Genomic DNA, 96,650 nt, shown 5'->3' on the forward strand with positions numbered 1-96,650 from the left:
GATGACATTGATGAGGCAGTTCGCATTGCCAATGACAGTCAATACGGGCTGGGTGCCAGCATCTGGTCCAACAACCTGTCTGCCGTCCACCGCATGGTGCCTCGCATCAAGTCGGGCAGCGTCTGGGTCAACTGTCATACGGCGCTTGACCCGAGTCTGCCATTCGGTGGCTTCAAGCAGTCAGGACTGGGCCGTGAAATGGGTGCCGCCTGCATTGAGCACTATACCGAGATCAAGTCGGTACTGATGAAGGTTTGAAGATCCTGCCGACGGTGGCCTGGCCTCCGTCGGCAGCACTCAGGTGCGGCGATAGCTGCGAATCCTGAATTGGGACAGGAATCCCAATCTTCGGTACAAGGGCTCGCCAGCCGCCGAAGCCTGCAAGCAGACATATTCGGCACCCGCAGCCTGTGCCCGAGCCAATAGTATGAGCATCAGTTCACGGGCAATCCCCTGCCCTTGTAATTCCGGTGGCACACCCACCTGATGCAGCCCCATAACCGGCCCGGTCCGGTAGAGAATGGCCGTGGCCACTGGCTCTTCTTTCCGGAAGGCCCAGAGTACTTCAACACTTGCCTCTTGGCGCAGGTGATCGATCACACCTGTATCCAGCTGATAGCCAAAGGCGCGCCCGCAGAGCTCAGCCCACGCCTCGGCTTCCCTGTGGTTTCGCACCCGGCTCACTTCAAGTCGTGGGCTGGCCGTAGCCGGATAGTCATGAGCCAGTGGCAGAATCATGGCCAACTGCTCAAGGCCGACCTCCAGGCCTTTTTGCTGCAACTGCTGCTCAAGACGGGTTGTTGTATCCCCCGCCTGCCATACCGGATAGAGGTACCCTGCCGGGATTTGGCCGCTCACACCCGGTCCATCTTCAGTCTGGCGGTCTATTCCCTGCCAGCAGCGGTATGGCCAACGGGTGGATTGCGTGAGCCCTCCTTCTAGCTCAACACAGTCCATTAAGCGCCAAAGTTCGGTCAGATTCTCGATATTCGCGTGAGCAAGCGCTGCGTCCATCAGCTTTTCTCCCAATAAATCAGGCTGATGCCGGCAATCAGCACCAGCAGCCCCAAAAGTCGTGTAGCGTTAACCGGTTTCACCGGTTGCTCAAACCAGCCAAAGTGGCTTGCGATCACGGCCAGAACGATCTGTCCTGTCAGCGCAAAGGACATCATCGGACCTACCCCCATTCGCGGGATCAGAAAATAGAACATGCCCACGCCAAATGCACTGAGAATACCGCCACTCCAAAGATAGGCCGGCACCGCCTGCAGGCGGGCAACGCTGGGTATACCCACCTGCTGCACCGCCACCACCAGTAGTGACACCAGGCAGGCCACGGCAAAGGCTATGCCGGTGCCCAACATGGTGCTGCCGAGCTCTACCCCCAAACGGGCATTCATGCCCGCCTGAACGGCAATGGCGGCCCCGGCCGAAAGCGCCAGCCAGGGTAGAAGGGTGTTCATACCAGCACCTGTGTCATGAGTTGAGCCGGAAGACGCACCTTCGCCTGTTGCGCTGCCTCGTCATCCGGGTGGCGCTCTCCCAGCGCACAGATCGCAACGCTCCTCAGCCCCTGCTCTGCCAGCCCCAGCACCTGATCATATCCCTGAGGGTCAAACCCGGTCATGGGGCAGCTATCAATGCCAAGCAGTGCCGCACTGGTCAAGCAGTTCCCCAGTGCAAGGTACACCTGCTGATCGGCCCAGCGGGCTTTCTCCTGCTCGGTCATATCCCTGAGGAAACCATGCAAATGGTCGCGAAAGCCCTGCAAGCGCTCTACAGGATGCTCTCGTTCCTGTGCCAGCAGTGCAATATGGCTATCGACAAAAGCGTCATCCACCCGGTTAAGCGCTGCAAACACGAGCAGGTGTGAGGCCTTGGTGACCTTGTCCTGCCCCATGGAGTGAGGCATCAAGGCGGCACGCACACCCGGGTTGCTGATCAGCAACAAACGGTATGGCTGCAGCCCGAACGCGCTCGGACTCAGGCGCACGGCCTCCAGCAGGGTGTCCAACTTGGCCTGGTCAAGAGTGGAAGAGGAAAACTGTTTAACGGCATAACGCCAGTTCAAGGCATGCAAAGGTGTCATGGTCAGCTCCAGTGTTTTGGTTCAACTGGATGCAGGTTACGGGGAGCGGCCTTGAAGGTCATTTACATAGGTTGATGACTCAGGATTTTTTGCGAATGCGGCTCAACTGGGTCGGCGTAATGCCCAGATGCGACGCAATGTGGTACTGCGGCAAGCGTGCCAGCAAGTCGGGATGTTCTGTCAGGAAGGCCCGATAACGCTCGGCCGCATCCTGCTGAACCAAACGGACCTCACGGGTATCCTTGTCGAGCAGCCAATGGGTTTCCAGGTAGTGGATCTGGAACAGCTTGAGGTCATCACTGCGATAAAGCAGGTCACGGAAGGCCTGGAAATCGATTTCAATGATGACCGAATCTTCCAGCGCCTGAATCGAATGCAGCGAGGGCTCCTGCCGCAGCAAGGCGGTCATCGAGCCCGGGAAGCGCCCCTCCTGAAAGAAATTCTTGTTGTATTCATGCCCTTTCTCGTCCAGTACAAAGACTCGAAACAGCCCCTCACACACAAACGCAAAGCTGTTCGGCACTTCACCAGCCCGGCAGATCAACTCATGCTTCTCAATCAGCCGGTACTGACAGAAGGCACTGAATGCCTGCCAGGTGGTATCGGACAGCGGGTGATACTCCGCCATTGCCTGCCTTAACTGGCCAAATGCCTGTTCTCTATCCATAAAGACCTCATTGGTGGAGGTCCCAGTATACCCTCAAAAAACGCGTTCACTGACCCTCTTGGGAGGCCGGGATTCAAACAGCCCCGTGTAGATGGCGGGCCAAACGTCGCCCCTTGTAATCACCAGCAGCAGTAACAGGCCACCCGGTATCAGTATCAGCGCCAATAAGGGGCGAAGCACGTAGCAAAACACGATCAGGGTGGGCCCCAGAATCAGATAGGCCCCAAGCATATTAAGTGTAGATTTCATAATGCACCTCCATAAATGAGCATGCTCATAAATTAAATTGAGCGCGCTCATTTATCAAGAGCTAAAACATTACAATTGTCTTAACTGCTGGTAGGATCAAGCCCCAGGGAGAATCAGACAATGAGTTTGAAACGAGAACAAACCCGTGCCCGCATCCTCCAGGCTGCCTGGCAACTCTTTCATGAGCGGGGTTATCAAGACACCAGTACACGCGCGATTGCACGTGCGGCTGGCGTAGCCGACGGTACTGTTTTCAGCCACTTCGAGACTAAACTGGAGATACTGAAGGCTGGCATCATTGTCCGGATTGAAGACGTAATAGAGCAGGCCGATCGGCGACTGAGTGCTTCCACACCGGCACAACGACTCTTACACTACGCCGAGTACCTTTACCCCTTTTATGCAGAAAATGCCGAATTCAGCCGGGAGTTGTTCAAAGAACTTCTATGGCAACAGGATGATTTGCGCCCCCAGATAGAGGCGTTCATCCGTAAGCTTTTCCCGAAGCCTCCGGCGGAACGCGACCTGCTCTACGGGCACATATTAATGGACTGCTACTTCATGACGTTACTGGAGGGGCTTGGCGATACCGAATACAGTGCTTCCCGGATGCTGGATCGACTTGAGCGCAAACTGGCTTACTTTGGTTCAGAAGACGGCGCAGACTGAACGTTATTCCGGCCGGCAGACTTGGCGGCATACAGGGCGTTATCAGCCAAACCAATGAGACCGTCCGGGTCTGAAGAGTGATCAGGCACGACCGAGGCCACGCCGAGACTGAGAGTCACCTTGTTGACCAGGGAAGCATGGTGCGGAATGTTTTGCTCTCGCACCGCCTCCAGCAGCTTCCAGGCCATCTGTTCAGCCTGTTCAGTGTTCAGACCGGGCAGCAGGAGAACGAACTCTTCGCCCCCATAGCGGGCAACCAGATCACCACTGCGATGCAGGCTGCGGGCCATGGTCTGAGCGACCCTGTGCAGGCAGTCATCTCCGGCCTGATGGCCGTAATAATCATTGAAGGATTTGAACAGGTCGACATCCCCCATCACAACAGCCAGCGGCTGCTGCTCACGCTGGGCTCTGCGCCACTCCGCCTCAAAGGCACGTTCAAAGCAGCGCCGATTGGCGATACCGGTCAGCGCGTCCGTGGTACTGGCTCTTTCCAGCTCCAGATTCATGTCCTGCAGGTGCGCGTTGGCTTCAGCCAGATTCTGCTCCGCCTGACGGCGCGCCTCCACGAAATAGGCAAAGGTTGAGCCCATCAGAGCAATCTCATCACGACCGTCTGACGGAATGGGCACTTGCGCACCGTCCAGATGAGCCTGCATCACGGCGCTCAGCCGATTGATACGCTTGACCACGGTGCGGCGTATATAGAGTACGGCTGAAGTGGTGACGGCAATCAGCAGAACGGCCGCAACCCCAAGCCATGAGAGCGTTCGCCTGATATGTGCCTTGTGGCTTGCAATGGCCTCCTGTGCCGCCTGCTTGAGCTCAAGGTGGTAGCTGTAGGATGCACCGGTCAGTTTCTGGGCCAGTACTCGGGTCTTGCGAGCCTGCGACAGGGTGGCTCGCTTGTGCTTGAGTCGTTCACGATGGCCTTCCAGCAGGTTCATCAGCAAGGAGGCGAGCAGCCGTTGTTGAGCGTCCAGCCCGCGATCCTCCAGCGAGACCTGCTCAAGCTGTGCCAGCGCCGCATCCATGCGCGCCTCCAGTTGTGCAATCTGACCCGGGCGCTCTGAATTCAGGGCGGTGCCAGTAAAGCCGATCGCCTGCAGAGCGTAAATGTAATACTGCTGCTGTTGCTCGGGCAGCTCCACCCAGTCTGACGCTGAAGGCCAGTCTCGTAACAGCAGGAAGAGCTTGTCGATCTGCTTGAAGTGACGGCTCTGCAGGTCGTGCTCATCAGCAAGATTGGCATCAAGCTGCTTGAGGCTGGAGAAAAAAGGCTCCTGCCACTCGTCCAGCTCCCCCTGCATGGGCATCAGGTCGTTCTCTTCCAGATGACGCCGTGTGGCCTGATACAGCTGCATCAGGTTTTCCGTACGGTTACTGCCCGCATTCAGAGAGCGCTCACCGCTGACCAGCACCTCAAACACTTCTGCCGCAATGACTTCTGCACTGCGGGTCAGTTCGGCGGCCTTTAACGCACGGTCAAAGTGCTCGCCGGCCAGCTCCCGAAAGGCCTGATACTGCTGGTACATCACGTAGCCGATCACGGAGGCCGAGGCGAGGTAGAGGCTGAACACCAGGCCGATAATCAGTGTGAGACGTGTACCTATGCTTTCCTGCACGGCGCTCATGGACGGCTCTCGAGAGGATTACTGAAACAGGGGGGCGTAGAGTACGCCACCACGTGTCCAGGGCTGGTTCAGTCCCTGCTCCATCCCGACCGGTGTATCCGGACCAAAATGGCGGTTGTAGATCTCACTGTAGTTGCCCACGGCTGACACCATGTCAACGGCCCAATCGGAGGGGAGTCCCAGCAGCTCTGCAACCTGACCGGAGGCACCCAGCAGGTTCTGAACTTCGGCATCACTCGATGTGGTCAGATGCTGGTGAACATTCTCTCGCGTAATGCCCTTCTCATCGGCCAGAATCAGACCGTCCACCACGGCTGCAATCACCCTTGCCCACTCGGCATCGCCCTCGGCCACCATTGGGCCAATGGGTTCTCGGGTAAAGGCAATGGGCAGAACACGGTACTGTTCCGGGTTTTCAGCCCGATGAGCACGATTTACGGCGAGGTTCATACGGTCCGCGGTGTAGGCATCACAGTTGCCGCGAAAGAAACTGTCACCGTTGGAAAAGTGCACCTCGGCATCAATTCCACGGGTGCGCAGCAGCCCGATCAGGTTCCTGTGGGTGGTGGTATTTTCGGTCACGCAGATCGACTTGCCGGCCAGGTCATCGACGCCGTGGATATTGGCACTTTCCCGCACGATAAAGCCCTGGCCATCAAACAGATAAATGGCCGGGAAGCGCACGCCATAGCGTACTTCCCGTCCCAGTGTGCGTGTTGTGCTGTACATCACCACATCCGCCTTGCCCTCCACCAGAGTGGTAAAGCGTGTAGTGGCATCGACCTCGATATACTGGACCCGGTCAGGGTCACCAAAGAGCGCAGCGGCAGTGGCACGGCAAAAGTCCACGTAGAACCCGGACCACTCACCACGGGCATTCAAGGCACTTCTGCCGGGGTCATCAGGAAACACCCCGCAGCGGATGTCGCCATGCAGCTTAACGGTGTCCAGCGTACTGGCCGCTACCGGAAACGAGCACAACAGCAGAGTCGAGAGGGCGACCGCAAAACGCTTGATGCCCCCAAGGGCTTGAATCACTTTCTTAATCATACAAAACCAGCAGCACAGACAGCGGAAACGATAGTACCGAAATATGAATATCCAGGCTTTGAGGTCATGGCTCACCCCTGTCCTGTCAGGAGCACTATGCACTCACTGCATGTCAGAGGGATGATACAAATTTGGTTAACCTGTTACGGACATGGTAACAGAACCCGCTCTCTAATGGCCTCAGTTTTCGGCCACAACGATACAGTTTCGACTGCCGTCTTTGGCCTTGTACAGTGCCTTGTCGGCCTGTTCCAGAAAGTCATCGAGGCTGTTCCGGTGATTCGGCAAACAGGTCGCCACACCACAACTGAGGGTCAGCTGGCTGGAAACCGGAGAGGCCGGATGGGGAATGTTGGCGTCCTGCAAAGCCGCAAAACACCTTTCAGCCACGGTCAGGGCCGCATGGGCGTCCGTCTGCGGCAGGACCAGCACAAACTCTTCTCCGCCAAAACGGGCTACTACATCACGGGCACGGCATGCACTGTCTGCCAGCAGGGACGCGACTTGGCGCAGGCACTCATCACCTTTGAAGTGACCAAAACTGTCGTTGTACTGCTTGAAATAGTCGATATCGATGATGACCAGTGACAGCGGCTGACAGTTACGGCGGGCATCCATCCATTCCTGTTCCAGAACCTGGTCCAGCATGCGGCGGTTGGCAACGCCAGTGAGGCAATCCTTGTACGAAAGTTCTTCAAGCTCCTGGCGCAGGCAGTCACGCTCCTGTTCAACCTTTTTGCGCTCGTCAATGTCGAACATGAAGCCGATCAGTGCATCCACTTCCCCCTGCTCATTACGGAGTACGTGCACCACGTCCCGAATCCAGAGGTAACTGCCATCCGATTTCAGCGCACGGTAGTCGGCCTCGTGGTCGCTGCCCTCTTGCGACTGAGACACACAGAAGTCCACCACCCACTTTCGGTCGTCGGGGTGCATCCGCTCTGCCCAGTCATCCACCGAGCGCCAGCTGTCTCGCTGCCAGCCCAACAGGGATTCGATCTGCGGGCCTATGTAGGTAAAACGCAGCGTTTTCCAGTCAATTTTCCAGGGAATTGCACGGGTAGACTCAAGCAGCGTCTTGTAGACATCCGGGTCGGCCTCCATTTCATAGCTCTGCTCAGACAACTGCGTGCTCATAACCATCCTCTGTCAAAAATCCCTCGGGGGGCAGGAACGCCCAGGCACTTCAGCGGGCAGATGAAGTCTGGACAATGTCACGTGTTTGCAACAGCAGGACAAAGTTAGCGGCTAAATCGAGTTGCGTCTACTGAATGCCGGCTGAACTGGTCAAATAAGGCACAACGGCATGCGGGCGGCTCAGCCTCCTGCCAACGACTGGAATTCGCCTTCAAGTGCCAACGGCAAGGGGCAGTCCAGTTCAAAACAGTCTGCGGAGATGCGCGTTCGCCAGGCCAGCACCTCGACCCCCGCCTCTATGGCCTCGCGCAGCAGCTGGCCATAACGGGCATCGATTTCATCAGCCGGTCTCGCTGCCTGAGCACCACTGTGCTGCACACAAAAAAACAGCACCGCGCGCTTACCTTCAGCCACCACCTGCATAAGGGTCTTAAGGTGCTTTTGCCCCCGCTCCGTCACCGAGTCGGGAAAGGCAATGACGCCATCATCCCGGTCATCCGGGCCCGGCCCCAGCGTGACATTTTTTACCTCGATAAACGTATGCGGTGCCTGTCTTGCCCCAAGCGCGAGGTCAAACCGGCTGTCAGCGTACTTCACTTCCATCTCCACCCCTTCGGCCGGATCCAGTGCGTCAATCCGGCCGGCTCTGACGGCTTCAGCGACGAGTGCATTGGTCCGGCTGGTATTCACACCTGCCCAGTGCCCATGTGCCACTTCAAGCGCTTCCAGTGTATGGCGGTACTTGCGTTTGGGGTTACCGCTGTCGGAAATCAGCGCCCGCTGCATTTGTCCGGGCAGTACACAGTGACGCATGGAACCTGTATTGGGACAGTGAACGGTGATTTCGCTGCCATCGGCACGGCGCACATCGGCGAGAAAGCGCTTGTAACGCCTCAGCAAGGTAACGGACTCGAGTGAGGGAACAAATTCCATGCGAACTCCTTATATGAAGATGCAGGGCATTCTCCACAGCGCCTTGCTTGATGCAACAAGGCCGTTAGAGGCTCCACCCCGCTTAAGGCCGTAATTGTTCCTTCCCTGCAACATTAGTGATCTTTTTGTATGATGGGCCACAACTCTGGATAGACAGGTTCATACACAACAGACTTACCCAACCTCAAGGAGGCACTTGGATGTTCCGCCAGGCAGAGACAGGCTTTTTCAAGGGAATGAATACGGCCATGAGCTGTGTTGCCATTCTGATGATCGTTGCCTCTTTAGTAGCCGGTACCCTTTACACCGACGCCAGCTCAACCAGCCTGACCCAAGTACGAGAGTGGCTGACGCCCTTTCTGGAGTGGTACTACGTGCTTCTGGTCGCTTTTTTGCTGTTTTTCATGGTCTGGCTGGGGACCGGTCGGTACAAAAACGTGCGACTGGGTGCAGACGATGAAGTCCCCGAATTTACCTTTTTCTCCTGGGTCAGCATGCTGTTCGCGGCCGGTACCGGGGTGGGGATTCTGTTCTGGTCCGTTGCCCAGCCGATCATGCAGTTTCAGGACAACCCCTTCGTTGAATTTGGCAGTGCCGATGCAGACGCGGCGATCATCGCCATGCGCCTCTCCTTTTTCCACTGGGGTATCAACGGCTGGGCGATATTCTCGTTTGTTGGCCTGGTACTCGCGTACTTCTGTTTCCGGCAGCAGCAACCGCTGACCATTCGCTTTGCCCTGCGCCCACTGCTGGGCGATCGGGTATTTGGCCCCGTCGGCAATCTGATCGACCTGCTGGCCGTATTCGGTACCGTGTTCGGGATTGCCACCACGCTGGGGCTTGGGGTTCAGCAGATGAATGCCGGACTTGAGCGGGTGTTTGATATACCCGCCTCGACTCAACTGCAACTCATCGTGATTGGCTCGATCATGCTGATCGCGACCCTTTCCGTGGTATCCGGCGTTTCCCGCGGGGTTCGTCTGCTGTCGGAAGCCAACTTCTGGCTCAGCATTGCGGCGGTCCTGTTCATGCTTCTGCTGGGCCCGACTCAATATCTGGTATCGGTCACGGTCGAAGCCACCGGTGATTACATCCAGAATCTGCTGCGCATGACCTTCCACACCAATGCGACCCACCGCAGTAACTGGCAGGCAACCTGGACCGTATTCTTCTGGGGCTGGTGGCTGGCCTGGAGCCCCTTCGTCGGCATGTTCATCGCGCGCATTTCGCGTGGCCGAACCTTCCGTGAATTCGTGATGGGCGTGCTGCTCGTGCCCACGGCCATTACCATCGTCTGGATTGGTCTTTTTGGCGGGACTGCGCTCTATCAGGAACTGTTCCAGAACGGCGGTATTATTGAAGCCGTGTACCGTGATACCTCCTCGGCCCTGTTTGTCATGATCGAAGGCATGTCACTGGGCGAGATGACCCCCGTTGTATCCACCCTGCTGATTGTGCTGATCGGCACCTATCTGATTACCTCTGCCAATGCCGGCACACTGGTTATCACGACCATTCTGTCCGGCGGTGAAACCGATACGCCGGTGCCCCACCGTATTCTCTGGGGGCTGCTGCTGGCACTGCTGACGGCTGTATTGCTCCTGGCCGGCGGGTTGGATACGCTGCAGTCCGCCGTCATTACGGCTGCTCTGCCCTTTTCCATCGTGGTACTTGGCATGATCAGTGGTCTGCTGAAGGCCCTGCGTGCAGAGCGCTATGCTGAGCGGCCCGGCGATATCAAGCTGGCACCGGCAGAACCCTGGGCCGTGGCAGAAGACGTGCTGGACAACGACGACGCGGAGATTGAGTCTGACCGCGCAGGAGACTCCGCACGGCTCTAGCCATACAATGATGCCCCTCCCGCTGACACACCGGCGAGAGGGGCCTGCGACCTTTATGATCCACTCAATGCGGTATTAGCGAGCACTATGCACACACTGGGTAAACGTCTTCAGCAGATCTCATACATGGCCAGTGGAAACTACGATCACATCTGGGATTGTTGCTGCGACCACGGCTATCTGGGTCGCACCCTGCTGAGGCCGGATCAGCGGACACACATCCATTTCGTTGATATCGTGCCCGCCTTGATCGAGGCACTGAACCAGAAACTGCCGGCGCTTGCCCCCGAACAGAACTGGTCCACACACTGCTGCGATGTGGCGGAGCTGCCGCTGCAGCAGTATCCCGGCCGGCACCTGGTCATCATTGCCGGCGTTGGTGGTGACCTGATGACAGAGTTCGTCAGAACACTGCACTCACGCCACCCGGACGTGCATCTGGACCTGCTGCTGTGCCCGGTCTACCACCAGTTCAAGCTGCGCCAGCACCTGAGGTCGCTGGGGTTTCGGCGTGAGCGCGAAGCGCTGATCAAGGAAAACGGCAAGTTTTACGAAATCCTGAAAGTACAGAGCCCCGTTTGCGCCCACCCAGACCTGCCCGAGGTCAGCCTCACCGGTGACTGCATCTGGAATGCCTCAACAGTGGAGCAGGCACAGAACGCCAGGGACTACCTGCAACGAAAGCTCAGGCACTATGAGCGTATGCTCAAAGGCCAACCCAGCCAAATCAAGCCTGTACTGGCGGCGTACCGTAGCGTTGAAATCGCGTGAACCTCAATTGATGGCGCTGTTTTGAGTTCCTTTTCGGCAGGCGTTTGCAATTGTATGGGTGACAAACACGGCTTGACGCCACCGGGCGTGGTTGTTAATGGTTATAGCAGTTCACTTTTTAACCGTACCGGATACCCGATGATGACACAGCGTTTCAGCCACATTGCCATCATGATGATTATGCACACTGACAGGCGTTTGGTGGGCTAACGCGTACGTGTTGAAAACACACAGAAAACCCGCCAAACGGCGGGTTTTTTTATGGCTGGACTTCAGCCACTCATTCGATTCAAGAGGATCATGCCATGACAGCCGCAGTTGCACTGACCGAGTCAGACAGTCTCAATGACCGCCTTCCCACGCTGGAGGACATTGTGGGCGCAGCTGCGCGCATGCAGGGTATTGTGCAGCACACACCACTGCAAAAAAGTGAGTTTCTGAGCCGGAAGTACCAGGCCGAAGTGCTGTTGAAACGGGAAGATCTTCAGCCGGTTCGCTCATTCAAACTGCGCGGCGCCTATAACCGCATCAGCCAGCTTTCCCGGGCTGAGCGTCAGCGCGGTGTTGTCTGTGCCAGTGCCGGCAACCACGCGCAGGGGGTTGCCTTTGCCTGCAGTGCCCTGAACATTCAGGGCACCCTGTTCATGCCTGCCAATACGCCTGCGCTTAAGGTCAACAAGGTAAGGCAGTTTGGCGGTTCCCATGTCAAAGTTGTATTGACCGGCCACACCTTTGACGAAGCCTGCCAGGCTGCGCGTGCGCGGGAAGCGGAATCAGGAGCAACCTTTATTCACCCGTTCGACGACCCGGATGTCATTGCCGGTCAGGGTACACTCGCGCTGGAGATTCTGGATGACAGCGCAGGCACACCCATTGACTACCTGTTCACCCCCGTGGGCGGGGGAGGTCTGGCCAGCGGTATCAGTACCGTCTTTCATCACCATAGCCCCACCACTCGTCTTATCGGCGTCGAGCCAAGCGAGGCGGCCGCGCTGCAGCACTCACGCAAGGCTGGTCATAACCTGACATTGGACCGTATCGACCCCTTCATCGATGGTGCCTCGACACAACGCATCGGTGAGCGCTGTTTTGACATCTGTAATGAACGGCTGCACCGGGTTCTGACAGTGGAGGATCAGCAAACCTGTCAGGCTCTGATCGACCTCTATCAGGAGGAAGCGATCGTCGCAGAGCTGGCCGCCAGTCTGAGCGTTGCGGCTCTGGAGCAGTGTCGTGAAGAGATCATCGGCAAGCGAGTCGTCTGTATCGTCAGTGGGGGTAACAACGACTTTTCACGTGCCCACCAGATCATGGAGAAAGCCAAGGGCACTAACGGCTAAGCCTGTCGGGCATTCAGCCCCGTGCTGCATGCCTGGCTTCATGACGCCTTGAATGGCCGTACCCGGCGGGTATTGCTATATTGCATCAAAGACTTCCCCGTTTCCGGTACCTGCCCGCCCGTTTAAGGAGTAGTGAGTTGTCCGATTCGACGTCCTCGACGCATAAGGCTACGCGCGAGTCAGCACGCTGGTTTGAAGCTACTTTCGAGCAGGCAGCCGTTGGCATGGCCCACTTTGACCTCAAGGGCAATTGGCTGCATATCAACGAGCAGGTGTGCGCCATTCTCGGCTACAGCCATGATGAGCTGATCGACAAGAATCGTCAGGAAATTACACACCCGGATGATTTCGCGACCGAGCAGGCCTGCCTGAAGGATATTGTGGCCGGCAATGCGGACAGCTACACACTGGAAGTCCGTTATCTCCAGAAGTCCGGTAACACTGTTTGGGTCAACCTCAGTGTCAGTCTGGTCGCAGCGACGGACAAGGCACCTGCCTTTTTTGTAGCGGTAATGCAGGATATTCAGAGCCGCAAGGAATCTGAACGGGCACTGGTTGAGAGTGAGCAGCGCTGGCGTAACCTGCTGGAGAACCTGCCGGACATCGTTTACCAGTACTCGACCAAACGCGGCGTTCTCTACGTTGCACCCAAGGTCGAGTCGTTCTTCGGCATCCCGCCGCAGGAGCTGGACAGCCCGCCGGTGCTCTGGCCGGATGTGGTGCACCCGGACGACCGCCACCTGTTTGATCAGGCGCTGGATGATCTCTGGAAAGGCACGCCATTCACCATCGAATACCGCGCCAGGGACAAGGACGGCAACTGGCACTGGCTGTGCAACCGCACCATCAGCCGCAGGGTGGACGCTGATGAAATCATCATTGAGGACCTATCGGTGGATATCACCGAGAGCAAGGCGCGCGAGGCGGCCCTGTCGGCCAATGAAGAAAACTACCGCGAGCTGACCGGCAGCATTCCCGGCGCCATTTTCATCTACGAGCTGCATCCGGATGGCACCGACTCCATTCGAGACATGAGCGAAGGCTGCCTCGATATCTGGGAGATCAGTGCTGAAAAGGCAGTGGCCAATGTCTCACGCTTGTGGGAGATGATCGTGCCGGGGGACGCTGAAGGGCTGTTCAATTCAATCCAGAAGTCGGCTGAAGCCCTCTCATTCTGGTCACACGAGTGGCGCATACAAACCCCTTCCGGAAAACTGAAGTGGCTGTCCGGCACAGCCAAACCCATCCAGAAACCCAACGGTGACGTGATCTGGCACAGCGTCGTTATCGACGTGACGCAGGAGCGACTGACCAAAATTGCCCTGGACAGCTTTTTTGAGCAGAACATGAACCTTAATATCATCGTCAAAAGCGATGGCACCATCCTCAGGGTTAACAGTCAGTGGGAGAGTACTCTGGGGTACAGCCGAGGAGAACTCGAGGGGCATAACTTTATTGAGTTCGTGCACCCGGACGACCGCGAGCAAACGGCCCGGGAGTCACGCAAAATTGTCCGATCCGGCCACAGCTCTGCCACCTTTGAAAACCGCTACCGGCACAAGAATGGCCACTACCGGCTGCTCGACTGGTCCTCCGTTATTTCCCAGCACGACGGCTTTATTTACGGCATCGCCAGGGATATTACCGAACAGCGTGCCGCCGAGAAAAAACTGCTGCAGGCGTCAACCTACTTCAAAAGCACCGATGAGGGCATCATTCTCACGGATATGGATACTCATATCGTGGACGTTAATGACGCCTTCTGCCGTATCACCGGCTATGACAGAGATGAGGTGATCGGACGTACACCCGGCTTTTTACGCTCCGGCCGTCACCAGAAACAGTTTTACGATGCCATGTGGCAATCAATCAACGAGACCGGCGGCTGGCGTGGCGAAATCTGGAACCGGCGCAAGAGCGGTGAAATCTTTCCGGAACTGATGACCATCAGCACGGTAAAAACTGACGACAGCAGAGCCAGTGGATACGTGGGCGCCTTTTCTGATATCACGGCCCTGAAAGCCCACCAGGATCGCCTGGACTATCTGGCACACCACGATGCGCTCACCGATATGCCCAACCGGCTGCTGTTCAACTCTCGGCTGGAGCAGGCGATCAAACGCGCCCTGCGTATGGGCAAGTCTCTGGCGGTCATGTTCATCGACATTGACCGTTTCAAGCATATCAATGAAAGCCTCGGTCATGCGGCCGGCGACCAGGTCCTGATTCAACTGGGCCAGCGCCTGCAGGCGCAACTGCGTGCCGACGACACCGTGGCCCGCATGAGCGGCGACGAGTTTGTCATCCTGCTGGAGGATATCGGCAAGCCGGAGAGTGCCGCTCAGGTCGCACGCAACCTGATGGACTGCTTTGACAAGCCCTTTTACATCAATGACATGGACATCACTGTCACCGCGAGCATGGGGCTCAGCCTCTGCCCTCAGGACAGCAAGGACCCTGCCATATTACTGGCCAACGCCGACGCCGCCATGTACAAGGCCAAGGAAGAGGGCCGCAACACCTTCCTGTTTTACTCATCCGAGCTGACCTCTCAGGCCTTTGAATATGTCCTGTTGAAAAGTGCGCTCAAGAAAGCGCTCGACAAGGAAGAGCTGTTTCTGGTGTATCAGCCCCAGATCTTGCTGGAAGACGAAAGCCTGATCGGAATGGAGACACTGCTCCGATGGAAACACTCGGAACTGGGCATGGTTTCTCCGGCACGGTTTATCCCCATCGCCGAACAAAGTGGACTGATTCGCCAGATCGGGCAGTGGGTGCTGGAAAAGGCCTGTGCACAGGGCCAGCTGTGGCTGGAGCAGGGCCTGCTGGTCGGGCGCATTGCGGTGAATGTATCAGGCCCTCAATTTCACGCGGACAGCTTTGTCGAGGAGGTCAGGCTGGCACTGCACAGTTCGGGGCTTCCCGCCGCCCACCTTGAGCTGGAAGTCACGGAGAGTTTCTTTGTACAGCAGACAGACACCATCATCGCCAAGCTGGAAACCCTGAGGAAAATGGGCATCAAGTTCTCCGTGGATGACTTTGGCACCGGCTATTCTTCGCTCAGTTACCTCAAGAAACTGCCCATCGACAAGCTCAAGATTGACCAGTCCTTCCTGCACGGCATCCCTGAAGATCGGGACAACGTGGCCATCACCGAGTCTATTATCGCGCTCGGACAAGCCCTGAACCTGAGCGTGATTGCCGAAGGGGTTGAAACGCACGAGCAGGCGAGCTTCCTCAAGCAGTATGCGAAACTCGAAGCTCAGGGATACCTGTTCAGCAAGCCACTTGAAGTGGCCGACATTGAGCAGTTCATGCGTCAGGCATCAGACCGCTGAAGCCTGACGCTCCTGTTACGGATACAACCAGCCCTGCTGCTGCATCCAGCCGGCCAGTAGACGCCCCTGCTCCCCTTCCAGATGATCCGACAGCACATCAGCGGGGCTGCGCTCGGGGGCCTGACGCACCGCGTCCAGCAACGGGGCCAGAGGCAGACCGTTCAGGTGCCAGATACCCAATGGCTGATCCGGCGTTACCACGACCTGCGCCTGCGTAATCAATCCATTTTCAACCACCGGCCGCATCGCCGTGACCACCTGTTCGGGGGAAACCGATTGATGCATGGGCTGACTATCGGGCCACTGGCAACGGCCCTTCCAGAATGGACGCTCCGGCCACTGCTGCTCCTGCGCATAGAAGTCGCGCCCGATACGGGCAAAACGATAAAACAGCCCTTCTACCCGTGCTTCATGGAACTGCTGAGCCAGTGCGGCCTTTTCGGGCTGTTGAATCAGGGTGTTGACCACCGCCGGTGCCTGGAGCGCAGAGGACAGTGCCTGAAAGATACCGTTCCCCGACAGGGGATCGACCGCCATGGCGGCATCGCCCACCCGAATCCAGTTGTCACCGGCACTGCGCTGGCACAGTACCGGACTGCTGGTACGGGCATAAACCGACCCGGTGGGGCGGGCATCCCTGATAAAAGGCTGCGCCTGTTCAAGCTGCATCAGTTGCTGGTGGCACCACTCGCCCAACTGCTGTTTGGGCGGCAGCTGGGCACTGGCCACATCGACGGTGAGCTGCAGATAACGGCGACCGTCTGCCCGCATCGCCATCCAGGCCCAGCCATCGGCAAAGCTCTGTACGGCCGTTCGGGGGGCCGCTTCAGGCCCCTGCCAGTATTGCAGCAGGGAAACAGTGGCCGTACCCTTGACGCGGGGAACACCGGCCGCCGGCGCTGAGCGCCCCCGGGCCTCTACCAGAAAGGGAGCGGCTACCAGTTGCTCCCTCTCGTTTTCAGACGCCACCATGGCCCGAAAAATCCCCTCATGCTCATGGCAGCTGTGGATACGCCCTTCAATGACATTGACGCCCTGGTCGGCAATGTCTCTGAGCAGTGCGCGATCAAAGGGCTGGCGCGGTATGAGAAACTCCGTATTGGCGGCGCTGGTTTCACCGTTCCAGGTCACCTGGCGCGGCGTTTCGGTTGCCATTTCGGCCAGCGCCTGATGGAAACCCGCCGCACGCATGCCCTGAACGGCACGTTCGGACGCCCCTTCAACGGCATCAAAGGGGCGTGGTTCACCTACGAGCGTGACGGCGTAGCCCATTCGCGCCAGCCCAATCGCTACCGCACCGCCGGCCGGCCCACCCCCCAATACCAGAATATCCGCTTCATTCATGCTTCAGCTCCCCTGCGTTCCGGCCCCTGGTAACGGGACCGCTCAATCAGCCACTGCCGGGCAGCACTCAAACCGGGCTGCTCCACGTCCATCCGGTAGCGCGCCAGATGCCCGCTCAGGTGGGCGCACCCCAGGCTGGCACCGGACAGGTTGCGTGTATTGTCCAGTGGCAGCACACAGGCACCAAAATCGGCATAGTCCGTATCCAGATGGGAAATCTCTTCACGGCCACAGCGCGCATCACCGGTCATCCGAAAGACACCCGGGTAGTGTGCCGGAAACACGGGCTCACCCCGGGCAGGGCTGGAGGCACAGATCAGCACCCCCTGTTTCAGTGCTCGCTCACAGGCTTGACGCAGCACCGCGCGGTCCTGCCGCAGCCCGAGGCTAAGATTGATCACCTGTGCACCCTCTTCCACCAGCCAGTCGATCGCCGCCGCCACCTGTACTGCGGTGGTGGTCAGTCGCTGCTGAAACACCTGAGCCGATAGCACCTCGGCCTGCGGTGCCAGCGCCTGAATCACCTCGATCGTGCGTGTACCATGTCCCAGCTGATCCGGCTCGGCCGGCGCCAGCCACAGCTGCTGATCCGCCAGCACAAAGGCCGCACTGGCACTGATCGCCTGCTGCTCGGAGCAGCCGGAGTCCACAACGCCTACACGTATGGCTTCAGACGACATCCACGGCCTCCTCGATCTCGCTCAGGTGGCCGTTTTGCAGCAGCAAGCGGCGGTCTGCTCCCGCCAGGGTTGACGGCCGATGGCTTATCAGGATGCGGGTACGATCCGAGAACAGCCGGTCGACGGCTGCAATGACCTGCTGTTCAGTGGCTTCATCCACCGCCGAGGTCGCCTCATCCAGTACCAGCACAGCCGGTTGCTGCAACAGTGCACGCGCAATGGCGATACGCTGCTTCTGACCACCGGACAGCTGCTGCCCGCGTTCGCCCAGCGGCGTATCCATCCCCTCCGGCAGGCGCTCAATCAGGTCATCCAGCTGTGCATCCTGCGCGGCCTGAAGCACCGCCTTATCGTCGGCGTCGGGACAGGCGTAACGCAGATTGTCCGCCAGCGAGCCCCGGAACAGGGTGATCTCCTGAGACACCACCGCCACGCTGCGGCGCAGGTCACTCAGGCTCAACTCACGTATATCCACCCCGTCCAGCAGAATATGCCCCTCAGCGGGGTCATAGTGACGCTGCAGCAAATCAATCAGCGTGGACTTGCCGGCACCAGAGGCACCGGCCAGTGCAATTTTTTCCCCGGCCGGAAACGCAACGCTGACGGCATTCAATACCGGCGGGCGCCCCTCATAGGCGAAACTCACTTCATTCAACTGCAGCTGGCCACGCAAGGGCTCAGGCAGCGGTTTGGGGCGGGTGGGAGATGAGATCTCGACATCGGTCAGGCGCAATTCACTGACACGATTCAGACTGACGCTCATCCGCTGTATCGCCACATACAGCCCAAGCAGGCTGTTGACAGGGCCGGTTGCCATGCCCAGATACGTCGAAAAGGCGATCAGCGAGCCCAGCTGCCACTGGCCCTGAATCACCCACCAACCACCGATCAGAAACGCAGAGGCGCGGGTGATAGAGGTCAGCGTACCGGGAATCGCATGGGTAAAGAACTCGGTCACCTGCAGCTGCAGCAGCTTGTTCAGGTAGTTGTCATTCAGCCCGCCCAGACGGGTCCGCTCGCGGTTTTCCTGCCCGGTGGACTGAATGAATTTCATCGCCGGCAGGGTTTCCACCAGAAAGCTGGACAGGTCTGCCGAGCGCTCACGCATCTCACGAGTACGCACTTCGACCTTGCGGCGCATCCAGCGCAGCCACACGATCTCCAGCGGGATCAACACCAGTACCAGCAGCGACAGCTTCCAGGACAGCGTCACCAGCAGCACCAGCGCACCGACAAGGCCGATAATGCTGCTGACGGCGGAAAACAGGCTGTCGACCGCAAAACGCTGGATTTCAGCCACATCCCCATCGATACGAGACAACAGATCACCGATCCGTCGCTGGCCGAAAAAGGCCGGCGAGAGCCGCTGCAGGTGGGCATACAGATCCGTGCGCAATGCAAACAGAATCCGGCCCGACAGGCGCGTGTGCAGATAGCGGTTAACCCCTGACAACGCAGTGCCGAGAATGCCGACCAGAATCATGGTCAGGGCCATCTGGATCAGCATGCCGTAGTCCTTGGCGATCAGGCCTTCATCGATCAGCAGCTTGGTCAGCCAGGGCTGCAGCAGAACCAGTGCCGAACCCAGAAAGGACAGCGCCAACAGGCCTGCAATGGCCCTGCGCTGGGGTTTCACGAAGCTGTACAGCCAGCGGAATCCCTGCTCCAGTCGTGTTCGATCTGGCGCATGGATCGCGCGTACCAGCCAGTTGAGCATAGGGTTGTCCTTTGTCAGTCATCAGACGTTACTACGTCTGACAAATAAGGGGCCGTTTGCCGGAACAAAAACGGGAGGGCCGTTGCCGGCGCCTCCCGTTGACTATACCTGATTCACGCGGTCACACATCAGTCCCTGATGGTGGCCACACGCAGGTCAGATGTGGTCATGTCGCCGGTGAGCTGGATTGAACCGATCTTATCCAGCGTCTCGGAGTCATGAATCGAAATGTCGCTACTGGTACCGCCCACGTAGATGGTTTCACCATCGCCTGAGATGTTCAGGTTGTAGTAGGTATGCGGCATTTCGTGTACTGCCAGCGTCTCATTGGTGCTGATATCGTGCTTGGACAGCGTGTTGAAGCTGCCATACAGGATATTGGGGTCACGCGGGTCGGTGATGAAGTTGAAGATGATGAACTGGAACGGGATCGTTTCCATGCGCTCGGCTTTACCGGTCGCCAGATCCACACGGCTCATGCCCCACCACCATTCAGCGGTTTCAAAGTTCCACTCTTCGGAGTCAAACTTGGCCGTTACGTACGGCATGATGTATTCGTTCGCCTGCTCACCCTGAGAGTGCATGGCGAAGGCATCAGGCGGCAGCCACAGCGGACCGCGTTCCCAATTGGCCAGCTTGGTCACGACGCGTGTTTCACCCGTATCCGGGTTGATCGCTTTCACGTCAGCCCCGCCCAGAATCACCTCACCGGTTTCGGTTGCAGCAATTTTGGTGATGCGACGATCCACCGGGAAGGTCCGAACCGGCTCGGCATTCAGGCCATCTTCGATGTTGAACACCGCCAGACGCGGCTCCAGAATTTCAAAGCGATCCAGATGCTTCTTGATCGGGTTCTGAACCGTGTACAGCTCCTTGCCATCAGCGCTGACCGCCACGGACTGGAAGGACTTCACCTGTACCGTCGGGGTGGACTGAACGGCGCTGAAGGTCATTTCGCAGGTGCGAATATCGAAGCCGTAAACGTCTTCCCAGTTGTTCCCCAGTACGTAGGCATGCGTTCCGTCACGTGATACCGCCATGGCACCCGAGCCAAAGGGACCCGGGATATCACAGGTGCGCGCGATCTCGTTGGTGCTCATGTCGATCACGTGCAGCTGGTTCGGGCGGGTTACCGTCAACAGGTATTCCTGGTCAGCCATCGCGGTCGATGCGACAGCCGACAGGCCGGCGCCCAGCGCCAGAGAGCCGATCAGACCGGCTGATTTAAACATGTTCGTCAGTTTCATCTGCCAGCTCCTGTTACTGCTCATCCTCGAAAATACCATCCAGCTTGCGCCAGTCCTTGTCAGCCTTGGCCACACCGTCAGCCCAGTCCGGGTAGGTGTTCATGGTGTCCGGCACCTGTGCCGGCCACCAGCAGGCATCAGCACAGCCGTACAGGTCAGATTCCATCGGCTGGCACAGTGAGCCCAGACCACCAAAGGGGTCCAGCTCCCAACCCGGGTCGGTGGTAGCGGTACAGCCCACAACGGTCTGCATGGCCACCACGTCTTCCACTTCCTCAGGGCTGATCGCCTTGTTGATCAGCTGAGCTTTCTTGTTCAGAGACTTGAGATGTTTCATTTAGCACTCCTCCTCGGAGAGACATGTGCTTCGAAGAACCCGGGGTTCTCGAGCATGATCCGCGAATACACTTCCACACCAAAATCGACCCAGTCTCGCATCAGGTCACAGTAGTGGTAGGAAGGATGCGTCGGATCTCCATATTTGGCGTAACTTTCGTGGTAACAACCACCCGAACAGAGGTTTCGAATGCGGCAGGTTTCACAACCGGTTTCACTGCGATCCAGGCGCTTTTCAACAAACTGCCCCAGACTTGCCTTGTCGATACCGGAGTCCACATCCCCGAAGGTGGGCATGTCGGAGCCGGTGAAACGGTGACACAGGTTCAGGCCACCATCCTTGTCGACCGCCAGCAGACCGATACCGGCACCGCAGGGCACCAGTTTCTTGTTGCCCTCGTACATGTCGGTGATCAGCTGGTGCATGTTGCCGTAGCCGAAGTTCTCGTTGCGCAGCGCTGCTTCCAGATAGCGTTTGCCCAGGCGCTTCATGCCGGCAAACACCTCAACCAGCTCTTCCCCGGTCAGGTTGAACTCGGCAATATCGCCAGAGGTCACCGGGCCAAAGCCCACTTCAAAGAAGCCCAGCTCATTGCTGAGATGGTCGTAAATGCGCTCCACATCCGTGATACCGCGCGTCAGCGTCACCCGGCAGCCCACCGGACGTGCCGTATAGCGCGCCAGCAGCATCTCCACCTTGCGCCGCACCACGTCATAGGTGCCCTGCCCGCCCACGGTGATCCGGTTCTTGTCGTGCATCGCCTTGGGACCGTCCATGGAGATGGTCAGACCGAAACGGTGCTCGTTGAACCAGTCCACCAGCTCTTCGTTCAGGAGCGTGGCGTTGGTGGTCATGGTGAAATCGACCGTGGCATCCAGCTCGGCAAAGCGCTTCTCGCAATAGGCCACCACATCACGAATGAGAGGCATATTGGAAAGGGGCTCACCGCCGAAAAACACCACGTTGTACGCGGGCTGGTTCGGCGACTCCCTCAGCAGCATCTCCACCGACTTGATCGCCGTTTCATAGGCCATCTTCTCGCCCTGAGACGGTGTCGTCAGGTCTTCCTTGTAGCAGTAGGTGCAGCTGAGGTTACAGCCGGTGTTGACGTTCAACACGACGGTGGTCAGCGGGAACTTCTCCACCTTCTGCGGCTCCGGATTGATGCGGGCAACCGCACCCGGCTCGGAGATCACTTCCAGTGAGCGCAACTCCTCCAGTACTTCGGAGACCGCTTCCTGCGAATAGCGCGCATGCAGTTCCGCCAACTGCTCGTGAGAGACCTGTTCATGGCGGTCAAACAGCTGCAGCAATTCACGCCCGAGGTCATCAAGCTCGAAAATACTGCTGCTGGGAATGTGAAACAGCATCTGCCGGGCATCGACATCAACCCTGTGCAGATTCGGTTTCACCAGCGTCATGGCGCCCATTGTTCACCTCTTTGTTGTTCTGTTGGGTGGCTACTTTCTGTCGGGTTTTACTGCATCAATCGAGGACGCGACGGACAAAGTCCTGCACCGATACCAGCATGCTGCCCTCACCGGACACCTGGCTGCTACCGTCCTCAACCGACGCCACGACGGTCAAACGTCCCACGTTGTTTGCGTCCATCTTGCGTGCCGTGTTGGGGCCTGCATCGCCCGGCACGAAGATACCGGCGGCATTGATCATGCCGGCATACTTGTCATCCTTGTCATGAGCGGCCACTTCGTCGGCCGGCTTGATGCTCCAGCTGGCCGGCATGTAGCCCAGACGGATATCGTCGTCGGTGCCTGCCTGACCATCAGCACCCGCGCTGTAACCGATCGCACGGTAGGAGGCACGTACTTTCGGCATGTTGCCGTCAGCGCCACCGATGCGGGTCACGGCATTGGCCGGACTCACTTCGACACGGGCCAGTTCTTCATACACGGCGAGGCCGGCATTGTGGACGGCCTTGCCGACACGGGGAGAGCGCAGACCTTCGGCACCGCTCGCCTTGGCAATTACGGTGATGCGATCCTTGCTGCGTGAAACGATTTTTTCGACTGTAACGCCTTCACCCAGATCGATATCGCCATTCAGGTTCTGGCCGACCAGGGTGATTTCGGTGCTCTCGCCCACACGCAGGTAGGACGGAGAGAGTGCGACCAGATCGGCTGTACCCTGATCACGCACGGCCATCAGGTCACCGCCAATTTCACGCTCGGCGGCCATGAACATGCGGCCTTCCAGAGTGTTGCCGGCCTTGTCTGCCGCCATGACCTGACGCATTTTGACGCCATCGATGGTCAGACTGGCACGCCATTCGTAACCGGTGTAAACGGTCGCCTTGCCGCTGCCTTCAAGCACTTCGCCATCGGCATAATGGCCTTCCAGTGTCAGGTCGTACTTGCCATTCGCGGTTTTGGCTGCAGACATCCAGGCATCAAACTCGCCCTTGCCCGGCACATAGCCGGTGACACGCCAGCGACCCATCAGGTCGGACTTGTCAGCCGCTTTCCAGTTGCTCCAGGCCTTGGTGTGCAGCGGGAATTGCTTGGCCAGCTGGCCTGCCGTATCGTTGCGCGCAATCTCGAACCACTGACGGTCACGCGCCAGGGAGTGCAGCTCGGTGGTGGGGAACTGCCCCATGTGGAAGTCGACCAGGTATTTCCACTCCTGCTCGGAACGACGCTGCAGTGTGAAGCGTGCACCGGAGTGACAGCGGGCGCACATTTCAGCAAGCCCCGGTTCGATACCGGTTTCCACCAGGTTGGTGTCCTGCTCCAGCAGGTAGCGGTAGCCTTCGGTCTCTTCTGGCGCCAGACCCTGGGTATCAGACAGATACTTCACCAGCGCACGCTTCTCCTCGGTGGAGATCTGCAGGTCGCGCAGGTGAATCATGCGGTTCAGCGTCATGTGCCAGCCTTCAGGCGTCTTACGCTGTTCACTGATACGGGAGAAGCTGGGGGCGTCTGCCGTACCGGTTTCGGTATGACAGGCCAGACAGCGGTCCCGAATGATCTGCTGTGCATCCTGAGCCATGAGCGGCGCGCTGACCAAGCCGGCCAGAGCCAGAACGCCCGTGCCCAGTGCTGCACGTTTGGAATTATTATTACTCAATGCCATCACTCCCTTACTGATGAGATGGATCTTGTTGGTGGCCCGAGCGGCAAGGCGGCTCTGCAACGCCCAGCCCGCTTCAGTGGTCGTAGCTAAACTAAACAGGCCTTGTAAATGAATTATCGAGCTTTTGTGCTAAGTTGTGCCCAGATGTAACAGAATGTAAAAATGCCTTTCACTTTTCTGTCACTCGGATGATATTGCGAGTCTTTCATCCATCCGGCGCTGTCTTTGTGAGGCCAGAACGATGTCATCATCCCAAGCCCATATCCTGATTGTAGAAGACGACCTGGCATCCCGGTCGCTGTTGGTCAGCTATTTTGAAAATGAAGGTTATCGCGTGTCCGAAACGGACCAGGCCGATGACCTGCTGGACCGCATCAGCCAGGAAGGCATCGACCTGATTCTTCTGGATATTAGTCTGCCGGGCAAGGACGGACTGACGGTGACCCGCGAGCTCAGGGCCCAGTCGCGAGTAGGCATCATCCTCGTGACCAGCAAGGGTGATGAGATAGACCGCATTGTTGGGCTCGAGCTCGGTGCTGATGACTACGTCACCAAGCCATTCAACCCCCGTGAGCTGCTGGTGCGTGCCAAAAATCTGCTCTGGCGTATTCAGTCGTCTCCCGAGCCTGAACAGGCTCGAAATACCGATCGCAACAGCGCCAAGGGGTATGCCTTTGAGGGCTGGTTTCTGGACCCGTTCAAGCGCCTGCTGATCAGCCCTGACGGCCAGCAGGAACGACTGCCCGAGGGTGAGTTCAAGCTGTTGCAGACACTGGCCGAACACCCCGGACAGGTGCTGTCCCGCGATCAGCTGATGGATGCCATCCATGACCGTGAGTGGACGCCGAATGACCGCTCTGTTGATGTCCTGATCGGCCGCTTGCGCCGCAAACTCGGCGACAACCCGTCCAACCCGCAGTTGATTCTGACCGCGCATGGAGCCGGTTACATGTTTGCGGGCGATACCCGCGCATGAAGGCTCCTGAAGGCTACCGGCTGCACCAACGCCTGCACAGCAGCAGTACCTGCCAGATCTGGCGAGCGCTGTGTTTGAAGGACAACACCACCGTCATCCTGAAGCATTTGGATGCCAGCCAGTGCAGCCGCCAGCACATCAGCCGCTTTCAGCATGAATATGACATGCTTTCGCGGTTACAGATTCCCGGCATCGTACAACCGCTGGAGCTGCTGCAACTGGATGCCGGCCCTGCGGCTCTGTACTCCGACTCCGGCTCGATCCCGGTACGGCAACTGATGCAGCACGAGCAGCTTCCCTGGCCCCGCTGGCTGGCCATTGCCGGTAAGGCCGCTGCCCTCCTCGGCCGCCTGCATGAAGCCGGTATCACCCACAAGCAGATCAACCCGGACCACCTGCTGGTCAACCCGGAAACCGGCCTGGTCGAGCTGATCGGCTTTTCCCGCAGCACGGGGCTGAGCCGGGAACAGGCCAGCTGGCACACCCCGGAGCTCAGCCTTGAAGGGCTGGCCTATATCGCGCCTGAACAGACCGGCCGCATCAACCGCAGCATCGATTATCGCAGCGACTACTACAGTCTGGGAGCCACCCTGTATGAAATGATCACCGGGCGCCCCCCGTTCGTCAGTCAGGATGGCATGGAGTTGGTGCATGACCACATCGCCAAGCAGGTCCGTCCGCCGCACCAGCTTAACCCTCATATTCCGGAGATGCTGTCAAGGGTGGTGCTCAAGCTCCTGTCCAAGGACGCGGCCCAGCGCTACCAGTCCAGTGCCGGGCTGGTGCATGACCTGCAGGCGTGTCTCAAGGCACATCAGCGCCAGACCTACCCGGTCAATTTTCATCCCGGCCGGGAAGACCTGTCGGCACGGTTCCAGATACCGCAACGGCTCTACGGCCGCGAAACGCTGCTGGCACGCCTGCAGCACCTGTACGATCACAGCAGCGCACAGCGCCACCCCTTTATCCTGATTACCGGCTACGCCGGCATCGGCAAAACCAGCCTGGTCCACGAGCTGCGCCAGTATGTGAACGAGCAGGGTGGCCGCTTCACCAGCGGCAAGTTTGACCAGTTCCGCCGCAACCGCCCCTACTTCGCCATCGTGCAGGCACTGCAGGGACTGGTGCGGCAGCTGCTTACCGAGCCCGAAGAGCGTATCGCCTTCTGGCGCGAGACGCTGCTGCAACAGGTCGGCTCCCATGCCCAGATTCTGATCAAGCTGATTCCCGAGCTGGAGCTGATCATTGGCGCACAGCCGGACGTGGCACCGCTCCCCCCGGCAGAAGAGCAAAGCCGTTTTTCGCGCATTTTCTCCCAGTTGCTGCACGTGCTGGCCACACCGGAGCAGCCGCTGGTGTTGTTCATGGACGACCTGCACTGGGCAGATTTGGCATCCCTGCACCTGATCGAGTCGCTGGCGGGACAGGAACGACCACTGGGCCTGATGCTGATCGCCAGCTACCGTGACCACGAGATGGGGGCGACCCATCCTCTGCGCATCACCCTGGAGCGCATGTACAACAGCATGCCGCGGCCGGTTGAGCTGGCACTGTCGCCACTGGATCTGGATCAGGTTACGCAACTGATCGCAGACACTCTGAAGGTTGATCGCGAACGCTGCCGCTGTCTGGCCAAGGTCTGCCTGGAGAAGACCCAGGGCAACCCTTTCTTCCTGAGTCAATTCCTCTACTCCCTGCACGAAGAAGGGCTGATCAGTTTCCGTGAGCAGCAGTGGCAGTGGGATCAGGCGGCTATCAAGGCGCAGGAAATGACTGACAACGTCATCGAGCTGATGGTCAACAAGATCCAGAAACTGCCTGAAGCGGCACAGAAAGTCCTGCCACTGGCCGCCTGTATCGGCAGCAGCTTCAACCTGCGCACCCTCTCGCTGGTGTGTGACCTGACGCCTCGCATCGTGGCCGACCGGCTCTGGCCAGCCATGACTGAAGGCCTGATTCTGTCGCAGGATGACAGCTACCGCCTGTTCCAGCATCTGGAACCCGAACGTGCACGTTATCGCTTCGTGCATGACCGCGTTCAACAGGCTGCCTACTCTCTCATTCAAGCCGAGGAGCTGGAGCAGCTGCATATGCAGATTGGCCGCCAGCTCTGGCACAGCCTCAGTGCCGAAGAGGTCGACAGTCGGCTGTTTGAAATTGCCAACCACCTGAATCAGGCACATGCGCTGATCGAACACCAGGAGGAGCGCACCCGGCTGGCGCATCTGAACCTGCGCGCCGGCCTAAAGGCACGCGAATCCGCCGCCTTTGCTACTGCACGGGAATACTATGATCACGGCCTGAGCCTGCTGCCGTCAGGCGCCTGGCAGCAGGCATATGACCTGACGCTGGCCCTGCACACGGCTGCGGCCGACTGTGCCAACATTCTGGGGCACAAACAGCGCATGCTGGAACTGGTTGACCTGATCGACCACAAGGGCAAAACCCTGCTCGACCGCGTTCGCGCCTACCAGATTCAGATCCAGTCACAGGTGGCCAATAACGAATTTCATGGTGCCCTCAACACCGCCGTCAACACTCTGCAGCAGCTGGGTGTCAGCATCCCGCACAAGCCCACGGGCTCGCAGCTGTTGCGCGGTGTTGCCAAAACCCAGTGGTTACTGCGTCGCTCGCCGCCGGAGCGCGTCATGCAGCTGCCCGGCATGGAAAACGACCAGCTGGAAGCGGCAATGCCGATCCTGGCCAGCATGTTCGGTGCCATCAAGTTTTCCAGCTCGGAGTTGCGCCCACTGGTCATGGCCCGCCAGGTCGAGCTGACCCTGAAACACGGCCTCACCCCCTCTTCCGCAATCGCCTTTGCGGGTTATGGCGGCGTGCTGTGCGGCCAGTTCAATCTGATTGAACAGGGTTACCGCTTGGGCCAGCTGGCACTGGAGCTTGATCGTCGCCAGAGCGCACCTCTGACGCACCATCGAACCCTGTCCCTGTTCGACTCCTACATCCGGCATTTCAAGGAGCCGCTCAGCCACTGCATGGAGTCGCTGCTGAACGCTCACCAGCTGGCCCTCAATGCCGGGGATATGGAGTGGGGGGCCTATGCTCTGGCCGCCTATATTCAGTACGCCTTCCCGCTGTGCCGCAATCTGGACGAGCTGCAGCCCCGACTGGAGCAGTATGCCGCCCTGCTGGAAGAATCCGGTCAGCAGCAGTCATTGCAGTATTCCCAATTTGTGCTGCAAACCATGGAAAATCTGCGCGGACACTGCTCCGATCCGCTTCGCTTTGACGGGCGTTTCTATGATGAAGTGGAAGGGCTCAAGGAGCTGGAAGAAGAAAACCACCGCACCGCCATCAGCCTGCACCACTTCTACAAGGCACTGGTCTGCTATCTGCTGGGCGAATACAAGGCCGCCTACCTGCATACCGAATCGGGCATGGCGCTCAAGTCATCAATCAGCGGCACCTTCACCACCCCCTGGCTGCAATTCCTGCACGGGCTCTGCATTCTGGCCCTGCTGCCGGATACCAGCATTCTGCAGCAACCGGCACGCATCAAGCGGGTTCGCCGCACACTGCGCCAACTCAAGAAGCTGAGTCGCCACTGCCCGGAAAACCACCTGCATCACCTGCACCTGCTGCAGGCCGAGCTGTACCGCAGCCAGCACCAGTACAGCAAGGCGATGGACCTGTACGAACAGGCGATCGAGCATGCCCGCCAGCAGGGATTTGTGCTGGAAGAAGCGCTCGCCTCCGAGCTGGCGGGGCGTTTCTATCAGGAGTGGGACAAGCCCGGCATCGCCCGCACCTACCTGCAGGATGCCTACGCCCGTTACAGCGACTGGGGCGGGCGCGCCAAGCTCGAGCAGATGCAGCGTGACTATCCGTTCTCGCTGGAACGTCCTCTGCAGGTATCCCCTGCCGAGAGCCTGTCCGGACTGGAGAGCAACCCGCAGTCACTGGACAATCAGGCGTTCGATATCAACTCGGTGATCCACGCCTCTCAGGCCATATCGGATGAGATCGTACTGGAACGGCTGCTGGAGCAGTTGATGCAGCTGGCGCTGCAGAACGCGGGGGCTCAACGCGCCATCCTGATGATGCGCCGCCCGGGTGGACTCTTCCTGGAGGCGGAAATCTGTCTTAACCAGCCACCGCGACTGTTCAACGAACAAACCCTGGAGAACAGCGGCGACCTGTTGCCGGTGACCATCGCTCACTATGTGGCGCGCACCAAGGATGACGTGGTACTGGGCAACGCCGTTGAACACCAGATGTTCCAGCATGATCCGTACATTCGCCAGCATCAGCCGCGCTCCCTGCTGGCGATTCCGATCCTCTACCATGGCGACTTGACCGCCATCCTCTACCTGGAGCACAGCGAAAGCCGGGATGTGTTCAACCGAAATCGTCTGAAAACCCTGCACATACTGGCCGCTCAGGCCGCGATCTCGATCGAGAACGCCAAGCTTTACCAGAGCCTTGAACAGTCCGAACGCGAATACCGCTCCCTGTTCGAAAATGCCAGCGAGGGCATCTTCCGGATCGACAAGCGCGGGCGTTTCATTTCCGCCAACCCTTCCCTGATTCAGCTGCTGGGGTATGACAGCCAGGATCATTTCTACGAACAGGTGACCGATGTGATACGCGACTGCTTTGTGTCACGTCAGGAGTGCCAGCAGTTCCTCGTCGAGCTGCGCCAGCACGAGCGTATTCTGGGGTTTGAAACCCGCTGGCGCCGGCAGGACGGAAGTGTCGTATTTGTGGCCATTTCGGCCCACTGCATCACGGATGAGCAGGAAATCATTCGCTTCTATGAAGGCTCGGTGACCGATATCGGAGAGCGGAAGGCCAAGGAACAGGCAGAGCTTGCTCGTGAAAAGGCGGAAGCCGCCAGCGAGGCAAAAAGCCTGTTTCTGGCCTCCATGAGTCACGAGATCCGAACCCCCATGAATGGCATTCTGGGTATGGCCCAGTTGCTGATGCGTTCCAGTCTGAGCCCGCATCAGGAAGAACAGGTTGAGGCGATCTACCGCTCCGGTCAGTCTCTGTTGAGCATCCTCAATGACGTGCTGGATTTCACCAAAATTGAAGCCGGCCAGATGGAGCTTGAGTCAGAGCCCTTCTGTTTGCCCGACCTGCTGGAACAGTTACGACAGCTGTTGTCACCGATGGCTGACGAGAAGCAGCTTGATCTCATCCTGCGGCCCGATGCCGACCTGCCCACCCATGTGCAGGGGGATGCCCGGGCTCTGAACCAGATCCTGCTCAACTTCTGCACCAATGCGCTGAAGTTCACGCAGGAGGGCTATGTCCTGATCAAGGCGCGGCAGGTTGAGGGCAGCACCGATGGGGCCTGGCGCTTGCGCTTTGAAGTCGAGGACACCGGCATCGGCATTCCCGCTGCCGCCCATGAGCGCATCTTTACTCACTTCACTCAGGCCGACAGCTCCATCACCCGGCGCTTTGGTGGCAGCGGGCTGGGACTGGCCATCTGTAAGCGTCTGACCGAGCTCCAGCACGGCGAGATCGGCTTTGACAGCCAGCCGGGCAGCGGCAGTCGCTTCTGGGTTGAACTTGACTATACCCACCCTGAACAGGCTGAAATCGCTGCCGATACTCTCCAGCCGGCCACTAGTGACAACACGCCGCTGGATATTCTGCTGGTGGAAGATACCCCCATCAACCAGCAGGTGACCGTTGGCCTGCTGGAATCCGAAGGACACCGTGTCAGCGTCGCCGACGACGGGTTTACCGCGCTCTCCATGCACAATGACCATGCCTACGACCTGGTATTAATGGATATTCACCTGCCCGATATGGATGGTGTGGAAACGGCCCGTCGCATGCGTGAGCACCCCAACCCGTCTCGGGCCAGTGTCCGGATCATCGCGTTGACCGCCTCGGTCACCTCAGCCGAGGTACGCGCCTACGAAGAGGCTGGCATGGACGATGTGATCGGTAAGCCGCTGGATTTTGCGGCGCTCAAGCGCCTGATCAGCACCTCGTCACCTGCGCCGGATACCAAGAGTGCAGCGCCGCAGGCAGATGCTGAACTGCTGGACCTTGAACTGCTGGGACAGCACCATCGCATGCTGGGGACAGAGCGCTTCCACACACTGTGTGAGCAGATGGAGCAGCAGTGCATACAGCTGTTGGACCAACTGGCCGAGAGCACTGACGGCGACTTGCGCGCGGCACTGTTGCACAAGCTGGCCGGTACGCTGAGCAATTTTGGCATGCCTCGCGCCGCTTCCCGCTGCCGCGAGCATGAAAACGCGCAAACGCTGTCGTCTGACTCACTGGCGAGCCTGAGGTCACTCTGCTGTGAAAGCCTCAATGCTCTCAAGCAGACGCTCCACTGATCAAACGGCCAGGAATCAGGGCTGAATCAGGGGTTCCAGCCAGCGGTAGTCTGCGTGGCTCACCGCCACAATATCCAGTGCCTGCTTGTACTGCAGCAACAGGTTGCGTGCCGGTGACGGCGTCAGCAGCGCATCACGCAGGGTTTCGGCGACCGCTGGGCAGAGCCGGCTGCTCAGCACCAGCGGATCATAGTGGATAGGCGGCGAGCGCCAGATTTCACGCCACTCATCAGCGCCCGCTTCGCCTCTTTCGATGTAATCATCTGCCTCACGGCTGGCCACAAAGGCCGCCTCGACCTGACCGGCCTGCAGCAGCTTCAGCGCCTGATCGTGGGAACCGGCATACACCAGCGGTGATGCAACCTCCTGTAACGCGATACCGGTCTCGGCCACAAAGCGGGTGAGCGGGATGACGGCGCCCGAAGTGCTGTCGGGATCGGTCAGCGCAATCGCCCTGCCCTCCAGATCTTCCGGCTGACGCAGCCTTGAGCCCGCCGGCACCAGCAAAATCGAGTTGTAGTAACTGCCCTCCGGTGAATAGGTGCCGCCTACAAAACGATAGGATGCGACGGGCTGAATGCCCGGGTCTCGCAGGCGGGCACGAATATAGGAAGCCGGGCCCATCTCGGCCAGATCCACGGCCCCGGACACGATACCCTCGATAACCGCCTGGTAGGAGTGCGCGGCCACCGTTTCCACCGGGATCCCCAGCCGCTGCTCAAGGTGCTGGCGCATGGGCTCAAACTCACGGTACTGAAGTGCCAGAGGCTGCTTGGGAACGGTAACAAACCTCAGCACGTCAGGCTGTTTGCATTCCTCGGCCCAGACCAGCATGGGCAACATACAACAGATACCCAGCAGACAGCGTTTCAGACGGCTCATAGGGTTACCTTGCGTTTTGGCGTTAGCAGATAGTCTTTGACCGCGTCAGGCTCAAGCGCTCGGCTGAACAGAAATCCCTGAGCCTCCTGACAGCCTGCAAGCTTCAGATACACCAACTGATCAGGGGTCTCGACCCCCTTGGCGACCACCGACAGGTTCTGCTTGCGAGCCACGGAAATGGTGGCCGACAAGAGCACGTTGTCGTCGAAACTGTTACGAATGTGCTGAATCAGTGCCCGGCTCAGCTTGATGCGCTTGAATGAAAGGCGTGAGACCAGCTCCAGCCCCTCTTCACTGGCCCCGAAGTCATCCATCACCAGCCCCACGCCCTGCTGCCTGACCAGCTGAAGGTGTTCAATGGCTTCAGCATCCAGTCGCCGCAGGTCCTGATCCCCTACCTCCAGCTCCAGCCAGCCGGGGTCGAGGCGATTGGTTTCAATCAGGTTACGTACCTGCCCGGGCAATGCAGTTTCAGACAGCTGAGCACTATTGACGTTGACGGCGATTGGCAGCGGTGTCAGGCCCTGCTCGCGCCACTCCTTGAGCTGCCTGCCAACCTGTTCCAGCACGCTCCGTGTCAACTGAGGCATCAGTTTTTCCGCCTCCAGCCAAGGCAGAAAAGTATCCGGCAGGATCAGGCCGTACTCGGGAGACTCCCAGCGCAACAGTGCTTCAAAACCCGTGGTTTCATACCCTCGAAGGCGTAGCCGAGGCTGATAATGCACCCGAAACTCCCCGCGCTGGAGCGCGTTGGCAACCTCGAACTGCAAGTCGGCGTCCCCGCTGGCATGCGGGTTGCCATGGCTGTCAAACAGACAATAACGCCCGCGCCCGGCTTTCTTGGCGCGATACATGGCCATATCGGCATGTTTAACCAGCGTTTCGATATCCAGACCGTCACGCGGGGAAATGGCGACCCCGATACTGGGACTGGTGCCCAGCCCGGCCGCTTCAAGCTCTGGATAGGGCGCTGCCAATACCTCCACCAGCTGCTGCACCTTGGCTTCAACATCCTCCTGATGCTTCACCGCCGTCAGCATGGCCACAAATTCATCGCCACCAAAGCGGCTGATAATATCGCTTTCGCGCAGCGTTTCTCTAAGCCGTCGCGCGACTTCCTGCAGCAGGTTATCCCCCACCTTGTGGCCAAGGGTATCGTTAATGGTTTTGAACCGGTCCAGGTCGATAAAACAGATGGCCGCAAAGCGCCCTTGCCGCTTGGACCCCAGTAACTGCGAGTGTGCCAGCTCGATAAACAGACGACGGTTGTACAACCCCGTCAAGTGATCACGGGAAGCGGCCTCTATGGTGTCCTGATGCTCGCGACGCAGGCGTTTAAGCAGCTTGGTATTGCGCTGCTCGGATTTCTGCAGCTCACGCATCTGCACTTCTCGCCCGTGCATGACCCACAGCAGCCAGAAGAGCCCGCCGATGGCGATCAGCGTCATGACAATAACGGATGCCAGGTATTTATTGCGTTGCTGATGGTAGGTGGCCAGTGCTTCCAGTTCCGACTGGCGTACCTGAATAACAAAGGGCGCCTGCTCAAGCTTGACGAAATACCCCAGGTAGTCACGGCGGTTTTGCGGATGTCGACTGACGACTCGCCCCTGCGACAGCCGTGACTTCAGCACCACCGTATCGTCAAAACCGGACGCACCCGCGATCAGACCGCCCCGCTCGGCCCTGAGCAACTCAACGCCCTGGGCAGTGGCAATATGAATACTGGTCTCCCGCCCCAATTTGAGGTTCTGATAGAGCGACAGCAGGTAGCCCATATCCATATCAAGTACCAGCAAGCAGCAGTTATCTTCCTGACCGACCTCGAGAGGCATCACCAGAGGCACGCTCCAGCTTTCCCCCAGAGTGGTGGTGGGCAATACCCGAATCGGCCAGCGCTCCTGTTGCGTCAACAGGGTCTTCCATTCCGGGTGGAGTGCAGGCAAGGGGCCGGGAGAGGTGGACAGCAGTGTCTCGCCACTGTGTGTTATCAGGGTGATGCGACTGAACGCCGGGTCAGAGCCGATCAAGGCCGCCAACGTGCCCGGGTCATGACTTTGCCGCTTCAGCAACTGCATGCGCGACAGGACTTTCATCGCCCGCGTCCGGTCCAGGACCTGATTGATATTTTCAGAGACGACCAGAGAGAGGTTGGTCAGTGTTTTGGTGTGTTCTTCGAGTATCTTGTCGCGGCTGAGGCCCAGTTGATACCCGGCAAATATCCAGGTGCCAATAATGACCATGAGGGCCAAAGCGATCAGGCTTCCCTGCAATGAGGAGAGAGCAATGACATTGCGTTCCAGTGGGGGGCTCAAGTTGGTCATCCCGGTCAGGTCAGATCGTTCGTCACAATGTATACACATGGCGACAGATCAAGGACGCTAACAGGAAAAGATGACAACTTTATGAAGGCGGGTGACACTCAAGTGTCACCCGTTACCGCGACAGGTTCAGTTGCTGGAATCGTCTGTCTGTTCAGATTCCATCTGTTCCAGTTTGACCTGAGCCTCTTTAGTCAGCTCTTCGGCACCTTCCTGAAGCTTGCCGGCCACTTCCTTGGCGTTTTCGCCCATGGTTTCGACATCTTCACCAAACTGTTTTCCGGCTTCAGCCGCTTTTGCGGAGATATCCTCAGCCGCCTTGGCTGCCTTGTCCTTGGCCTCTTTCAACACGTCACCGGCTGCATCGGCTGTTTCAGACGCTTCCTGCTTCAGCTTATCCATGGAGGATGCTTCAGCGGCTGGCGCCTCTGTGCTGGTCTTTTCAGCCTCCGAATCAGAGCCGTCACACCCGACCAGAAACAGTGAAGATGCCAACAGGGCTGAGCCAATCAATGGATAAACGCGCATACATACCTCCTTATAAAGAATCAGTGCCACGCAGTATAGACACTGGAGCTGAGCCATGGATGAACAGTTTCAGAAACTCAGCAGCGTCAGCACCCCCAACCCGACAAACAGAGCGCAGGCTGACCGTCGAGCAAAATGAAGAGGCACTTTCTGCATCATCCACTTGCCAGCATAGGCAACTGGCACATTGGCCAGCATCATACCCAGTGTTGTACCGGCTATCACCCAGAACAGCCCCTCATAACGCGCAGCCAACACGACCGTCGCCACCTGGGTTTTATCGCCTATTTCCGCGATAAAGAACAGCACGCAGGTTGCGATGAAAGCGCCGTATTTGAGTACGGCTCCCCCTTCCTCATCATCCTTGTCCGGGATAAGCACCCAAAGCCCCACGGCTATAAAGCTGAGCCCGATAATCCAGGGTAACCAGCCATCCGGAATCCAGTTGGCCAGCCAGGCACCGAGCCAGGCCGAAAGCGCATGATTGAGTAAAGTCGCAACCAGAATACCCAGGATAATGGCGCCACGCTGGCTAAAGCGTGCTGTCAAAAACAAAGTAAGCAGTTGGGTTTTATCACCGATTTCGGCGATGGCGACCGCGAGGGTCGAAGGCAGGAAAGCGTCCATAGGGTTATAACATCCTGGCGGGCATGTTGATTCCATAAGACACCACACACCAGCCCGCCAGGCAGTGCGTAATGTCTCAGGTCTCATCAATCCCAAACAGGACGTGACCGCCATGAGCATGAGGCTCAATTATGTTGACAGCCACCTCGCCGTCCCTCAAAGAGACGTGCGAGAGATTACTCCCCCAAGAGTGGTGCGGATAATACCAACAGGGCACCAATAAATCAAAACCGCTACCGGCTGGTCACCGCGTCAGGCTCAGGTAGAATGGTGATCAGTGACAGAACTCTTCAAACAGGGCCCAACATGACCTTCAAACCGGGACTTACTGCCTGCCTGCTGGCGGGACTCTTTCTGACGGGCTGCCAGACACTGCCCATGCCGTTTGCCTCCAACACCGCTGCAGAGCCGCCGCGTGAGGAAGCTTCTGCGCAGGAAGCAGCGCCCAGCCAGCCCAAGCCGCCGGAAAACCCTCCGGCCAGTGCCGACCTTAACTGGGAACCCAACTTGGACCAGCCGATCACGCAGCTTCAGGCGCAACTGGAGTTGGACGAGTCACAACTGGCGAAAAACCAGACCCTGTCGAGCATCGCCTATCTGTATGATGCCCGCCTCTACATGCTGTTTCAGGATACGCTGGACTACCTGCCGGAGAAGGCCCGCAAGCATGAGGTAGAGCTTCAGAACCGCTGGCTGGACCAGCGTGCCGGCGCGATGACCCGCGCCTTCCTGAATGATGAAGACGGTGAAGTGGCGCGCTTTGCTGCAGGCCAGGCGTTTATCGAGGAAACGCAGAAACGAATCCGTGAGCTTGAACAGCTGCGCGCACTTATCGTCATCGAGTAAATCTAGCGGCCCAGATAGCGGCAGAATGCTGCGTAATCCTGCTCGACACAATCGGCATACGCCCTGGCCATACTGACCAGCAGGTCGGTATAGGCCTCGCGCTTGTGCAAGGCTCGTTCAAGTACCGCCTGGGCAAAGCGCTCTCCCCCTTCTTCACTCAGTGCACGTGCCCCGCGCAGGTGAGACGCCGCCAGAATCCGCCCCCATACGGCCGCAATATGGCGCCAGTGTTTGGGCTTATGCAGCTTATCGGTCGGATAATCAGCCTTGAACGGCGAACGCTCACGCACCGAGAACACCTGCGCGCCGACTTCCAGCCACCCCACATAGGGATCCGGGTGACGTGCCATGGCCTGAAAGGCCAGTGCATGCCGCTCTCCCTCATGCTGGAACATGCGGTCATACTCTTTCCGTTCGCGAACAGACATCACATGCCAGGCTGCCGGGGGCTGCTGCGCCTTGATATCCAGGATGACGTCGTCGTGATCACCCTCTTCCTGCCCTTCCACCAGCGCGTAATAACGGTCGGTGCCCAGTGAACCTGTACCGGCACCGATGCGCCGGGCGATATCCTTCACCTTGAAATGCTGCCGGCTGTGGCCTGGAACCTTGTCCGCCAGCGTTGCCTGATAGTCCACCAGCGCCTGCTCAAGCAGCCCATACTCGGCACTTGATAGCGGTTCGAGTTTGGCGTGGTCCGGCTGAAAGCGGCGGGCATCCCCCTCTGCTTCCGTGGTCCATTTTTTCAGCATCCTGGCACGGCCTTTCTTTTCCGCCAGCTTGATCAGGAAGGACTGCAGGCGTCCATCGGTCGTGTCTGCCATGGCCACCCAGTCTGCCAGAGTTTCTCGGTCCGCCTGCAAGGCCTCAAGGTAGTGGTCAATCACCGTCAGCAAAATTTCATCCAGCGCACTCGGCTTGAGCCCTTCGCTCTCACGCACAGCCAGTACCACGCTGGTCAGCAACCGCCATAGGTCATATTGGTAATCCCCCACGATGCCGTCATCAAAGTCATCCAGCCCGAACCGTACCTGCTCGTCATGACTGCCATAGGCACCAAAGTTATGCAGGTGTGCGTCGCCCTGGAGCCAGGTTTGCGTGTCGGTCACGCCGCCAAACAGGGAAAAGTGCCAGTCACGATAAAGATCCTGCCAATAGAGATGATTACTGCCGCGGAAGAACGTAAAGGCGGAAACCGCCATACGCTCGAACTTCTCGCGGCGCAGTGACTCATCCAAGGACTGATTGAAGCCTTCCAGTGCTTCAATCACCTGATCTTCACGGTTGTGTGCTGTCGCTCTACGCATGACGCCTCTCCTGCTCTGCGTGGGAATCCACCCACCTTAGCGCAGCCTTGCGCTGGATCAAACCATCTTGAAAACGGGAACTGCACACACCGGCATCCCGTGTTAGCATGCGCATTATTGAGAATGATTCTGATAATCAGGTTTATCCATACATGCTGCGTACGTCCCTTCTCTGTCTTTCGATACTCTGCTTCAATCTGTCGCCCTCGCTTGAAGCCGCTCAGCCCCTGAACAGCAAAGCCGCACTGGGCGAACAGTTGTTCTTTGACGTCAACCTGTCGCGCAATCGCACTCAGTCCTGTGCCAGCTGCCACTCACCGGCACAGGGCTTTATCGACACCAGAACCGAAGCTCAACTGGGTGGCTCTGTCGGAGATGATACACGGTCAATCGGTGACCGTAATGCACCCAGTGCCGGCTACGCAGCCTTCAGCCCGGGCTTTCACCAGCGCGAAGATGGAGAATGGGTGGGCGGCCAGTTCTGGGACGGGCGGGCTGACTCCCTCGCCGAGCAGGCTGGCGGCCCGCCGTTGAACCCGATTGAGATGGGCATGCCGGACAAGGCCAGTGTGGTTGAGCGCCTGAATGAAAACCCACGCTATGTAGCGGCGTTCAACAACCTGTTCGGTGAAGGTATTCTGGAGCAAACAGAACAGGCATACGCGGCGCTGACAGAAAGCCTCGCGGCCTTCGAGCAGACCGACTTTTTTGCCCCGTTCGATTCCAAATATGACCGCTTCCTGCGTGGCGAAGCCCGGTTGACCGAACAGGAGGAGCTGGGCCGCTTGCTGTTCTTTTCACAGCAGTTCACCAACTGCAACCAGTGCCATCAGCTGCGCAAAAGCCCTCGTGCCCAAACAGAAACCTTTACCAATTATGAGTACCGCAATATCGGTGTGCCGGTAAACCGGGAGTTGCGACAGGCCAATGGTTCACCTGCCGACACCGTCGATAAAGGCCTCCTCGACAACCCGGCTGTTGATGACCCGACCGCGTCCGGCAAGTTCAAGGTTCCCAGCCTGCGCAACGTGGCCGTAACGGGCCCCTATATGCATAACGGGGTGTTCAAGGATCTGAAAACCGTGGTGCTGTTCTATGACCAGTACAACAACCCGACCCGGACATTGAACCCGGAGACAGGCAAACCCTGGCGCGAGCCCGAAGTCAGCGCCAACCTGGCACTGGAAGAGCTGGAACACGGCCCGGCTCTGGAAGATCAGCGTGTCGATGCGCTGGTCGCCTTTCTGAAGACACTTACTGACCAGCGTTATGAGCATCTGTTGAAATAAGCGCGACCTTAAGTGAGCAAGGGTGCCGGTGGCACCTTCGCTCCAACCTTGTGCTAGAATCGCGCCATTCCATTTGCCTTCAATGGCCGATTCATTCAAGTACAGGACCTGTGACACCATGAGCCTTGCGCAATCCGTTCTGGCCGTGAACAACGACCTGCCGATCCGTACCGACCGCCCTGTTCACAGTGGCAAGGTGCGTTCCGTCTACTGGCTGACCGAAGCCGACAGCCGCCGCCTGATTGAAGAAAAGGGCTACGATGTCGCCCCCGACGCGCCGCTGGCGATTATGGTGATCAGCGACCGTATCTCGGCATTTGATTGCATCTGGCACGGTGAAGGCGGTCTGAACGGTGTTCCCGGCAAGGGTGCGGCGCTGAATGCGATCTCCAACCACTGGTTTGGCCTGTTCCGCGAACAGGGCCTGGCTGACAGCCATATCGTCGACATCCCGCACCCCTTTGTCTGGATCGTGCAGAAAGCCCGCCCGGTGATGATCGAAGCGATCTGCCGCCAGTACATCACCGGCTCAATGTGGCGTGCCTACAGCAAGGGCGAGCGGGAGTTCTGTGGCATCACCCTGCCAGAGGGTCTGCAGAAGGATCAGCAACTGCCGGAGCTGCTGATCACCCCGTCCACCAAGGGCATTCTCAAAGGCATTCCGGGGGTCCCGGAAGCGGATGACGTCAACATCACCCGTGACAACATCGTGGACAATTTCGACGCCTTCGGTTTCCGTTCAGCTGAGGATATCGAACTGTATGAAAAACTGCTGAAAGAAGGCTTTGGGGTGATCAGTGATGCCCTGGCCGAGCTGGATCAGGTGTTCGTGGATACCAAGTTCGAGTTTGGCTACGTAACCGATGCCGCCGGCAACGAAAAGCTGATCTACATGGATGAAGTGGGCACACCGGACTCTTCTCGTATCTGGGACGGCCCGGCTTATCGCGATGGCAAGGTGATCGAGAAGTCGAAGGAAGGCTTCCGCCAGCTGCTGCTGAACCACTTCCCGGACCCGGACATCCTGCTCAACAAGGAGCGCATGCCCGAGCGTGAAGCCCTGGCCCGCGACAACGCACTGCCGACCGAGGTACTGATGGACGTGTCCCGTACCTACCTCGACATTGCGGAGAAGATCGTTGGCCACCCGATCGAGCTGTCGGATAACCCGAAAGCCGAGATCATCGACATTCTGCGTGACCAGTATGGCCTGATCGACTGATCGCCTGCAGGTATTGATACGTTAAGCAAGGCCGCACTGACTCTGGATACGATAGTCCAGACTCATCAGCGCGGCTTAAACTGGTCACACTCTGGTCTGCGACCCTGCGCCAGTGCCTGCTGGTAGAGTGGCATATAGGCCTCAACCTGGGCATCCAGTTGACGGATGCGCGTGCCCGGTGCCGGATGAGTCGACAGCAACTCTGGCGGTTGGGCATTGCCTTTTTGCGCCATGTTCTGCCACAGCGTCACCGCCTCTCTGGGATCAAAGCCCGCCTGTGCCATCAGGGACTGACCGAGCTTGTCTGCTTCCGACTCATGCTGGCGACTGTAGGGCAGCAGAACGCCGTATTGCACCCCGAGCCCCATCGCCAGTATGGCCGCCTGTTGCGTCCTGGTGTCGACCCGATCTGCCAGTGCAATCGTGGCCGCCGCCATGCCCAGTTGGGTCAGCATTTGCTGACTCATGCGCGCATTACCATGCTGCGCCAGCACATGGGACACTTCATGGCCGATCACCGAGGCCAGCTGATGCTGATTCTCGGTCAGTTTCAGCATCCCGGTATACACCCCCATCTTGCCGCCCGGCAGTGCAAAGGCATTCACCGCTTCGTCCTTGAACACAACCAGCTCCCAGTCCTGAGGTGCGTAGCCATACTCACGCGGCACCTGCATCAGAATCGCATCGGCCACACACTGCACGTAGCGGTTGGTGCGAGCATCCGTTTCAATGTCGAGCTTCTGCTTCATCTGCTCAAACGACTGGCTCCCCATCGCATTCATCTGCTGCGGAGAATTCAACAACAGGGTGCGCTCGCCCGTAGGTGATACGGAACAGCCTGCCATCAGCAGGGATGACAACAGCGCGATACCTGCCTGTTTTATGCGTTTGGTGAACATCAGCGACTCTCTCCTGTGTGCTGCTGACCTGAGGGCACTGACCCGGGTCAACGGCATGATTCATGACAGGCCGTTATCCATATGCCTGCGTTTTAACAGGCCCAATGGTATCACGAGGAGAGCATGTGGGAGGGTGAGTACGGCGCATTGAAGGACAGAAAAGCGGGCACCGGAACCGGTGCCCGCCGAGGTCATGCTAATATCAGAGTCGGCTTTCCAGCTCGGGCACCGCCTCGAACAGATCAGCCACCAGACCATAATCCGCCACCTGGAAGATCGGGGCTTCTTCGTCCTTGTTGATCGCCACGATGATCTTGGAGTCTTTCATACCCGCCAGATGCTGGATGGCACCGGAGATACCCACGGCGATATACAGTTCGGGCGCCACCATCTTGCCGGTCTGACCCACCTGCATATCGTTGGGTACAAAGCCAGCATCAACGGCAGCACGGGATGCACCCACGGCCGCGCCCAGCTTGTCAGCGACCTTGTTGAGCATGTCGAAGTTTTCACCGTTGCCCATGCCACGACCACCGGAGATCACCACAGAAGCAGCGGTCAACTCAGGACGGTCAGACTTGGCCAGCTCTTCTCCGACGAAGCTGACGTCTGCATGCTGGTGCACGCTGTCACAGGCCTCAACCGTTGCACTGCCGCCACTGGCTTCAGCCGCATCAAAGGCGGTACCGCGCACGGTGATCACTTTCACGGCATCTGCGGATTTGACCGTGGCAATGGCGTTGCCTGCGTAAATCGGACGCTTGAACGTGTCCGCCGCTTCCACGGCAATGATATCGGACAGCTGGTTGACTCCCAGCAGCGCGGCTACACGCGGCGCCAGGTTTTTACCGGTCGTGGTGCCCGGTGCCAGGATGTGGGTGTAACCTTCGGCCAGTTCCACCACCAGCTTGCTGACATTTTCTGCCAGCTGATGCGCATAGGCAGCGTTATCCGCGTGAATGACCTTGCGGACACCGGCAATTGAGGCAGCGGCCTCGGCAGCCGGCTGAGCATTTTCGCCCGCGACCAGCAGGTCGATATCGCCGCCGATCTGCTGCGCTGCCGTCACCAGGCTCAGGGTGACCGGCTTCAGGGACTGGTTATCGTGTTCGGTAATAATCAGAATGCTCATGCGACCACCTTTGCTTCATTGCGCAGTTTATCCACCAGCTCCTCAACCGAGCCAACCTTGATACCCGCCTGGCGCTCGGCCGGCGGTTCAACGCTGAGCAGTTCAACTCCGCCCGCCAGCTGGGCGCCCAGCTCGTCCGGCGTTTTTACATCCAGCGGCTTGCGCTTGGCCTTCATGATGTTGGGCAGAGACGCATAACGCGGCTCGTTCAGACGCAGGTCGGTCGTCACGATTGCCGGCAGCTTGAGGCTCAGCGTCTGCAGGCCACCATCGATTTCACGGGTCACCTTGAGCGCATCCCCTTCAACCACCACTTCTGATGCGAAGGTCGCCTGAGGACGATCCATCAGTGCAGCCAGCATCTGACCGGTCTGGTTGTTATCGGAGTCGATCGCCTGCTTGCCGAGCAGGATCAGATCGGCTGACTCTTCCTCGGCCACTTTCTGCAGGATACGGGCCACGGACAGGGAGTCCAGCTGATCCTGTGCGTCGACCTGGATGGCACGGTCGGCACCCAGTGCCAATGCGGTGCGCAGCTGCTCCTGGCAAGACTTGCTGCCGATGGACACAACCACAACTTCTTCTGCGGTGCCCGCTTCTTTCAGGCGCACGGCTTCTTCAACCGCGATTTCACAGAAGGGGTTCAGGGCCATTTTGACGTTGGCCAGATCGACGTCGGAACGGTCGGATTTGACACGTACCTTCACGTTGTAGTCGATCACACGTTTGACGGCTACGAGTACTTTCATGTTGATACCTTTATCATTCTGTTTGGCTGGATGGAGGCCTTGCGGCCTCCCGGGCGATTCAGGCTGATGCTGCATCCGCCTCTTCAGCCGCCTGCTTGCGCAGAAGGAAACGCTGGATCTTGCCGCTGGAGGTCTTCGGCAGATCGGTTACAAATTCAATTTCACGCGGGAACGCGTGCGTGGACAGTCGATTGCGCACGTGCTGCTTGAGCTCTTCCGCCAGCGCTTCGTCCGCATCGTACTGGGGATGGGTCACCACATAGGCCTTGACGATGGCGCCACGCTTCTCGTCCGGCTTGCCGACCACCGCACTCTCGACCACGGCTTCATGTTCCAGCAGGGTGCTCTCCACATCGGCCGGACCGATGCGATATCCGGCCGACGCGATGATGTCGTCGTCACGACCGGTGTAGGAGTGAGAGCCGTCACCGTTATTGATCACGATATCGCCGGTCAGATAGTACTTGCCGTGATACGGGCTCTTTTCGCCCCAGGTGTAACCCTGGAAGAAGTAGAGCGGTGAATTGTCCATGTCTACGGCCAGCTCCCCGCTTTCACCCGGGCCCACTTCGTTGAAGTTGGCGTCCAGCGCGACCAGACGGTAACCCGGCAGCTGGTAGCCCATGCTTGCATCGCGGTGCGGGTGGTCCAGTTCGTGGAAATTGGCTGAGGTCATGCCGGTTTCGGTCTGACCGTACTGGTCACAGACGGTGCAGTCAAAGGCACGCTTCACCCAGGTCACGATTTCCGGGTTCAGCGGCTCGCCAGCACTGCTGGCCACACGCAGATCGATTTCCGGGTAGTCCTTCAGCAGCGCATGGTTGGCCTTGAGCATGCGGTAGGCCGTCGGAGCAGCCGCCAGGTTGGTAATCTTGTACTTGCGCAGGAACTCAAAGGTGTTGTCTGCCGTAAAGCCCGCTTCGTTGAAGTGAGTCGTGCAGCCCAGCAGCAGCGGACCTACAACCGCGTAGTACAGGCCATACGCCCAGCCCGGGTCAGCCACGTTCCAGAAGTTGTCCGTATCACGCAGGCCGATGGCATAGCGCATGTAAACGTAGAACGCCGGCAGCGCCTTGGTCGGGATGGTGACACCCTTGGATTTGCCGGTGGTGCCGGAGGTGAACATCTGCAGGAAGGGGTCTTCAGGCCCCAGCTTGACCGGCTCGAAGCTGTCGGACTGCTGGTCGAGGGTTGCATAAAACAGGTTGTCGGCTTCACCGGCCAGCGGATGGTCGGCCTCGGCAACCAGCATGGTTTCAGGCACCCCATTCACTTCTGCCAGTTTGGACCACTGATCCGGATTGGTGATGATCAGCTTGGTATCCGCCTTCTGCACTCGGTACTCGATGGCACCCGGACCAAAGGCCGTGAACATGGGCTGGTAGACTGCACCGGCACGCAGCGCACCCAGAACGGCAATCATCAGCTCCGGGGTACGGGTCAGCAACGCGGAAATGCGGTCGCCCTTGCCGATGCCCCGCGACTTGAGGAAGTTGGCGAACTGGGCGGAACGCTTCTGCAGCTCACGGAAGGTCATTTCACCGCTGGTGCCATCGGCCAGTTCATAGCGCAGCGCTACGCGGCTTTCGTCGTCGGCCCAGCGATCGCAGATCTCCTCGCACACGTTGAGGCCTGCGTTAAAATCGCCCACGAAGTTCTGTATGATCGACTCCGGCGTGAAGTCCTTGATGAAATCGTTGTAGCTGATCTTGTCCATACTGAAACCTGTTTATTGTTGTAATCCGGCTTGCCACCTGAGGCGGTGATCCATGCAAGAATGCTCAAGAGCAAGGGTTTTCCCTTACTCTGCAGTATGAAGGCAGGTTAATGTAAAGATCGGCTCCAACAGAATGACAACATCCAACAGATAAATTGACATTTTTTGCAGGTCTGTCGACCGGGTAGCCAACTTTCATGGAAAACCTGACATTCTCATCTCACTATGCCCGCGCCATGCTGCACGGGGCGCAAAGCCAGGGGCTGGACGTGCCGGCCATACTGGCCGAATGTGAGATCGACCCGGACCTGATTGCCCAACCCAAGGCCCGTATTCGCAAGGAGCAGTTCATTCAGTTGTTCCGGGTTATCTGGCGCGAACTGGATGACGAATTCATGGGCCGCACGCGCAGCCCCTGCCGGGTGGGCCACTTTCATCTGATGGGCTCGCTGGTGGTGCACAGCAGCAACCTGCAGGAAGTGATCGAGCAGAGCATTCGCTGCTACCGGCTATTCTCCGATGACATGCGTTTCAACCTGAATCTGGACGGAGAAGAAGCCGAGCTGAGCCTGACGCACACCCACCCCGAGCTGGATCCGGACAACTTTCTGGTGGAGTGGCTGTTGATGGTCTGGCACCGGTTGGTCGGCTGGCTGATCGGGCGCAAGATCGTGCTCAGTCACGCCACCTTTACCCATGCCCTGCCGGCTCACTTCGATGAATACCGCTTTATTTACCCCTGTGAGTGCCAGTTCGAGCAGGAACGAAACAGCATCTTTTTCAGCAAGAACTACCTGAGCATGCCGGTGACACGCACCAGCAGCGAGTTGGACGAGTTCATTATCTGCTCCCCGCGCGACCTGCTGGTCTGGACCGACGAGGACGACAGCCTGAGCACCCGCGTGCGCAACCTGCTGGAAGGCTTTACCGAAGGCGGCCTGCCCAACCTGGACTGGGTCTCCGAGCAGTTGCACACCACCTCCTACACCCTGTCACGCAAGCTGAAGGCAGAAGGCACCTCCTACCAGAAAATCAAGGACAACCTGCGCCGTGACCAGGCGATCATGATGCTGACGCGGCAGAATCTGAGCATCGGCGAAATCTCCAGCGAGCTGGGGTTTGCCGAGCCCGGCGCCTTCTCCCGCGCCTTCAAGCACTGGACCGGCGTTAGCCCGCTGGCCTACCGGAAGCAGGAAGCCTGAGACTCGCCCAGCACCTGCATGGTCAAGTCCACAAAACAGCGCACTTCCGGCAGATCCGAGCGCCCTTTCAGCCACACCACGTGCTCGGTTACCGCTGCCGAGGCCTCCTGAATCGGTACTACGGCGTAACGCCCCTCAGCCGGGATATCGCCACGAAAGGCAAAACCGATCCCCAGATCATGCGCGACCGCTTCACAGATATCAGTCCGGGAGTCGATCAGAATCGTGGAGTTGAGCGCCAGCCCGGCCTGCTGCACCAGGCTGTCCAGCAGCTGCTGGGTATAGGAGTAACGGCGCGAAAAAATCAGCGACTCGCCCTCAAGCTGATGCAGTGACAATGACGATAGCCCGGCAAGCGGATGGTTCAGGGGCACTATGGCGATCAGGTCATGATCCCGATACGCCAGCCGCGACAACCGTCGATCCTCCCAGTGCATGGGAAAAAGCCCGATATCCACTTCCCGGTTGGCCAGCACCTGATGGCACTCATCCGTGGTCGCCGTATGCAGGTTAAGCGCCACATCCGGGTAGGCCTGTGCAAAACGGGCGATTAATGGCATGAATACCAATGGCGAGGCCGTTGCAATTCGGATCTCTTCAAGACGTGCCCCTTCCCCCGGCGTAATCAGTGCCTGAACACTCTGGTCCAGCTCGGAAAACTGGGCTGTCAGCCGGTACAGCCGCTGGCCCAGCTCCGTCAACCGCAGACCGTTGCCGACACGCTCCAGCAAGGGTCCTTCAAAGCGCGATTCCAGCTTGCGCATCTGCGCCGTGACTGCCGGTTGACTGACCGACAAACGCTGCGCCGCGCGAGTGAAATTGCCTGCCAGTACCACCGCGTTAAAGGTACGAATTTCCGGCAGCGACAAATCGGACTCAGCCATGCGCCACCACGGAATCAAGCGCTGCGGTGCCTTCAAGCAGTCCACGCTCCGGACGCTTCAGTGTCGGGATGGCCGCAATCAGAGCCTGTGTATAGGGCTGCCTTGGCTGCAGGAAAATCTGGCGCACGCTACCCTGCTCCACCAGCCTGCCGTGCTGCATCACGCAGACATGATCACAGAGGTTGGCGACCACACTGAGGTCATGGGAAATAAACAGGATGGTCAGCCCCATTGCGTCACGCAGTTCCTTGAGCAGCTTGAGGATCTCGGCCTGGATCGATACATCCAAAGCCGCCACGGCTTCATCCGCCACCAGAAAACGAGGATTTGCTACCAGCGCACGCGCGATGCTGATGCGCTGGCGCTGACCTCCGGAGAACGCATGCGGGAAACGGCGCAGATGGCTCACATCGATGTGACAACGCTCGGCTACTTCAAGCACACGTCGGTCAACTTCATCGCGATTGCGACAGAGCCCCAGTGCTTGCAGGGGTTCCGCGATGATATCCCGGATGGTCATGCGCGGGTTCAAAGAGCCGTACGGATCCTGAAACACCAGCTGGGCCACTTTGGCCAACGGCCTGCGCTTGATCTTCTGTCCAGCCTTCAGCTGCAGCGGGGCGTCCAGATGGTACTTCACGCTGCCGGCCGAGATCGGCGCCGCGCCCAGCAAGGCCTTGCCCAGGGAGGTTTTGCCGGAGCCACTTTCCCCTACCAGGCCAATGATCTGCCCGGCTGGCAGGTCCAGATTCATGTTCGGGACCGCCTGAAAGGGTGCCTGCCCCGGCCCGCTGGCGGGATAGGTGATCGACAGGTCACGCACACTCACCAGTGGTTCAGGCGTTGTGACAGGTGGCTGTGGCAGTTGCTCAAGATGGGGTAGCGCATCCAGCAGGCGACGCGTGTAGACATGCTGGGGCGCGAAGAGTACCCGGTCCGTGCTGCCCGCTTCCACAGCCTGCCCTTTTTTCATCACCGTCAGGTTATCGGCGATGCGGGAGATCACCCCAAGATCATGGGTGATAAATAGCATGGCCATGCCAAACTGCTCTCGCAATTCCAGCATCAATTCCAGCACCTGCGCCTGCACGGTCACATCCAGTGCAGTGGTCGGCTCATCGGCAATCAACAGGCGGGGCTGCGTGGAGAGAGCCATCGCAATCATGGCACGCTGGCGCATGCCGCCCGAGAGTTCAAACACATACTGATCAAATCGGCGTGCCGGCTCTCGAATCCCCACTCGCTCGAACAGTTCAATCCCCTGCCGCCGTGCACTGGCATAGTCCACGCCGGTATGCAGCTGAATCGTTTCGGTGATCTGCTCCCCCACCCGGATGGCAGGGGCAAAACTGGCCATGGGCTCCTGAAAGATCATGGAGACCTGCCCACCACGCACCAGTCGCAGGTCCCGACCGTGCAGCCCCATCACATCGATTTGCCGCTGACCATCGTGAAAATGGATACGGCTGTGCGCAGCAACATCCGCATTGCCGGGCAGCATGCGCATGATGCTCTTGGCGGTGATGGACTTGCCGGATCCGCTTTCGCCAACCAGTCCCATTACTTCGCCCGGCTGCACACTCAGGCTCAGATGATCCACGGCCCGCTGAGGCCCTTCGGGGGTATGGAAGTCAATACACAGGTCCCGTAAATCCAGCAGCGGCTCAGACATCATTTGATTGATACTCATCGTTTTCGCTCCGAATAGGGGTCGGCCGCATCACGCAGCGCATCACCGACAAACACAAACGCCATAATCAACAGTACAAACACGCCCACCGGTGCAAACTGCCACACCATGTTTTGTTGGATATCCGGATCCTGCGCTTTCTGCAACAGAACTCCGAGGCTGTTGACCGGTTCGGTCAGCCCGAGCCCGAGAAAACTCAGGCTGGTTTCTGCCAGGATCACGTAGGGGAAGTTAATCAGGGTATCCACGATGATGTAGCTGGAGAAGCTGGGTACCAGATGGCGCCAGATAATCCGGCTGCTGCTGGCACCGGACAGCCGGGCCGCCAGCACATAGTCCTGATTACGTTCGGTCAGAATATGGGTGCGCAAACGGCGGCCCAGTGCGGCGAAATCCAGCGCACCGATCACCACAGCAATGGCGAAGTAGCGCTGTACCGGCGTCAGGTCAATCTGTGACAGGGCCACCGCACAGGCCAGATACACCGGAATGGGCGGGATCACGCGCACGGCTTCCGTGATCGACATCAGCACCGCATCGACCTTGCCACCGCAATAGCCACTGATACCCCCGACCAGCAACGACACGAACAGTTTCACCGCAAGCGCCACCAGCGCAATGCTGATAGTGACCCAGATGGCATGCAGCGTTCGACTGAACACATCCTTGCCGTCCTCATCGGTGCCAAACAGGTGGATCTGTCCCTGATCAACACCGAACAGGTGCCGGTCAGAGCGAATATCGATGCCCAGCCACTCAACCTTGAACAGGCTGTACTCCCAGCCTTGTACCCAGAACTGCAGGTACCGACGCTGGTCCGTCTGCTCGATAAAGCGGTTCTGGCTGGATGCACTCAGGCTGTCACCGGAAGTCAGCGCATCCAGCGCATTCAAGTCGCCCCCTGCCAGGCTGCTCAAGTCCAGCTTGGGCACCTCCTTTACATAGGTATAGGTAAACGGGCGCAGGGAGCAGCCGTCGGCATCGCAGAACTGAATGCTCTGTGGTGCACCGCGGCGATAGTCCGGATTCGCCCCCTCGATTCCGGGCGCATTGGGCGAAAAGAAGGGCGCAAAAAAGCCCATCAAAACCAGTAAGCCCAGCAGGCCTCCAGCCACTACACCTGTGGTATTGCGCAGGAAACGGGCCTTGATCAACGCCAATTGCCCGGCCGTGTAATATGACTCGTCAGCCTTGAATGCGGTGTGCTGGCCACGCCAGCGGGCGATCAATCCGGCCATTTCAATGTCCTCCCCCATTCATCACGCTGTTGCGCACCCGAGGATCTACCACGGCCAGCACCACATCGGTGATAAAGTTCATGCTGATCACCACCAGTGCCACCAGAAACAGAATACCGGCCGCCAGCTCCTGATCGTTCGTCATGGCCAGGGCTTCGATCAGCAGTGCAGCCGCATCGGTCAGCCCGATCACCACCGCCACAATCGGCAGGTCGTTGAAGATCCTCTGATAGTCAAATCCCACCGAGTTGAACAGCGGGCTGATAGAATGGCGTACCGGATAACGCGTCCAGAGACGCATGCCGTCGATGCCCCTTGCACGCGCGGCTTCCACATACAGCTTGTTGGACTCATCCACCACCAGGGCGCGAACGGTCTGAAGCTGGAGCGCTGTGGCCGCCCAGCCAATCACCAGAATCGGCAGCCAGATGTGACCCAGAAAGTCCTGCAACTTGCCCCACTGAAAGCCGGTCTCGGCAAACCAGGGCTCACTCCGCCAGGCATCAGAGAACAGGCCGGTCGGCGTGGGTTCACCGGCAAAGACATAGAGCAGGATAATGCTCAGAGCGAGCAGGAAGTTGGGCAACGCCAGGCCTAGATAACTGAGCAGTCGAAGCTGAAGGTCAGCCAGCTTTGCCAGTATCAGCCCCAGGCTGTTGCGCACACGGCGCACCGGGCTGTGATGAGCCTTGCGGTCCAGCCAGGGCTTGTTCAGTGACCAGGCCGAAACAATGCCGAACGGCACGGCAATCAGGTAGGCGAATATCAGACCGGCGATACAGAAACCGAAGCTGAGCCAAAACCGATCCCCCAGTGCCGCATTCACGGACTGACGCTTGGAGCAGCTGAAGCCTAGGTCTCCCTTGGTGCCCAGATCAAACACCCAATTCGCCCAGCGTACCGGCAGCGGCTTATCCAGCCCCATACGAGCACGTTCGGCCGCCAGCTGAGCCTCGGTAATCACCTCACCCTGGGTGTTTTTGTAGGCGATCATCTTCTCGGCACAATCACCCGGAAGTACTTCCATTAGACTGAACACGATGGCACTCACCAGCAACAACGTGCCCAGGGCAAGCAGGTAACGGTTGAAAATGTAGTGAAACAGTTGGCTGCGTCGACTGCGCGACCAGAGCAACGCTGCCGTGGCCAATAGCAGCCACAGCAGCCAGGTATCAGACAAAAATGCTAGCATGGTTTCTTCCGCTCAAGACAGCGCCCCGGCCGAAGCCGGGGCGGTCATATCAGTCTTCCAGGTACCACTGCGTCGGCAGGTAGGGATACATGCGGTAATAGTCGTAAGAGGAGGTTTTGGGCACCTCAAAATTTTTCAGCTTCTTGCTGAAGTAGACCGGTGCCACCGCCTTGGCTGTACCGATGATGAACAGGTCATCGACGGTCAGCTGGGCAATATTGCGGCCAATTTCAGCCGACTCATCCGACCCCAGAGCCTTCTGGGTGAACGCCTCTGCCAATGGCAGCATATCCATCACCGACTGCGGTGGCTGACTGCCTTCGGCACCCTCGGTCTGCAGATAGCGTGCCCACTCCATGCCCGTACGCAGATCGAAGAAGGTGCCATAGGGCGGAATCAGCCAGGAGGAATCACTGGCAACCACTGCCTGCGGACGCCCCATGGTCCAGGTCAGAACGCTCAGATCATTGGCGGTCTGTGAGTTGCGGTACTCGTCAGAGGTCACCTCTTTCATCGACGTGCGCACACCCAGATCACGCCAGTTGGCACTGATGATTTCCACCACCTTGGTGGCAATACCCTGAGTGGCGTAACGAATATCCAGATCCAGGCGTTTGCCGGACGGCAGGTCCCGCCAGCCATCACCGTCACGGTCTGTCAGGCCGGCGGCGTCCAGCAGACTCTTGGCCTGTTCCGGGTTGTATTCGATGAAGGCATTTTTCTGTGTATCGGTGACAAAAGGAGCCGTATCCGGGTCAAAGGCGGTGTACTGCATTGGCTTGCCCAAACCGAAGTACGCGACTTCGTTGATACGTTCGCGGTCGATGCCCAGCGACATCGCCTGACGGAAGTCGACCTTGTTGAACAGTGCACGCTTTTCGGCGTCCTTGTCAGTCAGGTTGAATGCAATGGTCGACAACCCGATGGTCGGGCGCAGTGCAATCTCATAGTTGCCCTGCTGACGGTTTTCCAGCAGCACAGGCGCAGACGGCAGGTTCACCGCCTGAGCCTTGTAGTCCACCTCACCGGCGATCATCTTGGCGGTCTGAATATCTTCGTCACCGATATAGATTTCGCTGATCTCGTTGATGTAAGGCAGCTGCTGACCGGCGGTATCAACCTGGAAGAAATAGGGGTTGGCCACCAGACGGCGCCCCTCCAGGGTGTCTTCAATGACGATGTGCGATTCAAGCGTGGGCGCAACGGCTGGAAGGCCGGCACCCTGCAGGCGCTTGACCGCGTCCTTGTCTTTCAACAGCGGCGTCGGTACGTCTTTCCAGTCGGACTGGCCATAGTAGAACGTCAACGCCGCATAGCCGTCTTCAAAGCCCAGTGACTGTGCCAGTGCGTCTGCTTCCGGGTTGATTGCCGGGTGGAAACGGCCCAGCAGATGTTTGGGCTGGAACGGCTGCGCATAGTCATTGGCAAACATGGCGGTCAGACCGGGGCGAGGCGCATTCAGCGTGAAGCGCACTTGGGTCGGGCTGAGCGCTTCCACGGTCATCGGCTTGCCTTCGGACAGGAAACGGTCCTTAGGCTTGGCCGTGACTTTCGGATCCATGATCAGGTGGTTGTACCAGAAGGCAATATCCTCAGCCGTGAACGGCTCACCATCGGACCATTTATGACCTTCACGCAGTGTCAGGGTCAATTCGGTGAAACCAGCGTTCCACTCCCAGCTCTTGGCGACGTTGGGCACGATGGTGCTCAAGTCATCGCTGAAACGCAGCAGGTTGACATGACGCACAGAGAGCAGGTCTGAGGTGCCGGACTCCGTCGCCTTGGAGATACCGTCCAGTACCCCGCCGTACTGGCCAATCTTGCCGTAGGGCGCAATCACCAGCGGCTCCTTCGGTAGCCGCTGTGCCAACGGCGGCAATTCAGGATTACCCGAGATGCGCTGGTTCAGTACAGCAATATCCGGGTTGGCCTTGAAGCTCAGGGTGCAGTTGTTGAGCTGCTCGTAAGCACTACGCTCATACAGATGCGGAAACTCGCCGCCGGCATCGGGTCCGGTTATGGCCGGACAATTGGCCCAGGCCGGAACGGAGGTCAGTGCAGCGAGGCTCAGGGTCAGTAAACGCTTGCTCATCACAGGTGCTCTCTTGGTTATGGAGTCATTTGAAGTGGCGTGTGCGGGCCACGCATCCAGTGCAAAATCGGCCAGCCACGGGTACGGGCCAACCGGCTCAACTCAGGGTCAGGGTTAACCACATGCGGCTTGTCGCAGTGCTCCAGCAGTGGCAGATCGTTGCGTGAGTCGCTGTAAAAAAGGGTTTCGCTGATCGCAAGGGGCTGCCCCTGCAACCAGTTCTCAAGGCGCTGAACCTTGCCTTCACGGAAGCTGGGCGTGCCGAGAATCCCGCCATCGAGCCGCCCATCGGGCGTGCGTGACAGATCGATTGCGAGTGCATGGGGCACGTCCAGCGCGGCAGCGACGCGGTGCACGATAAAATCGGCCGTCGCGGAAATGATGATGCAGCAGTCACCGGAACGGCGGTGGGCATCCAGCCGTTCCCGGGCCTGTGGAAAATGCCGGGGCAACACTCGATTGCAAACAAAGTCATCAACCTGCTGCTGCAGTGACTCGGCAGACAGGTGGCGCACCGGAGCGGTCATCACACGGATATAGGCAGCCATATCCAGCGTACCGCGGGCATAGGCCTGCATCAGCTCGGCCTCCTGCACCAGCAGCTCGGGACCGGCCAACCCCTGCTCCACCAGATAGGCACAGAACAGGGAAGCGGTATCACCGCCGACCAGGGTTTCATCCAGATCAAAGATGGCCAGCTTCATGCCGTTACCCTCAACATCCCGGCGGGCACAGCCTTGGCATGCCCTTCCACCCCCAGCAATTCACATACCAGGCCGCAGATTTCGGTTTGTTGTGGTTGCGCAGCGGCAGCCTGTGCAAATGCATCACCTGCCACCCACAGGGGCACCTGACGCTCCTCCGCCAGCGTACCGCCATGGCTGCGGTCGTTGTTCATGCCATGATCTGCCGTCACCAGCACCTGATAGCCAGCCGCCAGCCACTGAGGCAGGTGGTGCGACAGCAAGCCATCCATACGACGTGCTGTATTGCGGTAATGGCTGCTGTCGTAGCCGGCACGATGCCCGGCGTCATCCACATTCATCGGATGCACCAGCATGAAATCCGGCTGATGACGGCGCAGCAGCCAATCGGCATCCAGCATCAGATGCTCGTCAGGATAGTGATCCTGGTGATAAAAGCAGCCGTGCTGAATCGGCAGTTCCGGGTCGTCGGTAAAACGATCGCGCTCTGCCATGTAAGGCGCACGGTTATAGAGCTCACTGAACCAGTGATAGGCCGCAGCAGCCGTTCTCAAGCCGGCTGTACTCGCCAGACTGAACACACTGCTCTGATTGGAAAGCCGAACGACCCGGTTATGGGTAACACCACTTTCAATCGGCGTAGCGCCAGTCAGCAGCGTTTCATACAGGGGGCGCGAGAGAGACGGCAAGGCACAGTCAAGTGCATAGCGGGTTGCCTGCCCGCTGTCACACAAGGCCTGCATGTAGCCCATACAGTCACGGGCTGTTTCGGCTGCCAGGCCATCAATAATGATCAGAATTACGGGGTGTTTCGCACGCATACTGCATCCATCCGATGCCAGCCTCTGCTGGCGTGTGCTTGAATTCAGATGTGATGCTAGAGATGCCGGATGATCAATCCGTTACAACAAGAAGATATCTTTATGAAGGGAATAAAGCGGTGCTTATGAATATAAGCACCGCTTATGCGGCGTCATTAAAATGCAATATCTAATCCATCCCATGTATCGCCTTCCAGTTGCCCGGATACACGGCATAGAAGATGCGTGCCTGCTCGCCCTCGTATTTCAATTCGGTGCCTTCGGGTATCCAGATGATGTCACCCGCCTCCCCTTCAAGCGTCCCCTCAGTTGTGACCAGGCGGAAAACGCCATCAATCACGAAGATAACCTCATCATAGAGGACGGTCCAACTGATGGAACAGGCATCGAAATGCGCCACGCCGGCGCCCATGGTGGCGCTGATATCGGTGCTGACGGCCCGTGCAACACCGGCGTCGCCGGGCGGGCCTCCGCGGTGAACATAGGAAAGGCTGCTGGCTTTGATCAGTTTTGCTGACATGGTGAATCCTTGCATGATTAAAGGCGAACTTATACTTCCGAGCGGCTTCTGAAGCGCTCAAGTGCGAGGCGCAGGGGAACCCCTACGCGCAAAAGAGGTTTGGGCGGCAGGCGCGACGGGTTCCCGGAGACACGCTGCATATCCTGCAACAGCTCGGTCTTGCGACCGCTGGCCATATCCGCCAGCATCATGCCCGAAATGGTGCCCCGGGCAGCGCCGACACTCTGGTCACAGCAGGATGCAAAGACATTGTGTTCCAGTTCGCCAAAGTAGGTTTCAAAGTTGGCCGACAGGCCACTGGCTCCACCCCAGGTATATTCAAACGCCACATCGTCCAGCTGCGGATAACGGGCATCAAATGCAGCGCGATGGCGCTCTGCAATCATGGGAATCATGGCTTGCGGGGTGTTGTAGTCATGTGCGTACCGGTATGAATTACGCACGATCAGGCGGCGATCCTGCGTCATGCGCAGGGTTGTACCGCCATGATCAGCCGGGGTGATGCCCCAGTCCAGGCGTCCGCCAAAGCGCTGCATCTGCTCATCGGACAGAGGGGCTGTCATGCTTGCAAAGGTCATGATTGGCAGGATGCGGTCGGCCATGTAACCCAGTTCGGCGGTAAAGATATTGGTGCCCAGAATCAGCTGACGGCATTTGATGCGGGCCTTGCCCGTACGAACCTCAAACCCTTTTGAGGTGCGGGTAATGGCACTCACGGCGGTTCGTTCTGCCACCCGAACGTTACTCGGCATGCTGTCTGCCAGCCCGCGCATCAGAGCGGCCGGCTGCATCAGCGCACCACCCGGCGTATGAATCGCGGCCGAGTAAAAATCGGTACCGAATACGTCCTGCATCTCCTGGCGTGTCAGTCGGTGGTAGGTTTCCCCGCCCTTTTTCAAGAGCGACTCGTAATGATCCAGATGCTTGATGCCACGAGTCCCGACCGCTGCCTGATATTTACCGGCATGCGACCACTGACAATCGATATCAAAGCGCTGAATCTGGGTTTCCAGATATTCAACCGCCACACGGTTAAGCCGCAGAATCTTCTGTTTCAGCGTTTCATCTGCACTTTCAAGATCCCGCTTGTGAGGCTGATCAATCACAAAACCGGAATTGCGTCCCGAGGCTCCCTGCCCGACCTTGAGCGCGTCGATCAACAGCACACTGTCATCGGGCCGGTTTTCCGCCATGCGCCGCGCAGCGGCACAGCCCACAAAACCTGCGCCTATGACCAGCACATCCACGTCAATATCATCCGTCAGCACAGGGTGGTCGGATACGGAGTCAAGCAGCTCATACCAGCCGCAGCGTCGGTCATACCGGGGAAGAATCATTGTTGTAATACTCGGCATCGGTTGTTGGGTTAGGTGACGCCATTATTGCAACAACTATTATCTTCGCTACATATTTGATATAAATTCAGCAATTATTTGAATAATCATAAGCTGAACTTATATTGAAACCCTCATCTCTGATCGACACCGCCACTTTATCCAGTTTCGTGACCCTGGCCGAGTCAGACTCCCTGACAGAGGCGGCACAGCGACTGGGCGTCACCCAGTCCGCGGTATCACAAACCCTGAAGCAGCTTGAACAGACTTTGGGGACGCAGCTGGTGGTCCGGCGAACGCGCCCGCTGCGTCTCACGGCTGCCGGTCAGGTCCTCAAACAGCAGGCCGATACCATTCTGGGTGACCTGCGCCGGCTCAGCAGTCAGGTAAGAGGGGCCGCTCAGCAGTCTCTGACGCAGTGCCGGCTCGGGCTGGTGACTTCCTGCTCAGAGGTATTCGGCAGCCCTCTGATCGCCCGCATGGACGACCGGATTGATCAGCTGACATTGCGCAGTGGCCTTACACCAACACTGCTGCAGTCATTCATGGACCGGGAAGTGGATATACTGGTATCCAACGAGCCATTGGAAGACATGGACGGACTTGAGCGGTATCCACTGTTTCGAGACCCCCTGCTGCTGGCTATCCCTCAACGCTACGCATTTGACCTGAAGCGACCACACCGGGAGGCCTTGCATCAACTGGCGCTTGAACACCCGCTGATCCGCTACGGCCGCAATACCCATATCGGAGCCATGACCGAGGTGGCCTTGCGACGCATGGGCATCCTGACGCGGGTGCGCTACGAAACGGACGATACCCATACGCTGATGCGGTTTGTACGCGATGGTCATAGCTGGGGCATCATCAGTGCCCTGTGCCTGGCACAGGTAGCCCCCAGTGTGCAGGGGCTTCGGCTGCTGCCGCTGGACAATTCTCGCCATGCGCGGCAGCTCTACCTGGTCGCACGCGAGGGTGAGCTGGGTGACATACCAGCCGAAATCGCCGCTCACATCAGAGAGCTGGTGCAGGGTGAAGTCCTGCAGCAGCTCCAGCTGTCAGCCAGCTGGCTGACGTCTGACAGGCTGGGCCCGAATGAGTAAAGGCTAGCTGCTGCTGGCCACCTGCTCGGCCGCGACCAGCTCAAGCAACCAGGCACGAAACTCATCCACGCCCGGTTTGCGCCTGAAAGTTGTTTCCGGTTCCAGCATGTAGAAGCAGGCTTCGGTATTCAGCTCATCTGCAACCGGCCTCACCAGCAGGCCACTATCGAGATAGTTGCAGATTAGCTGCTCCCAGCCCAACGCGACTCCCTGCCCGTTTAATGCCGCCTGGATCAACATGGGATAGTTGTTAAGGTTCAGTCGACGACGGGGTGAAGCAGGCTTGATTTCGGCCTGCTGGAACCACTCGGTCCAGCCCAGCCAATCCTTGCTGGAGTCGAGCCATAACAGCGTGGTGGCAAAGATGTCCTCGGGCGCTTCCAGTGTCTGCTTGTCCAGAAACTGAGGACTGCATACCGGAAATACGCGCTCCCGGAACAGCGGCGTCGCATCCATATCCGCCGGGGGCTTGCGGTAATAAAACAGCGCCACATCAAACTCGGAAGCCCGCACCCCTTTGAGGGTATCGCTGGCAAAAATGCGCACATCGATATCCGGATGACGGTCCTGAAAGTCGGCCAGCCTGGGCAGCAACCAGAGCGAGGCCATGGCGTTCGAGGTGACAACCGTGATCTGCTTGTTATCCTGCCACTGCAGCACCTCGCCGGTGGCATTCGCCAGCATCTGCAATGACTGCTGCACACTGTAAAAGTACTCATCGCCGGTTTGCGTCAGCGAAAGACTGCGCTTGTCCCGAACGAACAGGGAACGTCCCAGATAGTCTTCAAGATGGCGTATCTGACGGCTGACAGCCCCCTGAGTCACGCTCAGTTCGATTGCTGCCTGGGTAAAGCTGAGGTGACGAGCAGCCGCCTCGAACGCAACCAGGCTGTTAAGGGGGGGAAGAGGCTTGATCTTCAACAGCAGACCTCGTGCAACATGTGTAATCGTTATTATTGAAAAGGGCCCGATAACGGGCCCTTTGGCGGCATTATAGGGCGAGTGAACGGCACTCGCACCCTGCCAATACCGTTTTAGCGATCACCACTGGCTCGCAGCATTACTGGAGCGGGCTCCAGCTCACCCTGCGGATAGCCGTCTGCATCGTCAAGATCTTCCTCTTCCTCTGGCACAGGGGCGCGCTTGGCAGGCAGCGGGTACACCGCCGGCCCTTCCTGGCGCAGAGCTCGCATCAGGCTCACCGACATGGCCAGCGTCAGCACCGCGATGGGCAGCCCGGCAATGATGGAAGCAGTCTGAACGGCCTTGAGACCACCGGCATAGAGCAGTCCCCCGGCAATGAACGCCTGCATCACGCCCCAGATAACCCGCAACACCATGGGGGGCTCCGGACTCCCGCGCGAGTTTAGCGTACACAAGACCAGCGTGCCGGAGTCAGCCGAAGTGATGAAGTAGGTCGCCAACAGTGCCACCACCATCAGGCTCAGCATCTGCCCCAGAAAACCGCTGTCGATCTTCTCAAACAGGGTGAACACGGCAGAGGTGGTTTCTGCCTTGGTCGCCAGCAGCACGTCACCGCCCTTGAACTCGGCCGCTTCGCCCACCAGCTCACCGGATTCCACCTGTGCCTGGTGCGCCAGTCGATCATCCTGCTCCATTTTCAGCGCGGAGCCACCAAACACGGACATCCAGATGAAGGTGACCACCGTGGGCACGATCAGGGCCCCCATGACCAGCTCACGAATGGTACGACCACGTGAAATGCGGGCGATGAACATGCCCACGAACGGCGACCAGGTCATCCACCAGGGCCAATAGAAAGCGGTCCACCAGTTCTGCCAGCCGCTGTCGCCCTGGGCATCGCTCCAGGTGCTGAGCGAGACGATATTGCCCAGATAATCGCCTGTACCCTCAATCAGCGTGTGCAGAATATAGCGCGTGGGGCCAACCGCCAGTACGACCAGCACCAGCAGGATGGACAGCAGCATATTCCACTCAGACAGCAGGCGAATGCCACGTCCCACACCCGAGAGCACGGACAGGATCGCCAGGAAGCTGATCAGCCCGATCATCAACAACTGGTTACCGACACTGATATCGATGCCCAACACGTTATTCAGGCCGGCATTCATCTGAATTACGCCCAACCCCAGCGACTGCGACACGCCAAACGCCGTGATGGCGACCGTGAGGATATCCACGGTATGCCCGATAGGCCCGTAAATTCTGTCACCGATCAGAGGGTAGAGCACCGAGCGCATGGTCAGTGGCAGCCCCTTGCGATAGGCAAAGTAAGCCATGGTCAGCGCCACGATGATGAAAATCGCCCAGGGGTGCAGCCCCCAGTGGAAGAAGGTAATACGCATCGCCGCTTGCGCGGCTTCATTACTGAGGCTTGTATCCGCGAAGGGGTTACCCGCGTAATGCCACATGGGCTCGGCCACCGACCAGAAAATCAGTCCGATGCCCATGCCACCACTGAACAGCATGGCCAGCCAGGAGCGATAACTGAACTCAGGGGCTTCGTCATCCCGCCCCAGGCGGATATGACCGAACCGGCTCAGCATCAACCAGATCAGCAGGCAGAGCACCCCGCTGACGACGGTCAGATAGAACCATTTGAAGTTATTGAGAACGGTGTCGGACACCTGTTGAAAGAAAGCGCCCGCTTCCTTCGCCATCAGGCCGCAGAAAATCACGAAGCCAATGACCAGGATTTTGGATATGACCGTCACGGTCGGGTCGATGCCCCGTACCAGTCCGGAGTCGTTTTTCATTGGGTCGTCTCCATCTAATTATTATTGTCAGCACAGCGCACACCATGCATCGGCTGCTGGATTTGACGAGATATCCATCAGCCCCTGCTTTGAGCAGTGGAGGCAATCGTCCAGAAAAGCTTGATCTACATCAAACTAATTTTACGAATGGGGTTATGAGTTTTTGTAATGATATTCCTAACTGACTAGATATAACGCAACCGCACAAACATTAGCGAAAAAGCATGCATGAGTTTTTGTAATAGCTTAGCGGCTTAAAAATCGTTTGTCGGCGTTTCCCCTCTGTCCCTACTATCCGCCCACAGACAGCCGGAATTTCCTTGCGCCCTGTCAATGCAACCGGCTTTTTTTCAATCACCCATGCCTCACTGGCGGAATGTGGAGAGACACCATGACAATAAAATCTCACATCATCCCGATGGAAACCCTCGACGACGTTCGCAAGCCCCTGGCCGAAGCCAAGGGTATGCCCAACGCGGTCTATACCGATGACGCTCTGTTCGAGCAGGAGCGCGACGAAGTACTGGGCAGGACCTGGGCCGCACTGGGCTTCGCCAGCGATCTGCCTAGCAACGGTTTCGCCAAGCCGGTGGACTTCATGGGACTGCCGCTGGCGATCATGCGTAACCGCGATGGCGTATACAAAGTCTTCCATAACGTCTGCAGCCACCGCGGCATGATCCTGCTGACCGAGGAAACCGAAGTGGAAGGCATGGTGCGCTGCCCCTACCACTCCTGGACCTATGACTTGAACGGCAACCTGAAAGGCACACCGCATATCGGCGGCGTCGGCGTGCACAAGGCGGAAGGGTTTGCGTGTGAGAAGCATGGTCTGCGTGAAGTACGCTCTCATGTCTGGGCCGGTATCGTCTTTATCAACCTGTCCGGCGATGCCAAGCCGTTTGAAGAGCACATCGAACCGCTGGTACAGCGCTGGAGCGAGTTCTGCGGCAAGGATGGCTGGGACAAGCTGACCATCGCGCCGACCGGCAGCCAGATGCAGCTGGAAGTGCAGTGCAACTGGAAGCTGGCGATCGAAAACTACTGCGAAGCCTACCACCTGCCCTGGGTACACCCGAGCCTGAACACCTATTCACCGCTGGACCAGCACTACAACCTGATCGTCAACGACGACATGTCGGGTCAGGGCAGCTACACCTACAACCTGTCCGATGTCGCCGGGACTCGTTTGCCCCGTTTCCCGAGCTGGCCGCAGGACCGCCTGCGTCAGGCCGAGTATGTCTCGCTCTACCCCAACGTAATGCTGGGCATGCAGGCGGACCACTTCTTCGCCATCATCCTGGAGCCGCGCAAAAAAGATGTCACGCTGGAAAACCTGCGTCTGTTCTACGTTGGCGATGAAGCCTGCGGTGACGAGTTCGCGGCCTGCCGCCACTCCCAGCTTGAAGCCTGGAAGGTCGTGTTCGGCGAGGATGTATTCGCCGTTGAAGGCATGCAGGCCGGCCGTCAGTCGCCGGGCTTTGCGGGCGGCGTGTTCTCACCGGTACTGGACGGCCCGACCCACCATTTCCATACCTGGGTTGCCGACAAGTACGCCGCCATTAATAACGACTGATCCCTCACGGGACCGGCCCGGCAAAGAACCGGGCCGGCCACTGACGGGCAAAGGACACCACTATGCTGAACAACGAAAACCACTGGCTTAATTTCATTGGCGGCGAATGGCGCGACAGTGCCGAGCGCATCGAAGTGCGCGACCCTTCTTCGGACAAGGTATTCGCCACCATCGCCAGCGCCACGCTGGACGATGCCGAAGCCGCCATTCAGGCTGCCCGCCGCTGCGTCAAGGAAGGGCTGCTGACTCGTCAGCGCCCGGCCCAGCGTGCTGAACTGATGTACCGTATCGGACAGGAGATTCGCGCCCTGGTCGAAGAAGGCGCCGTGCTGGCGTCGCGGGAAAACGGCAAGTCCGTCAATGATGCGCGCGATGAATTTGAAGAGGCGGCACGCTACTTCGAGTATTACGCCGGTATGGCGGACAAGATCGAAGGCAAGTCGATCCCGCTGGGCGAAGACTACATCGACTTTACCAGCTACGAACCCCAGGGCATCTCGGTACAGATTGTCCCCTGGAATTTCCCGGTGTCTATCTGTGCCCGTTCGCTGGCCCCTGCTTTGGCCGCCGGAAACGCCGTGATCGTCAAGTCACCGGAGCTGTCTCCGCTGGCAATCACCCTGCTGGCCACCGCATGTGAACGTGCAGGCCTGCCCAAGGGGGCGTTGAGTGTACTGGCCGGCCCCGGCCGCAAGGTGGGCGCCGCGCTGGTGGCACACAAGGACACCAACCAGATCGTCTTTACCGGTTCTGTACCCACAGGCCGCGCCATCATGCGTGATGCCGCCGAAAACTCGGTGCCCTGTGTGATGGAGTTGGGCGGAAAATCGGCCGCCGTGGCGTTCCCGGATGCGGATATGGCGCAACTGATCAGCAGCGTGCGCTGGGGCATTTTCTTCAATGCCGGTCAGGTCTGCTCTGCCATGTCACGCCTCCTGGTACACCGCGACATCTACGACGACGTGGTGGCCCGCGTAGCCGAACTGGCAACCGGCCTGAGCATCGGTGCCGGCAAGGACAACCCGGACCTGACGCCTGTGGTATCCATGCAGCAGCGTGACGGCATTCTGACCATCTGTGATCAGGCCGTTGAAGACGGCGCGCGTCTGGTATGCGGCGGCAGTGCCGTTGAAGGACTCCCGGGCGCATTTGTGCAGCCGACCGTGTTCGCCGATGTAAAACCCCACATGCGCCTGTTCACCGAGGAAGTGTTCGGTCCGGTGATCGCCATTACCCCGTTCGACAGCGAAGAAGAAGCCTTCGAACTGGCCAATGCCACCGACTACGGCCTTGTAGCCGGCGTGTTCACGCAGGATATCAGCCGTGCCCTGCGTGCGTCTCAGGCGCTGGATGCCGGACAGGTCTTCGTCAACGAGTGGTTTGCCGGCGGCATCGAAACCCCGTTTGGCGGCAACCGCCTCTCCGGTTATGGCCGTGAGAAGGGACAGGAAGCGCTGTACAGCTACGTGCGCACCAAGAACGTGGCCATTCGTGTTGCACGTTAAGCAACAAAATTGTCTGAACCGATAACTGCAACTGTAAAACAGGACGCCCTGCCAGTGGCGTCCTGCTCTAATAAGAAAGGGTGGGCCGAATCATGAAAAAGTGGTTATGTGTCGTTTGCGGACTGATTTATGACGAAGCCAAGGGCTGGCCGGCCGATGGCATTGCCCCGGGCACACGCTGGGAAGACGTGCCCGACGACTGGAAGTGCCCCGACTGCCTGGTGGGCAAGGCCGACTTTGAAATGATGGAGATCCGGCAGGATCTTCAGGTTGAAATGCCGGTTCTCAATGTTGCACAGCCGCAACCGGTACCCTTCATGAACCTGGAGCAGCAGCCCCCGATCGTGATCATCGGCACCGGCTATGCAGGCTATGGTCTGACCGAAGCGCTGCGCCAGCGTGACCAGCAAACCCCGATTGTGATGTTTACCGCCGATGACGGTCACCACTACTCCAAACCGGGTCTGTCCACGGCACTGACACGGCAGCGAGACGCGGCCGGGTTGGCAACGGAAACACCGCTGTCACTGGAGGCACGGCTCAATATCCGTATCCACACCCGCTGCCCGGTGTACGCCATCGATGCCAGGAACAAAACCTTGTCTACAGCATCCGGTGAGCTGGCCTACAGCAAACTGGTGTTGGCACAGGGGGCTGCCCCCATCCGGCTTCCGCTGCAGGGTACAGGTGCCAGTGAGGTTATCAGCATTAACGACCTGCAGGACTACCGCCTGTTCCGCGAGCGCCTTGAGGGGTGCAAGCGGGTGAGCATCATCGGCAACGGCCTGATCGGCTGCGAGTTTGCCAACGATCTGGTCAATGCCGGTATCGAAGTCGACGTGATCGGCCTGTCGCAGTGGTCGATGGACCGCCTGATCCCCCAACCTGTGGGTGAGCAGCTTCAGAGCCGACTGGAAGCCAGGGGCGTTCAGTGGCACTTGGGCACCACCGTTACCACCGTGGGCCACAGCGGCAAGGGTTATCGCCTGACGCTGGAAAACGGCGAGCAGATCGACACCGATATGGTGCTGTCGGCAGTCGGGCTCAAGGCCCGTACTGAGCTGGCAGAAGCCGCCGGTGCCGACGTGGGCCGTGGCATCCGAATCAATGGCGGCCTGAGAACCAGCCTGCCGGACGTATTTGCCATTGGCGATTGTGCCGAAATCAACGGTCAGCTCCTGCCCTATCTGGCTCCGATCAATGCCGGCTTGCCGGCACTGGCCGATGGTCTGCTCGGGCGGCCAACCATGGTGCACTACCCGCTGATGCCCGTCATTGTGAAAACCCCGGCTTGCCCGCTCACACTGCAGGCTCCCGCCGCTGATCTGGAAGGTGATTGGCAGATCGACCAGACCGACCGCGGCACCCGTGCGCTGTTTATCGACGCACATCAACAGCTACAGGGCTTTGTACTCACGGACGAACTGGGCAGTGAGCGCCAGTACTGGCTGGACCGCATGGGCAGCGCACTGGAACAGGTCGCCTGACCCCTTCTATTCCCCAATGCTTCAAGCGCGCTTGGCCGGTCAGCCATCAGGGCTGGCCGGTATTTTTATGGATGGATTCCTACCCATTTCCACACCTGGGACAGGCCTTTTTCCGCCCATTTGAGCCTTTCCAATCTCGCCTTAAATCACAGTGAAACACATATAACAATCTGATTTATATAGTTTTAATAGATCGTTCCACCATCACTGGCACAACCCTTGCTACCAAAGTATTACGCCCAACGATAATAAAAGTGCAAGGTAGTCCCATGTCAAAATCCATCAGTCACAAGATCGTCGGTTGTTTCTTGCTGACCCTGGCCGTGCTGCTCGGCACCGGCCTCTACGCCCTTAACGGGGTCACTTCAGTCAGGGATGCACTGGAACGCGTTGCAGGTGAAGTCTGGAGTGCCGCCGATAACGCCTCAACACTCAACCTGAATGTGAGCCAGGGCACCGGCCAGCTTGAGCGCAGTCTGGCTTACCAGGAGCCGATCCCGCCCCACCGTCAGCAACAGGTCGACCAGCACCTGGCACGCGCACTGAGTGCGCTGGATGCACTGCAAAGCGGCCAGTACCGTCAGGAAAGCAAGTCGCTGGCCCCACTGATGAAGCAGCTTGAACAGCTCAAGGTGCAAGTGGTGGACGAGCATCAGGCGTTCAACGAGGATATCGCTGCCAGCGAAGAGACCGTGCAACGCTTTCAAGCTTTCATGAAACGGCTGGGCTTCTATGGCAACTTCCAGATTTCCAGCCTGGAAGATGCCTTCCAGCGCAACCAGATCAACTCCTGGGGTGGCGATGTGGATGAGAAGTGGAACTTTGTACTCGCCATCTACAAGGCCCGCATCGCCTTCGGCGCCAGCATTCGTGCGTTGCAAACCCAGCTCCAGTCTTCTACCCCTGCCAACCATCAGGAGCAGGTACAGGAAAGTCTGGATCGGCTCAGCGACGAGCTGAACGAGATCATCCGCTCCCCTCTGGCTGACCGCAGCATCAACAGTGGCGAATGGAAAGGCAACACCTACGCTCAGGCCGCCGAAGCCCTGCTGTCCACGCATCAGCAGCAGGTCAAGCAGATTCAGCACCGTCAGCACAACTTCCTGGCCACACGAAACCTGCTCCTGTCGCTGGTGAATAAGCTGGAACAGCAGACCACCGGCCTGCGCAACACGCTCAACAGCGAAGTGAGTGCCCAGACGGAGCAGGCCATGCAGCAGGCCAACCGCCTGAATACCACCATGTTGCTGAGTCTGCCGGCCGGCATCGGCCTGACCCTGCTGGCGATCTGGCTCTGCTTCCGCATCGTGATCAAACCCGTGAAACAGGTCAGTGCCAGCATGGCTGAAATCTCCTCCGGCAAGGCCGATTTGAGCGTTCGCCTGCCGGTCAGAGGACAGGACGAAATCGCCCAACTGGCCGAGAACTTCAACCGCTTTGTGGCGCGCATCGCCGATACCGTCAAACTGGTAGCCAACAGTAACCAGCAGCTGGTGAAAACCGCCGAGCACCTCAAGCAGAACGCCCAGGCCACCATGCGCTCGGTGGAACAGCAAAACCAGCAGAGCACTCAGGCAGTGACGGCCATGGCGGAAATCAACGACACCGTGAATGACATCGCCGCCAACGCCAGTGAAGCCGCGCAGCGCAGCGAAACCATCCAGTCCAACGCCACCACCGGGCGCGATATGGTGGAACGCAACCGTGGCGCCACCGAGCACCTGGCCAACGAGATTCAGTCAGTCACCGACGTGATCAGCCAGTTGGCAGATGAAAGCAGCCGCGCCGGCTCCATTCTTACCGTCATCAGCGGCATTGCCGAACAGACCAACCTGCTGGCCCTGAACGCCGCCATTGAAGCCGCCCGAGCCGGTGAACATGGCCGCAGTTTTGCTGTAGTAGCGGACGAGGTGCGCCAGTTATCGCAGAATACCCAGAAAGCCACCGAAGAGATCAGCGCCCTGCTCGATGCGCTGCAGGTGAAGGCGTCGGATGCGGTAACCGCGATGCAAAAAGGTCAGGCCCTGGCCGGTGAAAACGTGAGCCTGTCGGAACAGGTACACGAGCAGATAGAACGCATCGCGGCCGATATCGATCAGATCAGCCAGCTTAACCTGCAGATCGCCACCGCCACGGAAGAGCAGGCACAGGTGACCACCCTCACCCATAACAACCTGGAACAGATCGGTCTGGCTGCCAGCGAAACCGAAGACTCGGCCAGAAGCAATGCCGAGTTCAGCACCCAGCTTGAACAGCAGGCGGCCGAAATGAAGAAAACGCTGGTGCAGTTTGAAAGCTGAGCCAGAGAAGGTCCGGTCAGGTGGGTAAGCACTCACCTGATCGGCCATACCCGCACACTAGCGCCAGCCACGCACCCGCGCCATCAACCAGGGCGCAGCCGCCGTCACACAGAGCACCAGCGGCCAGAGATTGCCATCACGGAAGGTATAGGCTGCCATAATAGCGGACAACGGCTTGCCCTGGGCAATGCCAAAGGCGAACTCGAACACCAGTGTCAGCAACAGCCAGAAGATACCCAACCGTACCTGCTGCTCGCGCAGCGCCACTGAAAGCCAGGGCAAGGTCAGGTAAGTCACCAGCAGTATCAATGCGCAAAGCAGCAGCCCACTGATCAACAACCCGGGCACCCGCCCGAAAGCAGGAGTGAGCAGTGACTCACGCGTAATACCGTTCAGTATGGCCAGCAGCAGAATCAGTACCCAAACGGTCAGAGCTTTAGCAACGATCATAACGTGTTGATTACCTCCTTCCCTGAAGTAAAATTGCCACTGTTATTGTATGTACAGTATTATGTACGTGAACAATATTATGTACAGGATCAGCACTATGGATGCCATCAGCTACACAGCGGCCAGAACCAATCTGGCGAAAACAATGGAGCAGGTCTGTGATGATCATGCGCCTGTCATTATCACCCGCAGCAAGTCGCCCTCCGTTGTCATGATTTCTCTTGAAGACTACGAAGCGCTGCAGGAAACCGTGTACCTGCTGCGCTCACCCAAGAACGCTCGACGTTTGCTCGACTCAATCACAGAGCTGGAACAAGATGGAGGCGAAGAAAAGGAGCTGCTTGAATGAGGCTTATTTTCTCGGAGCATGCTTGGGAGGACTATCTCCATTGGCAAAAAACAGACAAGAAAACACTTGCCCGCATTAACAAACTGATTAAAGACACACAACGCTCCCCTTTTGAAGGCATCGGAAAGCCGGAACAGCTCAAACACAGTCTTACTGGCTACTGGTCACGCCGAATCAATGACGAGCATCGAATGGTATATAGCGTCACGGACGACGCCTTGTTGATTGCACAGCTTCGGTATCATTACTAAAGAAAGTGTGAACAAACCCACCCCATAGGATAATGGCTGCTGCACATAATTGAGTACCCATTAGGGGTTTGGCAACTCACATCATCCGACAGAGAATTCTGAACGGCCTCCGCAACAAATTACGCAACTTTCCCCAGGGGCACACCTGCCCTAACAAGCATAAAGCCAAGGGGGTCTACCCTGTTTTCACGCTCTTCATTCACCTGACGAAAAAAAGGGCCACCGGAAGGTGGCCCACTCTCAATCAGGAGAAAGTAAGGCAGAGATGTGCAAGTTAAAGGCGTATCAGAGCAGCTCGACTGCGACTGCTGTCGCTTCGCCGCCGCCGATACAGAGGGACGCTACTCCCTTTTTCAAGCCGCGCTGCTTAAGTGCGTTAAGCAGCGTGACGAGAATACGTGAGCCAGATGAACCGATCGGGTGGCCCAGTGCGCAGGCACCGCCGTGGACGTTGACCTTGTCGGCATCCAGCCCCAGTTCGTTGATTGCCAGCAGGGAGACCACGGCAAAGGCTTCGTTGATCTCGAACAGGTCCACGTCGTCCTTGCTCCAGCCGGCCTTGTCCAGCACCTTCTGAATCGCACCGATCGGGGCGATGGTGAATTCAGCCGGCAGCTGGGCGTGGGTGGAGTGCGCCACGATACGCGCAACCGGCTTGGCGCCGCGCTTGTCCGCTTCCGCCTGGGTAGCCAGTACCAGCGCAGAGCCACCGTCGCTGATGGAGCTGGAGTTGGCCGCAGTCACGGTGCCGTCTTTCTTGAAGGCCGGTTTCAGCTGAGGGATCTTGTCCGGACGGGCGTTGCCCGGCTGTTCGTCGGTATCGACCAGGGTATCGCCCTTGCGACCCTTGATGGTGACAGGTGCGATTTCATCCTTGAACCAGCCATTCTCGATGGCGGCCAGCGCCTTGTTCAGGGAGCCGATGGCAAATTCGTCCATCGCTTCACGGCTGACGTTGTACTCGTCGGCAGTGCGCTGGGCAAAGACACCCATCAGGCCACCTTCGTAGGCGTCTTCCAGACCGTCGAAGAACATGGAGTCGATCACCTGGCCATGGCCCATGCGCATGCCGGCACGGGCTTTCGGCAGCATGTAGGGAGCCTGGCTCATGTTTTCCATGCCACCGGCGATCATGATGTCAGCACTACCGGCCTTGATCTGGTCGTGCGCCTGCATCACAGCTTTCATGCCGGAGCCGCACATCTTGTTGATGGTGGTCGCACCGGCCGCATCGGGGATGCCTGCCTTGCGAGACGCTTGACGCGCCGGGGCCTGGCCCAGTGCGCCGGGCAGTACACAGCCCATGATCACTTCGTCGATATCGCTCGGCTGCAGGCCGGCACGCTCGATGGCGGCTTCAATCGCCACGGCGCCCAGATCCGGTGAGCGCACGTCGCTCAGGGAGCCCATCATCCCGCCCATCGGGGTACGGGCCGCGCCCAGAATCACAATGCTGTTGTCTGACATCTTGTTGCTCCTGTTAACTTTATTATTCGATCCGGTTCGTCGGTTCAGTCAGGCGTATCAGTCACGCCCCAGCACCGAGCGCGCAATCACTTCTTTCATCACCTCGGAGGTGCCGCCGTAGATGCGCTGCACACGGGCATCGATAAAGGCACGCGAAATCGGGTATTCGGTGGTGTAACCGTAGCCGCCGAACAGCTGCAGGCAGCCATCCGCCACGCGGCACTGCATCTCGGTGCCGGTGTACTTGGCCATGGAGGCGGTCGCCGCATCCAGTTCGCCACGGGAGTATTCGCCGATGCACTGGTCGATAAACGCCTTGTTGATGCGGTAGTCGGTTTCCATCTCGGCGATGCGGAAACGGGTGTTCTGGAGCTGTTTCAGTTTCTGGCCGAACAGCATGCGTTCGTCGGCATACTGGATGGTCATGTCCAGCGCACCGCGGGCTGCGCCCACACCGATGGCACCGATCACGAGCCGCTCACGCGGCAGTTCGTTCATCAGGTACATGAAGCCCTTGCCCTCTTCACCCAACAGGGCCGAAGCGGGAACACGCAGGTTTTCGAAGAACAGTTCGGAGGTATCGCCCGAATGCTGGCCGATCTTCTCCAGGTTCCGACCCTTGCTGTAACCCGGCAGTGTGGTATCGACCAGGAACAGGCTGACACCCTTGGCCCCGGCCGCCGGGTCAGTCTTGGCCGCCACGATCACCATATCGGCGTGCTGACCGTTGGTGATAAAGGTCTTGGAGCCGTTGATGACGTACTCATCGCCATCCTTCACGGCGGTGGTGCGCAGGGCGGCCAGATCGCTGCCGGCACCCGGCTCGGTCATGGCGATGGCACCGACCACGTCCCCGGAGACCATGCCCGGCAACCAGCGGTCTTTCTGCTCGTCGTTGCCGATATGAGCGATGTATGGCGCCACGATATCGGAGTGCACCATCACGTTGGTGGCCAGAGCGCCATAGCCAAGGCGCGCCATCTCGGTGACCAGCATAACGGAGTATTCAAAGGGGACGCCGCAGCCACCCTGGGCTTCGGGCGCATCTACACAGAGCAGGCCCGCCTCACCCAGAGTGCGCCAGAGTTCGCGCGGGGTGATGCCTTCCTGTTCCCACTGTTCGTAGTGCGGGGCCACTTCGCGCTCCAGTGCTCGCAGCACCATTTCGCGAAACAGTTCCAGTTCTTCGTTGTCGATCACTACAGCGGCATTCATCGGGGTTACCTCCGTTTATCGCGGGGCCATGCGCAGGGCGCAGTCCAGACGGATGGTTTCGCCGTTGAGGAGCGGGTTCTTCACGATCTGCTCCACCAGCATGCCGTATTCTTCCGGCTTGCCCAGACGCTGCGGGAACGGCAGGGTAGCAGCCAGGCTGTCCTGCACTTCCTGCGGGAACCCGGCCATCATCGGGGTCATGAAGATACCCGGCGCGATGGTGTTTACGCGCACGCCGGAGCGCGCCAGTTCACGTGCAGACTGCAATGTCATGGCAACCACGCCACCTTTGGAGGCACTGTAGGCCACCTGACCGATCTGACCTTCGTAGGCCGCGATAGAGGCAGTATTGATGATGACGCCACGCTCGCCGTCTGCGTTGGCCTCGCGGTTGGCCATTTCGGCAGCGGCCAGACGCAGAATGTTGAAGCTGCCCACCAGGTTGATCTGGATAACCTTGTTGAAGTTCTCCAGCGGCATGGGACCTTCCTTGCCGACGATCTTGCCAGCCGGGGCGATACCGGCACAGTTGACGACGATGCCGCAAGGGCCGTGCGCTTCACGGGCAGCCGCAAAGGCCGCTTCGGCGCTCTCGGCGGAGGACACGTCACAGCGGACAAAGATGCCACCGATCTCTTCGGCCACCTGACGGCCACGCTCTTCCTGCAGATCGAGGATAGCCACCCTGGCACCGGCAGCCGCCAACGCACGGGCAGAGCCTTCACCCAGACCTGAAGCACCACCGGTTACAATTGCGGGAACGTCTTTGAAATCCATAACACACTCACCTTGCTCATTCGTCTGGCTGCCGACTTGGCGACAGCGTCATATAAGGGAATGACCTTAGTGTGTCTCAGGACTGGACCCGCTGCCATGACAATATTCGGCAGCAAATTTGGCAAAAAGCGGCAGATCAGCCGAGCAAATGAGCCTGCAACTGACCTTCCAGTTCGCGGTTGAAATGCTCTGCCGACTCCATGTGGGCCTGCATCAACCGACGTGCCCGCTCGGCATCACGGTCACGAAAGGCCTGCAGCAGCTGCTTGTGGAAGTCCAGGTTGGCGCAGGAGAACTCCTGCTGTTCGGGCAGCTGGGCTTTCTTGAAGATCACCAGATCACGAATCATGTCATTCAGGAAGCGGCCTATGAACGCCAGCAGGGCGTTGTCACAGCATTCCGACAGCACCACATGAAACTCCAGCTCGGCGATGCGCTGCTCCATGCGTTCGTCAAAGTTGCGGGCCGGTGTCTCGCAACAGGCCACCAGTGCGTCCAGCCGTGCAAGATCGGCATCGGTCAGTCGGGGCGTAGCCAGCGCGGCGATCTCGGGCTCCACCAGTGTTCTCAGGGCATAGATGTCCGGCCCGGTAGGCTGCTCGAAATGCAGGAAGTTGCGCAGTAACTGGCTCGCCTTTTCAAACGGCACCCGCTCAAGAATCGCCCCGCCATTGGGACCGGTCTTGATCGTCACCAACCCCTGCACTTCCAGTGACTTCAATGCCTCGCGCACGGTGCCCTTGGAGCATTGGAACTGCTCCATCAATTCGCGTTCGTTGGGCAGACGGTCGCCCGGCTGCTTGCCGTTCACCACGACCCAACGCTTGACGGATTCCACGATCTGGTCGGCGCGCTTGATGCGCCTTGGGGCTTCAAAGTTCTGTTGCTGCATTGTTCTGGTGCCTTGGAAGGGATGGCCATCTTGCCACATATCAAGGATTTTTTCGATTCCGGTTGTTTAATTATATTTATTAGTATAAATACTATAGAAAGCGTGCCGCAGCCCCTGTTCACTTGTTGCGCCCAAGGGCTCTGTGTCAGCTAGCCTTATGCACACACACCAACCCTTTCAGGAGTCACACCATGTCCAAATTCGCGAGCTTTAACTGGGATGATCCGCTGCTGCTGGAACAGCAATTGACGGAAGAAGAGCGCCAGATTCGGGACGCCGCTCATGCCTACTGTCAGCAGTCGCTGCAGCCGCGTGTACTGAGCGCCTACCGTGAAGAGCGCTTTGATCGCGAGATCATGAATGAGATGGGCGAAATGGGCCTGCTCGGTCCTACCGTTGCCGAAGAATACGGCGGCACTGGCGTAGGCCACGTGGCCTACGGTCTGGTTGCCCGTGAGGTGGAACGGGTGGACTCCGGCTACCGCTCGGCCATGAGCGTGCAGTCTTCTCTGGTGATGTACCCGATCGAGGCGTACGGCTCGGAAGAACAGAAACAGAAATACCTGCCGAAACTGGCTACCGGCGAGTGGGTCGGTTGCTTCGGCCTGACCGAGCCGGACCACGGCTCTGACCCGGGCTCCATGAACACCCGCGCCAAAAAGGTGGACGGCGGATACCTGCTGACCGGTCAGAAGATGTGGATCACCAACAGCCCCATCGCCGATCTGGCCGTGGTCTGGGCCAAGTCCGAAGCGCACGAGGGCAAGATCCGCGGCTTTATCGTTGAGCGCGGTACCGAGGGTTTCTCCACACCCAAGATCGAAGGCAAGCTGAGCCTGCGCGCCAGCATTACCGGCGAGATCGTGCTGGACGAAGCCTTTGTACCTGAAGAAAACCTGCTGCCCCATGCCAGCGGTCTGGCCGGTCCCTTCGGCTGTTTGAACAAGGCCCGCTTCGGTATCGCCTGGGGCGCACTGGGTGCCGCCGAATTCTGCTGGCATGCTGCCCGCCAGTACACGCTGGATCGCAAGCAGTTCAACCGTCCGCTGGCCGCCAACCAGCTTATCCAGCTCAAGCTGGCCAACATGCAGACCGAAATCACGCTGGGCCTGCAGTCCGCCCTGCAGGTGGGCCGTCTGATGGACAGCGAAAACTGGTCACCTGAGATGGTTTCGCTGATCAAGCGCAACAACTGCGGCAAGGCACTGGACGTGGCCCGTATGGCCCGTGACATGCACGGCGGCAACGGCATTTCGGACGAGTTCGGCGTGATGCGCCACATGGTGAATCTGGAAACCGTGAATACCTATGAAGGCACCCACGATGTGCACGCACTGATTCTGGGGCGTGCCCAGACCGGCATTCAGGCATTTTTCTGAGTTCAAGGGCGGCCCATCGGCCGCCCTTTTTGTTGGAGGAGGCGTTATGGATAAACCCCTTGCCGGTATTCGCATACTGGATCTGTCGCGTATTCTGGCCGGCCCCTGGTGCAGCCAGCATCTGGCCGACATGGGCGCCGAAGTGATCAAGGTTGAGCACCCCGCCCGCGGCGATGACACCCGTGGCTGGGGACCGCCCTACCACGGCAACACCGAGGATGCGGCCTACTATCTCAGTGCCAACCGCGGCAAGGAGTCGGTCGCCATCGACATCGCCCACCCGGAAGGCCAGCAACTGGTCCGTGCACTGGTACAGCAGTGCGACGTGGTGCTGGAGAACTTCAAGGTGGGCGGGCTGGCCAAGTACGGGCTGGATTACGCCAGCCTGAAGGCGATCAAACCGGATCTGATCTATTGCTCCATCACCGGTTTTGGCCAGGACGGCCCCTATGCCCAGCGCGCCGGTTACGACTTTCTTTTGCAGGGCATGGGCGGGCTGATGAGCCTCACCGGACAGCCCGAGAGCGTACCGGGCAGTGAGCCGGTCAAGGTGGGTGTGGCGATCACCGACCTCTTTACCGGCATGTATGCCGCTACCTCCATTCTGTCGGCGCTGATCCAGCGCGACCGCACCGGTCTGGGAGCCTGGATCGACCTGTCCCTGCTGGATGTGCAGGTCGGAGTACTGGCCAACCAGGCCCAGAACTACCTGACCACCGGCAAGCCACCCGTCCGGCTGGGCAACGCCCACCCCAATATCGTGCCCTATCAGGCGTTCGCCACGGCAGATGGACATATCATTCTGGCCGTGGGGAACGACCGCCAGTTCCAGCGCTTTTGCCAGGTGGCCGGTTGCCCGGAACTGGCAGAAGACACGCGCTACCGTACCAACGCTGGTCGCGTACAGCACCGGGAGACACTGGTGCCCGAGCTCAGCGCACTGATGGCATCACAGCCGTCCGATTTCTGGCTCAGCTCACTGGAGGAAGCCGGTGTGCCCTGCGGCCCGATCAACAATCTGGCACAGGTCTTCGACGACCGTCAGGTGCAGCACCGGGGCATGCGTATCAAGCGCCCACACCGTGCAGGGGGCGAAGTGGACCTGGTCAGCAACCCGGTTCGGTTTAATGGCATGTCCATGAATGCTGACAGCGCGCCGCCGGGGCTGGGAGAGCACACCTCAGTCGTGCTGGAGCGCCTGCTGCCGGAGCAAAAGGAGCACTTTCAGCACCTGAGCAAGGAAGGGGTTATTCGTTGACCGGTTTGGTGAATACCACCACATCGGCATGGGGGTAGTCGGGCATCACGCCCCAGCGCTGCCCCAGCCAGTCGAAGCTCTGTTGGGCAAAGAAAGTTATGTGAGTGGGGTCGTTGCGGTAGTGCCAGGCGCGGAAGCGTTCGTCATCCAGCACCCGCTTGGTCTGCAGCACCAGCAGGCCACCGGGTGCCAGCAGGGACCAGAGCCGCTCCAGAATGGGCAAGGGTTCGGCCAGATGCTCCACTACTTCCGTGCTGGTAATAAAATCATACTCAACGCCGAGCACGGCCTCATCCGGGCAGTAGTACTTGTCGTACTGCGCCATGGTGTAGCCGGCTTCCTGTGCCATGGCGACCAGTGCAGGCCCCGGGCCACAGCCAAAATCCAGCCCTCGGGCCGGTGCCGGTTTGCGTTTCAACACCTCACCAAAGGGTCGTGACAGAAAGCGGCGATAGCCCGGGTCGTCCACTGCATTCTCGTGATCGTCATACACCGCCTTCTCGTCCGCTTCACTCAAACGCTGCGCAGGCTCCAGATGCACCAGTGCACAGGTTTCACAGCGGTAGTATCGGCGCTGCCTGCACTCGATCGCATACAGCGCCGACGCCGCACACAGGGGACAGGCCGTACTCATTGCAGCTGGAACTCCACCGGCTGCAGCAGCTCCGGCGCGGGATCACCCAGCGCCTCCGCCACGCTGATTTCGTGTACTCGGCAGATCGCATCCAGCGGCAGATCGTTGGTGTGGCGGCCAAACGGAAATTCGAGCTGTTCCGACAGGCGGTCCAGGCCGAAGAAGGTGTAGGCCACGATGGCCGTGAACACGGGGGTGAACCAGCCTGCGGCTCCCACCAGCCCGAACGGCAACAGGTAGCAGTAGATATAGGCCGTTCTGTGGGCCAACAGGGTATAGGCAAAAGGCAGCGGGGTTTGGGCAATCCGTTCAGATGCCGCCTGTACGCTGGCCAGCCCCTGCAGGTGCCGATCCAGCGCGGCCGCGCCCACAGAATCCAGCTCGCCTGAGCGCCGTGCCAGTGCCACCACTTCCCCCGCCTGCTGCAGCATGTAAGCCGCCGGGTTGCGTTTGGTCAGCGTGTTTTCAATGAGACTGCTGGGCAGCCCTGAAGGCAGATCGGCACGCACACCCTCCTGCCGAAGCTGTCCCCGCAGCAAGTGCGTATGCGCCAGCACGCGCAGCATCAATTCACGGCAGGACTCATCTTCCAGATAGATACGCCCCGTCCGCGCCAGCCCGCGCACCTCGTACACCATCTGTCCCCACTGCTTGCGGGCCTCCCACCAGCGGTCATAGGTGGCGGTATTGCGCACACTCAGCAGAATGGACAGCGCAATACCGATCAGCGTAAAGGGCAGCAGGGTATATTCGACGATGCCGTCCAGATAATGATGGCGTGTAACCCAGGTAACACCTGCAGCAAAGAGACCGGTCAGAAAAATGTGGGGCAGGATATGCGGCACGACCGAGCCCTTCCAGGCCAGCATCAGGCCAAGGGCACCGGGGCGATTACGAACGATCATGTGAAACAACTCCGAACGGCTGGAGGGCACAAATAGTGTCACAGCCGCCCGGAAGAGGAAAGGGATCAGGCGCGGGCGCGGGTCACGGGCCTGCGATTAAGCACACCCTGTTTGAGCCGCTTGATTCGGGAGATTCGCATCATGACCAGCAGCTCAACTACACCCGCCGCGACCAGGAGGTCCAGCATACGGGACTGATCCGCCAGCCAGGGATGGATTTCGCCACCACGGCCTGTGGCCAGCGAGTAGATTGCCAGAGCAATCACTGCGGTTGCAGCCATGGACACCAGATTATATTTGAAAAGGCGACGCTTGAGCTCAGCTACGGAATCACGTCTGCGCGTTTTCATGTCACACCTCACAACTGTTCAATTTTTGAACAAATAACGCAAAAGGATTCTAGTGAGGCGGTCAGTTTTTAACCAGTGTTCCAAAAAGCTACACTTCTAATGGTGCTGTCAAAACACCTGTTCAGAGTGAAGCTATTCAGTGACATCGCAGGCACAAAACACGACCTTAAATTCTTAAAAAGAATAAAAACGCTTCATTTATTCCAATAAGAGTTAGTGTATGCCGACGGACACCGGCAAAGTGTCGCTAAACAGGACAAAGGCTGTTGAAATTTTTTCCCATAAGACTGCCCGGCTGAGTTAGCAGCCCCTTTCTGGCATTTTTTACCTCAGGTGCGGAACTCTTTTCAAACCTGATAGTCACTAGTTTACAGGCTATTTATCCGGGCCTGTTGCAGTAGGTCAGCAGTAGTAATTGACTTTTTTCATCTAGTTCATGGCTCAGTCGGCCGTGTGCGGCTCTCCCCTTCACGCACTCGGCTGCTCCTTTTCCAGCCGGCTCGCCCAGAGCCGGCTTTTTTATGCCTTGGATGCATACTTCACTTCCAGGCCTGCAACCGGATATGCTGCTATGCGCTTCAACACCCAACAACAACACATATTGAGGCCCAACATGAAACTACTGGAAAATTCTGCCACGCCCAGTGCCATGCGTGTTGCCATCTTTCTGAAAGAGCTCGGCATTGAGGTTGAACGTGAGCAGGTCGATACCCGGGCGGCTGAAAACCGCACCGAGGCCTTTCTTGAAAAAGCCCCGAACGGTCTGATTCCGGTGCTGGAGCTGGATGATGGCACGCATATTTGTGAAAGCGTTGCGATCTGCCGTTATTTCGATGCGTCCAATGAGAACGACAAGGCACTGTTTGGCCGCACGCCGCTGGAGCAGGCCAGGGTCGAGATGTGGCATCGCATCGTGGAACTTCAGGGTGTTGTGCCCGCGTTTCAGGCGTTTCGTAATCTGACCGGTTTTTTCAGCGACCGGGAAAACTGCGTCAAGGCCTGGGGGGAAGAGTCTCGTGAGCGCCTGGCCAACTTTTTACCTGTCGTCGATAAGCACTTGGGTAAACATGAGTGGATGGCGGGGGATCATTTCACCATCGTCGATATTACCCTCTGGGTATTGTGCGGCTTCCTCGGACGCCTGGACCTGGCCGTAGACGAAAGCCTGCCGAACCTGCAACGCTGGCATCAGCAGATGTCGCAGCGTCCGTCCGTGCAGTAGCCCTCAGGCTGAAGCACACCCCGTGCTGCTCACCGCGCACGGGGCTGAACGCTACCCGCCGATCAGCTTGTCGGCACCAGCCCCTCCGGCTCACGGCCATAGCGAACGACCACCTGCAGCAAGGCTTCGATGCCCTCTTCCAGCTTGCCATCATTACTCACATGCAGCGTGCCCTCCGGCATCCGTGCAACCATCTGCGCGTGACGCGCCAGCCGGCACTCGATCTCGTCAAGTGTTTCCCGGCCTCGCCTGATCAGGCGCTGGCGCAACTTGTCGGGATGGACATCGACCAGCACGGGCACCAGCTCGGGATACATCGCCATCGCCTTTGGCAGATACTGGCGCGAACCGTTTATCAGCACATTGGCCCCTGAGTCCAGCCAGGCATCAATCTCGTTGCCGATGCCGTAATGGTAACCGTGGGAAAACCAGCTCATGGCAAACAGTCCCAGCTCTTCACGCAGGTGGAACTCCACCTCACTCAAATGAATGTGGTTTTCACCGCCCACATCGGCCGCTCGGGTGATATAGCGGTGGGCAATGCAACAACGCAGTTGCGCCGGCAAGCGCCGACGACAGCCTTCCAGCAGGGAGTCCTTGCCTGACCCCGATGCCCCCATCAAATAAAACAGTGTACCTCTCGCCATCAGAACACCTGCTTCCCCAAGCATCCCAGTTATCAGGTTCAGATTAGTCAGCATTTGAGATGCATGCATGGCGGCAGAGGCCTCAAAAGGCTGAAAAAGCATTCCTGGGGCTGCTAAAATGGCGCGTTTTTGAAGAGCGTATACTGCTGATGAAGTACTGGCTGTTTTTGGCAATCGCGATCATCTCTGAAGTCGTCGCGACCTCGGCATTGAAATCCAGCGAAGGCTTCACCCGTCTTGCGCCCTCGGCACTGGTTGTAGTGGGTTACCTGCTCGCGTTCTACTTCCTGTCCCTGACATTGAAGGTGATTCCGGTGGGCATTGCCTATGCGATCTGGGCCGGTACCGGCATCGTGTTGATCGCACTGGTGGGCTGGTGGATCTACGGGCAGAAGCTGGACCTGCCGGCAATTCTTGGCATGGCCATGATTCTGGGAGGTGTTGCAGTCATCAACCTGTTTTCGTCCTCGGGCGGACATTGACCCTCGGACTCAAGACTCGCTTCACAGTGACACCAGTAAAAGCCCGACCAACATGACCGCCAGCCCCTGCAGCCTTGGCAGGCTGACATGCTCCTGCAGCCAGAGCACACCGATGACAACGCCCAGCGGAATACTGACTTGCCGCAGGGCCACCACATAACTCACCTCGCTCACCATAGTCATGCTGACAAGAATCAGCAGATAGGTGCCGATGATGAAACTGCCCGCCAGCAGGGTCCAGCCCAGATCGGGCAAGGCACGGAGAGATTCACCAAAGCCCCAACGGATCAGGGGCAACATCCAGACCAGACAGGCAGCGGCCTGAAGAACCACAAAGCTGCTGCCGGCTGCAAACGCACTCATGCCCTGCTGTTTCATGATGAGCAAGGCTAAGCTGTCCAGCACCGAGTACCCGGCCGTTGCACAGGCGGCCAGCAATACCCAGCGGATGGCCGGCGTACAATAGTCCCGCCAGTGCCAGTCGCGCCAATGCGCCAGCGGCAGTGCAAGTGAGCCAAGTATAATCAGCCCCATGCCCAGCAGGTCTTCAGTGCCTAGCTGGCTTTGTCCATATACGCCCAATACCACCAAAGGCACGATCAGCACCGGCAAGGCTCGGGCCAGGGGGTAGACGATATTCAGATTACCGTGGGTATAGGCCTTGGCCAGCCCCGTCAGATAGAGGGTTTGGCACAGCCCTGAGGCAAGCAAAAGTCCCCAGAATGTCACCGGCAAGGCGGATACTCGGCTCCACTCCCATACCAGCAGGGGACTGAACAACAACATGCCCAACCCCATCGCCCAGGCATAAAAACGCACCGTCTGAGCAGTGCGTTTGCCGATCAGGTTCCAGCACGCGTGCAGCAGAGCTGAAACCAGAATCAAGCCGATGGCCGCCGGTGTCACGGCTTCTCTCCCACCGCCAGTCGTGCCGCGATCTCTTCCAGGCAGGGGACAACATCGGCAATGCTGTCGATGACATAGTGCGCACCGGCACCGCTCATACGCTGATAGGCCTTGGCACGATGCTGTTGTTGAGCCTCTTCGTTCAAGGCCCCCCAGTCTTCCAGGCTCATGCCGACCTCATTACCGCTGATGGCAACACCAATCGTCCACATGCCCGCATTCAGGCCTTCTTCGATACCGGTCAGGGTGTCATCGATCTTGACGCAGGCACACAAGTGCTGCACTCCCAGGTCCATGGCATTTTTCATGCTCATGTAAGGGTAAGGACGCCCTTTCGGCACCTCGGTTGCACACACATTGCTGTCCGGGCTGTAGCCCTGTTCAGCGGCACGGGCCAGCAGCCCTTCGATCATGCTGGCGGCATAACCGGTATTGGCACCGATACGGATGTCATTGACCCTCATCCAGTCCAGTGCGTCCAGCAGGCCAGGAATCAGATCCGCCGTCTGTGCGATGGCATCGATCTGCAACGGCACGAAGTCATCGTACATGCGATCAATATCGGCCTTGCTCGGCAGCGCACCCTTATGCACTTTCCAGGCTTCCTGGATGCGCGGGTGTGCGCACAGCTGACGGATATGCTCCCGCTTTTCCGTCCCCATTGGACCACGGGCTTCCTCTTCGCTGATCGGCACTCCTTCATCGGCAAACAGGCGCTGGAAAGCGCGGATAGGTGCCATGGAGCCAAAATCGACGGTCGTGCCCGCCCAATCCATGATGACGGCTTCAATCGGGCCAACGTAACGGCGTTCAAACTGGTATTTCTGTGCACTCATGGTGAAACCTCAATCGTCAAATCAATCAGTTCATTCAAGCGGTTGCGGCCGCATGGATCTGGTGGGCCGGGGTGCCGTCAGGGATCTCCATTTCACTCAAGACCTCTGCGACCGCTGCCAGCACGGCGTCAACCTGTGCGTCGAACAACTGGCCGATACAGCCCAGGCGGAAGCTTTCGGCTTCCGTCAGCTTGCCCGGGTAGATAATGAACCCCCTGGCCTTCATGCGGTCGTAGAACGCCTGAAACGCGAAATTGTCGTGGCCGGGTGAAAAGAAGGTAATGATGATGGGTGACAGCCATTCATCACTCAGCAGGGTTTCAAACCCGAGCTGACGCATGCCGGAGACCAGGCGCTGCTGATTGCGCTGATATCGCGCATGACGACCGGCCACGCCGCCCTCTTCTGCATGCTCTTTCAGCGCTTGCAGAAAGGCGGCCACCACATGAGTGGGTGGGGTATAACGCCATTGGCCGGTTTTCATCAGGTACTGCCACTGATCCAGCAGATCCATGCTGAGTGAATGCGCATTCCCTATTGAGGCTTCCAGTGCAGCCTGGCGAATCAGACTGAAGCCGAACCCGGGTACACCCTCAAAACACTTGTTGGCGGATGAGATCAACGCGTCGAATTGCACCCGACGAGCACTGATCTCAACCGCCCCAAAGGCGCTCATGGAATCGATAATCAGGCGACGCTCCTGACGCGCCACGACCTCGGCAATCTCTTCCACCGGGTTCAGGATGCCGGAGCTGGTCTCGCAGTGAACCACTGCCACATGCGTAATGGCAGGATCAGCCATCAGCATCGCCTCCACCTCCTCACCGCGTGGGGGTGCGAAGTCTCCCTTGTCCAAGGCGACATATTCACGGCCCAGATACTCCATGATCTTGCCCATGCGCTGGCCATAGGCACCGTTCATCAGGATCAGCAACTTGCCGTCGCGCGGCACCAGCGTGGCCAGGGTCGCTTCCACGGCAAAGGTGCCGGACCCTTGCATGGGCACACAGACATGACTGCCATCACCTTCGATCAGCGCAACCAGTTGACGGCAGAGTTCAGCGGTCATGGCACGGAAGTCTCCATCCCAGGAGCCCCAGTCCTGCAGCATTGCCTGCTTGACGCTGAGAGTGGTGGTAATGGGGCCGGGGGTCAGCAAATAGGGCTGTTGTGTAGTCATTTCGTTCTCTCTCTGGTCTATACCAGTATTTTTGAGCAAAGTTTTCCAACTGGAGATCCTTCGGGGAACTCCCCATGTTCAGAGCTTGCGCCAGCGCTGTGTGTGCAGGAGTATCTTGTGGCTAACCAGCCAGTGCAGCAGTTTGGCCACCATCGACGTCACCATCAGCAGTACGGCCATGGCGGCTGCCGGTGCGATATCACCCGCCTCGTCCATGTGCATGACAGCCACCGATGCCAGGGTCGTGTCAGCCGAGTAAAGGAAGACGACGGCCGAGACGGTGGTCATGGCATTCACGAACAGGTACACCGAAATATCCAGTACCGCCGGCAATGCCAATGGCAGGGTGACCCGGCGCAACGTGGTGTAAAACGGCACTTTCAGCGACGCTGACACCGCTTCAAACTCGCCATCAATCTGCTTGAGGCTGGTCACGGCGGTCAGGTGGCACACGGTGTAAAAGTGCACCAGCGTATTCAGCACCAGAATAGCCATGGTGCCGTACATCAGGTTCAGCGGATTCTGGGGATGGTTGAAGAAAAAGATATAGGCCAGGCCCAACACAATGCCCGGTACCGCCATCGGCAACATGGCCAACAACTGCAGCACTCGACGCACCATCGGCATGGGCTTGATCTTTTCATTCATGTACGCGATCAGAAACACCACGGCGGTGCCGATCAGGGCTGTCCAGGCCGACATCTGCAGCGAGTTGAAGTAGGACGCCCAGCCACCGCCGTCCATCATGTCAAAGCGGTAGTTATTCAATGACAACGCCATGTTGTAGGGCCAGAAGGTGATGAATGAGGCGTAGATCGCCATGCCAATCACCAGCAGCAGAAAGCCGCACACCAGCGTGCAAAACCCGGTCAACAAGGCATCCCTGAGAGGTGCTTTCTGTGGTTGCAGCGGTACGGCCCGAGCGGAAAGCTGGGCGGACTGGTGCCGCTGAACACGGCGCTCGACGATGAATGACACCAGTGCCGGCAACAGCAGGACAACACTGACGACCGCTCCCATCTGAAAGTTCTGCTGCCCAACAACCTGCTTGTAGATATCCGTGGCCAGTACGTTGTATTGACCGCCAATGACCTTGGCAACACCGAAGTCGGTAATGGTGAGCGTGAAAATCACGAAGATGGTATTGATCAGGCCATAACGAACGGACGGCAAGGTAACTGTCAGGAAGACGCGCCAGGGCGGCGTTTTCATCGACTTGGCTGCCTCGTACAGGCGTGCGTCACTGTTGCTGAACGCCGTAATCAGGATCATCAAGGCATGAGGGAACGCCCAGAAGCTGAGCCCCATCACGATACCGGCCGAGCCATAGATGCTTTCAAACGGCAGCCAGTCCTTGAGAATACCCTGATTGCCAAACAGGTAGATCATGCTCAACGCCGGCAACAGGGAGGGCGCAAACAGCGGCAGCATGCTCAGCAGACGGAAGCCTTTCTTGCCTGCCATGCCACTGCGTGTGAGGGCATAGGCAAACACGAAGGCGATTGAAATAACGATCGTCGTGGTCCAGAAAGCGACCGTGAGCGAGTTCAGAATCGAATCGGTGAGCGCCGGATTACCGAAGTAGTCGATAAAATTACTCAGCCCGATAAACACGCCGTCGCGGTTCTGAACACTTTTGACCAGCATCGTCAGCAGCGGTGCGAGCAAGGTCAGCACCAGAAACAGTACGCCTGCTGCCAGCACCAGTCGCTGCAACCAGGCTTCAGTATCAAGACCGCGTTTACAGGCAATAGACAGGGTTGCAGGCATCATCAGACTCCTGCCACTTGCATGGCAGCCACCTCGGACCCGCCTTTCGTCAATGACGCGGCAGGCCGCTCGCGCATGCACTCACGCGTATCAGCAGGATAGAACTTCAACGCACTTTGATGGACCGCAAGCCACAGCGGCTGGCCCGGGCTGTGCACAAGTGTTGCATGCTGTTCAACCGGCACGTCCACCTGCAACAGAGGCACCTCATCATCCAGGTGCATGGTCAAACGGACAAAAGCCCCCATGAACTGAGCCTGCTCCAGTTTCGCCGGCATCATAAGGTGCTGCTCACGGTCAATCCCCCAGGGAGTTTCATGCAAGGTCACGCTTTCCGGCCGAAAACCCAGTGTCCCATCAGCACAATCCGGCATCGGGATGGGGGTCTGTACCTCTTTGCGTCCCAACATCAATGCATGCCGGTCCAGAACCCGAGCCGGAAGCAGGTTCATGCTGCCGACAAAACGTGCGACAAACTCGGTAGCCGGCTGCTGGTAGATCTCCTCCGGTGTTCCTACCTGTGCAATACGGCCATGATCCATGACGACAATGCGGTCAGCCATGGTCAGGGCTTCATCTTGATCATGGGTCACCATGATGGTGGTAATACCCAGCTTGCGTTGCAGCGAACAGATCTCGTTGCGCAGATGCAGTCGAACCCGTGCATCCAGCGCTGACAGCGGCTCATCCAACAACAGCAACCCCGGCTCAGTGGCAAGCGCCCGCGCCAGAGCCACGCGCTGCTGCTGACCGCCTGAGAGCTGTCCCGGAAACTTGTGACCGATATCCGGCAGGTGGATCTGCTCCAGCAGTGCCTGCACACGCGCTTCCCGCTCGCGGCGTGGCATCTTTACGTTTGCCAGGCCGTAGGCGATGTTTTCATTTACGTTCAGGTTGGGAAACAGCGCATAGGATTGAAATACGATGCCGAAATCACGCTGTTGCGGAGGCAGAACTGAAATATCACGACCGGCCTGTACAATACCGCCCTCTTCCTGCTGCTCGAGGCCCGCAATCGCACGCAGCAGGGTGGTCTTGCCGCAGCCGGATGGACCCAGAAAGCAGATAAACTCCCCTTCCTGTACTTCCAGCGTGATGTCATCCAGTGCAGTAAAGCTGCCAAAGGACTTACGCAGATGTTCGATCCGCAGGTAAGTGGTTGAGGTTGTCATGTTCAGTCTCCATATGAATAGGAGAAGAGCTGCCGCCTGTGCAGCCCTTCTGGTGTTGCGCGCGTTCCGTATCAGTTTTTCGGTTCGCTTTTGCCGTCGTAGCGCTGCTGCCACTCTTTCAGAATGCGCTCACGGTTTTCCGCCGCCCATTCGAAATCGTTGTCGATCATGCGCTCGGCGATATCTACCGGGTAATTCTTCACTGGCTTGGCCACACCCGGCATGGCGACAACCGCAAAGTTCTCGTTATAAAGGCTGTTGGCATCACGGGTGACAGCCCAGTCCATCAGTTTCTGAGCCGCTTCCGCCTTGTTGGTGCCCTTGACGATGGCAGCCGCTTCCATGTCCCAACCAAGCCCCTCAGACGGAAACGCCAGGTCGATCGGCGCACCCTTGTTGATCAGCTTGGCAGCACGGTAGGCAAAGGAGATTCCGATCGGCGTTTCCCCCGCTGCCGCCATTTTGCAGGGCTTGGAGCCGGAGTGGGTGTAGCGGTCGATGTTCTGATGCAGGTTGTCCATGAACTGCCAGCCTTCCGCCTCGCCAAAGGTCTGCAGCCAGCTGGATACATCCAGGAAGCCGGTACCCGAGGAGTTGGGGTTCGGCATCACCAGGTGCCCCTGATAGACAGGCTTGGTCAGATCCTTCCAGCTGGTCGGCATGGGCAGCTCATGCTTTTCAGCTTCAATGCGGTTGTAGCAGATGGACGCAACCCAAGCGTCCATGCCCACCCATGATGGCGTTTCATCCTTGTCCACGAACTGCGTGCTCAGCTTTTCAACGCCGGTAGGCTTGTAGGGCTGGAGCATGTCCTGGCCTTTCAGCACCAGCAGACTGGTTGCCGCGACACCCAGAATGGCATCCGCCTGGGGGTTCTCCTTTTCGGCCAACAGACGTGCCGTGATAATGCCGGTTGAGTCACGCACCCAGCGAATCTTGATATCCGGGTTGGCACTCTCGAACGCCTTGGCATATGACTTGAGCTGATCGGCTTCCAGAGCGGTGTAAACCGTCAATTCGGTCGCGGCCATTGCAGTATTCGCAGTCAAGGCAACAGCAGCTGCCAGCAGCGTTTTTTTCAGGTTGAACATCATGTGGTGCCTCTTGTGTCCTTTAAGGGTTATAGAGTGGATACCGTTAACTGGTATATACCAGAAAATTTTCACAGTATTCCGTTGCAGTTCCATGAACAAAACGTTGCATGTTTTTTTAACCGGACTGCTTTTGACTGCGCGCCATAGCACAGCGAATGCGGAAATCTTCCGAGAAGGGGTCGACCGCACCAAAGCGATCAACAGCGAAAACGCTGGCATCACAAAACGCGGGCTGCTCCAGTGCCAGCTCAGCCATCAGACGCCCCATGCCTCCTGACAGCGCAATGCCTCCGCCGGAACAGCCAGTCCCTGCCAGCAGCCCAGGTACGGCCGTGGCGCCAATCAGAGGTTTACCGTCCGGGGTGTAACTGGACACACCGGTCAGGTAGTGCGCAATCCCCAGCGTTTCCAGTGCCGGGAAGAGCGCAGCAAGCGCATCCAGCCCTGACTCCAGACACTCCCAGCCTTCCGGATCTCGGTTGAACAGATAGCCGTGAATATCATCCGGCAGGTTTGCGGGATCTCCGTAGATGGCCTGCCGGTCGCGCAAGCCAAACAGCAAACCGCCCACCTCGGGACGAGCATAGGCGTTGGCATCGGGCAGGATCACCATCGGCGACTCCGGTGGGAACAGCTCTGCGCAGTCTTCGGTAATCCAGTAATGGCTGCGTACCGGCGCCATCGGCAGTGCAACGCCGACATCTGCCAACAGGGCCACCGACCAGGGACCGGCACAGCAGATCACCGTACCGGCATGCATCTTCCCTTCTGCCGTTTGAATGCCTGTTACCCGCCCATTTTCTGTCACCAGCTTCTGCACGCGGCAGTTCTGAACGACTTCCACGCCCAGCTGCCTGGCTGCCGAAACATACCCCTGTGCAAGCTGTACCGGGTCCATGTAACCGTCGTCGGCTACAAACAGGGCCTCAGCGTCGTTCGGTGAGCTGAGCCAGGGAATCAGGTTTCGAGCCTCCCCGGACGACAGCCAGCGCGAACTCAACCCCAGCGCCTGTGCATTGGCATCGGTATTGCGCAGGTATTCTCGGCCGGAGTCCTGTGTGGCCAGGTGCAGGCTCCCTGCCCGACGCATTGGCAGCGGCTCATCCAGCACCCGGTCGAGCTCATCAACAGCCTTGAAGGTTTCAGCCACCATGGCCGCCATGACGGGGTCAGGGCGTACCCGCGTCAGCAAAGCGGCGGCCTGGCTGGTCGTCGCCGAGTGCAAGAGTCCAGCCTCGATCAGCCGTATGCGTGAACCGGCAGGTGCGCGCTTTGCCAGTGACCATGCGGTAGCGGCGCCGAGGATGCCGCCACCAATAATAATGAAGTCGGTTGTGGAAGGGTGCATACTGCCTGCTCCAATCTGGTATATACCAGATTATGAGAGCGTAAAATGACACCGGGATGACAGATTCATGAAAAATAGAAAAAGAGGTTAGTGACGTCCGCCCACATGGACGGATATTTTCAGCGCATCATGCAACCAGTATTCGCGATCAAGTTCGAGAAACTCGCCTTCCTGATCATGGCTCAGACGTTGAATGTACAGGCCGGCTGTCCCCTGATTGACACCCAGCGAATCCGCCTCCAGCCCCTTCAGAGCCAGCGGGTAGATTTCGATATCCCGATGATCCGGAACGCGGTTGTATTTCTCTTTGAACATTTGCCAGATCGAGAGGTCAGTGCTCTCGCTCAACAGACCCGGGCAGTGCTGCGGATTGATATAGTTGTGCTCAACCAGCAGGCCACGTTCATTGACATAGCGACGGCGGAAGATGTGATAGACCGGTGTACCTTCCGGCAAGCCGGTGGCTTCACTCAGCCACTTGGGTGCTTCAGTCAGTTGCTTGAACAGCGTCTCCGTACGCGGCCGGAACCCCTGTTCGGTGACATAACGGGTGAATCCGATATCCCGGCTCGGGTCGTACCGAAGCCGTTCTGGCGTTACAAACCAGCCGCGGCGGTTGGAGCGAAAAATCAGCCCTTCGGCCTCCAGCTGGGACAAGGCCTGACGAATGGTAACGCGAGTGGTACTGAACCGTTCCGATAACTCCCGTTCTGAAGGCAGCTTCTGCTGACTGCTCAGCTTTTCATCTTCAATCCAGTCCCACAAACGGTCTCTGAGCTGAAGATAGACGGGATAGTCGGTTCGTGACATCAGTGCACACTCAATACGGGGCGTTCAGGCTTGGACGAAAAGGGTACCATCAAAGTCGGGAATTCTCAGCCATGAAAGCCGAGAGCCGAGGCTTCGATCGCGATCCAGACCTTGGCGCCCCTGCGCAGGTGTGACAACGACCTGTTCTGCACAATGGGCAGAACAAGCTCATCCAGTTCGTTCGACAGGTGCAGTACGGGGTAGCCCTCCGCCGTGAGGGACAGCAAGCGCGCCGGCAGTATCAGATAACGATCAGGTGAAGGCCCCCAGGGACCAAACAGAAGTGAGGCCTGATGGCTGGCAAACGTCAGCACGCCTCGCTTGGACGCCGGCAGCTCGAAGGGGCACTTGAGCATCCGGCCGGACAGCCAGGCTCGGCCAAGGTCATCCGTTTTGACCGGTAGTGAATACGTTGCCTGCTCGGCATGAGTCGCGCCCTGAGTGAGTTGCATCTTACCCTTTTGTGCCATCTGTTTTTGCATGACGGCAGAGTAGAAGCCGCCCGTGACATTGATATGACACAGGTTGGTCGACTGGCCGGTCTTTGCTTTACTCCCCCCCCGCCACTGCTACAATTGCGCAGTATTCAAATCCGTGGAAATCCGCCTTCAATTGCAGGATGTGTGAATGAAATTTCGCTTTCCGATCGTCGTCATTGACGAAGATTATCGCTCCGAAAACATCTCCGGCTCAGGTATTCGAGACCTGGCCGAAGCCATCAGCCGCGAAGGGATGGAAGTGGTCGGGTTCACCAGTTACGGTGATCTGACATCATTCGCACAGCAGGCAAGCCGGGCTTCCTGCTTTATCTTGTCCATTGATGATGAAGAGTTCGGCTCAGGCTCTGATGCCGACGTAAACAAGGCTCTGGAGTCCATTCGCAACTTCATCGGTGAAGTGCGCAAACGCAACTCAGACATTCCCGTGTTCCTCTATGGTGAAACCCGCACCTCGCGCCATATCTCCAATGATATCCTGCGCGAGCTGCACGGTTTCATTCACATGTTCGAGGACACGCCCGAGTTCGTGGCTCGCCATATTATCCGCGAAGCGACCAAGTACCTGGAGAGCATGGCGCCGCCCTTCTTCCGTGCGCTGATGGATTATGCCAGTGACAGCTCCTACTCCTGGCACTGCCCGGGCCACTCCGGCGGCGTGGCCTTTCTGAAAAGCCCCGTCGGCCAGATGTTTCACCAGTTCTTCGGCGAAAACATGCTGCGTGCCGACGTGTGTAACGCCGTGGATGAGCTGGGTCAGTTACTGGACCACACGGGCCCGGTGTCAGCCAGTGAGTCCAATGCAGCGCGTATCTTCAACGCTGACCACCTGTTCTTTGTGACCAACGGCACCTCCACCTCCAACAAGGTGGTGTGGCACTCCACCGTTGCGCCGGGTGATATCGTGGTGGTCGACCGCAACTGCCACAAGTCGATTCTGCACTCGATCATCATGACCGGGGCGATCCCTGTGTTCCTGATGCCGACCCGCAACCACTACGGCATTATCGGTCCGATTCCGAAGAGCGAATTCGACCCGGAAACCATTCGCAAGAAGATCGAGGCCAACCCCTTTGCCCGCGAAGCAAAGAATAAGAAGCCGCGCATTCTGACCATTACCCAGAGCACCTACGACGGCATCGTCTACAACGTCGAAACGATCAAGGAAATGCTCGGCAACACCATCGATACGCTGCATTTTGACGAAGCCTGGTTGCCGCACGCGGCCTTCCACGAGTTCTACCACAATATGCACGCCATCGGTGAAGGCCGTCCGCGCTCAGATGAAACGCTGGTCTTTGCCACCCAGTCCACGCACAAGCTGCTGGCAGGCCTGTCACAGGCGTCACAGATCCTGGTGCAGGATGGCAGCAGCCGTAAACTGGATACACACCGGTTCAACGAATCCTATCTGATGCACTCCTCTACCAGCCCGCAGTACGCCATCATCGCGTCCTGTGACGTGGCGGCGGCCATGATGGAACCGCCGGGCGGCAAGGCACTGGTCGAAGAGTCCCTGCTGGAAGCGATCGATTTCCGCCGCGCCATGCACAAGGTGGATCAGGAGTTCGGCGACGATGACTGGTGGTTCAAGGTCTGGGGGCCGGATGTTCAGGCCGAAGAAGGATTGGGCGACCGCGACAACTGGATCATCCACGATGATGACGACTGGCACGGTTTCGGCAAGATCGATTCCGGCTTCAACATGCTGGACCCGATCAAATCGACCATCATCACGCCGGGGCTCAATCTGGAAGGCGAATTCGATGAAGTGGGCATTCCGGCGGCCATCGTCAGCAAGTATCTGGCCGAGCACGGCATCATCATCGAGAAGACGGGGCTTTACTCCTTCTTCATCATGTTCACCATCGGCATCACCAAAGGCCGCTGGAATTCCATGGTGACCGAACTGCAGCAGTTCAAGGATGACTACGACCACAACCTGCCGATGTGGCGCGTGATGCCGGAATTCGCCAAGCGTTATCCGCAGTATGAGCGTGTGGGGCTGCGCGATCTGTGTACCGAGATCCACAACGTCTACAAGCAGTATGACGTGGCACGTATCACCACGGAGATGTACCTGTCCGACATCGAGCCGGCCATGACGCCGGCCGACGCCTGGGCCAAAATGGCACACCGTGACGTTGAGCGCGTCTCCATTGATGCGCTGGAAGGCCGCGTGACAGCCATGCTGGTGACCCCTTACCCGCCGGGTATCCCGCTGCTGGTACCGGGTGAGCGGTTCAACAAGCCGATCGTGCGTTACCTGCAGTTTGCACGCGACTTCAACTCGCGCTTCCCCGGCTTCGAGACCGACGTGCACGGTCTGGTACGTGAGGACGTCAACGGGAAGGACGCCTACTTCGTGGATGTGGTCAAGGACTGACCCTCAAAACAGAACCGGGAGGCACAGGCCTCCCGGTTTCCATTCACCCATTCCTTAAACGTCTCAGCTTTCCTGCACCCTGTCTTCAAGCTGTGTCAGCTTGTCGATGATCACCGTGGAGATCGCCGCCACTTCGTCATAGCAGCGCTCGGCAGCATCGAAGTCCTTGTTGCTGCGGTGCTGAATCGCTTCGCGCACTTTCGCATGCAACAGCTCATGCGGATCCTCGATAGCCTGGAACTCGGGCATATGCCCATAGTCCTTTTTGCCATCACTGTAATACCACTTGCCAAAGGCACAGTCGTGGTGAGACACCGCCTCACTTTCCTTCAGGCTGGACTTGCCATCCAGGAAACTCCTGAGGCGTATTTTCCAGGACAGGTGGGCTGATTTGGCTGCGCTCAGATCCACCCCTTTTACATTGGTCTCAAACCGCTTGAGCTCATCCTGAAGGGCGTCAACATGGTGGTTGATACTGTCAACCACATGCACGCTCTGACTGGAGTAGGTTGCAGTGCGACGCGCCTGATCAGCAATACCAGTGATATGTTCGTCCATATCGTGGGCAACCTGGCTTTGCTCTTCGGCCGCAGTGGCGATCTGGGTATTCATGTCATTGATAACGGAAACCGCATCCACAATGCGCAGAATCACGCTGCGGGCCTCTTCCGCATTGGCGACACTCTCCTCCGCCATGCGCTGACTGGTCTCGATTGACTCAACCGCCGAGGCAGACTGCTTCTGCAGCCGATCGACAATGTTGGCAATACTGCTGGTGGACTCCTGGGTGCGCTGTGCCAGGGTACGCACCTCATCCGCTACCACCGCAAAGCCGCGCCCCTGTTCACCGGCTCGAGCCGCTTCAATGGCCGCATTCAACGCCAACAGATTGGTCTGCTCGGCAACGCCGGTGATCACTTCCAGAATCTTGCTCACTTCCTGACTGCCCTGAGCCAGTTCATGAATCACCTGGCCGGACTGGCGAACCTGCTCGGACACACTGCCGATCTGGTCACTGACGGTACCAACCAACTGTTGTCCGCCACGCGCCGAATCGTTCGCTGATTCGGCAGAGCTCGCGGCATTGGCAGCACTCTGTGCGACTTCCTGTACCGTAGACGCCATTTCAGTGATCGCGGCTGCAACCTGTTCGATCTGCGCCTGTTGCTGACTGACACCGCGGTCAGTATCAGCCTGTGCCGTACTGATCTGACCAACACCGGTACTGATACGCCCCGAGGTCTGAGCTACCTTATGCAACAAGTCGCCAATCTGCAGAATAATACCGTTATAGGCCGCGTAGTTCTGACCCACTTCGTTGTTGGGGTTATCCACTTCGATTGGGACAGAAAAGTTGCCACTGGCCAGAATGCGCAGATGATCGCGCAGGTTCTTGATCTGGCGGAACATCACGGTGAGGCCGAAGACACGCCCCATCACAATCAACACCAGCACAATCACTGTCACAGCCAGCGCAATATTCTGCAGCATGGCCTGCTCTGCAATCGCCTTCTGCTCCATCATCCCCACCGCACGGTTCATCTCAGTCAGCACGGACAGGGACTGCTGTTGCAACCGCGCCAGGTCGGCTTCGGTTGCATCACGCTCGATCAGCTGCTCGACCGTTTTACGATAGGCACTCCAGAGATTGCCGACCTTGTTCAACTGAGCACGGATTGCGCTGTCTTTGGCGGCGACAACCCCCATCGGCTGACTGCCGTTCAGCAACGCCTGATGTGCCTTTTCAAACCCCTGGATGGTAGCGCGGGGAACATCTGCTCCCACAATACCCTGTTCCAGCAATAGGGTTTCCTTGGCCAGTTTCTGACTCAGCATGCGCTGCTTGCCGGCTACGTTGATGGTGGTGGCATCGTCACTGCCCGCCATCCAGATGGACACGCCGATCAGGGCGGTCAAAACAAAAATCAGGATGTATGAAAACATGAACTGCGCATCGAGCGTGCGCAGGCCAACCATCTCAAGGCTTTTTTCCAGCACTTTGCCGATACGGTAGCGGATAGATTTCTTATCCGGCGAGTACTTGAACATCAGTCACGTCCCAGTTCGTTTAGTGGGGTCTTTTCCTCCCTGCAGGATAAGCGGCGGCTGGGGTGAACGCCAGCAAAGATGCCTTTGTGGCGCCAAAAAGCGGCGTCTTATTGATCCACCCCATAGCAGGCCAGTCTCAAGAAGGCTCAGAAGTGTATTTACAGCCCGACAATAAGCAAATACCCTTAATCCATAAGAACCCCTCAATAACAATAAATGCAGGGTCGACATGAAAATTTATATTACTCAGCGAATCATGCTTGGATTCGCCTTACTCGTGCTCTTCATTGTGCTGGTGGGTGCAGCTGGCCTGTATGCAAGTCGTACGCTCGGAACAGGGCTGGAGCTGGTCACTGACGATGTCCTGCCTCTGACCGAAAGCAGCTACGAGCAGACACAGGCGCTCAAGATGGCGACCACCCATCTTTACGGCACCCTCGCCCAGCGTGACCAGGACTCCTTTGACCAATACCGCGCTGATTACCAGGACAGCTATGCCACGCTGACCGAACAGCTGGAGGCCTTGCACAGCTCTCTGGACGCCGAAAACCAGTCGCTGCTGGAAGGCATGCAGCAACAGGCGGTCACACTGGATCAGCTGGCGACCACACTGTTCGGCCTGCACGAAACCGAACGCAAGCTCAGCACTCAAGTGGCTCAGACCTCGGTTCAGTTCTTTACCCAGAACGATGCGCTGGCCAGCTGGGCCCGCAACTACCTGTCATCGTCCCAGAACAGCGATGGCATCCAGCGCATCCGTCCTGTCACCCGGGCGGCCAACAGCTACCGTTTCATGCTGTTCAACTTCGAGCGGCACCAGGACCTGTCACGGCTGAACGCGGACGCCGAAAGCAATCGCGGCAGCCTGCCCGAAGCGCATGAAAAGTTTGCCGAGGTATCCCCCCGCGCCAAGCAGATTCAGCCCTTGGTGGATCGGCTTGAATCCCTGCTGTACGGAGAACAGGGCATCGTCGCCCTGCACAACCGGGTGAACGAATCCCGCATGGAGCTGAAAAACACGCTGGATGAGCTGTCCAGGCTGGTGGATGAATTCACGCTGGCATCCCAGACACTGATCAGCCAGGCCAAATCCCAGGCCGACCGGGCGCGCCAACAGGGCCAAAAGGCACAAACGCTCAGCCAACTGATCATTCTTGGGGTGACCGGCTGCGCCATTTTGCTGGCCTCTATCATCGCCCTGCTGACAATTCAGGCCCTGCGCAAACCGCTGAGTGCCATTCGCAAGCAACTGGAAGCCTTCCGTGAAGGCGACCTGCGGGTCAGCTTTGATGGTACCCGCCGAGATGAATTCGGGGAGCTGGGACAGGCATTGAACGAAGTGGTTGAAGGCCTGCGCGAAATGGTTACCACCATCATGCGCGGCTCGGAACACCTCTCCGGCGTTGCCAGCCAGAGTTCGGCCATCAGTGAACAGACCACTCAGGCCATGTCCAATCAGAGCGACCAGCTACAGCTGACCGCCTCCGCGGCGACCGAAATCTCCAGCAGCGTGGCAGAGGTGGCCAGCCACAGCCAGACCACGCTCAGCGCCGTGAATGACTGTGAGAACCTGAGCGTCAGCCTGACCGACAATGTGCGCCGAACGCTGGAAAGCATCCAGACACAGGCCGATGGTATCCAGCAGGCCGTGACCGTAAGCGACCAGCTGGCCGGCTACAGCACCGAGATCGACAGTATTCTGTCGACCATCCGTGATATTGCCGAGCAGACCAACCTGCTGGCGCTGAACGCGGCCATTGAAGCAGCGCGTGCCGGTGAGCATGGCCGTGGCTTTGCGGTGGTCGCCGATGAGGTTCGCGAGCTGGCCAGCCGCACGCAGAACTCTACCGGCCAGATTCAGTCCATGGTGGAGAACATGCAGACCAGCATCGCGCGTGTGGTCGAAGTGATGAAGTCCAGCTACGAGCAGACCCAGAACTGTGTTGATCAGGCGCATGCGTCTGAACAGTCGCTGGAATCGCTCAATGCGGCCATTGCACACATCGGCAGCCTCAGTACACAGATTACCGAGGCGGCACGCCAGCAGACCGAAGCGGTGGAGGAAGTGAGCCAGACCCTGAACGGCCTCAACGACACCGCACAGGAAACCACCGAGGGGGCGCGTCAGGCCTCGTCCAGCAGCCGTGAACTGCTGGAGTATGCGCAAGAACAGCAGAACCTGCTCAAGCGCTTCTCGCTCTGATACGCACTCTGATACAGCAAGGGGCCTTTCGGCCCCTTTCTTATTTCTGCTTCTTCACGAACTTGGTCAGAATGACAATCTGCTGACCTTCAACGCGCCCTTCGATCTGCTCGGGATTATCCGGCACCAGCGAAATGTTGCGCACCGCCGTCCCGCGCTTGGCATTAATGCTGCTGCCCTTCACATTCAAGTCCTTGGTCAGGGTCACCGTATCACCGGCTTCGAGCACAGCACCGTTGCTGTCCAGGTGGCGCACCACCTCGTCTTCTGACAGATGATCACCCGTCGCCTGAGCCCAGGCCAGAGTCTCGTCATCCAGGTACATCATATCCAGCAAATCCTGCGGCCAGCCTTCCGCACGCAGGCGGTTGAGCATGCGCCAGGCCAGTACCTGCACAGCCGGGACCTGGCTCCACATGCTGTCATTCAGGCAGCGCCAGTGGTTGGGGTCAACCTGCTCCGGGTTATCAAGCTGGTCACGACAGGTGGCACAGATCAGCACCGACTGGTCCACGCTTTCATCAGACGCGGGCGGGACGGAATAGACCGCCAGCGCGTCAGTCGCGCCACAGAGTTCGCATTTGGATTCACTGCGGGTGTGCAATGCCTGTTCGATGGACATGTTCGTGCCTCCTGTTGATGAAGGCGCGCATTATGCCAGAACCCCTGCCCCTTGTGGGGCCTTAACGCAAAAAGGCTGCCCGAAGGCCACTGCTGTCCCATAGTTTTCGATCATAAAGGGATCCTCATTTGAGGGTCCCTTTTTTGTGGCTTTAGTGGAAGA

Annotated in this window: 81 protein-coding genes, 1 pseudogene and 1 riboswitch (1 of these 83 only partly in view); of the genes and pseudogenes, 26 read left to right on the top strand and 56 right to left on the bottom strand. The window is 58.4% G+C overall.

The window, feature by feature from the left end:
• Nucleotides 1-258: the 3' end of an aldehyde dehydrogenase family protein gene (locus H9C73_RS06050; RefSeq protein ID WP_209286909.1), read on the top strand. 1,233 nt of this gene lie to the left of the window's left edge; only the last 258 of its 1,491 coding nucleotides appear in the window; its start codon lies beyond the left edge, outside the window; it ends in the stop codon at nt 256-258.
• 39 nt (nt 259-297) lie between these two features.
• On the opposite strand, the gene H9C73_RS06055 is transcribed toward H9C73_RS06050, so the two are convergent.
• From H9C73_RS06055 to H9C73_RS06075, 5 genes are all read right to left on the bottom strand, one after another.
• Entirely contained in the window at nt 298-1,014 is a 717-nt protein-coding gene (locus H9C73_RS06055) for a GNAT family N-acetyltransferase (protein WP_209286910.1), read from the bottom strand.
• Nucleotides 1,014-1,463, bottom strand: coding sequence for a DMT family transporter (locus H9C73_RS06060; RefSeq protein ID WP_209286911.1), 450 nt, complete (start codon nt 1,461-1,463; stop codon nt 1,014-1,016). Before H9C73_RS06060 ends, H9C73_RS06055 begins: the two co-directional genes overlap by 1 nt.
• Nucleotides 1,460-2,089: an NAD(P)H-dependent oxidoreductase gene (locus tag H9C73_RS06065; RefSeq protein WP_209286912.1), complete on the bottom strand. Its 630-nt coding sequence runs from the start codon at nt 2,087-2,089 to the stop codon at nt 1,460-1,462. Before H9C73_RS06065 ends, H9C73_RS06060 begins: the two co-directional genes overlap by 4 nt.
• A 79-nt stretch (nt 2,090-2,168) precedes the next feature.
• Nucleotides 2,169-2,756 carry a Crp/Fnr family transcriptional regulator gene (locus H9C73_RS06070; RefSeq protein WP_209286913.1) on the bottom strand — a complete coding sequence of 196 codons (588 nt, stop codon included), beginning with the start codon at nt 2,754-2,756 and terminating at the stop codon, nt 2,169-2,171.
• Between the two features lie 33 nt (nt 2,757-2,789).
• Nucleotides 2,790-3,005: a hypothetical protein gene (locus H9C73_RS06075; protein ID WP_209286914.1), complete on the bottom strand. Its 216-nt coding sequence runs from the start codon at nt 3,003-3,005 to the stop codon at nt 2,790-2,792.
• A gap of 120 nt (nt 3,006-3,125) precedes the next feature.
• Between H9C73_RS06075 and H9C73_RS06080 the strand changes: the two genes are divergently transcribed.
• Entirely contained in the window at nt 3,126-3,674 is a 549-nt protein-coding gene (locus H9C73_RS06080) for a TetR/AcrR family transcriptional regulator (protein WP_209286915.1), read from the top strand.
• Here the strand turns inward: H9C73_RS06080 and H9C73_RS06085 are convergent.
• The 4 genes from H9C73_RS06085 to sfsA form a co-directional block, all read right to left on the bottom strand.
• Entirely contained in the window at nt 3,644-5,308 is a 1,665-nt protein-coding gene (locus H9C73_RS06085) for a diguanylate cyclase (protein WP_209286916.1), read from the bottom strand. The genes H9C73_RS06080 and H9C73_RS06085 overlap by 31 nt on opposite strands.
• A gap of 18 nt (nt 5,309-5,326) precedes the next feature.
• Entirely contained in the window at nt 5,327-6,358 is a 1,032-nt protein-coding gene (locus H9C73_RS06090) for an amino acid ABC transporter substrate-binding protein (RefSeq protein WP_236014119.1), read from the bottom strand.
• A gap of 180 nt (nt 6,359-6,538) precedes the next feature.
• Nucleotides 6,539-7,495: a sensor domain-containing diguanylate cyclase gene (locus tag H9C73_RS06095; RefSeq protein WP_209286917.1), complete on the bottom strand. Its 957-nt coding sequence runs from the start codon at nt 7,493-7,495 to the stop codon at nt 6,539-6,541.
• A gap of 180 nt (nt 7,496-7,675) precedes the next feature.
• On the bottom strand, nt 7,676-8,428 hold the full coding sequence (gene sfsA / locus H9C73_RS06100; protein WP_209286918.1) for a DNA/RNA nuclease SfsA: 753 nt from the start codon (nt 8,426-8,428) through the stop codon (nt 7,676-7,678).
• A gap of 200 nt (nt 8,429-8,628) precedes the next feature.
• Between sfsA and H9C73_RS06105 the strand changes: the two genes are divergently transcribed.
• From H9C73_RS06105 to H9C73_RS06120, 4 genes are all read left to right on the top strand, one after another.
• The gene (locus tag H9C73_RS06105) at nt 8,629-10,269 is read left to right on the top strand and encodes a BCCT family transporter (protein ID WP_209286919.1); all 1,641 of its coding nucleotides are present in this window, start codon (nt 8,629-8,631) and stop codon (nt 10,267-10,269) included.
• Nucleotides 10,270-10,356: 87 nt separating this feature from the next.
• Entirely contained in the window at nt 10,357-11,040 is a 684-nt protein-coding gene (locus H9C73_RS06110; RefSeq protein WP_268927133.1) for a tRNA (adenine(22)-N(1))-methyltransferase, read from the top strand.
• Between the two features lie 305 nt (nt 11,041-11,345).
• Complete coding sequence (ilvA, locus tag H9C73_RS06115; RefSeq protein WP_209286921.1) at nt 11,346-12,380, top strand: threonine ammonia-lyase IlvA; 1,035 nt, start codon at nt 11,346-11,348, stop codon at nt 12,378-12,380.
• A 137-nt stretch (nt 12,381-12,517) separates the two neighbouring features.
• Nucleotides 12,518-15,718, top strand: coding sequence for a sensor domain-containing protein (locus tag H9C73_RS06120; RefSeq protein ID WP_209286922.1), 3,201 nt, complete (start codon nt 12,518-12,520; stop codon nt 15,716-15,718).
• Nucleotides 15,719-15,733: 15 nt separating this feature from the next.
• Here the strand turns inward: H9C73_RS06120 and qhpG are convergent, their stop codons facing one another.
• The 7 genes from qhpG to peaA form a co-directional block, all read right to left on the bottom strand.
• Nucleotides 15,734-17,062: a flavin-dependent monooxygenase QhpG gene (qhpG, locus tag H9C73_RS06125; RefSeq protein ID WP_209286923.1), complete on the bottom strand. Its 1,329-nt coding sequence runs from the start codon at nt 17,060-17,062 to the stop codon at nt 15,734-15,736.
• The gene (qhpE, locus tag H9C73_RS06130) at nt 17,059-17,742 is read right to left on the bottom strand and encodes a subtilisin-like serine protease QhpE (protein ID WP_209286924.1); all 684 of its coding nucleotides are present in this window, start codon (nt 17,740-17,742) and stop codon (nt 17,059-17,061) included. The genes qhpG and qhpE overlap by 4 nt, the downstream gene beginning before the upstream one ends.
• Complete coding sequence (locus tag H9C73_RS06135) at nt 17,732-19,459, bottom strand: ABC transporter ATP-binding protein (protein ID WP_209286925.1); 1,728 nt, start codon at nt 19,457-19,459, stop codon at nt 17,732-17,734. Before H9C73_RS06135 ends, qhpE begins: the two co-directional genes overlap by 11 nt.
• Nucleotides 19,460-19,587: 128 nt before the next feature.
• Entirely contained in the window at nt 19,588-20,706 is a 1,119-nt protein-coding gene (gene peaD, locus H9C73_RS06140; protein ID WP_209286926.1) for a quinohemoprotein amine dehydrogenase subunit beta, read from the bottom strand.
• A 13-nt stretch (nt 20,707-20,719) separates the two neighbouring features.
• Nucleotides 20,720-21,043 carry a quinohemoprotein amine dehydrogenase subunit gamma gene (gene qhpC / locus H9C73_RS06145; RefSeq protein ID WP_209286927.1) on the bottom strand — a complete coding sequence of 108 codons (324 nt, stop codon included), beginning with the start codon at nt 21,041-21,043 and terminating at the stop codon, nt 20,720-20,722.
• Complete coding sequence (gene peaB / locus H9C73_RS06150) at nt 21,040-22,473, bottom strand: quinohemoprotein amine dehydrogenase maturation protein (RefSeq protein WP_209286928.1); 1,434 nt, start codon at nt 22,471-22,473, stop codon at nt 21,040-21,042. The genes qhpC and peaB overlap by 4 nt, the downstream gene beginning before the upstream one ends.
• 55 nt (nt 22,474-22,528) lie before the next feature.
• Nucleotides 22,529-24,133 (bottom strand): quinohemoprotein amine dehydrogenase subunit alpha, encoded by a 1,605-nt coding sequence (gene peaA, locus H9C73_RS06155; RefSeq protein WP_209286929.1) that lies wholly within the window; start codon nt 24,131-24,133, stop codon nt 22,529-22,531.
• Between the two features lie 241 nt (nt 24,134-24,374).
• Here peaA and H9C73_RS06160 point away from each other — a divergent pair, with 241 nt between their 5' ends.
• Both H9C73_RS06160 and H9C73_RS06165 read left to right on the top strand, forming a co-directional pair.
• A complete protein-coding gene (locus tag H9C73_RS06160) occupies nt 24,375-25,109 on the top strand; it encodes a response regulator (protein WP_209286930.1) in 735 nt (244 codons plus the stop codon).
• Nucleotides 25,106-31,432, top strand: a complete 6,327-nt coding sequence (locus H9C73_RS06165) for an AAA family ATPase (RefSeq protein WP_209286931.1) — start codon at nt 25,106-25,108, stop codon at nt 31,430-31,432. Before H9C73_RS06160 ends, H9C73_RS06165 begins: the two co-directional genes overlap by 4 nt.
• A 15-nt stretch (nt 31,433-31,447) precedes the next feature.
• Here H9C73_RS06165 and H9C73_RS06170 read toward each other — a convergent pair whose 3' ends face one another.
• The 4 genes from H9C73_RS06170 to H9C73_RS06185 form a co-directional block, all read right to left on the bottom strand.
• Nucleotides 31,448-32,314 (bottom strand): phosphate/phosphite/phosphonate ABC transporter substrate-binding protein, encoded by an 867-nt coding sequence (locus H9C73_RS06170; RefSeq protein ID WP_209286932.1) that lies wholly within the window; start codon nt 32,312-32,314, stop codon nt 31,448-31,450.
• Nucleotides 32,311-34,629, bottom strand: coding sequence for a putative bifunctional diguanylate cyclase/phosphodiesterase (locus H9C73_RS06175; protein WP_209286933.1), 2,319 nt, complete (start codon nt 34,627-34,629; stop codon nt 32,311-32,313). The genes H9C73_RS06170 and H9C73_RS06175 overlap by 4 nt, the downstream gene beginning before the upstream one ends.
• Before the next feature lie 135 nt (nt 34,630-34,764).
• Nucleotides 34,765-35,163 carry a hypothetical protein gene (locus tag H9C73_RS06180; protein WP_209286934.1) on the bottom strand — a complete coding sequence of 133 codons (399 nt, stop codon included), beginning with the start codon at nt 35,161-35,163 and terminating at the stop codon, nt 34,765-34,767.
• Between the two features lie 69 nt (nt 35,164-35,232).
• On the bottom strand, nt 35,233-35,790 hold the full coding sequence (locus H9C73_RS06185; RefSeq protein ID WP_209286935.1) for a TMEM165/GDT1 family protein: 558 nt from the start codon (nt 35,788-35,790) through the stop codon (nt 35,233-35,235).
• An 11-nt stretch (nt 35,791-35,801) separates the two neighbouring features.
• Nucleotides 35,802-35,987: riboswitch (yybP-ykoY riboswitch) on the bottom strand.
• Between the two features lie 109 nt (nt 35,988-36,096).
• Between H9C73_RS06185 and H9C73_RS06190 the strand changes: the two genes are divergently transcribed.
• Entirely contained in the window at nt 36,097-36,636 is a 540-nt protein-coding gene (locus H9C73_RS06190; protein WP_209286936.1) for a hypothetical protein, read from the top strand.
• 2 nt (nt 36,637-36,638) lie between these two features.
• Here the strand turns inward: H9C73_RS06190 and H9C73_RS06195 are convergent, their stop codons facing one another.
• A complete protein-coding gene (locus H9C73_RS06195; RefSeq protein ID WP_209286937.1) occupies nt 36,639-37,943 on the bottom strand; it encodes a DUF2252 domain-containing protein in 1,305 nt (434 codons plus the stop codon).
• A 152-nt stretch (nt 37,944-38,095) separates the two neighbouring features.
• Here H9C73_RS06195 and H9C73_RS06200 point away from each other — a divergent pair, with 152 nt between their 5' ends.
• On the top strand, nt 38,096-39,232 hold the full coding sequence (locus H9C73_RS06200; RefSeq protein ID WP_209286938.1) for a cytochrome-c peroxidase: 1,137 nt from the start codon (nt 38,096-38,098) through the stop codon (nt 39,230-39,232).
• A gap of 118 nt (nt 39,233-39,350) precedes the next feature.
• On the top strand, nt 39,351-40,454 hold the full coding sequence (locus H9C73_RS06205; protein WP_209286939.1) for a phosphoribosylaminoimidazolesuccinocarboxamide synthase: 1,104 nt from the start codon (nt 39,351-39,353) through the stop codon (nt 40,452-40,454).
• 65 nt (nt 40,455-40,519) lie between these two features.
• Here the strand turns inward: H9C73_RS06205 and H9C73_RS06210 are convergent, their stop codons facing one another.
• From H9C73_RS06210 to H9C73_RS06225, 4 genes are all read right to left on the bottom strand, one after another.
• Entirely contained in the window at nt 40,520-41,353 is an 834-nt protein-coding gene (locus H9C73_RS06210) for a M48 family metallopeptidase (protein ID WP_209286940.1), read from the bottom strand.
• Between the two features lie 202 nt (nt 41,354-41,555).
• Nucleotides 41,556-42,485, bottom strand: coding sequence for an electron transfer flavoprotein subunit alpha/FixB family protein (locus H9C73_RS06215; RefSeq protein WP_209286941.1), 930 nt, complete (start codon nt 42,483-42,485; stop codon nt 41,556-41,558).
• On the bottom strand, nt 42,482-43,234 hold the full coding sequence (locus H9C73_RS06220; protein WP_209286942.1) for an electron transfer flavoprotein subunit beta/FixA family protein: 753 nt from the start codon (nt 43,232-43,234) through the stop codon (nt 42,482-42,484). Before H9C73_RS06220 ends, H9C73_RS06215 begins: the two co-directional genes overlap by 4 nt.
• A 58-nt stretch (nt 43,235-43,292) precedes the next feature.
• Nucleotides 43,293-44,951: an AMP-binding protein gene (locus tag H9C73_RS06225; RefSeq protein ID WP_209286943.1), complete on the bottom strand. Its 1,659-nt coding sequence runs from the start codon at nt 44,949-44,951 to the stop codon at nt 43,293-43,295.
• 197 nt (nt 44,952-45,148) lie between these two features.
• Between H9C73_RS06225 and H9C73_RS06230 the strand changes: the two genes are divergently transcribed.
• Nucleotides 45,149-46,153, top strand: a complete 1,005-nt coding sequence (locus tag H9C73_RS06230) for an AraC family transcriptional regulator (RefSeq protein ID WP_209286944.1) — start codon at nt 45,149-45,151, stop codon at nt 46,151-46,153.
• Here the strand turns inward: H9C73_RS06230 and H9C73_RS06235 are convergent.
• The 9 genes from H9C73_RS06235 to H9C73_RS06275 all read right to left on the bottom strand — a co-directional run bounded on the left by H9C73_RS06235 (nt 46,132) and on the right by H9C73_RS06275 (nt 56,631).
• On the bottom strand, nt 46,132-47,037 hold the full coding sequence (locus tag H9C73_RS06235; RefSeq protein ID WP_209286945.1) for a LysR family transcriptional regulator: 906 nt from the start codon (nt 47,035-47,037) through the stop codon (nt 46,132-46,134). The genes H9C73_RS06230 and H9C73_RS06235 overlap by 22 nt on opposite strands.
• Complete coding sequence (locus tag H9C73_RS06240) at nt 47,030-48,727, bottom strand: dipeptide ABC transporter ATP-binding protein (RefSeq protein ID WP_209286946.1); 1,698 nt, start codon at nt 48,725-48,727, stop codon at nt 47,030-47,032. Before H9C73_RS06240 ends, H9C73_RS06235 begins: the two co-directional genes overlap by 8 nt.
• On the bottom strand, nt 48,724-49,965 hold the full coding sequence (locus H9C73_RS06245) for an ABC transporter permease (protein WP_236014120.1): 1,242 nt from the start codon (nt 49,963-49,965) through the stop codon (nt 48,724-48,726). Before H9C73_RS06245 ends, H9C73_RS06240 begins: the two co-directional genes overlap by 4 nt.
• A 1-nt stretch (nt 49,966) precedes the next feature.
• Nucleotides 49,967-51,157: an ABC transporter permease gene (locus H9C73_RS06250; RefSeq protein ID WP_209286948.1), complete on the bottom strand. Its 1,191-nt coding sequence runs from the start codon at nt 51,155-51,157 to the stop codon at nt 49,967-49,969.
• Between the two features lie 49 nt (nt 51,158-51,206).
• The gene (locus H9C73_RS06255) at nt 51,207-53,249 is read right to left on the bottom strand and encodes an ABC transporter substrate-binding protein (RefSeq protein ID WP_209286949.1); all 2,043 of its coding nucleotides are present in this window, start codon (nt 53,247-53,249) and stop codon (nt 51,207-51,209) included.
• A 17-nt stretch (nt 53,250-53,266) separates the two neighbouring features.
• The gene (locus H9C73_RS06260) at nt 53,267-53,953 is read right to left on the bottom strand and encodes an HAD family hydrolase (protein ID WP_209286950.1); all 687 of its coding nucleotides are present in this window, start codon (nt 53,951-53,953) and stop codon (nt 53,267-53,269) included.
• On the bottom strand, nt 53,950-54,774 hold the full coding sequence (locus tag H9C73_RS06265; RefSeq protein WP_209286951.1) for an alkaline phosphatase family protein: 825 nt from the start codon (nt 54,772-54,774) through the stop codon (nt 53,950-53,952). Before H9C73_RS06265 ends, H9C73_RS06260 begins: the two co-directional genes overlap by 4 nt.
• 169 nt (nt 54,775-54,943) lie before the next feature.
• A complete protein-coding gene (locus H9C73_RS06270; RefSeq protein ID WP_209286952.1) occupies nt 54,944-55,294 on the bottom strand; it encodes a cupin domain-containing protein in 351 nt (116 codons plus the stop codon).
• A gap of 29 nt (nt 55,295-55,323) precedes the next feature.
• Nucleotides 55,324-56,631, bottom strand: coding sequence for an NAD(P)/FAD-dependent oxidoreductase (locus H9C73_RS06275; RefSeq protein ID WP_209286953.1), 1,308 nt, complete (start codon nt 56,629-56,631; stop codon nt 55,324-55,326).
• 122 nt (nt 56,632-56,753) lie between these two features.
• Between H9C73_RS06275 and H9C73_RS06280 the strand changes: the two genes are divergently transcribed.
• Nucleotides 56,754-57,731 carry a LysR family transcriptional regulator gene (locus tag H9C73_RS06280; RefSeq protein ID WP_209286954.1) on the top strand — a complete coding sequence of 326 codons (978 nt, stop codon included), beginning with the start codon at nt 56,754-56,756 and terminating at the stop codon, nt 57,729-57,731.
• Between the two features lie 3 nt (nt 57,732-57,734).
• Here the strand turns inward: H9C73_RS06280 and gcvA are convergent, their stop codons facing one another.
• Nucleotides 57,735-58,652 carry a transcriptional regulator GcvA gene (gene gcvA, locus H9C73_RS06285; protein ID WP_209286955.1) on the bottom strand — a complete coding sequence of 306 codons (918 nt, stop codon included), beginning with the start codon at nt 58,650-58,652 and terminating at the stop codon, nt 57,735-57,737.
• Between the two features lie 113 nt (nt 58,653-58,765).
• Complete coding sequence (locus H9C73_RS06290) at nt 58,766-60,469, bottom strand: BCCT family transporter (RefSeq protein WP_209286956.1); 1,704 nt, start codon at nt 60,467-60,469, stop codon at nt 58,766-58,768.
• A 391-nt stretch (nt 60,470-60,860) separates the two neighbouring features.
• On the opposite strand from H9C73_RS06290, the gene H9C73_RS06295 reads away from it, so the two are divergent.
• The 5 genes and pseudogenes from H9C73_RS06295 (at nt 60,861) to H9C73_RS06310 (ending at nt 67,337) form a co-directional block, all read left to right on the top strand.
• Nucleotides 60,861-62,045 (top strand): aromatic ring-hydroxylating oxygenase subunit alpha, encoded by a 1,185-nt coding sequence (locus H9C73_RS06295; protein WP_209286957.1) that lies wholly within the window; start codon nt 60,861-60,863, stop codon nt 62,043-62,045.
• 62 nt (nt 62,046-62,107) lie between these two features.
• Nucleotides 62,108-63,550: an aldehyde dehydrogenase family protein gene (locus H9C73_RS06300; protein WP_209286958.1), complete on the top strand. Its 1,443-nt coding sequence runs from the start codon at nt 62,108-62,110 to the stop codon at nt 63,548-63,550.
• Nucleotides 63,551-63,642: 92 nt separating this feature from the next.
• A pseudogene (locus H9C73_RS16045) lies at nt 63,643-63,804 on the top strand (rubredoxin); the annotation flags it as partial.
• Between the two features lie 63 nt (nt 63,805-63,867).
• Nucleotides 63,868-65,037 carry an FAD-dependent oxidoreductase gene (locus tag H9C73_RS06305; protein ID WP_236014123.1) on the top strand — a complete coding sequence of 390 codons (1,170 nt, stop codon included), beginning with the start codon at nt 63,868-63,870 and terminating at the stop codon, nt 65,035-65,037.
• 269 nt (nt 65,038-65,306) lie between these two features.
• On the top strand, nt 65,307-67,337 hold the full coding sequence (locus tag H9C73_RS06310; RefSeq protein ID WP_209286960.1) for a methyl-accepting chemotaxis protein: 2,031 nt from the start codon (nt 65,307-65,309) through the stop codon (nt 67,335-67,337).
• A 57-nt stretch (nt 67,338-67,394) separates the two neighbouring features.
• Here the strand turns inward: H9C73_RS06310 and H9C73_RS06315 are convergent, their stop codons facing one another.
• A complete protein-coding gene (locus tag H9C73_RS06315; RefSeq protein ID WP_209286961.1) occupies nt 67,395-67,787 on the bottom strand; it encodes a hypothetical protein in 393 nt (130 codons plus the stop codon).
• Between the two features lie 97 nt (nt 67,788-67,884).
• Here H9C73_RS06315 and H9C73_RS06320 point away from each other — a divergent pair, with 97 nt between their 5' ends.
• Nucleotides 67,885-68,136 carry a type II toxin-antitoxin system Phd/YefM family antitoxin gene (locus H9C73_RS06320; RefSeq protein ID WP_209286962.1) on the top strand — a complete coding sequence of 84 codons (252 nt, stop codon included), beginning with the start codon at nt 67,885-67,887 and terminating at the stop codon, nt 68,134-68,136.
• Nucleotides 68,133-68,387, top strand: coding sequence for a Txe/YoeB family addiction module toxin (locus H9C73_RS06325; RefSeq protein ID WP_209286963.1), 255 nt, complete (start codon nt 68,133-68,135; stop codon nt 68,385-68,387). Before H9C73_RS06320 ends, H9C73_RS06325 begins: the two co-directional genes overlap by 4 nt.
• 285 nt (nt 68,388-68,672) lie before the next feature.
• On the opposite strand, the gene H9C73_RS06330 is transcribed toward H9C73_RS06325, so the two are convergent.
• From H9C73_RS06330 to H9C73_RS06345, 4 genes are all read right to left on the bottom strand, one after another.
• Complete coding sequence (locus H9C73_RS06330; protein ID WP_209286964.1) at nt 68,673-69,854, bottom strand: thiolase family protein; 1,182 nt, start codon at nt 69,852-69,854, stop codon at nt 68,673-68,675.
• A gap of 57 nt (nt 69,855-69,911) precedes the next feature.
• Nucleotides 69,912-71,069, bottom strand: coding sequence for an acyl-CoA dehydrogenase family protein (locus H9C73_RS06335; RefSeq protein ID WP_209286965.1), 1,158 nt, complete (start codon nt 71,067-71,069; stop codon nt 69,912-69,914).
• A gap of 15 nt (nt 71,070-71,084) precedes the next feature.
• On the bottom strand, nt 71,085-71,846 hold the full coding sequence (locus tag H9C73_RS06340; RefSeq protein ID WP_209286966.1) for an SDR family NAD(P)-dependent oxidoreductase: 762 nt from the start codon (nt 71,844-71,846) through the stop codon (nt 71,085-71,087).
• Nucleotides 71,847-71,982: 136 nt separating this feature from the next.
• Complete coding sequence (locus tag H9C73_RS06345; protein WP_209286967.1) at nt 71,983-72,738, bottom strand: FadR/GntR family transcriptional regulator; 756 nt, start codon at nt 72,736-72,738, stop codon at nt 71,983-71,985.
• Nucleotides 72,739-72,929: 191 nt separating this feature from the next.
• Here H9C73_RS06345 and H9C73_RS06350 point away from each other — a divergent pair, with 191 nt between their 5' ends.
• Together H9C73_RS06350 and H9C73_RS06355 are read left to right on the top strand one after the other, a co-directional pair.
• Entirely contained in the window at nt 72,930-74,117 is a 1,188-nt protein-coding gene (locus H9C73_RS06350; RefSeq protein WP_209286968.1) for an acyl-CoA dehydrogenase, read from the top strand.
• Between the two features lie 46 nt (nt 74,118-74,163).
• Complete coding sequence (locus H9C73_RS06355) at nt 74,164-75,375, top strand: CaiB/BaiF CoA transferase family protein (protein WP_209286969.1); 1,212 nt, start codon at nt 74,164-74,166, stop codon at nt 75,373-75,375.
• Here H9C73_RS06355 and H9C73_RS06360 read toward each other — a convergent pair.
• The 3 genes from H9C73_RS06360 to H9C73_RS06370 all read right to left on the bottom strand — a co-directional run bounded on the left by H9C73_RS06360 (nt 75,365) and on the right by H9C73_RS06370 (nt 77,264).
• Nucleotides 75,365-76,009, bottom strand: a complete 645-nt coding sequence (locus tag H9C73_RS06360) for a class I SAM-dependent methyltransferase (RefSeq protein ID WP_209286970.1) — start codon at nt 76,007-76,009, stop codon at nt 75,365-75,367. The two genes, H9C73_RS06355 and H9C73_RS06360, sit on opposite strands and share 11 nt — an antisense overlap.
• Nucleotides 76,006-76,914, bottom strand: a complete 909-nt coding sequence (locus H9C73_RS06365) for a bestrophin family protein (protein WP_209286971.1) — start codon at nt 76,912-76,914, stop codon at nt 76,006-76,008. The genes H9C73_RS06360 and H9C73_RS06365 overlap by 4 nt, the downstream gene beginning before the upstream one ends.
• Nucleotides 76,915-76,979: 65 nt before the next feature.
• Nucleotides 76,980-77,264, bottom strand: a complete 285-nt coding sequence (locus tag H9C73_RS06370) for a hypothetical protein (protein ID WP_209286972.1) — start codon at nt 77,262-77,264, stop codon at nt 76,980-76,982.
• A 613-nt stretch (nt 77,265-77,877) separates the two neighbouring features.
• Between H9C73_RS06370 and H9C73_RS06375 the strand changes: the two genes are divergently transcribed.
• Nucleotides 77,878-78,486 (top strand): glutathione S-transferase family protein, encoded by a 609-nt coding sequence (locus H9C73_RS06375; RefSeq protein ID WP_209286973.1) that lies wholly within the window; start codon nt 77,878-77,880, stop codon nt 78,484-78,486.
• 62 nt (nt 78,487-78,548) lie between these two features.
• Here the strand turns inward: H9C73_RS06375 and phnN are convergent, their stop codons facing one another.
• Nucleotides 78,549-79,133 carry a phosphonate metabolism protein/1,5-bisphosphokinase (PRPP-forming) PhnN gene (gene phnN / locus H9C73_RS06380; protein ID WP_209286974.1) on the bottom strand — a complete coding sequence of 195 codons (585 nt, stop codon included), beginning with the start codon at nt 79,131-79,133 and terminating at the stop codon, nt 78,549-78,551.
• Nucleotides 79,134-79,282: 149 nt separating this feature from the next.
• On the opposite strand from phnN, the gene H9C73_RS06385 reads away from it, so the two are divergent.
• Complete coding sequence (locus H9C73_RS06385) at nt 79,283-79,615, top strand: DMT family transporter (protein ID WP_209286975.1); 333 nt, start codon at nt 79,283-79,285, stop codon at nt 79,613-79,615.
• Between the two features lie 21 nt (nt 79,616-79,636).
• Here the strand turns inward: H9C73_RS06385 and H9C73_RS06390 are convergent, their stop codons facing one another.
• The 9 genes from H9C73_RS06390 to H9C73_RS06430 form a co-directional block, all read right to left on the bottom strand.
• Nucleotides 79,637-80,521, bottom strand: coding sequence for an EamA family transporter (locus H9C73_RS06390; protein WP_209286976.1), 885 nt, complete (start codon nt 80,519-80,521; stop codon nt 79,637-79,639).
• A complete protein-coding gene (gene phnX, locus H9C73_RS06395) occupies nt 80,518-81,357 on the bottom strand; it encodes a phosphonoacetaldehyde hydrolase (RefSeq protein WP_209286977.1) in 840 nt (279 codons plus the stop codon). Before phnX ends, H9C73_RS06390 begins: the two co-directional genes overlap by 4 nt.
• Nucleotides 81,358-81,391: 34 nt before the next feature.
• The gene (locus H9C73_RS06400; RefSeq protein ID WP_209286978.1) at nt 81,392-82,537 is read right to left on the bottom strand and encodes a 2-aminoethylphosphonate--pyruvate transaminase; all 1,146 of its coding nucleotides are present in this window, start codon (nt 82,535-82,537) and stop codon (nt 81,392-81,394) included.
• A 78-nt stretch (nt 82,538-82,615) separates the two neighbouring features.
• Nucleotides 82,616-84,310, bottom strand: a complete 1,695-nt coding sequence (locus tag H9C73_RS06405) for a putative 2-aminoethylphosphonate ABC transporter permease subunit (RefSeq protein WP_209286979.1) — start codon at nt 84,308-84,310, stop codon at nt 82,616-82,618.
• Nucleotides 84,310-85,479, bottom strand: a complete 1,170-nt coding sequence (locus H9C73_RS06410; protein WP_209286980.1) for a putative 2-aminoethylphosphonate ABC transporter ATP-binding protein — start codon at nt 85,477-85,479, stop codon at nt 84,310-84,312. The genes H9C73_RS06405 and H9C73_RS06410 overlap by 1 nt, the downstream gene beginning before the upstream one ends.
• A 71-nt stretch (nt 85,480-85,550) precedes the next feature.
• Nucleotides 85,551-86,573, bottom strand: a complete 1,023-nt coding sequence (locus H9C73_RS06415; RefSeq protein WP_209286981.1) for a putative 2-aminoethylphosphonate ABC transporter substrate-binding protein — start codon at nt 86,571-86,573, stop codon at nt 85,551-85,553.
• Nucleotides 86,574-86,688: 115 nt separating this feature from the next.
• The gene (locus H9C73_RS06420; protein ID WP_209286982.1) at nt 86,689-87,921 is read right to left on the bottom strand and encodes an NAD(P)/FAD-dependent oxidoreductase; all 1,233 of its coding nucleotides are present in this window, start codon (nt 87,919-87,921) and stop codon (nt 86,689-86,691) included.
• A gap of 87 nt (nt 87,922-88,008) precedes the next feature.
• Nucleotides 88,009-88,731, bottom strand: a complete 723-nt coding sequence (locus H9C73_RS06425; protein WP_209286983.1) for a UTRA domain-containing protein — start codon at nt 88,729-88,731, stop codon at nt 88,009-88,011.
• A 65-nt stretch (nt 88,732-88,796) separates the two neighbouring features.
• The gene (locus tag H9C73_RS06430; protein ID WP_209286984.1) at nt 88,797-89,183 is read right to left on the bottom strand and encodes a hypothetical protein; all 387 of its coding nucleotides are present in this window, start codon (nt 89,181-89,183) and stop codon (nt 88,797-88,799) included.
• Between the two features lie 175 nt (nt 89,184-89,358).
• On the opposite strand from H9C73_RS06430, the gene H9C73_RS06435 reads away from it, so the two are divergent.
• Nucleotides 89,359-91,614: an arginine/lysine/ornithine decarboxylase gene (locus tag H9C73_RS06435; protein ID WP_209286985.1), complete on the top strand. Its 2,256-nt coding sequence runs from the start codon at nt 89,359-89,361 to the stop codon at nt 91,612-91,614.
• A 63-nt stretch (nt 91,615-91,677) separates the two neighbouring features.
• On the opposite strand, the gene H9C73_RS06440 is transcribed toward H9C73_RS06435, so the two are convergent.
• Nucleotides 91,678-93,663, bottom strand: a complete 1,986-nt coding sequence (locus tag H9C73_RS06440; protein ID WP_209286986.1) for a methyl-accepting chemotaxis protein — start codon at nt 93,661-93,663, stop codon at nt 91,678-91,680.
• A gap of 229 nt (nt 93,664-93,892) precedes the next feature.
• On the opposite strand from H9C73_RS06440, the gene H9C73_RS06445 reads away from it, so the two are divergent.
• Complete coding sequence (locus H9C73_RS06445) at nt 93,893-95,866, top strand: methyl-accepting chemotaxis protein (RefSeq protein ID WP_209286987.1); 1,974 nt, start codon at nt 93,893-93,895, stop codon at nt 95,864-95,866.
• A 40-nt stretch (nt 95,867-95,906) separates the two neighbouring features.
• Here H9C73_RS06445 and H9C73_RS06450 read toward each other — a convergent pair whose 3' ends face one another.
• Entirely contained in the window at nt 95,907-96,488 is a 582-nt protein-coding gene (locus tag H9C73_RS06450; RefSeq protein WP_209286988.1) for a PhnA domain-containing protein, read from the bottom strand.
• Between the last annotated feature and the right edge of the window lie 162 nt (nt 96,489-96,650).

Origin of the sequence: Marinobacterium alkalitolerans (genome assembly GCF_017776525.1) — a bacterium.
Classification (GTDB): Bacteria; Pseudomonadota; Gammaproteobacteria; order Pseudomonadales; family Balneatricaceae; genus Marinobacterium; species Marinobacterium alkalitolerans.

Coding starts and splice junctions, on each gene's coding strand:
- H9C73_RS06095 (WP_209286917.1), bottom strand. CDS start 7,495: ATGAGCACGCAGTTGTCTGAGCAGAGCTATGAAATGGAGGCCGACCCG.
- sfsA (WP_209286918.1), bottom strand. CDS start 8,428: ATGGAATTTGTTCCCTCACTCGAGTCCGTTACCTTGCTGAGGCGTTAC.
- peaA (WP_209286929.1), bottom strand. CDS start 24,133: ATGGCATTGAGTAATAATAATTCCAAACGTGCAGCACTGGGCACGGGC.
- H9C73_RS06260 (WP_209286950.1), bottom strand. CDS start 53,953: ATGAAGCTGGCCATCTTTGATCTGGATGAAACCCTGGTCGGCGGTGAT.
- H9C73_RS06375 (WP_209286973.1), top strand. CDS start 77,878: ATGAAACTACTGGAAAATTCTGCCACGCCCAGTGCCATGCGTGTTGCC.
- H9C73_RS06225 (WP_209286943.1), bottom strand. CDS start 44,951: ATGGACAAGATCAGCTACAACGATTTCATCAAGGACTTCACGCCGGAG.
- H9C73_RS06235 (WP_209286945.1), bottom strand. CDS start 47,037: ATGGCTGAGTCCGATTTGTCGCTGCCGGAAATTCGTACCTTTAACGCG.
- H9C73_RS06305 (WP_236014123.1), top strand. CDS start 63,868: ATGAACCTGGAGCAGCAGCCCCCGATCGTGATCATCGGCACCGGCTAT.
- H9C73_RS06135 (WP_209286925.1), bottom strand. CDS start 19,459: ATGCTCAACTGGCTGGTACGCGCGATCCATGCGCCAGATCGAACACGA.
- H9C73_RS06370 (WP_209286972.1), bottom strand. CDS start 77,264: ATGAAAACGCGCAGACGTGATTCCGTAGCTGAGCTCAAGCGTCGCCTT.
- H9C73_RS06075 (WP_209286914.1), bottom strand. CDS start 3,005: ATGAAATCTACACTTAATATGCTTGGGGCCTATCTGATTCTGGGGCCC.
- H9C73_RS06055 (WP_209286910.1), bottom strand. CDS start 1,014: ATGGACGCAGCGCTTGCTCACGCGAATATCGAGAATCTGACCGAACTT.
- H9C73_RS06255 (WP_209286949.1), bottom strand. CDS start 53,249: ATGAGCAAGCGTTTACTGACCCTGAGCCTCGCTGCACTGACCTCCGTT.
- H9C73_RS06420 (WP_209286982.1), bottom strand. CDS start 87,921: ATGCACCCTTCCACAACCGACTTCATTATTATTGGTGGCGGCATCCTC.
- H9C73_RS06315 (WP_209286961.1), bottom strand. CDS start 67,787: ATGATCGTTGCTAAAGCTCTGACCGTTTGGGTACTGATTCTGCTGCTG.
- H9C73_RS06205 (WP_209286939.1), top strand. CDS start 39,351: ATGAGCCTTGCGCAATCCGTTCTGGCCGTGAACAACGACCTGCCGATC.
- H9C73_RS06360 (WP_209286970.1), bottom strand. CDS start 76,009: ATGAGTACGGCCTGTCCCCTGTGTGCGGCGTCGGCGCTGTATGCGATC.
- H9C73_RS06160 (WP_209286930.1), top strand. CDS start 24,375: ATGTCATCATCCCAAGCCCATATCCTGATTGTAGAAGACGACCTGGCA.
- H9C73_RS06265 (WP_209286951.1), bottom strand. CDS start 54,774: ATGCGTGCGAAACACCCCGTAATTCTGATCATTATTGATGGCCTGGCA.
- H9C73_RS06230 (WP_209286944.1), top strand. CDS start 45,149: ATGGAAAACCTGACATTCTCATCTCACTATGCCCGCGCCATGCTGCAC.
- H9C73_RS06365 (WP_209286971.1), bottom strand. CDS start 76,914: ATGATCGTTCGTAATCGCCCCGGTGCCCTTGGCCTGATGCTGGCCTGG.
- H9C73_RS06425 (WP_209286983.1), bottom strand. CDS start 88,731: ATGTCACGAACCGACTATCCCGTCTATCTTCAGCTCAGAGACCGTTTG.
- H9C73_RS06090 (WP_236014119.1), bottom strand. CDS start 6,358: ATGATTAAGAAAGTGATTCAAGCCCTTGGGGGCATCAAGCGTTTTGCG.
- H9C73_RS06300 (WP_209286958.1), top strand. CDS start 62,108: ATGCTGAACAACGAAAACCACTGGCTTAATTTCATTGGCGGCGAATGG.
- H9C73_RS06335 (WP_209286965.1), bottom strand. CDS start 71,069: ATGAATGCCGCTGTAGTGATCGACAACGAAGAACTGGAACTGTTTCGC.
- H9C73_RS06085 (WP_209286916.1), bottom strand. CDS start 5,308: ATGAGCGCCGTGCAGGAAAGCATAGGTACACGTCTCACACTGATTATC.
- H9C73_RS06105 (WP_209286919.1), top strand. CDS start 8,629: ATGTTCCGCCAGGCAGAGACAGGCTTTTTCAAGGGAATGAATACGGCC.
- qhpE (WP_209286924.1), bottom strand. CDS start 17,742: ATGTCGTCTGAAGCCATACGTGTAGGCGTTGTGGACTCCGGCTGCTCC.
- phnX (WP_209286977.1), bottom strand. CDS start 81,357: ATGAGTGCACAGAAATACCAGTTTGAACGCCGTTACGTTGGCCCGATT.
- H9C73_RS06270 (WP_209286952.1), bottom strand. CDS start 55,294: ATGTCAGCAAAACTGATCAAAGCCAGCAGCCTTTCCTATGTTCACCGC.
- H9C73_RS06320 (WP_209286962.1), top strand. CDS start 67,885: ATGGATGCCATCAGCTACACAGCGGCCAGAACCAATCTGGCGAAAACA.
- H9C73_RS06400 (WP_209286978.1), bottom strand. CDS start 82,537: ATGACTACACAACAGCCCTATTTGCTGACCCCCGGCCCCATTACCACC.
- H9C73_RS06220 (WP_209286942.1), bottom strand. CDS start 43,234: ATGAAAGTACTCGTAGCCGTCAAACGTGTGATCGACTACAACGTGAAG.
- H9C73_RS06310 (WP_209286960.1), top strand. CDS start 65,307: ATGTCAAAATCCATCAGTCACAAGATCGTCGGTTGTTTCTTGCTGACC.
- ilvA (WP_209286921.1), top strand. CDS start 11,346: ATGACAGCCGCAGTTGCACTGACCGAGTCAGACAGTCTCAATGACCGC.
- H9C73_RS06445 (WP_209286987.1), top strand. CDS start 93,893: ATGAAAATTTATATTACTCAGCGAATCATGCTTGGATTCGCCTTACTC.
- H9C73_RS06195 (WP_209286937.1), bottom strand. CDS start 37,943: ATGCGTAGAGCGACAGCACACAACCGTGAAGATCAGGTGATTGAAGCA.
- peaD (WP_209286926.1), bottom strand. CDS start 20,706: ATGAAACTGACGAACATGTTTAAATCAGCCGGTCTGATCGGCTCTCTG.
- H9C73_RS06250 (WP_209286948.1), bottom strand. CDS start 51,157: ATGCTAGCATTTTTGTCTGATACCTGGCTGCTGTGGCTGCTATTGGCC.
- H9C73_RS06210 (WP_209286940.1), bottom strand. CDS start 41,353: ATGTTCACCAAACGCATAAAACAGGCAGGTATCGCGCTGTTGTCATCC.
- H9C73_RS06110 (WP_268927133.1), top strand. CDS start 10,357: ATGCACACACTGGGTAAACGTCTTCAGCAGATCTCATACATGGCCAGT.
- H9C73_RS06345 (WP_209286967.1), bottom strand. CDS start 72,738: ATGCAGCAACAGAACTTTGAAGCCCCAAGGCGCATCAAGCGCGCCGAC.
- peaB (WP_209286928.1), bottom strand. CDS start 22,473: ATGGGCGCCATGACGCTGGTGAAACCGAATCTGCACAGGGTTGATGTC.
- H9C73_RS06450 (WP_209286988.1), bottom strand. CDS start 96,488: ATGTCCATCGAACAGGCATTGCACACCCGCAGTGAATCCAAATGCGAA.
- H9C73_RS06070 (WP_209286913.1), bottom strand. CDS start 2,756: ATGGATAGAGAACAGGCATTTGGCCAGTTAAGGCAGGCAATGGCGGAG.
- H9C73_RS06240 (WP_209286946.1), bottom strand. CDS start 48,727: ATGAGTATCAATCAAATGATGTCTGAGCCGCTGCTGGATTTACGGGAC.
- H9C73_RS06415 (WP_209286981.1), bottom strand. CDS start 86,573: ATGATGTTCAACCTGAAAAAAACGCTGCTGGCAGCTGCTGTTGCCTTG.
- H9C73_RS06185 (WP_209286935.1), bottom strand. CDS start 35,790: ATGGACGCTTTCCTGCCTTCGACCCTCGCGGTCGCCATCGCCGAAATC.
- H9C73_RS06410 (WP_209286980.1), bottom strand. CDS start 85,479: ATGACAACCTCAACCACTTACCTGCGGATCGAACATCTGCGTAAGTCC.
- H9C73_RS06405 (WP_209286979.1), bottom strand. CDS start 84,310: ATGATGCCTGCAACCCTGTCTATTGCCTGTAAACGCGGTCTTGATACT.
- H9C73_RS06215 (WP_209286941.1), bottom strand. CDS start 42,485: ATGAGCATTCTGATTATTACCGAACACGATAACCAGTCCCTGAAGCCG.
- H9C73_RS06430 (WP_209286984.1), bottom strand. CDS start 89,183: ATGCAACTCACTCAGGGCGCGACTCATGCCGAGCAGGCAACGTATTCA.
- H9C73_RS06180 (WP_209286934.1), bottom strand. CDS start 35,163: ATGCGCGTTTATCCATTGATTGGCTCAGCCCTGTTGGCATCTTCACTG.
- H9C73_RS06080 (WP_209286915.1), top strand. CDS start 3,126: ATGAGTTTGAAACGAGAACAAACCCGTGCCCGCATCCTCCAGGCTGCC.
- qhpG (WP_209286923.1), bottom strand. CDS start 17,062: ATGAATGAAGCGGATATTCTGGTATTGGGGGGTGGGCCGGCCGGCGGT.
- phnN (WP_209286974.1), bottom strand. CDS start 79,133: ATGGCGAGAGGTACACTGTTTTATTTGATGGGGGCATCGGGGTCAGGC.
- H9C73_RS06340 (WP_209286966.1), bottom strand. CDS start 71,846: ATGGATTTCAAAGACGTTCCCGCAATTGTAACCGGTGGTGCTTCAGGT.
- H9C73_RS06440 (WP_209286986.1), bottom strand. CDS start 93,663: ATGTTCAAGTACTCGCCGGATAAGAAATCTATCCGCTACCGTATCGGC.
- H9C73_RS06245 (WP_236014120.1), bottom strand. CDS start 49,965: ATGGCCGGATTGATCGCCCGCTGGCGTGGCCAGCACACCGCATTCAAG.
- H9C73_RS06275 (WP_209286953.1), bottom strand. CDS start 56,631: ATGATTCTTCCCCGGTATGACCGACGCTGCGGCTGGTATGAGCTGCTT.
- H9C73_RS06170 (WP_209286932.1), bottom strand. CDS start 32,314: ATGAGCCGTCTGAAACGCTGTCTGCTGGGTATCTGTTGTATGTTGCCC.
- H9C73_RS06190 (WP_209286936.1), top strand. CDS start 36,097: ATGACCTTCAAACCGGGACTTACTGCCTGCCTGCTGGCGGGACTCTTT.
- qhpC (WP_209286927.1), bottom strand. CDS start 21,043: ATGAAACATCTCAAGTCTCTGAACAAGAAAGCTCAGCTGATCAACAAG.
- H9C73_RS06060 (WP_209286911.1), bottom strand. CDS start 1,463: ATGAACACCCTTCTACCCTGGCTGGCGCTTTCGGCCGGGGCCGCCATT.
- H9C73_RS06290 (WP_209286956.1), bottom strand. CDS start 60,469: ATGAAAAACGACTCCGGACTGGTACGGGGCATCGACCCGACCGTGACG.
- H9C73_RS06330 (WP_209286964.1), bottom strand. CDS start 69,854: ATGTCAGACAACAGCATTGTGATTCTGGGCGCGGCCCGTACCCCGATG.
- H9C73_RS06065 (WP_209286912.1), bottom strand. CDS start 2,089: ATGACACCTTTGCATGCCTTGAACTGGCGTTATGCCGTTAAACAGTTT.
- H9C73_RS06350 (WP_209286968.1), top strand. CDS start 72,930: ATGTCCAAATTCGCGAGCTTTAACTGGGATGATCCGCTGCTGCTGGAA.
- H9C73_RS06200 (WP_209286938.1), top strand. CDS start 38,096: ATGCTGCGTACGTCCCTTCTCTGTCTTTCGATACTCTGCTTCAATCTG.
- H9C73_RS06295 (WP_209286957.1), top strand. CDS start 60,861: ATGACAATAAAATCTCACATCATCCCGATGGAAACCCTCGACGACGTT.
- H9C73_RS06355 (WP_209286969.1), top strand. CDS start 74,164: ATGGATAAACCCCTTGCCGGTATTCGCATACTGGATCTGTCGCGTATT.
- H9C73_RS06325 (WP_209286963.1), top strand. CDS start 68,133: ATGAGGCTTATTTTCTCGGAGCATGCTTGGGAGGACTATCTCCATTGG.
- H9C73_RS06385 (WP_209286975.1), top strand. CDS start 79,283: ATGAAGTACTGGCTGTTTTTGGCAATCGCGATCATCTCTGAAGTCGTC.
- H9C73_RS06165 (WP_209286931.1), top strand. CDS start 25,106: ATGAAGGCTCCTGAAGGCTACCGGCTGCACCAACGCCTGCACAGCAGC.
- H9C73_RS06435 (WP_209286985.1), top strand. CDS start 89,359: ATGAAATTTCGCTTTCCGATCGTCGTCATTGACGAAGATTATCGCTCC.